At 65.2% G+C, this 110,453-nt stretch carries 120 protein-coding genes and 1 pseudogene (1 of these 121 running past the window's edge); 62 read left to right on the top strand and 59 right to left on the bottom strand.

Translation table 11 applies throughout. The features are described from left to right. Positions 1–385 precede the first annotated feature (385 nt). On the bottom strand, positions 386–1,480 hold the full coding sequence (locus N5D45_RS11030; RefSeq protein ID WP_279938921.1) for a dipeptide epimerase: 1,095 nt from the start codon (positions 1,478–1,480) through the stop codon (positions 386–388). Next, positions 1,477–2,916 (bottom strand): SH3 domain-containing protein, encoded by a 1,440-nt coding sequence (locus N5D45_RS11035; protein WP_279938922.1) that lies wholly within the window; start codon positions 2,914–2,916, stop codon positions 1,477–1,479. The genes N5D45_RS11030 and N5D45_RS11035 overlap by 4 nt, the downstream gene beginning before the upstream one ends. A 132-nt stretch (positions 2,917–3,048) precedes the next feature. Here N5D45_RS11035 and N5D45_RS11040 point away from each other — a divergent pair, with 132 nt between their 5' ends. The 4 genes from N5D45_RS11040 to N5D45_RS11055 are packed head-to-tail and all read left to right on the top strand — an operon-like array spanning position 3,049 to position 9,869. Continuing rightward, the gene (locus tag N5D45_RS11040) at positions 3,049–4,539 is read left to right on the top strand and encodes a transglutaminase-like domain-containing protein (protein ID WP_279938924.1); all 1,491 of its coding nucleotides are present in this window, start codon (positions 3,049–3,051) and stop codon (positions 4,537–4,539) included. 51 nt (positions 4,540–4,590) lie between these two features. Continuing rightward, the gene (locus N5D45_RS11045) at positions 4,591–7,614 is read left to right on the top strand and encodes a TonB-dependent receptor (RefSeq protein WP_088497046.1); all 3,024 of its coding nucleotides are present in this window, start codon (positions 4,591–4,593) and stop codon (positions 7,612–7,614) included. Between the two features lie 55 nt (positions 7,615–7,669). Next, a complete protein-coding gene (locus N5D45_RS11050) occupies positions 7,670–9,223 on the top strand; it encodes a serine hydrolase domain-containing protein (RefSeq protein WP_088497045.1) in 1,554 nt (517 codons plus the stop codon). Further along, entirely contained in the window at positions 9,156–9,869 is a 714-nt protein-coding gene (locus N5D45_RS11055) for a M15 family metallopeptidase (protein ID WP_219629286.1), read from the top strand. Before N5D45_RS11050 ends, N5D45_RS11055 begins: the two co-directional genes overlap by 68 nt. Positions 9,870–10,141: 272 nt before the next feature. Here the strand turns inward: N5D45_RS11055 and N5D45_RS11060 are convergent, their stop codons facing one another. From N5D45_RS11060 to N5D45_RS11215, 32 genes are all read right to left on the bottom strand, one after another. Then, positions 10,142–10,903, bottom strand: coding sequence for a DNA adenine methylase (locus N5D45_RS11060; protein WP_279938930.1), 762 nt, complete (start codon positions 10,901–10,903; stop codon positions 10,142–10,144). A 144-nt stretch (positions 10,904–11,047) separates the two neighbouring features. Further along, a complete protein-coding gene (locus N5D45_RS11065) occupies positions 11,048–12,166 on the bottom strand; it encodes a tail fiber domain-containing protein (RefSeq protein ID WP_279938932.1) in 1,119 nt (372 codons plus the stop codon). Between the two features lie 5 nt (positions 12,167–12,171). Beyond that, on the bottom strand, positions 12,172–14,430 hold the full coding sequence (locus N5D45_RS11070) for a hypothetical protein (protein ID WP_279938934.1): 2,259 nt from the start codon (positions 14,428–14,430) through the stop codon (positions 12,172–12,174). Beyond that, a complete protein-coding gene (locus tag N5D45_RS11075; RefSeq protein ID WP_268927260.1) occupies positions 14,423–14,635 on the bottom strand; it encodes a hypothetical protein in 213 nt (70 codons plus the stop codon). The genes N5D45_RS11070 and N5D45_RS11075 overlap by 8 nt, the downstream gene beginning before the upstream one ends. Continuing rightward, the gene (locus N5D45_RS11080; protein ID WP_279938938.1) at positions 14,635–14,799 is read right to left on the bottom strand and encodes a hypothetical protein; all 165 of its coding nucleotides are present in this window, start codon (positions 14,797–14,799) and stop codon (positions 14,635–14,637) included. Before N5D45_RS11080 ends, N5D45_RS11075 begins: the two co-directional genes overlap by 1 nt. Beyond that, positions 14,796–15,026, bottom strand: a complete 231-nt coding sequence (locus tag N5D45_RS11085) for a hypothetical protein (protein WP_040006695.1) — start codon at positions 15,024–15,026, stop codon at positions 14,796–14,798. Before N5D45_RS11085 ends, N5D45_RS11080 begins: the two co-directional genes overlap by 4 nt. Before the next feature lie 11 nt (positions 15,027–15,037). Then, a complete protein-coding gene (locus tag N5D45_RS11090) occupies positions 15,038–15,820 on the bottom strand; it encodes a phage BR0599 family protein (RefSeq protein ID WP_197655124.1) in 783 nt (260 codons plus the stop codon). After that, positions 15,817–17,517 carry a hypothetical protein gene (locus tag N5D45_RS11095; protein ID WP_279938939.1) on the bottom strand — a complete coding sequence of 567 codons (1,701 nt, stop codon included), beginning with the start codon at positions 17,515–17,517 and terminating at the stop codon, positions 15,817–15,819. The genes N5D45_RS11090 and N5D45_RS11095 overlap by 4 nt, the downstream gene beginning before the upstream one ends. Beyond that, positions 17,517–18,491: a hypothetical protein gene (locus tag N5D45_RS11100; protein ID WP_228355081.1), complete on the bottom strand. Its 975-nt coding sequence runs from the start codon at positions 18,489–18,491 to the stop codon at positions 17,517–17,519. Before N5D45_RS11100 ends, N5D45_RS11095 begins: the two co-directional genes overlap by 1 nt. A 3-nt stretch (positions 18,492–18,494) precedes the next feature. Continuing rightward, a complete protein-coding gene (locus N5D45_RS11105; protein WP_279938942.1) occupies positions 18,495–19,469 on the bottom strand; it encodes a hypothetical protein in 975 nt (324 codons plus the stop codon). Positions 19,470–19,471: 2 nt separating this feature from the next. Then, positions 19,472–22,975, bottom strand: coding sequence for a phage tail length tape measure family protein (locus N5D45_RS11110; RefSeq protein ID WP_279938944.1), 3,504 nt, complete (start codon positions 22,973–22,975; stop codon positions 19,472–19,474). Between the two features lie 2 nt (positions 22,976–22,977). Further along, positions 22,978–23,118, bottom strand: coding sequence for a hypothetical protein (locus tag N5D45_RS11115; protein WP_153857040.1), 141 nt, complete (start codon positions 23,116–23,118; stop codon positions 22,978–22,980). 41 nt (positions 23,119–23,159) lie between these two features. Then, positions 23,160–23,669 (bottom strand): DUF6631 family protein, encoded by a 510-nt coding sequence (locus N5D45_RS11120; protein WP_148239591.1) that lies wholly within the window; start codon positions 23,667–23,669, stop codon positions 23,160–23,162. Further along, positions 23,669–24,424, bottom strand: coding sequence for a hypothetical protein (locus N5D45_RS11125; RefSeq protein WP_180167700.1), 756 nt, complete (start codon positions 24,422–24,424; stop codon positions 23,669–23,671). Before N5D45_RS11125 ends, N5D45_RS11120 begins: the two co-directional genes overlap by 1 nt. 3 nt (positions 24,425–24,427) lie before the next feature. Next, positions 24,428–24,640: a hypothetical protein gene (locus tag N5D45_RS11130; RefSeq protein ID WP_197573241.1), complete on the bottom strand. Its 213-nt coding sequence runs from the start codon at positions 24,638–24,640 to the stop codon at positions 24,428–24,430. Beyond that, a complete protein-coding gene (locus N5D45_RS11135; RefSeq protein ID WP_236509562.1) occupies positions 24,637–25,113 on the bottom strand; it encodes a hypothetical protein in 477 nt (158 codons plus the stop codon). Before N5D45_RS11135 ends, N5D45_RS11130 begins: the two co-directional genes overlap by 4 nt. Then, a complete protein-coding gene (locus N5D45_RS11140) occupies positions 25,110–25,643 on the bottom strand; it encodes a DUF1320 domain-containing protein (RefSeq protein ID WP_197573242.1) in 534 nt (177 codons plus the stop codon). The genes N5D45_RS11135 and N5D45_RS11140 overlap by 4 nt, the downstream gene beginning before the upstream one ends. A 9-nt stretch (positions 25,644–25,652) precedes the next feature. Continuing rightward, on the bottom strand, positions 25,653–26,138 hold the full coding sequence (locus N5D45_RS11145) for a hypothetical protein (RefSeq protein ID WP_197573243.1): 486 nt from the start codon (positions 26,136–26,138) through the stop codon (positions 25,653–25,655). Between the two features lie 162 nt (positions 26,139–26,300). Then, entirely contained in the window at positions 26,301–27,257 is a 957-nt protein-coding gene (locus N5D45_RS11150; RefSeq protein ID WP_197573244.1) for a hypothetical protein, read from the bottom strand. 56 nt (positions 27,258–27,313) lie between these two features. Further along, the gene (locus tag N5D45_RS11155; RefSeq protein ID WP_197573245.1) at positions 27,314–27,667 is read right to left on the bottom strand and encodes a capsid cement protein; all 354 of its coding nucleotides are present in this window, start codon (positions 27,665–27,667) and stop codon (positions 27,314–27,316) included. Positions 27,668–27,720: 53 nt separating this feature from the next. Next, a complete protein-coding gene (locus N5D45_RS11160) occupies positions 27,721–28,926 on the bottom strand; it encodes a hypothetical protein (protein ID WP_197573246.1) in 1,206 nt (401 codons plus the stop codon). A 216-nt stretch (positions 28,927–29,142) separates the two neighbouring features. Further along, positions 29,143–29,712 (bottom strand): phage virion morphogenesis protein, encoded by a 570-nt coding sequence (locus N5D45_RS11165; protein WP_197573247.1) that lies wholly within the window; start codon positions 29,710–29,712, stop codon positions 29,143–29,145. Beyond that, complete coding sequence (locus N5D45_RS11170) at positions 29,712–30,989, bottom strand: phage minor head protein (RefSeq protein WP_197573248.1); 1,278 nt, start codon at positions 30,987–30,989, stop codon at positions 29,712–29,714. Before N5D45_RS11170 ends, N5D45_RS11165 begins: the two co-directional genes overlap by 1 nt. A 3-nt stretch (positions 30,990–30,992) precedes the next feature. Beyond that, entirely contained in the window at positions 30,993–32,519 is a 1,527-nt protein-coding gene (locus tag N5D45_RS11175; protein WP_197573249.1) for a DUF935 family protein, read from the bottom strand. After that, the gene (locus N5D45_RS11180; protein ID WP_279938948.1) at positions 32,516–34,252 is read right to left on the bottom strand and encodes a hypothetical protein; all 1,737 of its coding nucleotides are present in this window, start codon (positions 34,250–34,252) and stop codon (positions 32,516–32,518) included. Before N5D45_RS11180 ends, N5D45_RS11175 begins: the two co-directional genes overlap by 4 nt. Next, positions 34,253–34,810 carry a DUF3486 family protein gene (locus tag N5D45_RS11185; protein WP_279938949.1) on the bottom strand — a complete coding sequence of 186 codons (558 nt, stop codon included), beginning with the start codon at positions 34,808–34,810 and terminating at the stop codon, positions 34,253–34,255. 4 nt (positions 34,811–34,814) lie between these two features. After that, on the bottom strand, positions 34,815–35,138 hold the full coding sequence (locus tag N5D45_RS11190; RefSeq protein WP_279938950.1) for a hypothetical protein: 324 nt from the start codon (positions 35,136–35,138) through the stop codon (positions 34,815–34,817). Next, positions 35,135–35,452, bottom strand: a complete 318-nt coding sequence (locus tag N5D45_RS11195) for a hypothetical protein (protein ID WP_279938951.1) — start codon at positions 35,450–35,452, stop codon at positions 35,135–35,137. The genes N5D45_RS11190 and N5D45_RS11195 overlap by 4 nt, the downstream gene beginning before the upstream one ends. Continuing rightward, entirely contained in the window at positions 35,449–35,955 is a 507-nt protein-coding gene (locus N5D45_RS11200) for a lysis system i-spanin subunit Rz (RefSeq protein ID WP_279938952.1), read from the bottom strand. The genes N5D45_RS11195 and N5D45_RS11200 overlap by 4 nt, the downstream gene beginning before the upstream one ends. Next, positions 35,955–36,473 carry a lysozyme gene (locus N5D45_RS11205; protein WP_279938953.1) on the bottom strand — a complete coding sequence of 173 codons (519 nt, stop codon included), beginning with the start codon at positions 36,471–36,473 and terminating at the stop codon, positions 35,955–35,957. The genes N5D45_RS11200 and N5D45_RS11205 overlap by 1 nt, the downstream gene beginning before the upstream one ends. Positions 36,474–36,645: 172 nt before the next feature. Beyond that, a complete protein-coding gene (locus tag N5D45_RS11210; RefSeq protein WP_279938954.1) occupies positions 36,646–37,119 on the bottom strand; it encodes a hypothetical protein in 474 nt (157 codons plus the stop codon). A 34-nt stretch (positions 37,120–37,153) separates the two neighbouring features. After that, on the bottom strand, positions 37,154–37,540 hold the full coding sequence (locus N5D45_RS11215) for a helix-turn-helix transcriptional regulator (RefSeq protein WP_164255558.1): 387 nt from the start codon (positions 37,538–37,540) through the stop codon (positions 37,154–37,156). A 110-nt stretch (positions 37,541–37,650) separates the two neighbouring features. Between N5D45_RS11215 and N5D45_RS11220 the strand changes: the two genes are divergently transcribed. From N5D45_RS11220 to N5D45_RS11305, 18 genes are read left to right on the top strand one after another with little or no spacing between them, the layout of a single operon-like run. Beyond that, complete coding sequence (locus tag N5D45_RS11220; RefSeq protein ID WP_088611146.1) at positions 37,651–37,860, top strand: hypothetical protein; 210 nt, start codon at positions 37,651–37,653, stop codon at positions 37,858–37,860. Further along, a complete protein-coding gene (locus tag N5D45_RS11225) occupies positions 37,857–38,090 on the top strand; it encodes a hypothetical protein (protein ID WP_197573168.1) in 234 nt (77 codons plus the stop codon). Before N5D45_RS11220 ends, N5D45_RS11225 begins: the two co-directional genes overlap by 4 nt. Next, a complete protein-coding gene (locus tag N5D45_RS11230; RefSeq protein ID WP_197573169.1) occupies positions 38,087–38,380 on the top strand; it encodes a helix-turn-helix domain-containing protein in 294 nt (97 codons plus the stop codon). Before N5D45_RS11225 ends, N5D45_RS11230 begins: the two co-directional genes overlap by 4 nt. Beyond that, positions 38,380–39,330, top strand: coding sequence for a hypothetical protein (locus tag N5D45_RS11235; RefSeq protein ID WP_279938955.1), 951 nt, complete (start codon positions 38,380–38,382; stop codon positions 39,328–39,330). Before N5D45_RS11230 ends, N5D45_RS11235 begins: the two co-directional genes overlap by 1 nt. 1 nt (position 39,331) lies before the next feature. Beyond that, a complete protein-coding gene (locus N5D45_RS11240) occupies positions 39,332–41,146 on the top strand; it encodes a DDE-type integrase/transposase/recombinase (RefSeq protein WP_197573170.1) in 1,815 nt (604 codons plus the stop codon). After that, positions 41,146–41,304, top strand: coding sequence for a hypothetical protein (locus N5D45_RS11245; RefSeq protein ID WP_197573171.1), 159 nt, complete (start codon positions 41,146–41,148; stop codon positions 41,302–41,304). Before N5D45_RS11240 ends, N5D45_RS11245 begins: the two co-directional genes overlap by 1 nt. After that, positions 41,301–42,476 carry an AAA family ATPase gene (locus N5D45_RS11250; protein ID WP_197573172.1) on the top strand — a complete coding sequence of 392 codons (1,176 nt, stop codon included), beginning with the start codon at positions 41,301–41,303 and terminating at the stop codon, positions 42,474–42,476. The genes N5D45_RS11245 and N5D45_RS11250 overlap by 4 nt, the downstream gene beginning before the upstream one ends. A 1-nt stretch (position 42,477) precedes the next feature. Further along, the gene (locus N5D45_RS11255) at positions 42,478–42,876 is read left to right on the top strand and encodes a hypothetical protein (protein WP_197573173.1); all 399 of its coding nucleotides are present in this window, start codon (positions 42,478–42,480) and stop codon (positions 42,874–42,876) included. 1 nt (position 42,877) lies between these two features. Then, positions 42,878–43,114, top strand: coding sequence for a hypothetical protein (locus N5D45_RS11260; protein ID WP_008265702.1), 237 nt, complete (start codon positions 42,878–42,880; stop codon positions 43,112–43,114). After that, positions 43,107–43,346: a hypothetical protein gene (locus N5D45_RS11265; RefSeq protein ID WP_197573174.1), complete on the top strand. Its 240-nt coding sequence runs from the start codon at positions 43,107–43,109 to the stop codon at positions 43,344–43,346. Before N5D45_RS11260 ends, N5D45_RS11265 begins: the two co-directional genes overlap by 8 nt. After that, a complete protein-coding gene (locus N5D45_RS11270; protein WP_197573175.1) occupies positions 43,346–43,654 on the top strand; it encodes a hypothetical protein in 309 nt (102 codons plus the stop codon). The genes N5D45_RS11265 and N5D45_RS11270 overlap by 1 nt, the downstream gene beginning before the upstream one ends. A 1-nt stretch (position 43,655) precedes the next feature. After that, positions 43,656–44,045: a hypothetical protein gene (locus N5D45_RS11275; RefSeq protein ID WP_024957596.1), complete on the top strand. Its 390-nt coding sequence runs from the start codon at positions 43,656–43,658 to the stop codon at positions 44,043–44,045. Continuing rightward, entirely contained in the window at positions 44,035–44,310 is a 276-nt protein-coding gene (locus N5D45_RS11280; protein WP_111111857.1) for a hypothetical protein, read from the top strand. The genes N5D45_RS11275 and N5D45_RS11280 overlap by 11 nt, the downstream gene beginning before the upstream one ends. Next, positions 44,303–44,530, top strand: a complete 228-nt coding sequence (locus N5D45_RS11285) for a hypothetical protein (protein WP_164255574.1) — start codon at positions 44,303–44,305, stop codon at positions 44,528–44,530. Before N5D45_RS11280 ends, N5D45_RS11285 begins: the two co-directional genes overlap by 8 nt. After that, complete coding sequence (locus N5D45_RS11290; protein WP_197573176.1) at positions 44,527–45,006, top strand: hypothetical protein; 480 nt, start codon at positions 44,527–44,529, stop codon at positions 45,004–45,006. The genes N5D45_RS11285 and N5D45_RS11290 overlap by 4 nt, the downstream gene beginning before the upstream one ends. After that, positions 45,006–45,260, top strand: a complete 255-nt coding sequence (locus tag N5D45_RS11295; RefSeq protein WP_049449803.1) for a hypothetical protein — start codon at positions 45,006–45,008, stop codon at positions 45,258–45,260. Before N5D45_RS11290 ends, N5D45_RS11295 begins: the two co-directional genes overlap by 1 nt. Next, positions 45,257–45,868, top strand: a complete 612-nt coding sequence (locus N5D45_RS11300) for a DUF3164 family protein (RefSeq protein WP_111113888.1) — start codon at positions 45,257–45,259, stop codon at positions 45,866–45,868. The genes N5D45_RS11295 and N5D45_RS11300 overlap by 4 nt, the downstream gene beginning before the upstream one ends. 1 nt (position 45,869) lies before the next feature. After that, the gene (locus N5D45_RS11305) at positions 45,870–46,550 is read left to right on the top strand and encodes a hypothetical protein (RefSeq protein WP_197573177.1); all 681 of its coding nucleotides are present in this window, start codon (positions 45,870–45,872) and stop codon (positions 46,548–46,550) included. An 83-nt stretch (positions 46,551–46,633) separates the two neighbouring features. Here N5D45_RS11305 and N5D45_RS11310 read toward each other — a convergent pair whose 3' ends face one another. Beyond that, the gene (locus N5D45_RS11310) at positions 46,634–46,969 is read right to left on the bottom strand and encodes a hypothetical protein (RefSeq protein ID WP_197573178.1); all 336 of its coding nucleotides are present in this window, start codon (positions 46,967–46,969) and stop codon (positions 46,634–46,636) included. Between the two features lie 82 nt (positions 46,970–47,051). Here N5D45_RS11310 and N5D45_RS11315 point away from each other — a divergent pair, with 82 nt between their 5' ends. The 10 genes from N5D45_RS11315 to N5D45_RS11360 all read left to right on the top strand — a co-directional run bounded on the left by N5D45_RS11315 (position 47,052) and on the right by N5D45_RS11360 (position 53,558). Further along, a complete protein-coding gene (locus N5D45_RS11315) occupies positions 47,052–47,957 on the top strand; it encodes a recombination-associated protein RdgC (RefSeq protein ID WP_197573179.1) in 906 nt (301 codons plus the stop codon). A gap of 8 nt (positions 47,958–47,965) precedes the next feature. After that, positions 47,966–48,334 (top strand): DUF2528 family protein, encoded by a 369-nt coding sequence (locus N5D45_RS11320; protein WP_197573180.1) that lies wholly within the window; start codon positions 47,966–47,968, stop codon positions 48,332–48,334. After that, positions 48,327–48,509, top strand: coding sequence for a hypothetical protein (locus tag N5D45_RS11325; RefSeq protein ID WP_197573181.1), 183 nt, complete (start codon positions 48,327–48,329; stop codon positions 48,507–48,509). Before N5D45_RS11320 ends, N5D45_RS11325 begins: the two co-directional genes overlap by 8 nt. A 162-nt stretch (positions 48,510–48,671) precedes the next feature. Beyond that, positions 48,672–49,136 (top strand): regulatory protein GemA, encoded by a 465-nt coding sequence (locus N5D45_RS11330; RefSeq protein ID WP_279938957.1) that lies wholly within the window; start codon positions 48,672–48,674, stop codon positions 49,134–49,136. Beyond that, the gene (locus tag N5D45_RS11335) at positions 49,133–49,483 is read left to right on the top strand and encodes a Mor transcription activator family protein (protein ID WP_158229107.1); all 351 of its coding nucleotides are present in this window, start codon (positions 49,133–49,135) and stop codon (positions 49,481–49,483) included. Before N5D45_RS11330 ends, N5D45_RS11335 begins: the two co-directional genes overlap by 4 nt. Positions 49,484–49,658: 175 nt before the next feature. Continuing rightward, the gene (locus N5D45_RS11340) at positions 49,659–50,030 is read left to right on the top strand and encodes a hypothetical protein (protein ID WP_049413267.1); all 372 of its coding nucleotides are present in this window, start codon (positions 49,659–49,661) and stop codon (positions 50,028–50,030) included. A 232-nt stretch (positions 50,031–50,262) separates the two neighbouring features. Further along, a complete protein-coding gene (locus tag N5D45_RS11345) occupies positions 50,263–50,679 on the top strand; it encodes an EF-hand domain-containing protein (RefSeq protein WP_019662197.1) in 417 nt (138 codons plus the stop codon). An 83-nt stretch (positions 50,680–50,762) separates the two neighbouring features. Then, positions 50,763–51,512, top strand: coding sequence for an HAD family hydrolase (locus tag N5D45_RS11350; protein WP_072169044.1), 750 nt, complete (start codon positions 50,763–50,765; stop codon positions 51,510–51,512). A gap of 31 nt (positions 51,513–51,543) precedes the next feature. Next, the gene (locus tag N5D45_RS11355; RefSeq protein ID WP_072169045.1) at positions 51,544–52,032 is read left to right on the top strand and encodes a hypothetical protein; all 489 of its coding nucleotides are present in this window, start codon (positions 51,544–51,546) and stop codon (positions 52,030–52,032) included. Positions 52,033–52,196: 164 nt separating this feature from the next. Next, entirely contained in the window at positions 52,197–53,558 is a 1,362-nt protein-coding gene (locus tag N5D45_RS11360; RefSeq protein ID WP_164193667.1) for a VOC family protein, read from the top strand. Positions 53,559–53,653: 95 nt separating this feature from the next. On the opposite strand, the gene N5D45_RS11365 is transcribed toward N5D45_RS11360, so the two are convergent. Further along, complete coding sequence (locus tag N5D45_RS11365; protein WP_057503897.1) at positions 53,654–55,168, bottom strand: acetyl-CoA hydrolase/transferase family protein; 1,515 nt, start codon at positions 55,166–55,168, stop codon at positions 53,654–53,656. 387 nt (positions 55,169–55,555) lie between these two features. On the opposite strand from N5D45_RS11365, the gene glnE reads away from it, so the two are divergent. Further along, positions 55,556–58,351 (top strand): bifunctional [glutamate--ammonia ligase]-adenylyl-L-tyrosine phosphorylase/[glutamate--ammonia-ligase] adenylyltransferase, encoded by a 2,796-nt coding sequence (gene glnE, locus N5D45_RS11370; protein WP_279938958.1) that lies wholly within the window; start codon positions 55,556–55,558, stop codon positions 58,349–58,351. A gap of 142 nt (positions 58,352–58,493) precedes the next feature. Here glnE and N5D45_RS11375 read toward each other — a convergent pair whose 3' ends face one another. From N5D45_RS11375 to N5D45_RS11400, 6 genes are all read right to left on the bottom strand, one after another. Then, positions 58,494–59,054, bottom strand: coding sequence for a queuosine precursor transporter (locus N5D45_RS11375; protein ID WP_049412252.1), 561 nt, complete (start codon positions 59,052–59,054; stop codon positions 58,494–58,496). A 75-nt stretch (positions 59,055–59,129) separates the two neighbouring features. Continuing rightward, positions 59,130–59,642 (bottom strand): hypothetical protein, encoded by a 513-nt coding sequence (locus tag N5D45_RS11380; RefSeq protein ID WP_279938959.1) that lies wholly within the window; start codon positions 59,640–59,642, stop codon positions 59,130–59,132. Positions 59,643–59,674: 32 nt separating this feature from the next. Continuing rightward, complete coding sequence (locus N5D45_RS11385) at positions 59,675–60,178, bottom strand: hypothetical protein (protein WP_279938960.1); 504 nt, start codon at positions 60,176–60,178, stop codon at positions 59,675–59,677. Positions 60,179–60,197: 19 nt separating this feature from the next. Beyond that, on the bottom strand, positions 60,198–61,049 hold the full coding sequence (locus N5D45_RS11390; protein ID WP_279938961.1) for a DUF2145 domain-containing protein: 852 nt from the start codon (positions 61,047–61,049) through the stop codon (positions 60,198–60,200). A gap of 48 nt (positions 61,050–61,097) precedes the next feature. Beyond that, positions 61,098–61,328 carry a hypothetical protein gene (locus tag N5D45_RS11395; protein ID WP_046984459.1) on the bottom strand — a complete coding sequence of 77 codons (231 nt, stop codon included), beginning with the start codon at positions 61,326–61,328 and terminating at the stop codon, positions 61,098–61,100. Between the two features lie 128 nt (positions 61,329–61,456). Further along, positions 61,457–62,416, bottom strand: a complete 960-nt coding sequence (locus N5D45_RS11400; protein ID WP_109814303.1) for a mitochondrial fission ELM1 family protein — start codon at positions 62,414–62,416, stop codon at positions 61,457–61,459. A 126-nt stretch (positions 62,417–62,542) separates the two neighbouring features. Here N5D45_RS11400 and N5D45_RS11405 point away from each other — a divergent pair, with 126 nt between their 5' ends. After that, positions 62,543–63,133: a malonic semialdehyde reductase gene (locus N5D45_RS11405; RefSeq protein WP_010484192.1), complete on the top strand. Its 591-nt coding sequence runs from the start codon at positions 62,543–62,545 to the stop codon at positions 63,131–63,133. An 86-nt stretch (positions 63,134–63,219) separates the two neighbouring features. Continuing rightward, positions 63,220–63,927, top strand: coding sequence for a YceI family protein (locus tag N5D45_RS11410; RefSeq protein WP_005407837.1), 708 nt, complete (start codon positions 63,220–63,222; stop codon positions 63,925–63,927). Between the two features lie 175 nt (positions 63,928–64,102). Here N5D45_RS11410 and N5D45_RS11415 read toward each other — a convergent pair whose 3' ends face one another. Beyond that, entirely contained in the window at positions 64,103–64,504 is a 402-nt protein-coding gene (locus tag N5D45_RS11415) for a hypothetical protein (RefSeq protein ID WP_279938962.1), read from the bottom strand. Positions 64,505–64,701: 197 nt separating this feature from the next. Here N5D45_RS11415 and N5D45_RS11420 point away from each other — a divergent pair. Next, positions 64,702–65,028, top strand: a pseudogene (locus N5D45_RS11420) (hypothetical protein); the annotation flags it as partial. A 170-nt stretch (positions 65,029–65,198) separates the two neighbouring features. Here the strand turns inward: N5D45_RS11420 and N5D45_RS11425 are convergent. Continuing rightward, complete coding sequence (locus N5D45_RS11425; protein ID WP_279938964.1) at positions 65,199–65,996, bottom strand: siderophore-interacting protein; 798 nt, start codon at positions 65,994–65,996, stop codon at positions 65,199–65,201. Between the two features lie 60 nt (positions 65,997–66,056). After that, positions 66,057–66,617 carry a PadR family transcriptional regulator gene (locus tag N5D45_RS11430; protein WP_072167692.1) on the bottom strand — a complete coding sequence of 187 codons (561 nt, stop codon included), beginning with the start codon at positions 66,615–66,617 and terminating at the stop codon, positions 66,057–66,059. Between the two features lie 545 nt (positions 66,618–67,162). On the opposite strand from N5D45_RS11430, the gene aceE reads away from it, so the two are divergent. The 3 genes from aceE to N5D45_RS11445 all read left to right on the top strand — a co-directional run bounded on the left by aceE (position 67,163) and on the right by N5D45_RS11445 (position 72,356). Next, positions 67,163–69,850 carry a pyruvate dehydrogenase (acetyl-transferring), homodimeric type gene (gene aceE, locus N5D45_RS11435; protein WP_019660853.1) on the top strand — a complete coding sequence of 896 codons (2,688 nt, stop codon included), beginning with the start codon at positions 67,163–67,165 and terminating at the stop codon, positions 69,848–69,850. Positions 69,851–69,974: 124 nt separating this feature from the next. After that, a complete protein-coding gene (locus N5D45_RS11440; RefSeq protein ID WP_100449284.1) occupies positions 69,975–71,405 on the top strand; it encodes an AAA family ATPase in 1,431 nt (476 codons plus the stop codon). A gap of 3 nt (positions 71,406–71,408) precedes the next feature. Beyond that, on the top strand, positions 71,409–72,356 hold the full coding sequence (locus N5D45_RS11445; RefSeq protein ID WP_146257714.1) for a hypothetical protein: 948 nt from the start codon (positions 71,409–71,411) through the stop codon (positions 72,354–72,356). Positions 72,357–72,500: 144 nt separating this feature from the next. Here the strand turns inward: N5D45_RS11445 and N5D45_RS11450 are convergent, their stop codons facing one another. Beyond that, positions 72,501–72,869, bottom strand: a complete 369-nt coding sequence (locus N5D45_RS11450; protein ID WP_279938966.1) for a hypothetical protein — start codon at positions 72,867–72,869, stop codon at positions 72,501–72,503. 483 nt (positions 72,870–73,352) lie between these two features. Further along, positions 73,353–73,568 carry a hypothetical protein gene (locus N5D45_RS11455; protein ID WP_279938967.1) on the bottom strand — a complete coding sequence of 72 codons (216 nt, stop codon included), beginning with the start codon at positions 73,566–73,568 and terminating at the stop codon, positions 73,353–73,355. 170 nt (positions 73,569–73,738) lie between these two features. Between N5D45_RS11455 and N5D45_RS11460 the strand changes: the two genes are divergently transcribed. The 11 genes from N5D45_RS11460 to N5D45_RS11510 all read left to right on the top strand — a co-directional run bounded on the left by N5D45_RS11460 (position 73,739) and on the right by N5D45_RS11510 (position 86,379). Beyond that, positions 73,739–74,383 carry a DUF1629 domain-containing protein gene (locus N5D45_RS11460; protein ID WP_279938969.1) on the top strand — a complete coding sequence of 215 codons (645 nt, stop codon included), beginning with the start codon at positions 73,739–73,741 and terminating at the stop codon, positions 74,381–74,383. 98 nt (positions 74,384–74,481) lie between these two features. Next, positions 74,482–75,123, top strand: coding sequence for a DUF1629 domain-containing protein (locus tag N5D45_RS11465; protein WP_164193627.1), 642 nt, complete (start codon positions 74,482–74,484; stop codon positions 75,121–75,123). An 87-nt stretch (positions 75,124–75,210) separates the two neighbouring features. Continuing rightward, complete coding sequence (locus N5D45_RS11470) at positions 75,211–75,855, top strand: DUF1629 domain-containing protein (RefSeq protein WP_279938970.1); 645 nt, start codon at positions 75,211–75,213, stop codon at positions 75,853–75,855. Positions 75,856–76,228: 373 nt separating this feature from the next. Beyond that, positions 76,229–76,861 (top strand): DUF1629 domain-containing protein, encoded by a 633-nt coding sequence (locus N5D45_RS11475; RefSeq protein WP_279938971.1) that lies wholly within the window; start codon positions 76,229–76,231, stop codon positions 76,859–76,861. A gap of 31 nt (positions 76,862–76,892) precedes the next feature. Then, positions 76,893–80,237: an XVIPCD domain-containing protein gene (locus N5D45_RS11480; RefSeq protein WP_279938972.1), complete on the top strand. Its 3,345-nt coding sequence runs from the start codon at positions 76,893–76,895 to the stop codon at positions 80,235–80,237. A 125-nt stretch (positions 80,238–80,362) separates the two neighbouring features. Beyond that, entirely contained in the window at positions 80,363–81,043 is a 681-nt protein-coding gene (locus N5D45_RS11485) for a helix-turn-helix domain-containing protein (protein ID WP_279938973.1), read from the top strand. Between the two features lie 341 nt (positions 81,044–81,384). After that, a complete protein-coding gene (locus N5D45_RS11490; protein ID WP_279938974.1) occupies positions 81,385–82,086 on the top strand; it encodes an EcsC family protein in 702 nt (233 codons plus the stop codon). A gap of 229 nt (positions 82,087–82,315) precedes the next feature. Further along, positions 82,316–83,242 (top strand): XVIPCD domain-containing protein, encoded by a 927-nt coding sequence (locus N5D45_RS11495; RefSeq protein ID WP_279938975.1) that lies wholly within the window; start codon positions 82,316–82,318, stop codon positions 83,240–83,242. 166 nt (positions 83,243–83,408) lie between these two features. Then, entirely contained in the window at positions 83,409–84,554 is a 1,146-nt protein-coding gene (locus tag N5D45_RS11500; protein WP_279938977.1) for a YncE family protein, read from the top strand. A 143-nt stretch (positions 84,555–84,697) separates the two neighbouring features. Next, a complete protein-coding gene (locus tag N5D45_RS11505) occupies positions 84,698–85,273 on the top strand; it encodes a hypothetical protein (protein ID WP_279938978.1) in 576 nt (191 codons plus the stop codon). Positions 85,274–85,308: 35 nt separating this feature from the next. Then, on the top strand, positions 85,309–86,379 hold the full coding sequence (locus N5D45_RS11510) for an XVIPCD domain-containing protein (protein ID WP_049428652.1): 1,071 nt from the start codon (positions 85,309–85,311) through the stop codon (positions 86,377–86,379). A 62-nt stretch (positions 86,380–86,441) separates the two neighbouring features. Here N5D45_RS11510 and N5D45_RS11515 read toward each other — a convergent pair whose 3' ends face one another. Beyond that, positions 86,442–86,858, bottom strand: a complete 417-nt coding sequence (locus N5D45_RS11515) for an XVIPCD domain-containing protein (RefSeq protein WP_049454430.1) — start codon at positions 86,856–86,858, stop codon at positions 86,442–86,444. 76 nt (positions 86,859–86,934) lie between these two features. After that, a complete protein-coding gene (locus N5D45_RS11520) occupies positions 86,935–87,414 on the bottom strand; it encodes a DUF4440 domain-containing protein (protein WP_279938980.1) in 480 nt (159 codons plus the stop codon). A gap of 221 nt (positions 87,415–87,635) precedes the next feature. On the opposite strand from N5D45_RS11520, the gene N5D45_RS11525 reads away from it, so the two are divergent. Both N5D45_RS11525 and N5D45_RS11530 read left to right on the top strand, forming a co-directional pair. After that, positions 87,636–88,448, top strand: a complete 813-nt coding sequence (locus N5D45_RS11525; protein WP_099560723.1) for an alpha/beta hydrolase — start codon at positions 87,636–87,638, stop codon at positions 88,446–88,448. Between the two features lie 9 nt (positions 88,449–88,457). Then, a complete protein-coding gene (locus N5D45_RS11530; protein ID WP_005412082.1) occupies positions 88,458–88,631 on the top strand; it encodes a hypothetical protein in 174 nt (57 codons plus the stop codon). A gap of 91 nt (positions 88,632–88,722) precedes the next feature. On the opposite strand, the gene N5D45_RS11535 is transcribed toward N5D45_RS11530, so the two are convergent. After that, the gene (locus N5D45_RS11535) at positions 88,723–89,403 is read right to left on the bottom strand and encodes a hypothetical protein (protein WP_279938982.1); all 681 of its coding nucleotides are present in this window, start codon (positions 89,401–89,403) and stop codon (positions 88,723–88,725) included. A gap of 133 nt (positions 89,404–89,536) precedes the next feature. On the opposite strand from N5D45_RS11535, the gene N5D45_RS11540 reads away from it, so the two are divergent. Both N5D45_RS11540 and N5D45_RS11545 read left to right on the top strand, forming a co-directional pair. After that, on the top strand, positions 89,537–90,196 hold the full coding sequence (locus N5D45_RS11540; RefSeq protein WP_164193597.1) for a hypothetical protein: 660 nt from the start codon (positions 89,537–89,539) through the stop codon (positions 90,194–90,196). Positions 90,197–90,266: 70 nt separating this feature from the next. After that, a complete protein-coding gene (locus N5D45_RS11545; RefSeq protein ID WP_279938983.1) occupies positions 90,267–91,235 on the top strand; it encodes a polysaccharide deacetylase family protein in 969 nt (322 codons plus the stop codon). 3 nt (positions 91,236–91,238) lie between these two features. On the opposite strand, the gene N5D45_RS11550 is transcribed toward N5D45_RS11545, so the two are convergent. From N5D45_RS11550 to N5D45_RS11560, 3 genes are all read right to left on the bottom strand, one after another. Beyond that, complete coding sequence (locus N5D45_RS11550; protein WP_071306553.1) at positions 91,239–92,081, bottom strand: MnmC family methyltransferase; 843 nt, start codon at positions 92,079–92,081, stop codon at positions 91,239–91,241. Between the two features lie 64 nt (positions 92,082–92,145). Beyond that, on the bottom strand, positions 92,146–92,526 hold the full coding sequence (locus N5D45_RS11555) for a hypothetical protein (RefSeq protein WP_164194397.1): 381 nt from the start codon (positions 92,524–92,526) through the stop codon (positions 92,146–92,148). A gap of 69 nt (positions 92,527–92,595) precedes the next feature. Beyond that, positions 92,596–93,012 (bottom strand): hypothetical protein, encoded by a 417-nt coding sequence (locus tag N5D45_RS11560; RefSeq protein ID WP_279938985.1) that lies wholly within the window; start codon positions 93,010–93,012, stop codon positions 92,596–92,598. A gap of 90 nt (positions 93,013–93,102) precedes the next feature. Between N5D45_RS11560 and N5D45_RS11565 the strand changes: the two genes are divergently transcribed. Continuing rightward, positions 93,103–93,387 (top strand): hypothetical protein, encoded by a 285-nt coding sequence (locus N5D45_RS11565; RefSeq protein WP_164194399.1) that lies wholly within the window; start codon positions 93,103–93,105, stop codon positions 93,385–93,387. 123 nt (positions 93,388–93,510) lie between these two features. Here N5D45_RS11565 and dmeF read toward each other — a convergent pair whose 3' ends face one another. Then, entirely contained in the window at positions 93,511–94,482 is a 972-nt protein-coding gene (gene dmeF, locus N5D45_RS11570) for a CDF family Co(II)/Ni(II) efflux transporter DmeF (RefSeq protein WP_279938986.1), read from the bottom strand. Positions 94,483–94,535: 53 nt separating this feature from the next. Between dmeF and N5D45_RS11575 the strand changes: the two genes are divergently transcribed. Then, positions 94,536–94,820: a metal-sensing transcriptional repressor gene (locus N5D45_RS11575; protein WP_010484160.1), complete on the top strand. Its 285-nt coding sequence runs from the start codon at positions 94,536–94,538 to the stop codon at positions 94,818–94,820. A gap of 95 nt (positions 94,821–94,915) precedes the next feature. Here the strand turns inward: N5D45_RS11575 and N5D45_RS11580 are convergent, their stop codons facing one another. Next, the gene (locus N5D45_RS11580; RefSeq protein WP_010484159.1) at positions 94,916–95,290 is read right to left on the bottom strand and encodes a MerC domain-containing protein; all 375 of its coding nucleotides are present in this window, start codon (positions 95,288–95,290) and stop codon (positions 94,916–94,918) included. Positions 95,291–95,359: 69 nt separating this feature from the next. Here N5D45_RS11580 and N5D45_RS11585 point away from each other — a divergent pair, with 69 nt between their 5' ends. Beyond that, positions 95,360–96,685: a GTP-binding protein gene (locus N5D45_RS11585; RefSeq protein ID WP_279938988.1), complete on the top strand. Its 1,326-nt coding sequence runs from the start codon at positions 95,360–95,362 to the stop codon at positions 96,683–96,685. 184 nt (positions 96,686–96,869) lie between these two features. On the opposite strand, the gene N5D45_RS11590 is transcribed toward N5D45_RS11585, so the two are convergent. Together N5D45_RS11590 and N5D45_RS11595 are read right to left on the bottom strand one after the other, a co-directional pair. Next, positions 96,870–98,477, bottom strand: coding sequence for an ATP-binding cassette domain-containing protein (locus N5D45_RS11590; RefSeq protein WP_279938989.1), 1,608 nt, complete (start codon positions 98,475–98,477; stop codon positions 96,870–96,872). Positions 98,478–98,738: 261 nt separating this feature from the next. Continuing rightward, positions 98,739–99,638 (bottom strand): LysR family transcriptional regulator, encoded by a 900-nt coding sequence (locus N5D45_RS11595; RefSeq protein WP_019337977.1) that lies wholly within the window; start codon positions 99,636–99,638, stop codon positions 98,739–98,741. A 228-nt stretch (positions 99,639–99,866) separates the two neighbouring features. Here N5D45_RS11595 and N5D45_RS11600 point away from each other — a divergent pair, with 228 nt between their 5' ends. After that, entirely contained in the window at positions 99,867–101,045 is a 1,179-nt protein-coding gene (locus N5D45_RS11600; protein ID WP_279938991.1) for a serine hydrolase, read from the top strand. Then, positions 101,042–102,226 carry an MFS transporter gene (locus tag N5D45_RS11605; protein ID WP_197654802.1) on the top strand — a complete coding sequence of 395 codons (1,185 nt, stop codon included), beginning with the start codon at positions 101,042–101,044 and terminating at the stop codon, positions 102,224–102,226. The genes N5D45_RS11600 and N5D45_RS11605 overlap by 4 nt, the downstream gene beginning before the upstream one ends. A gap of 320 nt (positions 102,227–102,546) precedes the next feature. Here the strand turns inward: N5D45_RS11605 and N5D45_RS11610 are convergent, their stop codons facing one another. Beyond that, the gene (locus N5D45_RS11610; RefSeq protein WP_010484153.1) at positions 102,547–104,163 is read right to left on the bottom strand and encodes an EAL domain-containing protein; all 1,617 of its coding nucleotides are present in this window, start codon (positions 104,161–104,163) and stop codon (positions 102,547–102,549) included. 230 nt (positions 104,164–104,393) lie between these two features. Here N5D45_RS11610 and cycA point away from each other — a divergent pair, with 230 nt between their 5' ends. Beyond that, complete coding sequence (cycA, locus tag N5D45_RS11615; protein WP_057504444.1) at positions 104,394–105,767, top strand: D-serine/D-alanine/glycine transporter; 1,374 nt, start codon at positions 104,394–104,396, stop codon at positions 105,765–105,767. Positions 105,768–106,086: 319 nt separating this feature from the next. Further along, a complete protein-coding gene (locus tag N5D45_RS11620; protein ID WP_049480840.1) occupies positions 106,087–106,863 on the top strand; it encodes a lytic transglycosylase domain-containing protein in 777 nt (258 codons plus the stop codon). A gap of 36 nt (positions 106,864–106,899) precedes the next feature. Here N5D45_RS11620 and N5D45_RS11625 read toward each other — a convergent pair whose 3' ends face one another. Continuing rightward, positions 106,900–108,420: a hypothetical protein gene (locus N5D45_RS11625; RefSeq protein ID WP_164194507.1), complete on the bottom strand. Its 1,521-nt coding sequence runs from the start codon at positions 108,418–108,420 to the stop codon at positions 106,900–106,902. Positions 108,421–108,593: 173 nt separating this feature from the next. Between N5D45_RS11625 and N5D45_RS11630 the strand changes: the two genes are divergently transcribed. Further along, on the top strand, positions 108,594–110,453 hold the 5' portion of the coding sequence (locus tag N5D45_RS11630; RefSeq protein WP_164194510.1) for an NHL repeat-containing protein. The gene runs 222 nt beyond the window's last position; the window shows 1,860 of its 2,082 coding nt (coding positions 1–1,860); its start codon is at positions 108,594–108,596; its stop codon lies off the right edge, out of view.

The raw sequence follows: 110,453 nt of genomic DNA on the forward strand, positions 1-110,453 counted from the left end.
CACCCCTGCAAGCCCCACCCGCCCGACCCCGGAAAGATTGCGCGCGCGCCAGCCGCGAAGGGGTTACGGATTAGAGCAGAAGCATCCACGCATGGCGTGGATCTACAGGATGCAGTTGTTGCCTTTGACGTTGAGTCCGCCTTCAAGCGAGCCGAGCACCGCAGGTCCGGCGAGGGCGAAGAGGCGCGGGTGTCTGAGCGTAGCGAGTTCCCGCGCCGTCCCTCGACGGGCCGAGGAGCGCAGGGAACCGGTGCGTAGCACCGGCTCGCGGTCGGCGGAGCGTTTCTTTTGGTTACTTTTCTTTTCGCAAAAAGAAAAGTAACGCCCGACCAGGCGTCAGTCACCCGTGGCCCTTGTAGAGTCGAGCCATGCTCGACTGCGCGGTTCAACCCAGCATCTCCAGCCCACGCACTTCGGTGATGCCCAACCCCGGCACGTCGCTGATGCTGATCTCCGATTCGTTGAAATGTACGCCGCCGCTGACCGGGTCGAACTGGCCCAGCGAGGGGCCGTCGAGGTCGACCTTGGTGATCACATCGCTCTTGGCCACCGCCAGGTGCACGGCGGCGGCGACGCTGATGCTGGATTCAATCATGCAGCCGATCATGCACGGCACGCCGTAGATGCTGGCGATGTCGGCGATGCGGATCGCGTTGGACAGGCCGCCGGTCTTCATCAGCTTGATGTTGATGATGTCGGCCGCGCGCTGCTGGATCAGGTCCATCACCTGGCTGGGGCTGAACACGCTTTCGTCGGCCATCACCGGCGTGTTGACGCGGTCGGTGACGTACTTCAGGCCACTGATGTCCGCTGCCTTCACCGGCTGCTCCAGCAGCTCCAGTACCACGCCGGCCTCTTCCAGCGTGCGCATCGCATGCACCGCCTGCTTGGCGGTCCAGCCCTGGTTGGCGTCCAGGCGCAGCAGGGCGCGGCCTTCCACCGCCGCATGGATCGCCTTGACCCGTTCGATGTCCAGGCCGATGTCCTTGCCGACTTTGATTTTCAGCGACTCGAAGCCGCGCTCGATCGCCGACAGCGAATCGGCCACCATCTTGTCGATGTAGTCCACGCTGATGGTGATGTCGGTGGTGATCACCGGGTCGCCGCCACCGAGCATCTGATATAGCGGCGCACCGTGCAGCTGCGCCCACAGGTCGTACAGCGCGATTTCCACCGCGGCCTTGGCGCTGGTGTTGCGCTCCATCGCGGTCTGCACCAGCGTGCACAGATGGTTGAGGTTGACCACGTCCTGGCCGATCAGGCGCGGGGCGATGAAGTGGCGGATCGCTTCGATGATCGAGCCGTGCGTATCGCCGGTGATCACCGCAGTGGCCGGGGCTTCACCGTAACCGGTGTGGCCGGTGTCGGTGCGGATCAGAACCACCACGTCTTCCACGGTTTCCACCGTGCGCAGGGCAGTCTTGAACGGTGTCTTCAGCGGCACGCGCAGCATGCCCAGTTCGATGGCAGTGATCTTCATTCAGGAGTCTTGGCCCGCAGGCGCTGGATGTTGGTGATGCGGTCGATGTAGCGGACGGTATCGCTGGCCATCATCGGCTCCAGCGGCGTGACCGAAACACCATTGAGGTGGGCCTGCACGCGCGCGCCGTCGGCACCGAACCAGCTGCCGCCCGCCGTATCGTGGATCACCCAGGTGCGGCCGTCGACATGGCCGATGGCCATCATCACGTGCCCGGGAATGTAGACGAGGTCGCCCACCTGCAGGTCGGTGACGGCGCGGTCGCGTACCGCTTTGCCGTCCTTGCCGGTGAAGGGCAGGCGATCCAGCGCGGGGCTGACCGCCTGTGCACTGGTATTGCGCGGCAGCAGCACGCCGAAGCTGCGGTAGATCTCGGAAACGAACCCGCTGCAGTCGCGGGTGTCGTAGTCGTGGCCCCATCCGTAGCGTTCGCCCAGGAACTTGAAGGCCTGCTGCAGCAGCAGGCGCGGGGTCAGCGGCAGGTAGTCGGCGGCGGTGTCCTGCGAGCGCGGCAGCAGCGCCGGCACCAGCTTCAGGCGCCCGTTGGCCTCGCGCACCGGCAGCTGCACCACCCACGAGGCATGCGCCTGCTGGCCGTTCACCGGTTCGGCGGCGGGCCAGTCGGCCAGCACCGGCAGGCGTACGCCCATGTCCAGCTGCAGGCGCGAGACGCGCGGTTCCTCCGGGGTGTAGGCGGTCTGTGCGGTGGCGCCGGTAATGATCCGATACGGGCGCTTTGTGCCATAGCCGAGCACCGTGGCCTTGTCGCCGCTGGCGATGGCGTCGGCTTCGATCCACGCACTGTAGCGCTCGCTGTGCACGAACAGCCAACGGCCATCGGTACTGCGATGGACCACCGCGACCTTGTCGCCGGGGAACAGTGCCGATTCCTGGAAGCGGTCGATGTCGGTGTCACCGGCAGTGCTGAAGACCCGCTCGCGGGTGGGGAAGGTACGCAGTGCCGCGCGCTTCACCACCAGCCCGTAGGCCGGTGTCACCTTCGCGGGAATCGCATCGAGGCCGAGGTTGGCTTCGATCGCGCTGCGCAGGGCCGGCGCGATGGTCGTGCCCTTGTCGCTGTAGAGGGGGCGGGTGGGCCAGCTCGACAGCGCGGTGATGCTGGCACGCACCGTCGCTGCATCAAGCTGGGTGGGCAGTGCGGCGATGTCCTGGATGTGGCTGTCCTGTGCCCGCATCCGCGCGTTCTGTGCCTCGATCTGCGCGCGGTCCAGAATCGGCGCATCGGCGTTGCCCAGGCGCGCGGCCCAGTACTGCGGGGTCAGGTAGGCCTCGTGCAGGCCGATCACATAGGGCAGCGGTGCGCCGGGATCGGGTGCCACGGCAGGCTGTGCAAAGGCCGGGGCGGCCAGCAGGCACAGGGCCAGGGTCAACCGGCGCGGCCAACGCCGGCGCGGTTCGCGGGAATCCAGGCTCATGCGGTGCACACCCTCCTCGAATGCCTGTTGGAATATTTATTCCTTTCGGCTTCGAAATCAAGAATAAATTATTGACCGGCATCCCGGCCCGTGTTACACAGCCGTTACCACCCGCGCTGGGGAAGTGTCGCTGTGGAGTCTGCCGTTCGCAAACCGTGTCTGCCTGCCGCCGCCGGTCTCTGTGCCGCGCTGCTGCTGTGGGCGTGGTCGGCGGGAGCGGAGCCGCCGCCCTCAGCCATCCAGTTTGCGCGCGTCGTGCAGATGATCGACGCGGGACGGTTCTTTGAAGCTCACAGCGAACTGAACACATGGTCGGCCGCCGACGCGGCGGAGCCTGGCGTCAGTTTCGACGACATCGCGTTCCAGGAAGAACGCATGCGTCGCATCCGCCTGGATTTTTCCCTCGACGAAACCGCCGCGAAGGCCGCCGTGCGCCGCTGGATTCCCGGCCTCACCGACGAGGAATTCGCGCGCTGGGACCAGCTCGGCCTGATTGAACACCTCGATATCGACGGCACGCGCTGGTACTTCAAGCGCGCACCGTCGAACCTGTTCCTGCTCAGCGATGAGGCACGCGCACGCCGCCGCGCGGACGCACCGGTGCCGGCGCCGGGCCCGAACGAGGTGCTCAATGCACATCACGCGCACGTGCTTGCCGCGGCCCAGCAGAGTGGGCAGGCGTCGGTACTGCCGCAGCGCATTGAATTCACCCAGTCGCTCACGGTGAAGGCCGACGCCGTACCGGCCGGCGAAACCGTGCGCGCCTGGATTCCGTACCCGCGCGAGATTCCGGGCCAGCAGGAGCAGGTGCAGTGGCTGGGCAGCGCGCCCGGTAAGGCACGCGTGGCGCCAGCCAGCACCCTGCAGCGCACCGCTTATCTGGAAGCCAAAGCGGTGGCCGGGCAGCCGACCCGCTTCGAGATCCGCTACGCGGTGACGATCTTCGCGCGGCATACCGCGATCGATCCCGCCAAGGTGCAGGCCACACCGAACGATCCCGCATTGAAGCCCTACCTGGCCGAACAGCTGCCGCATGTGCGCTTCACCCCCGCGCTGAAGCTGTTCTCCGACCAGGTGCTGCAGGGCGAGGCGCGCCCGTATGAAGTAGTGCGCAAGCTGTTCGCGGCGGTCGATCGCATTCCATGGGCGGGCGCGCGCGAATACTCCACGCTCAGCAACATCAGCGATTACGCCCTGCGCGCTGGCCATGCCGACTGCGGCCAGCAGACCCTGCTGCTGATCGCATTGCTACGCATGAACGGCATTCCCGCGCGCTGGCAGTCGGGGATGGTGTTCTCCGACGATGGCAGCGGCTACAACAACCTGCATGATTGGGGGCAGGTCTACCTGGCGCCCTACGGCTGGCTGCCGATGGACGTGACCACCGGCGCGCTGGCCAGCGATGTGCCTGCACTGCGCAATTTCTATCTGGGTGGCCTCGACGGCTACCGCATCGCCTTCAACGACGATTTCGGCCAGCCCTTCGTGCCGGCCAAGCAGCACTTCCGCTCGGAAACGGTCGACTCGCAGCGCGGCGAGGCCGAGTGGGCAGGCGGCAACCTGTACTTCGACCAATGGAGCTACGACTTCCAGTGGCGGGTACTGCCAGCCAGGCAACGCTAGCGCGACACATCGCATTCCACACCATTCAATTCTTGCAGGAGAGAGCAGGGGATGAAGGCTTACAGCATCAAGCGGGCGGCGTTGTGCGTCGCCCTTGGGGCGTGTCTGGGCGTAGTGCTGCCCGGCATCGCGATGGCACAGAACGTGAGCGGCGCAGTTGCCGGCCGTGCAACCGCGGGTGACCAGGTGACCGTGGTCAGCAACAGTACGGGTCTGACCCGTACCGTCACCGTCGGCGCCGACGGCAGCTACCGCCTCGGCCAGCTGCCGGTAGGTGACTACCAGCTGCAGCTCAGCCGCGATGGCCAGAAGCTGGGCGATCAGATTGCTGTCAGTGTGGCAGTAGGTGGTACCACCACGGTCAACCTGGCCAGTGGCGGCGGCGTCACCAATCTCGATGCGCTGCAGGTGGTCGGCACCCGAGTGGTCAACCGCGTGGACGTCTACTCCACCGAGACATCCTTCAACATCAACCGCCAGGAGATCTCGCGGCTGCCGGTGGCGCAGGACCTGTCTGCGGTCGCGCTGATGGCGCCGGGCGTGGTCGGCGGCAACTCGTCATTCGGCGGCCTGTCATTCGCTGGTTCATCGGTGGCCGAGAATGCGGTCTTCATCAATGGCCTGAATGTCACCGACATGTATACCCGTCGCGGCTTCAGCACCGCGCCGTTCGCCTTCTTCAAGGAGTTCCAGGTCAAGACCGGTGGCTACTCGGTCGAGTTCGGCCGCTCCACCGGTGGCGTGATCAATGCGGTGACCCGTTCGGGCAGCAACGAATTCGAGGGCGGTGTTGAAGTCACCGCCGAGCCCAGTGCGTGGCGCGCCAGTGGCGGCGATCATTTCCACCGCGACGGCACCCCGCATTCCTACGGCAGCCGCGACAACAACTCCTTCCTGAAGACCAACGTGTGGGGCTCCGGCCCGATCGTCAAGGACAAGCTGTTCCTGTTCGCGATGTACGAAGACCGCAGCGACAAGGGACACAACACCTCGTCCGATGGCAGTACCTGGTTCAAGAACGATTCCGGCAACGGCTTCTGGGGCACCAAGCTGGACTGGAACATCAACGACAACCACAGCCTGGCGCTGCTGGCGTTCTCGGATGAGGGCGATGTCACCAATGCGTCGTACGGTTACAACTGGAACGCCGACCAGCTCGGCGCCTGGGGCGGCGATTCGGTCACCGAGACCGGCGGCCGCAACTGGTCGGCCACCTACACCGGCCACTTCGGACAGAACTTCACCGCGCGCGCCATGGTCGGCCAGAACAACCAGCGTGCCTTCACCAATTCATCGCTGGATCAGGCCTGCAGCCCCGTGTTCACCGACAGTACCTACGGCCCGCGCCTGAGCAAGCTGCAGGGCCTGCGCGCAGGCTGCCACCCCACGGGCACGGCAGTGGCCGAGCGTGACGATACCCGTGACGTGGCGCGACTGGACTTCGAATGGCAGCTGGGTGACCACCTGCTGCGCTTCGGTGTCGACCGTGAGCTGATGACCACAAAGCAGTCCACCCGCTACCCCGGCCCGACCGAACTGAGCTACACCGCCTACGTGGCGCGCCCCGGCGATGAAGTCTGGGACGGTGCCAATGCCTACGTACCGGCTGGCGTTACCGAAATGCTCCGTGCGCGCAACCGCAAGTCGGGCGGCACGTTCGAGACCGAAGCCAATGCGCTGTACGTGGAAGACATCTGGAACATCACCCCGAACCTGATGCTGAACCTGGGCGTGCGCTGGGACCGTTTCGAGAACCGTACCGCCGCCGGCAAGGCGTTCATCAAGATGGATGACCTGATCGCACCTCGCGTCGGCTTCTCGTGGGACATGCGCGGTGATGGCAGCACCAAGCTGTTCGGCAACGCCGGCCGCTACTACCTGCCTGTCACCAACAACATCAACGTGAATTTCGCAGGTGGCCTGACCGACGAGTACAGCTACTACGTGCTCAATGGCTGGGAGCGGAAAACCTCGCCGACCGGCTCACCGTACATGGCACCGGTCGTCGGCCAGCAGATCGGGCCGACCGACACCCGCATGAACACCGGCGGTGCCGACCTGCGCCAGAGTGTGGATCGCGACCTCAAGGCGGTCTACCAGGACGAGTACATCCTGGGCTTCCAGAACATGATCAACCAGGCATGGTCGTGGGGCGTCAACGCCACCTATCGACGCATGACCCGTGCGCTGGACGACATCCGCATCAATTACACCCCATGCGGCCCGACCCCCAGCACGCTGTGGCCGATCGCCAACCCGGGCGAGAGCCTGACGATCTGGGGCGACAAGAGCATCGGCTGCGCCAACGAAGGCTGGATCACCATTGACACCGCCAACAGCGGCTATCGGAAGGGCGGCAGCGGCGAGGTGATCGGTTACTCCAAGCCCAAGCGCACCTACAAGGCACTGGAGTTCCAGATCGACCGTGCCTGGGACGAGAAGTGGATGTTCAACGCGTCCTACCTGTGGTCGAAGAGCGAGGGCAATTTCGAAGGCCCTGTGAATTCCGATACCAACTACGGTGACACGGGCATGGTTCAGTTCTGGGACCATCCGGCCACCAACGAGCGCTATGGCGTGCTGTTCAACGACTTCCGCCACCAGTTCAAGCTGCGTGCCGCTTACGCGCTGAACGAGCAATGGTCGTTCGGAACCACACTGCAGGTGCAGTCCGGTGGCCCGATCACTGCCTACGGCGTGATGTGGCCGAACGATTCCATCGCCGGTGGCAGTACCTCCAGCGAAGGTAGCGGCGGTGGCACCGGCTGGCTGTGCGTGGCCAACTGTTCCGGCCCGTACAACCAGCGGCAGTTCGAGTACAGCCCACGCGGTGCGTTCGGTCGCCTGCCGTGGACCTGGACCATGGGCGCCAATGTGACCTGGCGTTTGCCGGTGGAGGGCATCGACCTCAGTGCACGGCTGTCGGTGTACAACCTGTTCAACAACCAGAAGACCATCAACGTGCACCAGCGCTATGAAGCGCAGCCCGGCCAGTACCGCGAGGCGACGTTCGCCACCGGGACGCGCTGGCAGGCCCCGCGCTACACCCAGCTGGTGGTGACCTGGAACTTCTGAGGCCACGATCCGCGCCGTCCACCGTGACGGCGCGGGCAATGGAGGGGCTGCGCGCATGTACCACCTGCTGATCGTCGCGGCGGCACTGGCCGCACCGTCCGCTTCGGCGACCGACATCGCCTCCCTCGAGGCCGACGTCGCCGCCGTGGTCCAGCACGAGCACCTGCCCGGGCTGGCCATCGCGGTGGTCGACAACGGGCAGGTGGTCTATCGCCACGCCGAGGGCGCGCGCGGCGACGGCGGCCGCATCGACCAGGACACGCTGTTCAAGATCGCCTCCAACAGCAAGGCGATGACCGCCGCGCTGCTGGCGCGGCTGGTGCAGCAGGGCAAGCTGCGCTGGGAGGATCCGGTGCGGCGGCATCTACCGGGCTTCCGCATGCACGATGCGTGGGTGGGCGAGCAGATGCAGGTGCGCGACCTGCTGATCCACAACAGCGGCCTGGGCCTGGGCGCCGGTGACCTGATGCTGTGGCCGGAGCCGAACGCGTTCACCCGTGCCGACATCATCGCGGGGCTGGCGCACCTGAAGCCGGTCAGCAGTTTCCGCAGCCGCTATGCGTACGACAACCTGATGTACGTGGTGGCCGGCGAACTGGCCGCTGCGGCGGGTGGCAAGCCGTATGACCAGCTGATGCGCGAGCAGGTGTTCGAGCCGCTGGGCATGACCCGCTGCCAGGTGGGGGCGTGGTCGGTGAAGCGGGTGGGCAACGTGGCGCAGCCACACGCTTGGCATGGCGACCACAATGCGGTGGTGAACGCCGATGGTGCGATCAGCCCGGATCTACCGTCGATGGCCGCCGGCGGCATCCGCTGTTCGCTGCGCGACATGACGCGCTGGATGCAGGTGCTGCTCGATCCTGCCCTGGCACCTGGCTGGTTGGATGCTGAGCAGCGCCGTACGCTGTGGACCCTGCACATGCCGATGCCGCTGGGTGAACGCCAGCGGCGTTGGGACAACGCGCATTTCTACGGTTATGGGTATGGCTGGCGGGTGTCGGACATGGACGGGCAGTGGAAGGTGGCGCACACCGGTACCCTGTCGGGCATGTACTCGTCGCTGGCGCTGCTGCCTGACCGCAAGGTGGGCGTGGTGATGCTGATCAACGGTGAAGGCGAGGATGCGCGCACCGCATTGATGCAGGCCGCGCTGAAGCGCTTCACCGCCCCCGATGAGGCGCGTCCGGCACTGGCGTACCTGGCCGAACTGAAGGCAGACCAGGCTACGCGCGCGGCAGGCGGCCATCAGCGGCCGGCGACGTCGGAGGCACGGCCGGCATCGGACGCCGATCTGCCGCGCTGGCACGGCCGCTACACCGATCCGTGGCTGGGGCCGGCCTCGCTGTGCCCGGGCAAGGACGGCCTGCGCTTCAGCGTGGACAAGTCGCCCCGGCTGCAGGGGGCTGTGCTGCAGCTGCAGGGGCGCTGGCTGCTGCGCTGGGATACGCTGGGCGAAGACGCGCAGGCGTGGCTGCAGCCGGGTGAGGGCCTGGCACCGACACTGGACCTGCGCGCCATCGATCCGGACATCGACTTCAGCTATGACTTCCAGGACCTGCATTTCACTCGTACTGGCGATTGCCCTGGCAGCGACCACCAGCGCCGCTGAGCCACCGCGCGTTTCACCGGCCACCGACGCGGCCAGCGCCGGGCTGGTGGAGATCCGTACGTTGTCGCCGCGCATCGACCTGGACATCCGCTATGCGGGTGCCAACAACTTCACCGGCGCGCGCGTGCCCGGCTACGAGGCGCCTTCGTGCTACCTGCTGGCGCCGGTGGCGAAGGCGCTGGCCCAGGTGGAGCAGGACCTGCGCGCCGATGGCTTCGGCCTGCGCCTCTACGACTGCTACCGGCCGGTGCGTTCGGTGCAGGCCTTCATGGCCTGGGTGAACGATCCGCGCGAGCTCTCGCGCAAGGCACAGCAGTATCCGGGCCTGGACAAGCCGCGCCTGCTGGCCGACGGCTACATCGCCGAGCGCTCCGGCCACAGCCGCGGTGCCACGGTGGATCTGGGCCTGCTGGATTGCCGCAGCGGTGCATGCACGCCGTTGGACATGGGCACTGACTTCGACTTCTTCGGGCCGCGTGCGCATACGCAGACGAGCGGGCTGAGTGAGACGCAGCAGGCGAACCGGCGGCAACTGGTGCAGGCAATGGCACGGCGTGGTTTCGTGAACTATCCGCAGGAGTGGTGGCACTACACGTTCCAGCCGGAACCGGATCCCGGTACCGCGTACGACGTTCCGGTACGGTAGGGGTAACGGCAGGGCACCGCCCAGCCTCTGACAGTTTCCCGCGCGGTCCGTTGTAGGGCCGAGCCCATGCTCGGCTGCTCTTTGTTCAATCGTCGAATTATTCGATCTCGATGGAGACTCATCCACGCATGGCGTGGATCTACTGTGGCTGCCGATTGTGTAACGGCGCGCGATAAATCGCCCGCCGCTGGTGAGATAAACGGTGGATCACCAATGTTGCGCCCAGCGGAATGAAATTGCACGGGGCGGAACCGCCCCGTGCCCTGGCTTCCCTACCAGGTCGTGTAGATCAGCTCCCGCCGCTGAACAGCCTGGCGGCCGATGGTGTAGCGGATTGGCACCACCCGGTCCCTGAACTGACTGAAGACTTCCCGCATGGCCGGGTGGTCGTTGATCGTCAGGATGGCTGCACCACGCAGCCCTGCCATCTGGCGGGCCAGCTCCTGGTACTGGTCCATGCCAAAGGGAGCGCCGTACCCCTCGGTCTCCCAGTACGGCGGATCGAGGAAGAACAGGCTGTCGGAGGCATCGTACTTGGCCACGCACTGCTGCCAGGACAGGTGCTCGACGGTGACCTTGTGAAGCCGGAGGTGCGCAGCGCTCAGATCCTCCTCAATGCGCAGCAGGTTGAGGCCCTTGCCGCCCCGGCCGAAACCGGGGGTCTGGCCAGTCGCTTTGCCACCCCATGCTAGTCGCTGCAGGTAATAGAAGCGTGCGGCACGTTGGATGTCGGTCAGGGTGTCCGGGTGCTGGAGCTGGCACCATCTGAACATCTCGCGGCTCGTCAGCGCCCATTTGAACTGGCGGACGAACTCTTCCAGGTGGTTGGCCACCACCCGATACAAGCGCACCAGCTCGCCGTGGCAGTCGTTTAGGACTTCAGCCCTGGCCGGCTCCCTGGCGAACAGCAGAGCCGCGCCACCAGCGAATGCCTCGACATAGGTACGGTGGGGGTTCTCGGCCACCAGCGGCAGCAGGTGCGGCAGTAGGCGGGTCTTCCCGCCCGGCCAGGGGAACAGCGTTGTGGTCTTCATTCTCAGCCTCTGCGATGAATCTCGGCCAGACTGAGCCTCCCCGCGCGAGGGGGCTGGGCCTTGGCCAATTGCACGCGGGCTGTCGCGTGTGTTGCGGCGTCGGCCGATCAGTTCCCGCTGATCGGCCGACGCCCAGTTCTCGAACTACTTGTCGGACTCGAGGGCCATCAGGCGGGCGTCCAACGCCTCCACCTTGGACGCCATCGCATCGCTCTCCGCCGCCAGCGCCGAGACCATGAAGCACAGCAGTTCCTCTTTGCGGAAGCTGTAGCGGTTGCCCGCTTCGCGTGCGCGCTGCATCAGCTCGCGCCCAGCCTCGACCGCTGGTTCAAGCTCGGTGCCATCGTCATCGAGCAACGCGTCCCTGGCGGGCCACTCGTGCCACTGCTCCGGCTCAGCCTCCCACTCGTCGTAGCAGATGAACGAATAGGCGAACGGATCGAGGCCGTGCACGCTCATCACGGCCATTGCTGCCTGCACAGTCGGGCCAGCGTGCAGCCGGTCGCCAGTCAGCCACTCCCAGATCGCCGGAAGCCGGGCCAGCTTCGAACCTGCCTTGCGCTCAGCCTCCGACAGCGGGCGCGGTTCAGTCTTGAGGCGCTCGTCGGAACCGACAATGGGTGCATTCTGAACGTAGAGATTCGACCAAACCGCCGTCGATGCCCCTAACGCAGTGGAATTCGAAGTATTTGGTCGAACATTATTCGCAGGGTTGTCTACGATTACCCTGTCGCTGATCCACGTAATTCCTGTCGCATATGCGCGCAAATTCTTGACTGATCCTGCGTAAAGACCAATAAGCATCTGACTGGAACTTACAGGAAGGTCGTAGTAGATGTTGCCGGGGAATGATGGGTTGCTAGCTGGATAACTGGTGATTCTCGGGCCCGTTGTCGTGCCACCAGCCACTTGGAGTGTGAGCCTCGTAACTCCATTCAGAACAAGATCATCAACTGAGATCGAAGTGATATCCGTGTTTGCGCCGCTGGCCGCCGCACCCAGCGCCGTCCGCTGCGCGGCCTGGGTAGTGGCGGCAAGGAGGGTGCGGCCAACGCTGGTAAGGTCGTAGGTCGCCCACGCCAAACCGGTGTAGTAGAGGGACTTGTCGGCGGCAGGTGGGTCCATGCCAGCCACGTTAAGCAGTCCCGCCCGAATCGCGCTGACCAGAACCTTCACGTTCTTGGTGCCCTGGAGGCCAGCGAGCAGCTCGTTACCTGTCAGCGCATCTGCGGCCGGCAAGCCAGAAATCTTTACGTCGACCATTTTCGTTACTCCAGAATCAGGGGGTCGCCCGCTTCGGTGACCAGGCGATCGCCTGCCTCGGTCACCAGCTGCGCGCGGTACAGGAAGGTGTGCTGCTGGATCTGCCAGCTGCGGTAGCCGTCACGGATGGCCTCGACCTCGACACGGATCTGTTTTCCACCGCTGCCGGCGGGCGGCGTACAGGTGTCGGTCGTGCCGGCGATGCCCGCCTGCGTCCGCACCAGCGCCCCGGCGAGGTACCAGCGAACGGTGTAGGTGGTGCCAGGCTCCGGCCCGATGTTGCCCTGCGTGGTGTCGACCAGCTGGTCGGCCTGCAGGATGCGATCGCGGTGCGCCCACTGCACCGTCAGTTCAGTGCCGAAGGTCCACACCTCCGGCGGGTAGGCCTCGCCCTGCACGCGCAAGCGGCCGGGCGGATAGGGCCGGATCTGGCGACGCTGCAGCGTCAGCCCGATCGTCGTGGCCAGGTCCGGGTTCAGCTCGCCCTGGCTGGTGCGGGTGATCAGCTTGGCCTGGGGCGATTCGTTGGCCAGGTACTCGCGTCCGTCGAAGCCGACGTATTCGTCGGTGAACCACACCCGCGTGCCCACTGCGTGCGGCATCGGCACGGTATCCACGCAGCCACGGGCCACAGTCAGCGTCGCCGCCACCGGGTCGATCGAGACCACCCGGACCAGCTCGTCATCGATCAGCGCCTCGGTGCCGACCTCGACCATGTCCAGGCTGACGCCGGCGGACAGCGCGATCGCCGTTGTGGTGGCCGTCATTGCGGTGATCAGCAGGCCAGTGGGGGCGAAGTCGGCTGCGCCCGCCTCGGCGAACGGCGCGCTTCCCAGCCGGGTCTGCAGCGTGTAGCCGAACGCCACTGAGGTCGGCCGTACACCGATCGAGGTCAGGTAGCCGACGTCAGGCGACACAGCAGCCAGCTCCGACGCCCCGAGAGTCGTGGCCAGGTCGCGGTAGCTGGCCTCCTGCAGGCGCTGCACGGTGACCGGCTTGGGCTTGGTATCCGGCTCCACCCAAGCATTCTCGGAAGGCTGGATGTAGCTGGCAGCGGCCATGCCGGCGACGTCCTGGACGACGGTCAACACCACGGCCGTCTCGGTCTGTGTGCCGTCGTCGACGTCCAGGATGCGCACGGGCATGCGGGCAACGCCGCGCCGTGGCCACGACAGGGCACGCACCTGCCCGCGCTTGAAGGGGCCGGCATCCTGACGCACCCGGATCTTCACCCTGCAGGGCAAACTGCTCACTGCAGCTACTTCGCGCGCCGCAACCCGCCCCGCGAGTGCTGCGTTCCACAGGCCGGGATAGTTCTTGCGACTGCTGACGACCCGGCCCTGCGCCTGAACGCTGGCCAGGTTCTGGTAGGTGACAGCTGCGTCCTTGTTGGTGGCGATATCCCGGTAGACGACCGTGATCTCATTGACGCTGCCTTCCAGCATCGGCTGTTGCCACTCCAGCAGCTCGATGATGTTCGCCGGGCCGATCTCTTCCAGGGTGGCTGGGTCATAGTCCGGCCGCACCAGCACCAGCTCGGTCAGCCCCGTCACCGGGTCCTCGATGCGCATGCCACCAATGTGGTCGCACACCATGTCCATGAACTCGCCTGCAGGAACGGATCGGGACCACTTCAGGCACAGGCCGAACCCTTCGTTCTTCAACGTCTGTGCCGCCTTGCGGAAGCTTTCGTCGTTGATCACGTCGATCGGGTGGCCCATGCCCTCTGTGCGCACCTGATAGATGATGTGGGCCGGGTTCATACCCTCATCGATCTGCACCAGGTCACCCTGCCAAAGCCCCTTCTTCCAGCCTTGGCGCCAGCGCGAGACCTTCTTCGTCCAATTCTTGATGTACGGGTTCATGGCCGACACCTGGCCATTGAAAACTGTCGTGAACAGGCCACGGGCGGCTGGCCACGGGCCGGGCACCAGCGACTGCAGGTAGGTGCTGGGCATCTGGGCGGGCTCGCCCATGCGCACCTCCAGCGTGCCGACGATGCCGCCTTCGCCCTTGTCGCCGCCGAAGATCTCCGGCGCCAGGATGGTGATCGAGCGAGACGCTGTAATCGGGCCGGTGGCAGGCACCGTCCTGGGGATGTTCATCCCGAGCACCTTGGTCCACGCCGTTTGCGCGCTACCGTCCCAGACCTTGCGGTCGCCTACGCGGATCTCCCGCAGCGCGTCCACCGGGCCGAGGCATTCGCCCATATAGAGGGCCATGTAGTAGCGATAGCCTACGGTCTGTTTCTTGCCACTACCCACGGCCAGCCTCCTCGCGGGCGATCGCCGCCAGGCGCCGTGCGAAGGCGTCGTCCAGCGCTTCGAACTGCTCTACCGGCAGGCCTTCATCCAGGAAGCGACGCAGATCCAGACCGTGACGATCCATCCAGCTGCGGATGCCGGCGGCGCACAGCACGCCGCTGTGTTCGCCCAGCTTGGCCGCGCGTGCGTGTTCGACGGTCACCATCACCACAGCGAAACCTGTTTGCCATCTACCAGATAGAGGTAGTCCACCACCAATTCGACCCACAGCAGGCGGCGACGATAGCCGTAGCCATGACGGTGACACTCGAAGTAGATCGGGTGCCCGAACCAGTAGCGCCGGAGGACTGGCTTGATATGGAGACTCACTTCTTGCCTCCCTTGACCTTGATCGGCGTGGTGCGCAGATCGCCGTAGAACAGCACGTTGGGATCATCGATCCAGTTCGTACCGAAGACCATGCTGCACTCGCGACCGTCCTCGGCGGTGGGGACATTGAAGTCCTCCAGGGCGGCCGGCTTCGGAACCGTAGGCTTCGGGCGCATCACGTAACTGACGATCAGCGCCACGATCATTACGACGATTTGAACCCACATAGGAGGCTCCTTTAGAAGATGGGATCGGGTCCGAAGGGGTTCTTCGGCGGTATGGTGTGCTGGCCGCCGTAGTTCGGTGCGTTGTTGAACTTCTCGTGGCAGATCTGCAGGGCGTGGCCACAGCCGGGGTAGGCGGATACCAGCGCGCCCGCTGCGAGCGGCGCTGCGGTAAGCAAGGTGAGGGTCGGCCCAACATGGCCCACCACGAAGCGGTACTCGACGGCCGTGCCCTGGACCCACTTGATGAATCCACCGACGAACCAACCGTCCGGCTTCGCCGCGAAGGCAGTGGACGTGATCGTCTGAGCGGATGCGGCTGACAACACGCCATCGACCCGGAACAGCTCCGGATTCAGACCGCAGTCGGCGTCGAACAGCGCGAACGGACACTGCGCCTGCCAGCACCGGCGGAGGCCGTTCGTTGCAGCGGCGCCGGCATTGCTCTGGCAGGTCAGGAGCAGATCATTCTGGCGCTCGCTGAAGTCGCTCAGCACGCCGTTCCAGGTGCCGCGGATCGCGCCGTCGCTCTTCCGAATCCGCCGCCAGCGAACGACGATGCGATCGGTCGGCGGATATGGCCGCAGGACTGACGCCAAAGAGATGGACAGCGGTACGGTCACCTCCAGGTTGGACCTGGCCTCCTGTGCCGACTGGCCAAGGCGACCGCGTTTGATCGCCTCGGGGCTGAACGGCTGCGCATCGTAGATCTCGACTCGATCGCTGGACGTGTAGCGCCAGCGCTGGGAACCGCGCCCAAATTCATACAGTTCGACATGGCGGGAGAACAGGCTCACGGTTCGCTCTCCTCAGCGCCAATGCCGGCGAAGGAAACGCGGCAACGCGCGACGCCCTCACCATCGGTTTCATGGGACAGCTCCACGGTGTCGGAACTGAGGCGGGCCAGCACCATCCAGCTGATCAAGCGGATGGCACTCGGCTGCAGGGCGATGCCGTGCGGCGCGTCCAGTTGCAGGAACTCCCGCTGTGGATCCAGCTCTGTGGCCTCTATCAGCTGCCGGTACAGCACCTGGCCACTGAACAGCTCGATGCGCAGGTGGCGCCGGCCGGACTGAGCACGCCCGAAGCGGGCTACACCCGCCCAGGCGACCACGATGCCGCTGGAGGTGGTCAGGGCTGGCTCGACCAACTCCAGGTCGTCGGCCCAAGACGGCACCCACAGTGCAGCCGCGCGACCCTGCAGCCAGTACAGCAGGCTGCGCAGATTGGCCTGCTCGGTGCGTCCCCAGGTTTGCCAGGCGTGTGACTGCAGTGGCCATGCCTTGCCGGTGATGTCATCGACGGCAACAGGGCCGATATCGCCATCGATCACCACCAGCTGCCGGCCGAACTCGGCCGTCTGCGCCTGGTCGAGGTCGGGGCGCTGCTCCAGCACAGGTCGACCGCGATAGACCGCCGCCGGCGCCGCTGCTGGCCAGTCGCAGGTCTCCACCGCCGCCAGGCGCACGGTCGAGCGCATGACCTGGTCGGTCACGCGTTCCAGGCTGGGGGTCTCGGCAATGCGAGCTGTCCTGCAGGGCAGCACCCGTGTGCCAGGTGCCCAGGCGTTGGCCGTGGGGCGGGCCAGCTGCAGACTGTCGGCGGCAATGTCGGCCACTTCCACCAGCTCGTAGGTGGTGACGTCCTTCCAAAGCATGGCCAGGCCGCCGGGACGGTAGTCGCGCTGCGTGGCGGCCTGTACCGGGATGGACTGCACGCCCAGCGCCAGACGCGCACTCAGCCACGACACGTCGTTCCAGACCGGCAGCGCCCAGGTACGCGCCGACCAGTCGAACAGTGCGTGTTCAAGCACCTGGCGCTCGCGCCGGTCGGCCAGCACGCTGAACTCCCAAGAGCGCCTCGGCGAACCACGCAATGGGAACCGGGCTTCGCCGCCGCCGATCGACTGCTGGACGTCGGTCGCCCAGGCCAGCGTTTCGGTGACAGGCCGCTCCCAATCCGGCGGCAGCATCCACGCCGACATGCGATTGCCGGTGATCGTGACGGTGCGGCGCCCCAGGGCCACGAAGTCGTAGGACAGCGACGCCGCGATTACCGGCGGGCCTTCTGTCGTGACCGATAGCTGCCAACGGCGCAGTTGCAGGGCCGAGAACGCCAACGGCGGGGCGCCAGGGCCTACCAGCTCGACGCCTTCGCCGTTCTCAAGGGTCACCGAGGCCAGGGTCTGCTGCTGGAGGTAGGAGTTCCAGACCTGGACGTAGCGCACCTGGTTGGTGACCAGGTTGCCCAGGTCAATGCGCAGAGGCAGGACGTGGATCCGGTAGTACCAGTCGTCAAACGAGGTGCGCTGTGCCGGGCCAGCTGAGCGCTGCTCGGGCTCGACGATGGTGGTCTCACGGGTGGTCCCCAGGCGGAATACGGAACTGGCCAGCCTGGCGGTGAACGGTACCGGGATGCGGGTACGCGGGACCGCCAGATTGGCACTACGCCAGTACGGCCCGGTGCTGCTCTGGTTGGCGAGAAGAAGGGCCATCAGGACTTCTTCACCGCCCAGCCATAGTTGCCGCTGGCCGGCGGCGCGTTGGTGACGCTGCTCATGGCCAGCTTGCGTAGCCAGGGAAACACCATCCACGTCTCTTCGCCGATGGTGATCTCCTGCTCAGGCTCAAACTTCTCCAGATAGCACGCACGCAAGCCAGGCACCCTACCGATGGGCGACAGATAGGCACTGCTGCCTGGGCGGCGAATGCTCAGCTCGATGGGCTGCAGGATGCTGCGGCCGGAGAAGGTGTTCTCGTCGGCCCCTGCAAGGGCATACCCCAGCCACAGACTGTCGTAGTTGGAAGACGTCGTGGTTTGATAGATCGAGCCGACACCACTTCCAGCCTGCCCTTCGGTCTCGAGCGCACCGCCGTAGTAGTTGCACAGCCGGTGGTAGCTGTTGACACGTCCATCCTCCACCGAATCGGCGCGCACATGTCCACAGCCGGTCTCGCTGGTATTGTGACCAAATAGGACGACGTTGCTGCCGGACGTTGTGACCATGCCGCTGTAGCTGCCGGTCTTGTTCCAGTAGGTGCCATCGGCATAGGTCCCACCAGCGTAGCTGCCCGCCTTCTCAAGCACACCGAAGGCATGATGGCGGTACTCGCCCGCCACGGCCTGGGCGAGGGCGACGTGGATGGCCGTGCCGTTGGCGAACAGTTTCAGCCGCGGGAAGGGTCCAGTGAGCACCCAGGAAAACGCATTGCGCGGCGAGGCCAGCGGCTGGGCGGTGACCGCTGCGTCGCCGTTGTACCCGATGGAAATCCGTGAGCCCAAGGATGTCTGGTCACCATTGAACAGGTGAACGTAGTCGGAGACCCCGGGAATGCGAACCGTTGCGGTGCGATTGGTTCCGACAAGGTTGTTGCGCTCGACGGTCCACCCGTTGGCCTGGGCAAACTGAACCACCAGGTCGATGACAGTCTGGACGTTGGGAACGTTATTGAACTCGGCGTAGGCCATCTTTCACTCCAGGGCGAAGGCGGCGAACTCGCCATCACCAGTGCGGAACACATTGGGAACCAGCAGGTGATCGACACTGCCGACCGTTGCAATCTGTTCGGCGGTGGCGCCAAAGGACGGGGTGTAGAAGACGCCATCGAAGCTGCCGTAGAACTGGCCGCCTTCGGGCATCTCATCAACCCGATTGCCGCGATCGACACTTCCCGAGCTCCAGCCGATGCCGATCAGTTGCCCGCGCTGCAACCAACGCTGCCCATCCAGGCAGCCACGCACGTTCTGGTTGCGCAAGCTGCGGCACCACGGTGAAGCGATCCGTCCCGTGACAATGGCCGAAGTCCCATAGGCATTACGTATCGGCAACCACGATTGCATCGGCGTGAATAGATAGGATTGGCTCAGGCTCGTGTTGGAACGCCCGTCGGCACTGGGATTCCAGAAGTTCGAATGGGAGTAGTCATCCAGCGATGCCTGGGCGTTCCTTCCGAGGTAGGACGCGCCAATGAACAGCGGGTAGCTCCAATCCCCGGGCAGATGCTCGGGAAGGATGAAGCCGGCATACATGGCGTCATAGCGGCCATTGATGCGGGTGATGACCTTGAAGCAACGCCCGCTGGCGATGAACCAGTACTTGATCGGGGAGTTCACCCCCAGGATCGAGATGTAGTTTGAATTGGCGCCGGGCGGATCGATGCTGGGCGCTGCCGGGTTATAGGCAATGTGCCCGCGCAAGGTCAGGTTGTAGTAGTTGCTTGCCGGCACGACCCGGGCCAGCAAAGACACATAGATTTCATCCTCGCCAGCCAACCCTCGACCCTTGAGCGACACGAAATCGCCGGCCGCGATCGGGCCGCTGGCCACGCCGCCCACCACCTGCCACTGCTGGTTCGCTGCCACCAGGGCCGCGTTGGTGGTCAGGAAATCCCGGAGGCGGGCCATGAGGTCGGTGATATTGGCTGCGGTGTCGGTTGCCCAGGCCATGTTCAGAGTTCCAGTACTTGGCGAATCGCCGCAGCGTTGCGGCTGATCTTGTTGATGACGGTGGTGTCGCTGCCCGGGTCGTCCAGGTATTCGCCGAACAGCTCTGGCGACACCTGGTTGATTACGCGCAGGCCCAACTGCGCGGCAGTGCTCGGCGGCGCCGAAGCTGCGCTGGTGAACACGGGGGACCGCTGCAGCATGGGCATCGATGCCACATGTCCTCCGTCGGCATAACCGCGCCAACGATCGATTGCAGCCATACCGACCTGGTTGAAGGCCGAAAGGAATGCCAGCGCACCAGGCTGGCGCACCACCTCCTGGCGGTGAACAAACTCGCCGGCGTGAACAAAGCCCGCCAGTTGGTACTTGCCACCTGGTCCGGTGAAGCCGCCACTGGAGTAGCCGGCCGCGCTGGAAACGGCCATTGCTGCAGCAGCGGCCTGCATCTGACGAGCTGCCTGGGAAATCGCCTGCGCGCCGACAATGAGTCCCACGCTGGACGAACCAAGGGTGGTGGCCGAGGTCTCCAGTTTGGAGGCGCCTACACTGACGATCGCGCCCGCCGCCGCAGTAGCTGCCGCAGCCTTGGCCATGTCCTGCGCGCCGTCACCACCGCCATTCCCCTTGTCGCCGGCGAAGACCCCCATCAACTTCATGGTCGCGGCCTGCGCCAGTTGCGCGGCCGCGAACTCGGCAATGCCTTGGGCGATGCTGAGGAAGAAGTTCCGCACCGACTCGGATAGCGAATCGGTTTGCATGATCAGCGAGGTGAACAGGTTCGAGAACGATCCTTCAAGCGTGTTACGGATGGACTGTTGGAGCAGGTTTGTGGTCGCCTCCATCTCCTGCAGCTTGAGCTTGATCTGCTCTACGTTTGCCACGGCAGCAGGATCACCCAGCGCCTGCGCTGCGGCCTCCATTTGAGGAACCAGCTCACGGAGGGCACCTGACTGCTGACGGTAGAGATCGACCACGCGCTGCTGCGCGCCCGCCTGAGTGATCAGGCCAGCCTGCAGCTCCAGCTGAATCCGCTGCTGCTCCAGTGCAATCCCGCCCATTACCCTGTCGTAGGCCTCCTGTAGGTTCTTGAGGTCAGTGCTGGCCTTGCTCAGATCCATCAGTTTGGAAATGTCGGCGGCATCCGCTGCTCGGCCCGCAGCCTCCAGCTCTTCCTTCAGCTTCGTCAGCTCGCGCGTGGTCTTGGCCAACTCTGCATCGGGACCACGTCCTTGCAAGGCCGCAATGCGATCACGGATGTCCAGCATCTTGCGATCGGCTTCGACCCGGAGGTTGGCCAGATCCAGCTTCTTGGCTTCGTCCAGTAGCTCCTGCTTGGTCTTCGCCGAAGCGTTCTGGAAATTGCCCTCGGCAATGGCCGCCTGGATGCGGGCGGTCTCGGTTGCCTTCTTGCGCGTTTCATCCAGGGTTCCGACCAGATCGATCTGCTGTTTGAGTCGCTCCAGCTCCCGCTGTGCCGCGGTCTCATCCTTCTGGCTCTCGGTCCTCGGGGTCTTTCGAGTGCGCTCTTTGAACTTCTCCTGCAGCTGGGCAATCCGCTTGTCATAGGCGCCGCCGCTGACGCTACCGTCGTCGCCGAAGCTGACACCCTTGAGGAGGTCGCTTCCTGGATTGGCCTTGCGCAACTCGCGGAACTGCTTGGCAACCTCTTCAGTCGCCTTCTTCAGCTTCTCCGCCTTGCTGGCACCCTCCTCGAGACCGGAGGCGATCGCCTTGGCCGCTTCGACGCCGGCATCCTGGATCCGCTGGGTCTGCCCGGCGCTCTCGGCGGCATTGACGTCACGATCGTAGGCGGCCCGCGCCTTGCGGAGTCGGTCGATCTGCTTGATCTGCTGGTCGTAGTAGTAGCCGATTGCCGGGGCATTGCCGTTCCTCAGCGCCTGCTGCAGCTGCTCGGTCGTACCGCGCATCGCCGCGGTCTCCGCGCGGAGCATCGCCTCGGAGTCGGTGCGGCCAATGTCCTTCAGCCCTTGCCAAACCCTCTTGAGCGTACGGGCCACTGCATCCCATGCCTGCTCCAGATAGCCCGCCCGCGATTCCATTTCTTTGACGCGCTGGTCACTGACATTGGCAATCGCCTCCAGCGCTGCCTTGGCGGCATCGGTCGCCTTGCCCTGGTCCTCCAGCGCTCGAACCTGTTCGTACACCGCTGCGGTGAGGAAGTGGTACTGCTCGTTGAGCTTGGCTAGCGTAGCCGAAGGGGCCTTGGAGACCTCGACCACCTTTGCGGTGGTGCTTTCGATCGACTCACCTGTGAGCTTGGCCAGGTTGACTGCGACACTGATTGCAGTGGACAGCGTATTGGCCGTCAGCTTCCCGCTGGCCGCAAGTTGCTGCGCAGCCGCCGTTGCATCGGAATACTCGCCAGTCGCCGCCCCGATGGCATTCGCCTGGGCATAGAGCTGACCACTGGACACGCCAAGTGAATGGCCGGTCGAGATCACAGCGGCGTCGAAGGCTCGCAGCTGCTTGTAGCCCTGCAGCGCGGCAAAGCCAACAACACCCAGTCCGGCGGCCACACCGCCCAGGACGACCACCGCGGGATTGAGCGCACTGGTGAGCGCGCGCGCGGCCGGGACCACGCCGCCGAAGGAATCCTTCAGCTGGCCACCCTGCTGGATGGCCACCATCCAGATCGGCATGCCGCTGACGATGCTGGTGGTGATATCGGTGATCTGCGCCGGCAACTGGCGCATGGCCATCTGGTACTGGCCGGCCGAGATCGCCCCGGCGCCCAGGCTGCGGCTGTTCGCTTCGGCAACCTTGACGGCGTTACGTTGGATATTAATGCCCGTCAGGGCACGGTTGTACTGTTCGCGGCTGATGCGGCCGGCATCCACCGCCGCCTTGAGCTCCTGCTCGTCCCGTTCCAGCTTCTGCAGCTTTACCGATGCACTGTCATAGCGCCCTAGGGCGCCCTCAACAGCACGCTGGCGCTGTTGCTCCGACCGAGCCAGGCCAGCTTCCTGCTTATCCAGCGCCTTGAGCGCGCTGTTGTAGTCCTCGGTGGTGATCAGGCCGCGCGCCATCACCCGATCAAGCATCGCCTCGGTGTCGGCCAGGTCGGACATGCTCGCCGCGCCGCGCTCCAGACGTGCATCGAGCTCGGAGATGAGGCGGATCTCATCGGCCACCGTTTTCTGCACCGCCGCGCCGGACGTTCGGACGCGATCTGCGGCGGTGGCCACATCCGCCGACATGGCCTTGGCTGATTCTCCTGCCGTGGCCATGCCCGCCGCACCGGCGGCCGCCTTTTGACCAGCATCCTCCATTTGACTGCCCGAGGCGGCGCTGCTGCGGGCGGCCCGATCCAAGGCATCAGCGGCCTTCTTCGCCTCTTTCGTGACGTCGCCCAAGCCGGCGCCGGCATCCTGGCCAGCGCCCTTGACCGAGGCGAGCCCCTTCTGGACCACTGGCAGCGCCTGGCGCACCTGCTCGATGTCCAGGGCGATACGCATCGCCAGTTCGAGGTTGCGCGAGGAAGCCATTGTTATTTCAGATCCTTCAGCAAGGTGGTCATCGAATTACCGCCGGCATACGCAGCGTTGGCGTCGGTAATGCGCTCCCGCCGTGCCCGCCGCTGCTGAGCCTGGACGTGCTCCCAGGCGAGGGATATCTGGCGCTTGGTCATGCGACCGATATCGCCAAAGCTGCGGCCGTAGCCCGCGTTGATCAGGTCGGTGAAGACGCGTCCGTAACCGACGGGAGTGCCTTTTGACTGACGGCGTTTCGAAGCAGGCGGCGGAGAAAAAAACTGCTATTGGCCTGCCACCACAACAGCAGCATCTGTTCGCCGTCAGTTTCGTTGAGCGTCTCCAGCCACGCTTCCTGCTCCCGCACCTCGGCTGCGTGGTCCTTGGCATCAGCCGGCGGCGCTGCGATCGAGCATGCCAGTAGATGCCGGATCAGATCCGGGTGGGACATAAGGGCGTCCATCACCTGCAGCATGGAAGGCGGATCGGCACCTTCGAACAGCGGCTGCAGGTCCCCAACCAGTGGTGCCGCGGTCTGCAGAATGCGAGCGGCCTCAAAGAAGCCGTACTCGCGCACCGTGATGGTCTTTCCGCCGAGCTGCCCCTGCTGCTGTCCGGCCAGCACGTCCAGCTCACCGGCTACGGCCCCCGGATCCGTAGTGCCGGATCCGGAGGACTGCTGACCGACATTGCCGATCACCTTGGCCATCAGGCTGCATCCACCAGCAGGGCACGGGCATACAGGCCGAAGCGCGGATCGGCCTGTCGTACCGGGTCGATCTTGGCCTCGCCGGTGAGCGCAATCTCACCGAAGGTGTCATTGATCAGCGACAGCGTTTCCGACGCCGGGAAGGTGACGCGGTGCACCTCGCCGCGGAAGCGCATCGTGGTGCCGTCAACGCTGTTGACGCCGTCGAAGAGCACGTAGTACTCGGACTTGGTGCTTTCAAAGACCTTTACCAGGCTGTGCGCAGCGTACTCGTACGTCTTGGCCACCACCGCCGTCTTGGCCGTGAGGAAAGTGATGATGCCGGTGGTCAGGTTGACGGTGTAGTCAGTGTCCAGCACCAGCGGCGCGGCCGGGGTGCCCCCTTCCAGTACCAGCGCGCTGATCGCCGCATACTCCAGTGCGACCACGTCACCCGGCTTGACCGTGCCAATGGCCTCGTTGGCCGCTGAGCCGGCAGCCAGCTCCATGCGGGTACCGTCGGTGGCCAGCGCCAGGTGATCGGTGTTGAGCTGGCCCAGGGTCAGATTGACGCCGAGGTTGCGCTCGGTGGTCATGGTAGCGCCCACACCGCGCACACCCGACCAGCTCTCCTTCTTGGTTTCACGGGTGCTGGACATGGTCAGCTCCAGGACGCTGGCGTCGTACGCCCAGCGCGCTGGTGCGCGGCTGCCGTCGGGATTGCGCAGGCCCAGATACACACGTCCCTGCAGGGAGAAATATTCGGTCTCGGACATGGCTTACTTCGCCTCCTGGGCGCTGGCAGTGGTCGGCTGGCCACTGGCCTTGCGCGACGTGTTGGGGGAAGAATCAGTCTCGGGGGCGTCGATGAAGCCGCGTTCGACTGCCCAGGGCACAAGGTTGGCGGGAACCTCGACTGTTTCGCCGGCGGCAATGGGCTTGCGTGACAGCGTCAGGCCCGGCTTCTTGATCGTGTATTTCTGGGTGGTCATCGCGGGATCTCAGGTTGAAGAAGGGCTTGGGTCTTCCATACGTCGACCCACAGGGCGGTAGCGGCGTCGTAGTCCTCCAGGTTGCCCTCGATGAGCTGGCAGGCACGGCCACCGGCAATGGGCGGCGTCCAGCCCAGCAGTGGTTGGCGAACCTTGCCCAGCAGGATCCGGAGCTCATCGATCACCTGGCCGCCGCGCTGTTCGCGGTAGTTGCGGCACACGGTCACTACCGCGAAGTTCACTTCGACCAACTGCGCCAGGCGCGTCTGCTGGCCGGGAAGCGAAGCGCCGGTCTTGGTCTCCAACGGCATCTCGCGGGCCAGCAGCACGTAGCAGCACGGCGCAGGGAAGTCGCGCAGCGCCTGGACGGCGGCGTAGTCGGCGCTGCCCTGCACCTGACGCAGTTCCTTGTCGCTGACGCCCTGACGGATGCGATCGCGCACCAGGCCAATGTCGAAGGGCTGCGTGCTCACCGGCCGTAGTCCTGCAGGGTGCGGTGGCTGAACTCCCGCGGCGGTGCACAGACCTCAGGAGCGCCACCGCTCGGCGCCGGCAGGGGGTCATCCACACCGAGGCTGAACTTGCCATCGCGTACCAGTTCCAGAAAGCGCAGTGCTTCCTTGTAGTCGCGTACCACCGGATCGGTGCGCTCCTCGGTATTGACCCGATCCTTGTGCAGTAGGTAGCGCGCAATCCATCGCGCCCAAGTGGACACGATGCCCGGTACCGGCGCCGGCAGCGGCACCGGATAGGGCTTGGGTTTGCGCATGACCAGGTAGCCGTTGATCACGCCATCGGCGTCGTCCAGAGCGCGCTGCACGTGCGCGGCCGCCTCATCGGCGATTGCCACGTCGGCTGGGTCGAAGGCGCTGCGATCGCCGCCGAGCAGCGTGGCATCCATCAGCGCATCGTCCACGATCGGATAGCGCTCCGGCGTGGCCACCTGCGCCAGTTCCTGGGCGAGCTTGGCCGCCGACAGCAGTGTGAGCGCGCAATAGGACATGGCAGCCGGTTACTCCAGGCCTTCCGGGTCTGCCGGTTCGTCACCGAGGACGCCGGCATCCTGGTAGTCCTGCGCTTCTTCCCAGCCCATCTCGATCCATGCCGGCGGCTTGACGACCACGCCGTTGTGCTTGAACGGGCTGAGTACTTCGAAGCACCAGGTGCTCGGCGCATCATCGTCGCCAACTGTGGCGGTAGCAGGCGCGGCAGCAGCATCGAGAGACGCAGCATCGGGCGCAGGCGCTTCCGCTCCGTTGCCGATGTCCTGATCAGCCGCTGCCTGATCACCCTGCGGCTGGTCCACTGCGGCTCCATTGGCTGCGGAGACGGCCGACGAGGCGGACTCTGGGTCGCCGCGGCCTTCCTCCGGCACCGAACCGTCCTTTGCCGGCGACGCGTCGGCCGCCTTCTCTTCCGTGACGGCTGGCACGTCGGCCGGCTTGTCGTTCTGGACGGTCTTGGGTGCGCTGGGCGGCGCAGTGCGGGGCTTGGCCACGACGAGATCTCCGAGTATGTGTGGTGCCGTGCTCTCCGGCTGTCACGCATGGTTTTGCTGTGCTTCGCACGGCCAGGTCCCGCGTTCGCCTGGTGCTGCCGCTCGCTGGGTTGTACGGGTAAAGCGGCAACTACGCCGACTATCCTTCGCCGGCCCCCTTCATCACGCTGCGGGCGCGCCTGCGTTCTGGATCAGGTAGCCCGCGACCATGCCGCTGAGCACCGGAGTGCGGTTGTTGTTGACCGGGTGAATCCAGGACTGGCAGTTTTCTTCGCGATAGGCCTGACGCACATTGGGCTCGCCCGCCATGCTGTAGGTGTAGCCATAGCTCGGTCGCGCGCGGTTGCGGCGGTTGCCGCCGCTCGGCGGGGCCACGAACGCCAGGATCACGTCCTGACCCCACACATCGCCCAAGTCATCATCCTGGCCGGTAGCCACCACCGCCTCACCAATGTAGATGTTCGGGATTTCCCACATCGACGCCAGGATTTGGGTAGTCAGCGCATTGAAGCCGCGATGCTTGAGGTAGTCCTGGATCTTCGGATTGGCCTTGGCCGCTTCAAATGCAGCCGCTGACAGAATCGCGGTGTTCGGCCGCATACCAATGCTGGAACGAATGGCTTCCTTGCCGACGCCAATATCAGCAGTCGGATCACCGGAGGCACCGCGCCAACGATTGACGCCCACCAGAGCGACCTTGTGTTCGTTGTCGTAGTTGTCCGCGTTGCGCGCCACGTCAGCGCACTCACACTCGTGTTCCAGCTCCATGATGTCCAGGACGATATCCACCGCGTCCTGCGAAGCGTCCAGGCCGGGGCCGTTGGCCGCCTCATTGGCGGTTTCATCCGGAACCACCGCCTCCAGCGCTGCAGGGATGATGGCGTAAGGCTTGCCCTGGTAGCCGAACTGGACGCGCTTGGTGGCTTCGCCCGGCGCGCGCTTGGTGTTGTAGCGACGGAAGCCTTCCTTTCCGAACGTCAGGATCTGACCGCCAAAGGTGGCCACGTCGACGCGCGGGAAGAGGAACTGGCCGACGTTGCCGGGGCGGACGTAGCCGAGTGCATGGGTGGTCAGGATCGGATCGATGATGCGAGCCTGACGGAGAGTCTGCTGGGACATGGAAGGTCTCTCTGCGAGATGGTGAGAACGATGAGCGGCGGCAATTGCGGCCGAGATCAGCCGGTGGTCGCTGGCGCGTTGGGGATCAGGAGTACTTCGACGCGGTCACCATCTGCCGTGGCAAGCTGCAGAGCCTGAGCAACGGCAACACCGGTAGTGCGAGCGACGAGTTTTCCAGCAGATCCCACCTGCAGGTAGGCGCCGTCGGCAAACGCTCCGCCGGCAGTGGCGATGCTGGTGCCCACCACATCAACGGGCACCCGGTCGCCCACCACTCCACTGGTGTTGGTCACACCGAAGGCGTTGCCGCCAGCGGTGGCGTACTGTCCGTCACGACCGACGACGCGCTCGGCTTCCAAGGCGACTGCTGCGATGACAGCCAGGGTGAGCAGCGAGATTTTCTGAGTCATGGTTCTGCGCTCCAGCGCGAGGAATGAGTTGAGAAGCTGCGTTTGGATGCAGGTCAGGAGACCGCTTTGACCGCCGTGAGGTAGTCCACCCCCGCGTGGGTACGCTGGTAGTCCAGCGCCTTGTTGTGCAGCGCAAGCCGTGCCGGGTCGACCTGGGTGCCAGCCGGTGCAGCGAAGTTGGCCGCGCCTGGCTCCACACCTTCACCACCAGACTTCTCACTGAAGTCCACGGCCTTGGGCAAGCTGGTCAGCAGTTCGCGCAGCACCGATTCGGCCGGCTTGGACACCGTTGTTTCGCCCTCGGCGAAGTTCAGCGGATCTTTGCCATTGGGTTGAGCCAACAGCAGTTCCACCACAGCCGGCTGCTGGCGCGGCAGCAGTTTGCCTTCCTTGACCAGGCCTTCGGCGAATGCCACTGCGTCTTCGCGTCGCGCGGCCTGTTCACGGGCGGCGAGGGCCTTCTCGCGAGCGTCCAGGGTGGAAGCCTGCTGGTCGAGCTGCTGCTGACGCTGCGTGTGCTCGGCGTTGTTCTGCTGGGACATGGGGTCGATCTCCGATTTGACCTGTTCACGAGTGGGAGGCGGTGCCTGGACGGACGCAGGCGCACCGTGGGCGCTGCGCGGGAACTGGGTGAGCAATGGCGATGCGAAGAGGGCCGACGTGCGCGAGTTGTCGTCATCGCGTGTGCTGCTCTCGATGCCGCGGATCTGCCAGTCCGGAATGACTTGGTCCGCTGTCTCCAGACCTTGGGTATCGATCAGCCAGTCGCGGAAGCGACGGAACAGATCCGTCAGCGTCCAGCCCAGCGGGGCCAACGACATGGCGAAGCAGGCAGCGTCATCGCCGTCGGCGAAAGAGGCCGACTTGAGCCCCTTCACAGCCGGCGGCTGTGCGCCCAGGAAGCCAATGTGGCGCAGGTAGTACTTGCCCGGCGTCGGGTTGCCCGGCGAATCGGGCATGAAGATGGAGGCGCTGATCTTCTTGAAGCGGCCGTTGTTGGCCAGCTCCGCGAAGGCAGGATCGACCTGATGCGGTTCGGCCAACAGGAGGCCATCCTTGGCCTGAAGTGCTTTGCCCCAGCCATAGGCCGGATCGTCGGTCTTGGGATGGCCCACCACGATGGGCGCTTCATGCAGCGCCGGGTCGTAGCTGTCGGCGATCTGCTGAACATCCGCTTCGCTAAAGGTCAGCGTGCGGCCGTCTTCGGCAACATGCGTGCCGGCTTTGAAGATCTGCAGGGTGGCGGCGGGCTGGTTCATGCCGCCAGTTTTCCCGCAGAGTCGTCTCATGTATTGGGACCGCGGTCCGCATGAAACTTCCTGCGCTGATGCGCATTGCGCATGCGGTGCTCAGCCCGCACACAAGAACGCATCGACGCGCGCCGCAAAGGCGTGTCAGACACCAATCAGGGCCGGGGCAGGTCCGAGTGTGGCGCGTGGCATGCTGAGGCGCGCACAGCGCCTCCCAAGCGATGATCAGTCGAAGGCGCCGCTCACGTGATCTTGAGCGATATCCAGCAGCTCCTTCTCATCCTCGCGACTGACGCCAAGCCAAGGGCGGGCGGCGATAGTGTTCGTGTAAGCAGGCATCGTGATCGAGCGCTTGTAGCGCGCATTCTTGCGATTGGCCTTGACGAACCGGTTACCGCCTTTGCCAGTCTTCAAGTGGATCTTGGCCGGACGTGCCGCGTGACGGATGGTGCCGCCGAACTGATGGATAGCGCCGTAGGGCGCATTGGTACCGACCAGGACGGCATCACTCCCATCCGTTTGCCACGACGCCATGTCGCCGAGCATGTGGAAATCAAACTTCAGAATCGGGACGCCGGGGCGCTTCTTTTGCTTCCAGCGCTTGTAGCTTGGCTCCAGTGCACGCCACCGCTGTCCGGTCGGGTCACGCTCCTTCTTGGCTCGCTCGCGCGTCGAGCTCAGCAGGTACTCGCCCCAGTCCCTCAGGATCAGTTGCCGGGCTTCGCCTTCCAGCTGGCGCAGCGCATCAGCCAGCGCAGGTGTTGCCGAATCCAGAGTGACTTCCAGCTGCGCCATCAGAGCGCTCCCTGCAGCAGCTGCAGCGTGCCATCAGCGACGCTGCGCTTGAGATCAGAAGGCATCAGCATCTGCAGCTGGGGCTCGATGGTGCTGACGCCCGTTTCCGAGATGGCCACGTCGACCACCATGAAGGCCGGACGCCCCACCGCAAGGACATAGCGCAGGTGGCCTGCGGCCACGTCCAATAGGATGGCCACTGCATCGAGCAGGCGAATCGGTAGCTCGGCCGCAGCGATGGCCACCGCGCCAGGTCGCGTGATGGGGAGCTGGTCGGCCAACACGGCAAAGGCCGCCGTCGCTGGCCGAACGGCAGCGCGCTGCAGCTGCGACACCAGCCCGGGAGACAGCGCGCCGGCCAGGTAGCGAGCAGCGTGGGTGGTATCGGCGTCAATACTGGCCAGCCAGCTGGCATAGCCGGCCTGCAGTGCATCCTTGGCACGCGGTCGCGCCAACGCCTGGGCGGCACTGGCCGCAGCGGGTGCGGCCGGCAACCGGGATCCTGTCTCCAGGGCGTTCTGCAGAGCGGAGGTCAGTTGGCCTGTCAGCGATGGCGGTGTTACCGGACCACCACGGCCACTGGGCCAGTGATCGGCCGTAGCACCTGGTGCGTAGCCGAAGCCAGGATCGACGCCTGCCGGCGTCAGCACCGTGCGCGGCCCACCGGGACTTCGCTGCCCGACCATCACCGACTGCATCACGATCTCGGGGGCCGTGTCGGGACCTTCCTTGCCCAAGCGGCGCAGGTCGCGCTCGTTGAGCGCATCGACATAGCACTGGCAGCCCCAGCCATTGGCCGGATAGTGGTAGCGCCACCACGGATCGTCATGGCGCAGCACCAGGCCATTCCAGGACACGTGCAGCGGCCGAGGGTGCTCGACGGCATCGTTGTGGTTGTAACGCCAGAATGGCCGCACCTTGATCAGCTGCTGCAGCTGGGCCCAGCGCCCGGCGTTGTAGCTCTGGCGCAGGTTGGTCTCGTAGATCACCCGCGAGCGCCAGTTCCGACCGCCCTTGTAGTCCCAGCCATGCGTAGCCACGATCCGGTCGAAGTCTTCGCGGAACTGCTGCAGTGTGCGGCCTTCGGCGATGACACGGTCGATGGATTGCCGGAAGTCGGCCAGCAAGGCATCACGGTTGGCACCAGCCACCATGAAGCTGGTGTCGTGCTCGGCCTCCCATACGTCCAGGTAGCTCTCGGTGAGCACGTTCTTCTTGCGGCGGAAGAACTCGATCTGCTCCTGGAACGGCAGTTGAGCGTAGGCAACGCCGGCCATTGATCAGTCTCCCGCGCCCTGGACGTCGCTGCGGCCGGCCAGCGTCGCTGCCGTCATCGCATCGGCCATCACCGAGGCGTAGTCGTCCAGGGTCATGTTCGGATGCAGCTCGAACAGCCGGTCGCGCAGTTCCTCCAGCGAATCGACCTCATCGATCAGCTGGCGGATCTGCTCCACCCAGCCACTACCAATGGGCGATAGCTGCCGATCAAGCTGCCGGCCCAGGCCGACGGCAGGATCAGGCGCCTTTGGGGTGCTGTCGGCAAAGGCCGCCGGGTAGTGCCGGCGCAGCAGGCTACCTACCGCGCCCCCGGCATCGGCGAACTGCGGCCCATCGATCGCTGTCGGTGCCGCAGGCGGGTCCTGCGGTGCCTGTACGGGCTCGTAGTTGTCGCCATAGGTCTGGTCCATGTAGACCTGCTTGGGCTTGTAGCCCAGGTCGAGGATCTTCTTGTCGCGGCTGGCGGTGGCGTCCAGATCCTCCGGCTCTTCCGTGACGCGGTAGACCCGTGGGATGGCCGCGCCGGGGAAGTTCCATTCGGTGAGCCAGCGTGCCGGCCCCTTGTTGAAGGATTCGCACACCAGGTCGGCATCGGAGGTGATGATGTCGCGGCGCACTTCCCGCTGCAGCTGGTCGTTGCCCAGCTTGCCGGGTGTGCCTTGGGTGCTGGCCGTCTGGCCCAGCACCACCTTCTGGATGGTGGCATCCATGTAGTCCTGCAGGGCCTTGTAGTCAGCCGTTCCACTGCGCCCGGCCTCCAGCAGCGCCAACTCCATGCCCTTGGGCATGATGATGCCGCTGTCGGTCTGGATCGCGCGCGTGGCCTGCAGCAGCTTGGCCTTCTCAGGATCGGTTGCCTCGGTGTCGTACTTGCCCACTGCGGTGGGCATGCCGAACTTCTCCAGGAAGATCAGCCAGAACTTGAGGCCGTTGCGCTTGAACAGCACCGGCCAGTACAGCCAGTGCGCCAGGCCCAGGCCGTAGGGCTCATCGTCATGGTCGGCACCCGAGCAGAAGTTCCAGAAGTACGGTGCGAGTGCCGGGACGCCCTCGGTCATCTGCGTCTGGGTGAGCAGACGCAGATCGCCTTCCTTGCCGTAGCGGAAGCGTCGGCGATTGCGGACCTTGATCGCTTCCAGGCCGATGCGGGTGCCGTCGACCTTGTACAGGATCTCGGCCACGCCATAGCCGTAGAACACGCCAAACAGCATCTTGCGGGTGACGTTGTCCCAGCCGATCCCGTGCAGCTGCTCCTGCAGATACTCTGCCGCCTGGCGGTCGATGCGCTTCTCGCCACCGGGCTCCACCTGCCATTCGCAGGCCACCACCGAATCCTGGCGCGAGCCGAAGGTGGTTTTCACCTCTGGATCGGACAGCACCTGCTCGTAGATCTGCAGGTCATAGCCGCCCCGATTGCGCAGCACGCTATCGAAGGGCAGCAGCAGCGGCCCGGTGTAGCCACGGGTAATGTCGATGCCATCGGCGGTGGTGGCAATCTCGCGGCCGATCTCTGGGCGGGCGATGGTCATACGAATCCTCCAAAATCATTGCCGCCGCTGACGGTGCCGAAGGCATCATCGGTCACGACGGTGGCCACGCCGTCGGCTCGGCCGTCGCCGATGTAGGCGCGCGCACCGGCCGCCTGGAACTCAATGGGCACCGAGCTGACGTGGTTGAGCGCTGCAAACTGCATCAGGGCGCCGGCGATCGCACCGTCGCCGTGACGAATCAGATCCGGATCCTGCAGGTCCTTCCGTTCCAGACGCGGCACCATCGGGATGCCGTCGACGTACTCCACCGCGCGATGGTCGTCTTCCAGGGACGCGTCCCTGGGAAGGCTGATGAAGCCGTCTTCGAACAACGCGATGTACTTGGGCATCCATTCGCTGTACCAAGGGCGCGACAGCGTGACCTCATGGATCGGGCCGCCCTTGTAGCGCCCCGTCTCCGCATCGAGCTCGGCCCGGCCGTAACGGTCGCCGGTGTATTCCATCAAAGTCTGGCCCGGGCCTGTGGCGTCGCCAGCGAACGTCCAGCGCCCAGAGAATCCTTCCTTCAGCGCGTCCAGCAGCGCCCAGAGGATCTGCTCCTGCTGGCGGGTGGGCGCGTTGGCCATCTCGATCAGGAACGGCACGTCCCGGCGCAGATCCTGACCTACCTTGGCCGGGGTGATCACGGAAAAGTGACGGTGGCGCGCGAAGTCCATGCCGATCGCCCAGCGCCCGGTGAAGCCGGCGATCGCAGCGCGCAGCGTCGGCAGCAGTGTGGTCGCGATCCAGACCGCGCACCAGATCTCGCGTTCCTTCTCCGAGCGCTTGGGGAAGTCGTCATCGAAGACCAGGCGCAGCACAGGCCGGGCCTCAGGCATGGCCCGGTCGATCCAGACCGAGGGGATGGCCGAGCCATCGCCATCGCGCGGGATGACGTCCAGCTCCTCGCGCATGGCGGCCTTGCGCGGGCCGTAGGCCGAGCGGATGGCGGTGTACCACTCCTTCTTGCCCTCGGCGGTGGCCACCTTGCCACGCATGGCGCAGACCCGCTCGTACAGCCCATTGGACACAGCATCATCGAAGCTGATGCGGATGACCCCGGCCTTCGGGCCATAGCGACCGGCCTGGACGTCCTGCACCAGCTGGTTGAACGGATTCTTCTTGCCGCGGTGGGTGGACCACACGCGGATCCGGCCCCCCCAGATCAGCAGCGCGGTGGCTGATTCGAGCACCTTGGCCACGTCCTTGTGCAGCGCCGCTTCGTCCAGGTCGACCACGCCCTGCAGGCCGTGGATGTTCTCCGGGCGCGAGGACAGTGCCGTGATACGGAAACCACTGGCGAAGCGAACCCGGAACGCCTGGATCTGCCGACTGGTGCCATCGGGCTGCTGGTCCTGGAAGATATGCTGCTCAATCCTTGATGCCTGGCCCTGGGCAATGATCGGCGCGAACTTGGCCACGTAGCCGATGAACTCCAGACCCTTTTCCTTGGTGTCGGCCATGTACCACACGTTGTCGCCGCCGGCGTCCTTGGCAGAGGCTGCGGTGATGGTGTCGCTCAACGCCTGGGCGAAGGTGATGCCGGTACGACGCCCCTTCTCGCAGACCGCGATATCCAGCCCTTCCTGCATCCGGATCCATTCGGACTGATGGGCCATCAGCACGCCGGCCTTGCTCGGATCGAAGTTGGCCGAGATCGAGCGCACGCTCTCAGGCAGCTCATCCCAGTCCAGGACGCGCTCGGTATCCGGCAGGGGACCCAGTGCACTCACTTAGCCGACTCCATGCAGCACCTTGTTGCGCCAGAACTCCACGCCCTCGGCGTCCAGGCCCTTGGCCCGTGCAGCCTCCTCGACCCGGCTGGCCGCGTCGACCAGCGCCTTCTGGCGGATTTCGCCGGCCCATTTCTCGCGCATGATGGAAGAGCGGGTCAGCTCGGCAATGGCCTTGGCCGCCTTGCTGTACAGCGCAATGCGATCGGCGGGGGAAATGCTCTCATCGTCCTGGTCGGCCGCCTCCTGGAACTGCAGCAGTGCTTCGAACAGGTCGGTCTGCAGCAGGCCCATCAGCGCGCTGCCGCGCTCGGCGGCATTGTCCGGCGCCTGCTCGGCCACCAGCTTCATGGCTTCGGTGCTGGCGCTGATCGACGCCAGGCGGCGCTTGAGCCGCTTGGCGCGTTCGTTGACGGTGGTCTTGCTGATTTCAAAGCCCTGCTCGCCCAGCCATTCGGACAGCGAGATGCTGCCACCGAAGGCATTGGCGACCAGGCGCCGATCCAGCTCGTCACGCACATCGGCCGGCAGCAGGTCGATCTTGCTCACAGGAGGCATGGGATCACCAGTACTTCGGCGGGCGGGCGATGCCAGGGCCGCAGTCGATGCTGTACTCGACGATGTCCACACCGTGGCGGGTCAGCTCCGCAGACCACGGCCCGGAGGGAGATTTGGTGACGTCGATCAGGCGACGGGTGTCCAGGTAGTCCAGCTCCCGGCGAACCTCCAGCGCGGTGGCATCCGGGTACATGTCCTGGGCGGCGCCGGCCAGGACCGCTTCACCGATCGGATAGGGGCGTGAGCGATCCAGCACCAGCAGCATCAGCCAGCGCAGCTGCTCCCGGCGCAGCTTGCCCAGATCCGGGCCTTGATTTCCGTGACTCACGGCGTGCTCCCCTTGCTTTGCATGTTCGTGATCTTCGAGGCCACCGCATCGAGCTTTGCCTCGATGACGCTCTGTCCGCGGGCATAGTCCTCGCGGCGGACGTAATCCTTCGCAACTTCCAGGCGGAAGTCGGTTAGGTGACTCTCAACCTCGCGCCAGCGCTTGCTGTCGTTGATCAGGATCGCCAGCTGCTGATCAGTGCGTTGTTGCAGTTGGTTGACCAACCAGCGGCCGCCGGCGATCAGGCCGCCGAGCAGCGTGATGCCGATGCCGGCGAACCACACCAGGTAGAGCGGCTGCACTTCAACGATCATGGGGTGGTCTCGACGAGTGGGCGCTGTCCGGTAAGGACGCCGATGACGCGTTGGCAGGCCTGGACGTGGTTGTTGGCGTCGCGCCCGACTTGAACAAGATCCCCCGCAACCTCTGTTCGTAGTTGGGCGCTCTCATCACGTTCGACGGCGCCAGAGACGGCTTGGGACAGGCGGGCGGTGTGGCAAGTGGCGAGGTCGTCGCGCAGCTGGAGATTGCCAGCACGCAGGTCAGCCACAACAGCAGCAGGGATGGACGCGGACGCCTCCCGATCATCTTCATGGTCGTCTCCGATCTTGGCCATTTCAGTGGCCTGGGTGTGCTCGGTGGTGCGAGCACTGCGCTCGCTTTCCAGCTGCGATTGAAGCGTGGTCACGCGCTGCTGCGCCCTGGTATCACGGGCCTGCGCATCCAGGGCATTGCCGCGATAGAGAAGTGCTGCGGCAATGGCGACCAGCAGGAGCACCAGCAGCAGGGCGGCCGTTGCGGTCAGGGTGCGGACCATCAGTACCGGCCCTCGCACATCGCACGCTCAGCGGTACGGCGGCGCTCCAATCCCTTATAGGACTTGCCGCCGGCATTGGCCCAGTTGCTCAGCTGGGCACATGCGAGGTCCCAGCGGCCCTGGTTGGCGTAGACACGGATCCGCGGTTGCTGACCGTTGCGCAGCGTGCACAGGCCGTCCTTGACGCCAGCACCACCCGGACCGACGTTGAAGGCGAACGACGTCAGGGCGGCCGCCTGGTAGTCCGTCATCGGCACCTTGATGCAACTCTGCACGGTGTTCCAGGCGACGCCGAGGTCCGACTGGAGCAGACGCTCGCATTCGGCGCGGGTGTAGGTGCGCTGTTCTACCTTGGCCGTATGGCCGTAGCAGACCGTCAGCTTGCCGACGACATCACGATAGGGCTGGGCCGAGTAGCCCTCAAAGGGCTGCACCAATCCGAGCAGCAACGCCAGCATGGTTGCCAGCATTCCGCCCGCGATGGGCAGTGCCTTGCTACCGGATTGCTCTGCTGCCATGCGCCATCTCCAGGGAAAGATGGCCGACGGGCAGACGAGGATGCCCGCCGGCCAGGTGCGCCAATGCGCGCCAAACCGATGGGCAGAGTTTCAGTTTCTATTGGATCAGAGTCTTGGGACCGCGGTCCGCATGATCACTGGGGAATGCTGGTAGTGCGACCAAGCCAAGAGGCTAATCGCCTTTTGGCCTATGCGCCTCCCACCAACTATTGGCAGACGCGGGCGGCGGTGCTGTCGGCCTTTCAGGTTGAACGGCAGGGGCCACCCCCGAAGGGGAGGTCAAGGTCGTCGGGGCAGCCTCAACGATACGAACTTCTACATCCCCGCATCGCTTGGCAGCGAAGGCACTTTGCAGCTGAGATCGCCGTTCTATCGATGTCCTCTTGGCTTCATTTCGTTCCATGACATTCCCAATCCCAAAGTCCCCCAGAAAGCTCGCAACGGACATACCACTGAACTTCGCCTGCTGCTCTACCTGCCGATCAAAGGCGTCAACCTTGGACAGTTCAATCCGAATCTGCTCACAAGAATAGTTCAACGTCTCGTAGCCAGTTAACGGCTGCAACCGGCCATAGCGTTTGGTGGCACAGCCGCTGACAGATATCACCAGCACTGCGCCAGCAATAGCGAGCACTTTCCACTTCATGTTTTCCCCCTGGTTGATTTGCTCTTACGCCACATCACTCTGACGAGTCGTGCTTTTTCGTTTTGAGTTCCGGTTTCGACTGGGCGAACGCAGCGCTTGTTTTTTCCAGAGCCACCTTCGCGTCTTCAGGACTGTTCCGGTAGTTGTTCAGCAGCATCGCCTCGCGACTTGTCAACTGCACCCCTTCTCCTGATGCGCCCATGCCGGTGAGAAGCCAGAGCGGTTGAGTACCGAATAGCAGATTCAATTTAACGAGCAGTTCGACCTCTATTGGACGCGTTCCCGCCTCGTACCGGATGAGCGTGGTTCGCCCGATGCCGAGCAGCTCAGCGAAGTCCTTCTGGCTTCTATCGCCCCGGATCAACCGAAGCCTTTCGCCGGTGTCGCGCCGGCTGTCGTTCTCTGAGTTTCCGTCAGTCATTTTGTTCCCGATCGGGTATTGACAAGTGTTCCCGAACGGGAACATCATTACTTCCACTGGCAGCGCCTACAGCAGCCAACCAATGGAACAAGGATCAAAGGATACACGCGATGAGCGAACCCGCCCCCAGCCTGGATCTTCACCTCAAGGTCCGCACTGCCTTCGTCAGCAAGGGAACCAGCCTGCGCGGCTGGTGCGTGGAGAACGGCGTCCCGCCGCAGAACGCCCGAGACGTCCTCATTGGGCGCTGGAATGGCCCGAAGGGTCAGGCCCTGCGGCGCAGGCTACTGAAGGCCGCCGGCCTGGGGGCCTCGGCATGACCTCTCCCGGCCGCCCCCTGGACGAGGTGTCCACCCGCGAACTGGAGCTGCTGCTTACCTCAGCCCGCGACCAGTACGCCACCGCCGTGAACAACTGGCAGCGGGCCGTCGAGTCGGACGCGCCTCTGGCCAACACCCTGCCGCTGGCCGGCGCCGTCGACGCAGCCGACCGCCGCGCCGTTCGCATCCTGAAGGAGCTGGCGCGCCGCCAGCAGGACGCTGCGGCATGAGCGAGCAAAGCATCTTCGCCCGCCTGCTGTTCGCCCTGGCCGGGCACAGCCGCACCGGCCTGCGCCTGAAGCCGATCGCCGACGGCATCGGCGAATCCCCCAGCACCACGCTGCGCAACCTTCAGCGCCTGGCCGAAGACGGCCTAGTCGAACGCTCCCCCTTCGACCAGGACAACTGGCGCCTGGCCCCCCGAATTGTCCAGATCGCCTTGGCCCATCAAGCCGAGGTGGCTCGTGAAGAGCGCCAGCTGGACGACTTCAAGAACCGCTACAGCCGTAGCCCCAACTGATGACGAGGATCGAAATGGCAGAGAAGCAACCCAACAAGCGTGGCGCCAAGCCGCTCGCCCAGGCCGAGCCGGTTATCCAAGATCTGGACGCGGACAAACTGGCCGACCGCAGCCAGGAGCTGGTCACCCTTGGTGAGCACCAGAGCGAGGTGGTGGACCAGTTCGGTGACGGTCTGCCGTGGCACCCGGACCACTATGAGAACGCCATTCGCGGTGAACTGCGTCGAGGCTGCGAAGCCTTCCTCCGGGCCGGTCGCTACTTGGTCGTGGCCCGGGAATATGCCGCACACGGCGAATGGCAGGGAATGCTTGACCGACTTGGGCTGGGTCCCGATACCGCCCAGCGCATGGTGCTGGCCGCGCGACGCATGGCACAGATTCCAAATACCGCGGCGCCGCGGCATTTGATCGATGCCGCAAAAAACACCACGAAGCTGGTCGAACTTCTGTCACTGCCTGAAGAGCAGTTCGTCGAGCTGGCCACCACCGGTGAAACCGCAGAACTCACCTTGGACGACGTGGAACGGATGACGTACAGGGAACTCCGCGCTGCAATCCGCGAAGCCCGCGCCGATCTGGACGCCAAAGACCAGCGCATCACCAAGTTGAGCGACGATCTCAACAAGGCAGAGGAGAAGACGGCAAAAGCCCAGAAGAAGTGGAAGAAGGCCACGCCGGACGAGCAATCGCAGGAGCTGCTGACCCAGCTGGAGCAGGCGGCCGCCCAAGTGCGCATCGCTATCGCCAGTGGCAGCGAAGAAGCCGGGTTCAGCGGCGCAGTGATCACGCTCATGCAGCACGCCGAGCAGCACGACCTCAATGTTGATGAACAGGTGGCCGGGATCATCGCCAGCCTGATCAACGACCTGCGCCTTGTCCGCGACCACCAGGAGGTGGGCGTCACGGTGATTCATGACCGCCGCCTGGCCGACTGGAAGCGGGAGGGCTGATATGACCCTTAGCGCCAGCTTGATCGAGCAGGCCGCTGCTGACCTGCTCTGCGCCGGGCATGGCCAGAAGCGTGCCATTGCCGAGCGATACGCTGCCGAATGGGGCTGCAGCGTACAGACGTTGTACCGACAGGTATCGAAGCTGACCTGTTCGCTGAAGCCTCGCAAGCGCCGCAGTGATCGGGGCAATTCCGACTGGACTCAGCAGGAACTGGAACTGATTTCCGCTGTATTGCTGGAGTCGCGTCGCGGCACCGGCAAGCGCCTGGCCAGCATCGGCGAGGCCATCGACATGCTGCGCGCCAATGGCATGGTGCGCGGCGAGACTGTGGATACCGGCACCGGCGAGATCCGACTGCTGAGCGAGAGCTCGGCAGCCAAAGCTCTGCGTACCAACCGCCTGCACCCTGATCAGCTGTCGGCACCTGCACCGAAGGTGCAGCTGGCCAGTGAACACCCCAACCAGGTGTGGCAGGCCGATCCAAGCCTGTGCGTGCTGTATTACCTCAAGCGGCAGGACGGCCTGCATGCGATGCCGGCAAGCGAGTTCTACAAGAACAAGCCCAAGAACCTGGCTCGCGTGGAGAACGAGCGTGTCTGGCGCTACGTGTTCACCGATCACACCACCGGCGCCTTCTACGTGGAGTACGTGCTGGGCGCCGAGAGCGGCGAGAACCTGTGCCGCACCTTCATCAATGCCATGCAGTACCGCGGTGCGGCTGATCCGTTCTGCGGTGCACCGACGATGGTGATGGTGGACCCTGGCAGCGCCAATACGGGCGCGATGTTCAAGAATTTGTGCGCCGCCCTGGGCATCCGGATCTGGATCAATCAGCCAGGCCAGCCGTGGGCGAAGGGCCAGGTCGAAAAGACCAACGACCTGATCGAACGCAAGTTCGAGCACCGCCTTCGCTTCGACAACGTGCAGAGCCTTGAGCAGCTCAATGCATCGGCGTGGCGCTGGATGCGCAACTTCAATGCCACCGCTCAGCACACCCGGCACAAGTCCTCGCGTTACCAGGCGTGGATGACGATCAAGCCTGATCAGCTGCGCCTGGTGCCGGCGGCGGAGGACTGCATGAAGCTGGCGACCCGCGCCCCGGAACTGCGCAAGGTCAACCCACTGCTGCGTATCAGCTTCCTGGGCAAGACCTTTGATGTGTCCGGCGTGCCGGGCGTGATTGTGGGCCAGAAGCTGACCGTTGCCCGCAATGCCTTCGGCAGTGAATTCGGTGCGCAGGCACTGTTTACCGACGATGCTGGCCGCGACACCTGGTACACGATGGAGCCGCTGGAGGCGGACGCATACGGGTTCACCGGTGCAGTGGCCGTCGGCACATACCGCGCGCATGCCGATACGCCGGCAGACACGAACCGCAAGCGGGTCGAGCGCCTGGCGATGGATGCCGAGACCGACGAGCAGGCCAAGGCGCAGCGTAAAGCCAAGACCATGCCGTTCGGTGGCCGAATCGATCCCTACAAATCGGTGCAGCAGGCACCTGAGATTCAACACCTGCCGCGGCGCGGGCATCGGGTGGACGTTGCGGTCCCCGATGTGGTCGAGGCCCCTCGCTTCACGGTTGATTCGGTCACGCCCATCCGCGCGGAACTGCCGCCACTGAACCACGTGGAAGCGGCCATGCGCCTGAAGCCACTGCTGGAGGCGGCGGGTTCGGCTTGGACGGCGGATCACTATGCCCGCACCGCCCAGCGCTGGCCGGAAGGCCTGCCCGTAGATCAGGTCGAATCCTGGGCGCACACCCTGGCAACGCCGGAGCGTGGTGGCCTGCGCTTGGTGGAAGGAGGTGCAGCGTGATGGCTTCGCTCGACAGCATCAAGAAAGACGCACGCCTGATCCAAGAGCGCGACGGATTCGGTTACTGCCAGGCGCTGGAGATTGCTGCGCGAAAGGCCGGCTTCAACACCTATGCAGCTGCGAAGGCCGCCTTGCAGGGGCGGAGGACTCGCCGATGACGTTGCGTCTGAAGCGCCTGCTCACCGAGGCCGGCATCAAGCAGGGAGACCTGGCCAGTGCTGCAGGTCTGAGCCGTCCGGCCCTCAACGCCCTGATCAATCACGGCCAGTTGCCCACCAGCTGCGATCCGGCAGCGGTGCGCGCTGCCATCAGTTCCTGCCTGACCCAGCACGGCGTGACCGACGCCCACTGGCATGAAAAGGAGGGGCCGACGTGCGGGGTCACGCCAGCCCCGGTTTCCCCACCGCAAGACACCGATAACGACAACGACACTCACGACGAGGAAGATCCCATGCTACTGCGATTTCAGGCTTTGACTCCACAGGCCAAGCGTCACTTCGGCCTCACCAGCAATCCCTTCGCCGATCCGACCAGCGCCGAAGAGGTGTTCCTGTCGCCGGATATCCGCTATGTCCGCGAGAGCATGTACCAGGTGGCCCGCCACGGTGGCTTTGCTGCGGTGATCGGCGAAAGTGGCGCTGGCAAGAGCACGCTGCGCGAAGACCTGGTCGATCGCATCCAGCGCGAAGAGCAGGCGGTCATTGTGATCCAGCCCTACGTGCTGGCCAGCGAGGGCAGCGATGCAGTGGGCAAGACCTTGCGTAGCCACCATATCGCCGAGGCGATCATGGCCGCCGTCGCGCCGCTGGCCAAGCCCAAGAGCAGCCCCGAGGCCCGCTTCCGCCAACTGCACGAATCGCTGCGTGACAGCGCCCGCGCCGGCCACAGCCATGTGCTGGTGATCGAGGAGGCCCACAGCCTGCCGCTGCCGACGCTGAAGCACCTCAAGCGCTTCCGCGAGCTGAAGGACGGCCTGCGTCCGCTGCTGTCGGTGATCCTGATCGGCCAGCCTGAGCTGGGCGTGAAGCTCTCCGAGCACAACCCGGAGGTGCGCGAAGTAGTACAGCGCATCGAGATCATCACGCTGCCGCCGCTGGACAACGAGCTGGGCGCCTACCTGGCACACCGCTTCAAGCGCGCCCAGGTGCCGCTGGACAAGGTGGTGGACCAAGGTGCCATCGATGCACTGCGCACCAAGCTGGTTCCTTCGCGCGGCGCGGGGTCGCTGCTGTACCCGCTGGCGGTCCAGAACGCATTGACCGCCGCGATGAACCGCGCCGCTGATCTGGGCGTGCCGACCGTCACCGCTGACGTCGTGCGGGGGGTGTGAGATGCGCACGGATCTGACCACCGCGCTCCAAACCGCCCTCGGCCTTATCGCTGACGAACGCCAGCGGCAGATCGGCGAGAAGGGCTATTCCGCCGAGCACGATGACGAGCATGCACAAGAGGAGCTCGCTGCGGCGGCAGCCTTCTACCTGCTTCCGTCGTGGATGAACCAGGACGTTGTAAGTGTCGATGCGAACGGTGCGATGGAGATCGCGCCCCTCCAGCAGTTGGTCGCCGGCAGCGCATTCAACCCCAGCGCCTGGGAAGGCCTCACTCGACTCGAGGATGACCCTGAAGACGACGTTGATATCCGCATCCAGAACGTCGTTCGTGGCTTGGCTCTTGGCACTGCAGAGCTGGAGCGACTGCTGCGCCTTCGCGACAACCAGGAGGGCATCTGACATGGCAATCCGAACTGAGGGCTGGCCGGCCGTCGAAGGCATGGTGGTTGAACCGATGACGGCGCAGTGGCCGCTTGCGACGCGTGTTGTCGCGGTTCCCTTTGAAATGCAGGACCGTCCCGCACCGGTGAATGTGGACATCCTGCAGGTGGTGATCGTGCCGCGCGCCAACTGGGAGCGCATTACCGCGCATGTTCCAGCTGATGTGCTGCAGCGTGAGGGGGTGGCTCATGGTTGATTTCAATACCTCTGGGCCGCAGTACCTGCGCAGCTTCGCTTTTTACTTGATGCGCGATGCCGAGCTGCCCGTCCAGCAGGTGACGGTGATGCACCGGGACCTGTTCCGTCGCGCCGGTGTCGAGTGGCGCGACGGGCAGAGCATGGCTTCGCTGCTGGAGAGCCTCAACCTGCAGCAGCTGCGTGCGCTGGTCGACCAGTTGCGCGACGGCGATGACGACGAGGAGGAATGATGGCCGTTCCCACCCTCCAGCGTTGCCTCGGCCAGGTGCGCAACCGCCAGCGCCACAGTGCCCAGCACCCTCAGCGGAAGAAGTCCATCGGGACGCTGGTGCAGGACGGCCACACGTTCCCGACAGCGTCGCGTGTAGGAGACGTCCAGGTGCACGACCCTGAAACCGGGCGCGAGTACTCGGTCGAGGTCTGGATCCACAGCGGCGTGGTGGTGATCGCGCACAGCACCAGCAAGCGCTGGCTGCTGCAACTGGACGAGATTCTCGACCTGGCCATCGCCGCCGGCATTGATCGGGGGGCCATCTGACATGCAGCTGGCCCTGCTACCGCAAGAGCTGTCCCCACAGACCGTGCTTTTGCAGTTGCAGGGCCGTCGCGGCGCCGTCAACGGCATCACCGCCCGCGACCTGGTGCAGCAGATCACCTCACGTACCAGCACTGCCGACGAGCGCCGCCTGCGCCAGATCATCGAGCAGCTGCGGCGCGAGGGGCACCCGATCTGCGCCCACCCGGCTCACGGTTACCACCTTGCCGCCAGTGCGGCCGAACTGGACCGCGCCTGCACCTTCCTGGTCGGGCGCGCCATGACCTCCCTGGAGCAGGTCAGCGCGATGAAGCGCGTTGCGCTCCCGGATCTGTACGGACAACTCGGGCTGGACAAGCCCGCTACCGACGAGGAATCCAACCATGAACCATGAACGCAATTCCGACGTGCTGTATGCCGCCGCCAACACCGCACGCGAGCTGGAGAACAGCGGCGTCGAGATCCTGGGCCTGCACAGCAATGGCCGTCGCGCGGTACTGATCCTGGACCGCCCGCCGACGATGGTGGGTGGCCACCTCAAGCGCCGCCAGCCCAACGGCAGCGGCGGCCAGGACCGCGTGATGGCCGCCGAGTACCAGGGCGTGCAGCTGGAGTGGACCCAGCGTCCGCCGATGCTGAAGGAGGTGGCACATGGCTGACCGTGGCCAGTTCCTGGTAGTCCCGGCCGAGTGGGTGGGCGGTGACGCCTTCACCGATCCGGCCCCGGCCATCGCGGATGCCGAGGCACGCAGCAAGGTCGACGGCAAGCACCGCGCCGTGGTCTGCGTCGTCGCCCGCACCACGCCCAACCCGGCGCCGGTCATCGTGCTGACCCGCTCCGAGGCCGGCGTCACCCAACCGCAGGTGGTTCAGCCATGAGCGCCATCCCCAGCCCCGCGCTGCAGCATGCTATCGCCCTGTCGCTGGGCGGCAGCGTGGTCCGGTCTGACGACCTGATCGACCGGGTGATGGAGCACGGCTTCCAGTACCGCGGCTACGTGTCCAACGCGGTCGCCAAAGCGGTGCGATGCGGAATGATCCTGCGCGTTGGCGAAGGGCTGGCCCGCAACTACCGCCTCAACCCCGACTGGAAGATCGACCCGACGGCGTTGGCCGCCGCGCAGGCACAGCGCGTGCGCGGCACTCGGCCAGGTACGACAGGGACGCAGAAGGCCCAATCCGCTGCTGGCGGATACAAAGGCCCCGCCTTCGACAAAGGCCCGCTGACGCCCTCCATCGGCACCGTATGCCAGTCCCAGGAGGATCTGGAAGGTGAGCTGCCGCCTTACCTCGGTGGCCGCCTGGTCGATTCACTGCACAACCACTTCGATCGCATCTTCGGCGGGGTGGAGTGATGGCACGTACCGGCCGCCAGCGCTACGACCACCTGCGCGCGATGCGCTTTGCACTGTGGGCCCGTACGCAGAACCCGCGCCAGCTCACCCCACAGCGCATTTCCGGCCTGCTCGGCATCTCGCTGGATGCGGCCCGCCGCTGGCGCGCCGACTGGTTCACCGCCACCAGCCCGATCCACGTCGAAGGCGTCCCCGACGTCCTTCGGCCCACTCAACCGTTTGCCACCCCCGCCGCCCAAGGAGGCGCCCAATGACCCCATCCATTCCCGAAGGCTACCGCGAGGACCGTAACGGTCGGCTGGTACCCGAGGCACAGATCAAGCCGATCGATCTGGCCCGCGACCAGCTGGTGCAGGAGAAGATCGAGCGCGCCCTGCAGCTGCGCGAAGAACTGCGCACCTTCAAGGCGGACACCTTCGCTGACATTGCGGCCTTCGTGCAGCTCAGTGGCGAGCAGTACGGCGCCAAGATCGGCGGCGACAAGGGCAACGTGAGCCTGTACACCTACGACGGCCGCTACAAGATCCTGCGCGCCTGCCAGGACAGCATCCAGTTCGATGAGCGCCTGCAGGCGGCCAAGGCCCTCATCGATGAGTGCCTGAACGACTGGACAGAAGGCTCCCGTGCCGAGTTGCGCACCCTGGTCAACAGTGCCTTCAAGGTGGGCCAGGACGGCAGCATCAAGACCGGCGAGGTGCTCTCGCTGCATCGCCTCAAGTTCGATGATCCGCGCTGGCAGCAGGCGATGAAAGCAATCAGCGATGCGGTCACGGTGGTGGGCAGCAAGACCTATGTGCGGTTCTACGAGCGCGATGCACGCGGCCAGTACCAGCCGATCTCTCTCGACGTGGCGGGGGTCTGACATGCCGCAGATCCGAGATACCTGCACCTTCCGCTTCGATGGCGTTCGCGGTGCACTGAACGCCAACACCCTGGCGTTGGCAGTGGCGATCGCCGACCAGGCTGCACGGGCGGACGTGGAAATCCACGCGCCGGCCGTGGAGCTGGACGGGCTGCGCTTCTTCGACGCCACTTGCGGCAACATCCAGGGCGAAGACGCGACCGCTGCTCGCTATGCCATTCGCCAGGCGGTGCGCTACATCGAAGCGCGCGGGGACGTTTTCCCTTGGCGCCTGAAGCGCCATATCTCCCAGCCGGGCCTGCTGCACTTCGAAGAACGCACCGACCGCGAGGTGGCCACCACCGGGCCGCGTCATGCCTGCGTCAACTGCGACATGCCCACCGGTGCGCCCGAGTCGCCCATGTGCGGTCCCTGCGCCCAGCAGGCGGCAGGTGCGATGGCGTCTACCACGGCTGACGCGATCCGGGGCATGGACGGGCTCGACTTTGTGTGCAGCCTGCGCGACCCGCAGACGAAGCGGAACGTGGCCACGGCCATTGCTCGCCAGGTCGGGCATGGCATGGCCGAGAAGTGCGAAGCCCAAGCACAGGCTGCGCTGGACGCCATCCTCGCGCTGCTACTCCACCCACCTGTGCTGGTTTGGCAGGGCCCTTGCTCTATCAGTTTGACGAAGGAGGGTTGAAGTGTCCGACCATCAGACTGAGCGACGCTGGCCAGTGGCCGATCTGCCGAGCAGAACGGCCACCCGCATTATGTTCGCGACGGTCAGAATGGCGGTTTCGCGCCGCATGCCTTTATCAGCCCTACGAGCACTTCTACGGCTGATTCGGTCAGTAGATCAGGCCTGCAGCCGGGCATTCGCCCTGGCACGTCGGCGTCGCGCCTGAGTGTGAGCTTGATCAATGCAACGGAGAGCACTGAGTAGAGCTGGGCTCGAGTTTGATCATCCCATCTTGCTACGTCAGCAGCTGACAAATCACCGCCCCCATCAAGTCGCTCGAGCAACAACTGCCAGTTTTCCACACTCTTCGGCTTGTCATTGCCCATAAAACACGCTTGCAGGAACTCGTAAACCGCCTCGCCAAGTGTCTCTTCTTTCATGGATCCCTCGCTGTGTAGGTGTGGAGTGGTTGGCGCCGCCAGCCTACCAGCGAGGGATCCACCTCAAACAGGAGTCATCTCCGTGTTCGTACGTAACCTGACGCTGTTCCGCTTCCCACCCAGCACCGACTTCTCCGAAGTCGAATCAGTGTTGCCGTATGGCGTACTGAAGCCGGTTGGACCGCTGGAAATGAACTCGCGCGGCTTCATTTCCCCCTTCGGCCGTGAGGAGCAGGAACACCTGTCGTGCCGCCAGGGCGATTTCCTTTGGTTGACCGTGGGCGGCGAGGACAAGGTCCTGCCCAGCGCTGTGGTCAACCGTGTGCTGGAGACCCGTCTTCAGGTCATGGAACAGGAACAGGGGCGCCGACCTGGTGGTCGTGAGCGCAAGCGCATGAAGGACGACATCCTGCACGAACTGCTGCCCCAGGCCTTCGTCAAGAACAGCCGCCACGACGCCATCCTGGACCTTGCCCACGGCTATGTGGCCGTGGACACCTCCAGCCGCAAGGTGGGCGAGGCCTTCGTGTCCGATATCCGCGGCTTGCTGGGCAGCTTCCCGGCGATGCCGCTGAACGCCGAAGTCGCGCCGCGCTCGATCCTGACCGGCTGGATCGCTGGCGAGCCGCTGCCGGATGGTCTGTCCCTTGGCGAGTCCGCCGAGCTGCGCGATCCGGTCGACGGTGGCGCCAAGGTGCGCTGCAGCGACCAGGAACTGCGCAGCGACGAGATCGACAAGCACCTGGACGCTGGCAAGCAGGTCACCAAGCTGGCCCTGGTGCTGGAGGACGCGCTGTCCTTCGAGCTGGGCGATGACCTGGTGGTGCGCAAGCTGAAGTTCCTGGACGGCGCGCTCTCTCAGTTGGAGCAAGCCGACGACGACGGCCGCCGCGCCGAGTTCGACGCCCGCTTCGCCCTGCAGAGCGGCGAGATCCGCCGCCTGTTCCTGGTGCTGGAACAGGCCTTCCACCTTTCCAAGACCCCGTGAGGCCCAACATGACCATCAAGCGCTACCGAATTGAACGTGACTGGGGCGAAGGCCAGGTACAGCTGGAGATCGACCACGGCATCCTGACGCCGGAGCTGGCGACGGAAATCAACAAGTTCTGGACCGGTGCTGATGAGCGCCTCGACGAGGCCGATGGAGACGCAGTGCTCGCCGTCATCAAGATGGCGGGCGCCGAGTTCATGGGCTGGGTGCTGGACGTGAACTCCAGCTATTCGACCGAGGGCATGCAGCGCGAATTTGATCAGCTGGAAGGGTGGCCATCGCCACACGGGATCCGCCTCGTTGATTGGGACGACCGGCCTGACCTTGATCCCTGCCTCATGCAGGTTGAGGAAGTGGAGGTGCCGCATGGTTGAGAAGCTACACATCGGCGGCGTCGACCCTGACAAAGAGCACTGCATACGCTGTGGCTCCTGGTTCCTCGACACGGGCTGGGAGTGCAACGACTGCGGCTACGACAACATGCCGCACTACGGCGACCGAGCGAAGGTTCTGAGCGACAGCCAAAAAGGTAATGCTGATGCGCCGTGATCCGCTGACAAAGAAGTCCCAGGTGGCCGTCGTCGTGAAGGACGGTGGCCGTATCGTGCCTGGTGCACGCGACGGCCTGCTGCGGCTTCTCGATCGGACTGGCCAGGACGTTCCGGCTTGGCAGACCGCCCTCCGGGCCGCTCAAGGCACAGGGAGCAGGGCATGACCCGCGCTCGCAAGGTCGGCGACGGCCGTAACCGAGTACTGGCCGCGATCCACGCCGGTGCCAAGAAGCTCGGCCTCCCGGAGGAGGTCTACCGTGACCTGGTCGAGCGTGTATCCAGGGAGCACGGCATTGCCCAGCGCAGCGCCGGCAAGTGCGATCGCCGGCAGCTCGATGCGATCGCCAACGAGTTGCGCCGGCTGGGTGGCATCCCCGCCAAGGCAGCGTATGCAGCCAAGCGCTGGGCCGGTCGTCCCAAGGGCGACCTGTCCCCGCAGCTGTCCAAGATCGAGGCGCTGCTGGCCGATTCGGGGCGCGAGTGGGAATATGCACATTCGGTGGCACGCCACATGTTCAAGGTAGGACGCCTGGAATGGTGCAACCCGGATCAGCTGTCCAAAGTGATTGCCGCTCTTCAGATCGACGCCAATCGCCGTGCCCGGCGGGAGGCTCCTTCGGCATGAAGTCGATGGAGGCCCGCCGTCACGAACTCCTCAGTGAAATCGCCGAAGTGGTGGCGGGTTTGCTGGGTCGTGAGCACGCGCTCCCCACCGAGGTTGCTGACTTGGTGGGGGCAGCGGTGGCCGATAGCTTGGCCGAGCACTGGGGCGGACAGACCATCACGTACCCGAAGGACGCGCACTTCAAAGCTACGCAGCGGGAGATCGAGATCTTGCGGGCCTACCTCGCAGGCACCTCTACCGCTAAACTTGCACACGACACCGGTATGCACGAAAGAAGCATCCGTCGGTTGATTCGCCGGGCCCAGGCGCGGGCAGGCGGACTGGATCAGCTGGATCTGTTCGTCTGATTCAGGGATTGCGCCAGGCGCAACGGCTTTTCATATCGATCCGCCATTGTCAGCCTTCTTCCGGGGTCTTCCGGCTAGATATCTCGCAGCCCCCCCCGATATATCTCACCCCTGAACACGATTGGGTCCGAAGCAGATCCCTTACACTGGCCGCCTCTTCATCCCTGCCCACCCGATGAACCTTCCCCTGCACTTCGGCCTGCTCGGCACCCTGGAAGCGGGCGCCATTGCCCTGCTGGTCGGCCTGCTCGTGTACCTCCTGTGGTCGCAGCTGTGCCGCCTGCTGCGGTGGTCGATGGGGCACGCGATCGGCTGGTCCTGCGTCATCGCCGTGATCATCGCCGCCGGCATCGATGCGTGGAAGCTGTTCTACATGGGCATCGTGCGGCTGGAATCGCCGCTGTACGCGCGCATCTTCCTGGCCACCATCCACGATCCGAACGAACTTGGCAGCCGTGTGGTGCTGGAAATCGCCGGTGCGCTCGCCGGTGTTGCTCTTGCATGGGTGTTGTTCAGTTCGCGGTCATCGGAAAAAACCGTCGACTGACGCAGGTTTTTCGTTGCCTGCCGGTTAAATGCAGAGGCGCTGAATGCGCATCTTATGAGCCACTCACTTCACCCTAACCACCGCGCTAAAGCATGCGTGGAGGCCAGTGGTTAATCGCGCGTGTGGGCGCCGCTCGCGACGCAAAATCGATTCAGAAACGCGGTGGCAGGGTAGGTGCCGTGCGGAATCAACACGCCGCGCAACACCACCCAATCGGTAGGAGACACTCCTGATGACTATTCGCAACCGCAAGCCCCTGATCGCCCTGATCGTCGCCGCCGGCAGCGTGCTGGCCATCCCGGCGATGGCCCAGTCGGCCAAGCAGCAGGCCGCGCAGGCGCAGAACGAAGCCGCTCAGGCCCAGCAGGCGGCTGCACAGGCCGGCCAGGCCGCCGACCAGGCGACCAATGCGGCCGCAGCGGCATCGGCGCAGGCCAATGGCGGTGGCCAGACCTGGGCCAGCATCGATACCGATGGCAACGGCACCATCAGCAAGACCGAGGCGCAGGTGAACGCCGGCCTGGCCCAGGTGTTCGACCAGGCTGATACCAACAAGGACGGCGAACTGAGCGCCGATGAGTACAAGGCCTACGTGGCCGCCCAGCAGGCTGGTGCGGGTGGCGCAGCGCAGGGTGCGCAGGGCAGGTAAGTCCTGCATCGGGGCGTATGGGAACCCGGGCGGCTTCGGCCGCCCGGGTTTTTTCGTCACCATGGCCCCTGTATCCTTGGGCGATGAACACCCCCACGCCTGCGCCGTCGCGCGCCATCGGCCTGGTCGGTTTTGACGGTGACGATACGCTGTGGAAGAGCGAGGACTACTACCGCAAGGCCGAGCAGGATTACCTTGACCTGCTGTCGCGCTATGTCGACGTGCATGACACCCAGACCGCCCGCCACCTGCTGGAAGTGCAGCAGCGCCACCTGGGCACCTTCGGCTACGGCGTCAAGAGCATGACCCTGTCGATGATCGAAGCGGCCATCGACATCACCGGCCAGCGCATCGACGCGAAGGACATCCAGCGCATTCTGGAGATCGGCCACGACACCCTGCGCCACCCGGTCGAGCTGATCGACGGCGTGCGTGAAGCGGTGGCGGCCATCGCCGAGCACTACCCGGTGGTGCTGATCACCAAGGGCGACCTGTTCCACCAGGAAGCCAAGATCAAGGTCGCCAACCTGGCCGAGCTGTTCCCGCGCATCGAGATCGTCTCGGAGAAGGATCCGGAAACCTACGCCCGCGTGCTGGCCGAATTCGACCTGCCGATGCAGCGCTTCGTGATGGTCGGCAACTCGCTGCGCTCGGACATCGAGCCGGTGGTGACGCTGGGTGGCTGGGGCGTGCATACCCCGTACGCAGTGACCTGGGCCCACGAGACCCAGCATGGCGTGGCCGACGACGAACCGCGCATGGTCACTGCCGATACCGCCCACGACTGGCCGGCCGCACTGGCGGCGATCGAGGCCAAGGCCGCTGCGGCCTGACAGGGCCGGTCGGCTGCGGCAGAATCGGGGCATGAACCACCGACTGCGCGCGCTGATGTTGTTCCTGCTGCTGGCGCCGGCCACCGTGCTGGCCCAGCAGACCGCCGAGCGTTCGGCCACCTATGAAGTGGACACCGGCGACAGCTGGGTCGACGCCCAGCTGCAGGACATCAACCACTACGCCGAACGCTACCCCGACGCCTTCCTCGACGAAGTGTCGCGCTATGCCGACGTGCCGCGCGGCTACATCAGCGCGCTGTTCACCACCCACGGCTGGCAGGCAGGAGACATTTATTTCGCCTGCTTCTGGGCCAAGGCCAGTGGCCAGACCTGCCGCGACAGCGTGCGTGCCTTCAGCCAGGACCCGGAGGGCGGCTGGGAGGCGGTGGTCAAGCGCATGCCCACCAAGCCGGACAATCTGCACTACCGGGCTGTGCGCCATGCCATCGTGGCCAGCTACCAGCACTGGGACCGGCCGATCACCCTGGATGCCACGCTGAAGCGCCAGCTCAAGCGGTAGTGCCGGCCGCTGGCCGGCACCTGCACCATTCCAGGCATCCGGAGGTTGCCGGCCAGCGGCCGGCACTACCGGTTTCCTTATGTTGCTCTGCGTATCGCCGCCGCCGGGCGCTCCGGCGACAATACGGGTCCGAGCTGTTCCCCGTTCCCGCAATCGAGTGACTGATGAGCGCCTCTTTCGTTTCGCCTGATGTGATCCGCCGCCTGTTCGCGCAGGCCATGTCCCGCATGTACCGCACCGAAGTGCCGCTGTACGGCACGCTGGTGGAACTGGTGGAGCGGATCAACGCGCAGGTGCTTGCCCAGGACCCGGCGCTGGCCGCGCAGCTGCAGCGCAACGACGAGCGTGCGCGCCTGGATGAAGAGCGTCATGGCGCGATCCGCGTCGGTACCGTGCAGGAACTAGCGACACTGCGCCGCCTGTTCGCGGTGATGGGCATGTACCCGGTCGGCTACTACGACCTGTCGGTGGCCGGCGTGCCGGTGCACTCCACCGCGTTCCGCCCGCTGTCCGGCGCGGCGCTGGCGCAGAATCCGTTCCGCGTGTTCACCTCGCTGCTGCGCCTGGAGCTGATCGAAGACGAAGCCCTGCGTGCCGAGTCGGCGAAGATCCTCGCACGCCGCCGCATCTTCACCGACGGCGCGCTGGCACTGATCGACCAGGCCGAGCGTGACGGTGGCCTGGCGCAGGCCGATGCCGAGCGCTTCGTCGAGCAAGCACTGGAAACCTTCCGTTGGCACGGCGATGCCACGGTCGACCTGCCGACCTACCATGCGCTGCACAACGCGCATCGGCTGGTGGCCGACGTGGTCAGTTTCCGCGGCCCGCACATCAATCACCTGACCCCGCGCACGCTGGATATCGACGCTGCGCAGGCGGCGATGATCGAACACGGCATGGCGGCCAAGGCGGTGATCGAAGGCCCGCCGCGCCGCGCCTGCCCGATCCTGCTGCGCCAGACAAGCTTCAAGGCGCTGGAAGAGGCAGTGCATTTCCCGGACGCGGAAGGTGGCGATGCCGGCACGCATACCGCGCGCTTCGGCGAGATCGAACAGCGCGGCCTTGCGCTGACCCCGAAGGGCCGCGCGCTGTACGACCAGCTGCTGTCGCAGGCACGCGATGCCGGTGGCGAAGGCAGCACCGGCGGCGACTACGGCCAGCGCCTGCAGGCGGTGTTCGCCAGCTTCCCGGATGACCATGACACGCTGCGCCAGGAAGGGCTGGGCTATTACCGCTACCAGCTGACCGACGCCGGCCGTGCCGCGCCCGAGCGCGTGGCGGATCTGCCGGCTGAAGTGCTGGTGGCCGCCGGACTGGCCACGGCCGATCCGATCGTCTACGAGGATTTCCTGCCGGTCAGTGCCGCGGGCATCTTCCAGTCGAACCTGGGCGGCGAAGAACAGCGCGCGTATGCCGCGCACGCCAACCGCGAGGCCTTCGAGCAGGCGCTGGGCGTGGCGGTGAATGACGAGTTCGAAATCTACGAGCGGCTGCAGGCGGAATCGCTGGCGGCGCTGCGCGCCTGATCGGCACCGCTTTGGTGCGCGTGGTGGGTGCGGACCAAGGTCCGCACCCACTGGAAGCTGGTAGCGCCGGGCCATGCCCGGCGAACCGAGAATAATCAGCCCTTCATCGTGCCGGTATCCAGCCAGCGCTGGTGCCACGACAGCGCTTCCGGCAGCAGGTGCGGGGTGTGCTTGCCGTAGCTTTCGCGGCTGGCACGGTCGAAGTAATCCTGCAGCTGCGGGCGGAAATCCGGGTGCGCGCAGTTGTCGATCAGCACCTGCGCGCGCTTGCGCGGGGTCAGCCCACGCAGATCGGCCAGGCCCTGTTCGGTGACGATCACCGACACGTCGTGCTCGGTGTGATCGACATGGCTGGCCATCGGCACGATCGCCGAGATGGTGCCGTTCTTTGCAGTGGACGGGCTCAGGAACGCCGACAGGAAACCATTGCGGGCAAAGTCGCCGGAACCGCCGATGCCGTTCATGATCCGCGTGCCCATCACGTGCGTCGAATTGACGTTGCCGTAGATGTCCACTTCGATCATGCCGTTCATGCCGATGCAGCCAAGGCGGCGCACCAGTTCCGGATGGTTGGAGATTTCCTGCGTGCGCATGATGATGCGCTCGCGGTAGAAATCGATGTTGTCCTTGAACGTCTCGTTGGCCTGCGGGCTCAGCGCGAAGCCGGTGCACGAGGCATAGCTCAGCACGCCGTCGCGCAGCAGGTCGAGCATGCCGTCCTGGATCACTTCAGTGAACGCGGCCAGGTCGCGGAAACCGCTCTTGGCCAGGCCGGCCAGCACCGCGTTGGGGATGTTGCCCACGCCCGACTGCAGCGGCAGCAGGTTCGGCGGCAGGCGGCCCTTCTTCACCTCGTGCTTGAGGAACTCGATCAGGTGCGAGGCGATCTGTTCGCTGGTTGCATCGATCGGGCTGAACGGGCTGTTGCGGTCCGGGCCGTTGGTGCGCACCACCGCCACGATCTTGTCCGGGTCGCAGCGCAGCGCGGTGTCGCCGATGCGGTCGTTGGCGTTCACCAGCGGAATCGGCTTGCGGTGCGGCGGCAGCGCGGTGCCGTAGTAGATGTCATGCATGCCGTCGACGCCGGCTGGCTGCCATTCGTTGACCTCGACGATCACCTTCTTCGCCAGGTCCAACCAGGTCTTGTTGTTGCCGACCGAGGTGGAGGGCACCAGCGAGCCATCTTCGCGGATGGCCGAGACTTCGATCACCGCAGTATCGATCTCGCCGTAGAAGCCGAACCACACGTGCTGGGCCACGTGGCTGAGGTGGATGTCGATGTAATCCAGCTTGCCCTCGTTGATGCGGTTGCGCGCATCCGGGTCGCTCTGGAACGGCATGCGCATGGCGATGCCATCAGCCTTGGCCAGCGCGCCATCGAGTTCCGGCGCGGTGGAGGCGCCGGTCATCAGGCTGATCTGGAAGGGCTGGCCCTGGGCATGCACCGATTCGATGCGGCGGGCCAGTTCCACGGGAACGGCCTTGGGATACCCGGAGCCGGTAAAGCCGCTCATGGCCACGGTTTCACCGGGCTGGATCAGCGCGGCTGCGGCCTCTGCGGAGACCACGCGGTCACGGAGACGCGCGTTGGCGATGCGATCAACAGACATGACGACACGTGTTGCTGGGGGGAATTCAGATTATCGGCCATCCTCATCCGTACGGGGGGTTCTACCTTCGTGGAATGGCTTTTCCCCGGAGGGCTCACCCATACCCGCCGGTTTTGTTTTGCAGTGCAGCGTGCAAAGTGCTTTCGCAGCCCGCACGATGGCCCTGCATCCCGACGTGGGGGAGGGAGCAGAGCCCGCTGGCAGTTCGCTGCAAGCGGGCTTTTTTATTGCCTGCCGCCCAGTATGAATACGCGGCACCCCTTCAGGGTCGGATCCTTTTGCCAAGGGCAAAAGGCTCTGACCCCACCCGCGGCATCAAGCGGCGGCATCTCGGGGGCAGAGCCCTTCGCCGTTGGCAAAGGGATCCGACCCCGCGAGAATCAGGGCATGACCCTCGCCCCCGCCGAACTGTCCGCCGTCCTCCAGCCCGTTGTCGACCGCGCCCTGGCGCGCCTGGCCCAGGTCCTGCCCGAGCCCGTTCCTGCCGAGCTGCTGCCGCTGCTGACCCGGCTGGCGGTGACCAGTGACTTCGCGCTGGACACCCTCGTGCGGCAACCGGCGCTGCTGGCGCAGCTGGCCGCGCCCGGTTGCCCGCCGATCCCGGCGCCGGTGCTCGATCCGCTGCAGCCCAGCGACTGGCCGGCGCAGATACGGCGCTGGCGCACCGCCATGTCCACGCGGCTGATCTGGCGCGACCTGGCCGGCCTCGACGACGTGCCGCAGACCCTCGCCGGCGCCACCGCTTTGGCCGAAGACTGCCTGCGGCTGGCACTGGACGCCCTGCAGCAGGAATTCGCCCAACGCCACGGCGTGGTCCGCGATGGCGAAGGCACCCCACAGCAGCTGGTGGTGTTCGGCCTCGGCAAGCTCGGCGGTGGCGAGCTCAACTTCAGTTCCGATGTGGACCTGGTCTACGCCTACCCGCACGGCGGCGAATCCGACGGCGCGCGCGCGCTGGCCGCCGAAGAGTATTTCGCACGCCTCGGCCAGCGCCTGGCCAAGCTGCTGGACGAAACCACGGTCGATGGCTTCAGCCACCGCGTCGACCTGCGCCTGCGCCCGTTCGGCAGCGCCGGCCGCGTCGCGCTGTCGTTCGCAGCGATGGACCAGTATTTCCAGCGCGAAGGCCGCGACTGGGAACGTTATGCCTGGCTGAAGGCGCGCGCGGTGGCCGGCGATATCGAGGCCGGTGAAGCGTGGCTGCAGACCCTGCGCCCGTTCGTGTACCGCCGCTATCTGGATTTCACAGCGCTCGACGGCCTGCGGGAGATGAAGGCAGCAATCACCGCCGAGGTCGCGCGCCGCGAGCTGCACGAGGACATCAAGCGTGGCGCCGGTGGCATCCGCGAAATCGAGTTCCTGTGCCAGGCGCTGCAGCTGATCCGCGGTGGTCGCGAACCGGCACTGCGCGAACGCCGCCTGCTGGTGGCGCTGGACGCGCTGGTCGCCGCCGGGCAGATCGCCCCCGAAGATGGCAGCGCGCTGCGCGAGGCCTACCTGTTCCTGCGCCGGCTGGAAAACCGCCTGCAGATGCTGCGCGATGCGCAGACCCACGTGCTGCCCAGCGATGCGCTGGACCGCGAGCGCATCGCCGTCGGCCTCGGCTATCCGGACTGGGACGTGCTGCGCGCGGCGCTGGCCGTGCAGCAGGCACGGGTCAGTACCGAGTTCGCTGCGCTGCTGGCGCCGCGCAAGGGCCAGGCCGCGCCCGATGCACTGGCCAACTACTGGCGCAGCTTGCCCGATGGCAGCAACGCACCGCTGCTGGCCGAAGCCGGCTTCCTCGATGCCAACGGCGCTGACCAGTCGCTGCGCGATTTCGCTCAAAGCACCGGCGTGAAGTCGTTGTCCGACGCCGCGCGTGCGCGGCTGGATCGCGTGCTGCCGGCACTGCTGCATGCCGCCACGCGTTCGCCCCAGCCGGATGCCGCGCTCAAGCGCGTGCTTGGCCTGCTGCAGGCGGTGCTGCGCCGGACCAGCTATCTCGCGCTGCTGGACGAGCAGCCCAGCGCGTTGGCGCGGCTGGTCGATGTGCTGGCGCGCAGCGCACTGCTGGCCGAACGCCTGGCGGCGTATCCGCTGCTGTTGGACGAACTGCTGGACGTGCGCGTGTCCGGGCCGATGCCCGATGCCGCCGGCATGCTGGCCGAGTGCCAGCAGGTGCTGGCGGTGGAGGATCCCGAATCTGCGCTGCGCTGGCTCAACGAGACGCGGCTGGCGCTGAGCTTCCGCATGGCGATGGCCACGCTGGACGGGCGCCAGAGGGCGGTGGACAGCACCCGGCAACTGGCCGAGCTGGCGCAGGCGGTGGTGGTCACCGTGCTGGCAATGGCCGAGGCGGACATGCGCGCCGCACACGGAGAGATTCCCGGTGGCCGCTTCGCGATCATCGGCTACGGCAGCCTGGGTGGCCTGGAACTGGGCTTCGGCTCCGATCTGGACCTGGTGTTCCTGCACGACAATCCGGCCGGCGTGGACGCCAGCGACGGCGCGCGTCCGCTGGAGCCGGGGCGCTGGTATGCGCGCCTGGCGCAGAAGGTGATGGCGCTGCTCGGTGCGGTCACTGCTGCGGGCCGCCTGTACGACATCGACGTGCGCCTGCGCCCGGACGGTGGCAAGGGTTCGCTGGTGTCTTCGTTGGCCAGCTACACCGAATACCAGCGCGAACGCGCATGGACCTGGGAACACCAGGCCTTGGTGCGCGCACGCGGCGTGGCCGGTGATGCCAGCCTGCTGGCCGACTTCGAACAGGTACGTGCGCAGACGCTGGGACGTGAGCGCGATCCGGCCACGCTGTATGCCGATGTGCTGAAGATGCGTGGACGCATGCGCACCGAGCTGGACCGCAGCGATGCCGCGCGGCTGGACCTGAAGCAGGGTGCCGGTGGCGTAGTGGACCTGGAGTTCCTGCTGCAGACCGGCGTGCTGGCGCGCAGCGCGCAGCATGCGGCGCTGCTGCAACCGCGCGATACGCCGTCGTTGATCGACGCGTTGGCGGTTGTCGGTTTCCTGCCGGAAGACACCGCAGAGGCGCTGCATGGCGCACATGCCACGTTGCTGGACGTAGGCCTGGCCTGCACGCTGGATCGACGTCCGCGACTGGCACCGACCACGCCCGCGATTGAAGAGGCGTGTGCCGCGATTACGGCAGCGTGCAGAGCCGCGGAGTTGCCGTTCGGGTGAGTGGGTGCACCCATTAGCGCAATTGCCCGGGGATGATCCGCTGTTGGTAGGTGCCGACCGTTGGTCGGCACAATCTGTCAGCGGTGATGAACTCTGATGGAGCGTGCCGACCAACGGTCGGTACCTACCAGAGCATGTGCGGTCAGCTGGTGGCGCGCAGCGGCGCCATCTTCCACAACAGCGCGCGGAACGGGGCCAGCAGGCACACGCCGATGGCCAGCTTCACCGCCAGGTCGCCGGCGGCCCAGCTCACCCACGGCAGGGCGGAGCCGGCAAACGCGATCGACCAGAAAATGGTGGTATCCACCGTCGCACTGCAGGTGGTGGCCACCATCGGTGCGCGCCACCAGCTGCCACGGCGCAGGCGGTCGAACACGGTGATGTCCAGCAGCTGCGCCACGATGAAGGCCGAGCACGAGGCAATGGCAATGCGCGGCGTGGCCACCCAGATCGACAGCAGCACCGCCACCAGGAAGCCGATCCACGCTACGCGGCGCGCCGGGCCCGGGCCGAAGCGGCGGTTGATCAGGTTGCTGACCAGGAACGCGACCGGATAGCTGAAGGCACCCCAGGTCAGCCAATCGTTGATCGGGTACTGCACCAGTACGTTGGACAGCAGCACCACTGCGCCCATCGCCAGTACCGCCAGCACCAGGGCGCGCGGGGTCAGCGGGGCAAACACAGGGGCAGGACGCACGGACATGGCGAGCCAGGGGGACAAAGGGGATCGCCCATTATCCGCCCGGCCCGCGGCAAAGCCAAAAACGCTCGTTCAGCTTTACAGCGCCTCGCTCATCACGTCGCCGGCGGCATAGGCGGTCGGCACGTACGCCAATGCCTGACCCTGCGCGCTCTTCACGGTCCAGCCGGCACCGGCCTCGGTGGGGTCGAAATGCACCCGCTGCCCCACCACGAACGCGGCGTTCTGGTCTTCATGCACGCGCGCCGGCCACCGCAGGGTCGCGGTCTGGTCCGCCTTGTCCGGCACCTGCAGCTGCACCTGGCGCTCGCCCTCCGGTGTGGTCTCCACCTTCTTCACCTCCATCGGCGGCAGCGGCACCGCCTTGGTGCGCTGGGCTTTCTCACGGCGTTCGCTGGCCTTGAACGGCGCCTTGGACAGTTCGGACAGGCCTGCCGATGCGGCAAGGGGCACCGAGACCACGATCACCGAGGTGATCAGGACGCTGGCCTCGCTGCTGTTCAACTGTGGCGCGGCGCCAGCATGGACGGTGGGCGCCAGCAGTGCCAAGAGCAGCAGGGCGGACGCGGGAACGCGCAGGCAACGGAACATGGAGACCTCCTGGTCAATGTGAGGACGGCGGCTCAGCGCCGGGTATCGAAGATGTCGCGCGGGCCGGTGGCCTCGGGCAGGTATTCCAGCGGACGGCCCTGGTTGTCCTTCAGCTGCCAGCCCTGATCGTTGCCGGTCGGCTCGAAGTTCACGGTCTGGCCCACGGTGAACTGCACGGCAGGATCGCCGATGCCCCGCGGGTACTGCATCGACGCGGTGTTCTGCGGGTCTTTGGCATCACGCAGCAACACTTCGCGGCGGCCGTCGACGGTGGTAGCGATGGCGCTCACCTGCATCTGCGGCAGCTTGATCTGCTGCGGGCGGGCCAGCGGCTGGCCAGCATCGGCGGCATCCTGGGCTTCCTTCGCCGCCGCCGCACGGGCCGAGTTCACCATCTGCGAGGACATCTCCAGGCTCGGCCCCTGCGGACCCGGGTCATGGATGATCACGATGCGGCGCTCTGCATGAGCGGCCGTGGACCAAGCCAGGCTCGCGACGATCAGCATCGGCATCAGGAAGGCAGGCAGGGTGCGCATGTCGTTCTCCTTGCTGGATTCAGGGCGTGGCGGCGGCAGCACCGGCCACCGGCACATGGGGGATCACCAGTTCCTGCTGCAGTTGGCTGCGCTGGTGCAGGAAGTCGAATACCGATTCCACCGTCACCACCGAATAGTTGCCGGAGATGCGTTCGCCGGCCGGATGGTCGGTGGTGGTGGCGTTGGCCACGAACAGGCGCGCACCCACGCGCTTGCCCAGGCCGATATGCAGCACGCTGGGCTGGTACTTCTGCTGGCGCAGCCACTGCTGGGCCTGTTCGCGCTTGACGATGGCCGGCGCGCCTTCGGCCTGCGCCATTGCCGCGGCCAGCACCTCCAGCACCCACTGGTTGGAGTTCTGGTAGTCGGTCGCGAACGGGTAGGCGACCACGTTGTACTTCGTTTCGTGCAGCGCCTTGGGCTGGATCGAGGGCGACACCAGCATCGCCTTCAACGCGGCACGCAGCGGCGCCGCCGGCACGCCGATGCGCAGGTCGGTATGGCCGCCGCTCTCGCCGACGAAGTTGCCCAGCCCTTCGTGGTACAGCTGCGAGCTGTCGGTCTTGCAGCGGTTGAGCAGGTGCATCGCGCGCCAGCGGCCATCGTCCTCGCGCAGCAGGAAGGCCAGGTGGCTGTGTCGCAGGCCATAGCGGCTCAGATCCTGGCCACCGCGTGCGGCGACCACCACGTCCACATCGGGCAGCGCATCCAGGCGCTCGGCGGTGGTCCAGGCCACGTCCAGCATCGCCGCCTGCGACGCCACGCTCGGGTAGCGTTCGCGGCACTCGGTGCTGTTGGCCCAGGCCGGTGCAGTCGCCAGCAGGCTGGCGATCAGCAGCGCGGCGCGGGGCAGGCGGGAGAAACGATCCATGTCGATACCTTCAACGGCGGGCAGGCCCGCGCGCCGATCATACGCCGCTCAGCGCAGCGGGCGGTCCACGCCCTTGCGCTTGAGTTCCCTGTCGCAGGCATCGCTGATCGGCGCGATCGGCAGCGGCGGGCGCTCGCCAGTCTTCGGATCGCGCAAGGCCGGTTGTTCGCGATACGCGTCCAGCTGCTGCTGGCACTGGTAGGAAATCGGGTCCAGTTCGGTGGGCGTGGTGGAGCAGGCAGCGAGCAGGGCCAGGGGCAGCAGGAGCAGGGTGCGCATGAAGACGTTCAGCGTGATGGGGGAAGCTGGACTCTAACGGTGCGCGCGGATCGAAATGTTCAGAAATCGCTGCGCACCCGGCACCACCGTGATGCCGGGCGCCCAGGATTGCCGGCCAGAGGCCGGCACTACCCCAATGCCAGGCGCTGCTTCACTTCTGCCGCCACCCGAGCGGTCTCGCGCAGCGGCTCGATGCGGTCGTACTGCCAGTCCAGCCAGTGCGCCTGCAACCGCCCGCGCTCGCGCAGCTGCTGCTGGAAGCGCGCCAGCCGACCCTGCGCGGTATCGGCCAGCGCCACCATCACCGGCATGCGCGTGGCGCAGGCTTCAGACAGCAGGTTCACCGAATCGGGCGACACCACCACGCGGTTGGCCCAGCCGAGCAGGCCGCCATAGGGATTGGTGCCGTCGCCGCCGTCGCCCCAGATCACGTGCGGCAGGTCCGCGAAGGTCGCGCGCAGGATCTCGGCCAGTGCCGGCGGCGTGCGTCGCGACGTGGTGGCCAGCAGGCTGCCGCCCTCGCTGCGGATCTGCTCGGCCAGCGCCCGGAACACGCCCACCATCGCGGGCTCATCCCAGGGCGCCAGCGGTGTCGGCCCACCCACCAGCAGCGCGGTGCGCGGGCCCGGCAGGGTGCTGAAGCCGGCGAACGCGGCGCGGCCCCAGGCCAGCCAGTCATCGTCCACCGGGTTGAGGCTGCCGAGCAGGGTCAGCACGTTGCTGCCGCGCAGGGCGTCGTGTTCGGGCACCACCACCACATCCCAGTGGCGAGCGTTGATGCGCGGGTCGAGGATCTGCACCACCTGGCTGCCACGGGCGCGCAGCACGCGTAGCGCGCCCGCGGCCTGGCGGCCACAACCGATCGCCAGCGCCGGGGCATCGGCAGCCAGCGTCGCGAAGGCCTCGCCGTAGCCATTCACATCGCCGGGTAGGCGACGCGGCGACAGCCAGCGCCAGGGCGCGCGGGGCTGCAGGACCAGCGGCCGATGGGTGCCCTGGCGCAGCGCCGAGGCCAGCGCAACCGCCTGGCGGACATTGCCTGCGCGGCCGTCCGTGACCGTCCAGGGCGCGCTCGATCGTTTCACCATTGGCATTAATTCGTTTCAGCCCTGCTGGGTGTTGCAACAGTCGCGACACTCTACACTGCGGCTCGTCGATTCGCCCCGCGCCGCCCGCGGGCACTGACTTCCTTTCGCCGCCCTGGAGATCCACCGATGTCCCACGCGCTCGACGCTGCTGCCCTCGATCAGCTGTTCCGTACTGCCCGCACCCAGAATGCTTTCCTGGACAAGCCGGTTCCTGAGAGCCTGTTGAAGGAGCTGTACGACCTGGTGAAGTGGGGCCCGACCGCCGCCAACACCACGCCGGCCCGCTTCGTCTTCGTCACCTCGAAGGAAGCCAAGGACAAGCTGGCCCCGGCGCTGTCCGAAGGCAACCTGGCCAAGACCATGGCTGCGCCGGTCACCGTCATCATCGGTTTCGACCTGGACTTCCACGAGAAGCTGCCGTACCTGTTCCCGCACACCGATGCCAAGGCCTGGTTCGACGGCCCGCAGGAAGGCCGCCACGAAGCCGCCATCCGCAACGGCAGCCTGCAGGGCGCCTACCTGATCCTGGCCGCACGCGCGCTGGGCCTGGATGCCGGCCCGATGTCGGGCTTCGACCCGGCCAAGGTCGACGAAGCCTTCTTCGCCGGCACCTCCATCAAGTCGAATTTCCTGGTCAACCTGGGTTACGGTGACTCGGCGGGCCTGTTCCCGCGTCTGCCGCGCCTGTCGTTCGACGAAGCGGCGCGCATCGCGTAAGTCGTTGTATCGGTTTCGGGCCCGCCGTCCCGCGGCGGGCTCTTGCTGCACCGTGTACCCACCCTACGATCCGGAGAGTTCCTGAGATGAGCGCCACCCGTAAACTGCTGCTGCCGCTGGCCCTGACCCTGGCCATCGCCGCCTGCTCCAAGCCGGCCGACACCGCTGCCCCGGCTGCCGATGCCGCCGCCCCGGCCACCACCGAGCAGGCCGCCACCCCGGCTGCCGATGCCGCCGCCGCTGCGCCGGCCGCCGAAGCGATCAAGATCGCCTCAGGCACCTACAAGCTGGACCCGACCCACACCGACGTGCTGGCCCAGTGGAGCCACTTCGGCTTCTCCAACCCGAGCGCGCACTTCGGCAACGTTGAAGGCACCCTGGTGTACAACGCCGAAGACGTGACCAAGTCCACCGTGGAAGTGAAGCTGCCGCTGAGCGGCCTGAACAGCTTCACCGCCAAGTTCGACGAGCACCTGAAGAGCGCCGACTTCTTCGACGCCGCCAAGTTCGCCGATGCCACCTTCAAGAGCACCAAGGTGGAAGCGGCCGGCACCAACAAGCTGACCGTCACCGGCGACCTGACCATCAAGGGCATCACCAAGCCGGTCACCCTGGACGTCACCGTCAACGGCGGCGGCGAGCACCCGATGGCCAAGGTTCCGGCGGCCGGCTTCGATGCCACCACCACCCTGAAGCGCAGCGATTTCGGCGTCGGCGCCTACGCCCCGAACGTCAGCGATGAAGTGAAGATCCGCATCACCACCGAAGCCACCGGCGAAAAGCCGGCCGCTTGATGCACCCCGCTCACTCGTCGTGAGAAGGCAGAAGGCCCGCTGAAAAGCGGGCCTTCTTTTTGGGCTCTGCATGCGAGGTGCCCGATGCCGATGGGGTTGCCGGCCAGCGGCCGGCACTACCCGGTAGGTGCCAACCGGCATCTGGTGGGTGCGGACCGTTGGTCCGCACGACCCCTCAGCGCAACGCGCCCAACCATGCCACGCACGCTTCGCTCGGGCTCTGCTTGGCCTTCGCCGCCAGCCCGCTCACCCGCACGAACGTCTGCGCGGCCTGCGCCACCACCTGGCGGGCGATCAACGCCGCCTGCTTGGTGGCAGCCTGCTGCTTGCGTAGCTGCACGATATGCACCGAAGGCTGGCCCACCGGCGCGTACTTCTGGTCGCGGCGCAGCACATCGGCCACCTGCGCCACTTCGAATTCGGCCTGCAGGTAGCGGTGCTGTGCCTCCACCAAGTCGCGCAGCGGCATGCGCAGTGCAGCGGTGTCGGCGAACGCGGCCAGCGCCGCATCGCAGGCAGCGTCATCGGTGAAGCGGGTACGCAGCGCATCCACGCTGGCCAGGGTCAGTTTGGCCATGTGGGCCTCGTTGCTGCAGGAAAGGAGCGCGATTGTCGCATTGCTTGGCGGCTGATGCGTTGAACCGGGCGGCGGAACACCTGTAGAGCCGAGCCCACGCTAGGCTCATCGCGCGCAGCGCGAGGGTTCGCCGATCGCGGAACGAAGAGCAGCCGAGCATGGGCTCGGCTCTACAATGGCCCGCTGTATCACCCACGGAAGTGCGCGAAGGCCTGCTCCGCGGCATGGTGGAAGACACGCTGGTGGACAAGGCGGGCACCCTCGGCCTGGAGCCCAAGGTGGTGCGCGAGGCGCTGACCATGCACGTGGATGAGCTGCTGCACACCCGTGGCGTGCTGCGGCTGGTGAAGGCGCAGATCAATGGCATGATGCCCGGCGTGTACTTCGGGCTGCTGCTGCCGGTGCTGATCATCGCCCTGCTGGTGGCGCTGGAGATATGGGCCGCGAAGCGGTTCGGGTGGACGCGGCAGGCGGCGCCCAGTGCTCCTGTAGAGCCGAGCCCACGCTCGGCTCATCGCGCGTAGCGCGAGGGTTCGCCGATCGCGGAACGAAGAGCAGCCGAGCGTGGGCTCGGCTCTACATGGTCAAGGGCGTGCGGACCAACGGTCCGCACCCACCCAGGAAGGTGCGTCAAAGGCGTGCGGACCAACGGTCCGCACCCACCAAGCAGGGTCCGCACCCACCGGCTGCCCGGTCAATCGCCGTCGGTTTCGTCCGGGTGCGCCTTCCAGTAGCCGGTCGAGCGGATCCAGTCGCGCGGTACGCCCAGGTGGCCTTCGATGAACTTGCGCATCATCCGCGCGCGACGCGATTCGGTGGCGATCCAGTAGAAGACATCACCTTCCGGCGCCTCGAAGTCGGTCAGCATGTCTTCCAGCAAGGTGCTGGTCGCCGCCGGGAAGCCGTTGCGCTCCAGCCAGTGGATGCGCACGTTCTCGTACTGCGGCAGGTCCTGGCGTTCGGCCTCATCGCTCACTTCGATGTACGCCTGCACCTCGGCACCTTCCGGCAGCACGTCCAGCCAGCGGGCGATGGCCGGCAGCGCGGTTTCATCGCCGATCAGCACATAGGCGTCGTAGGTGTCGGCCACCACGAACGAGCCGCGCGGGCCGCCGATCACCAGCGTGTCGCCCGGCTGCGCGCGTTCGGCCCACGGCCCGGCAATGCCCTGGTCGTGCAGCACGAAGTCGATGGCCAGCTCGCCGGTCTCGTGGTCCCACCAGCGCGGGGTGTAGTCGCGGGCGGGCGAGGGCTCCTTGCCGTCCGGGTAGCTGCGGCCTTCGGCGGTCAGCACCGGCAGCACCATCTCGCCCGCAGCGTTGGGGAAGAACAGCTTGATGTGGTCGTCGGCGCCGGGCGAATCGAAACCGGCCAGCGCGTCGCCTCCCAGCACCACGCGGCGCATGTGCGGGGTGACTTCTTCGGTGCGCAGCACGGTCAGTTCACGGAAGCGCACATCCAGGCGCAGGCGCGTGTTGTTGTGTTCGGTCATGGGGATACCTGCAAAGGTGTCGCGCGGGGGCGCGCGGCGTAGGGGAGGACCTGGCTGGATTCAGTCTGGCTGGGTCGTTGAAATCGGTGGTTGCTCGCTACCGGCGGTACCGTTGAGCAGGGCAGACGCCCGCGTCAGCAGCGCCGCCACTTCGTCCGCCTCGCCCTCGGCCCAGCGGCCGTGGTGATGCACCAGCGCCCGCTTGAACTCGCGCAGGGCGGTGGCCAGCGGCGGCGGCAGCGAGGCCTTGGTGATCTCGCGGGCACGGTCGAAGGCACGCCGCTGCGCCAACCGCACCTGGGTGCGCTGCACCTTCAGCTCGAACTCGCCGGCGGCGGTGATGCGGAAGATCCGCTTGCCGTCCACTTCCTCGGCCTCGATCCAGCCGGCCTGCTCGAAGCTGGCCAGCAGCGGGTACATGGTGCCGGCGCTGGGCGTGTAGGCCTGCATGAACTGGTTGCTGATCAACTGCATCAGCTCGTAGCCATGGCGCGGCTGCTCGCCGATCAGGGCCAGCACCAGCAGGCGCAGGTCGCCACGGCTGAGCACGCGCGGCTGGCCGTTGCGGCGCGGCACCGCCGAATCGGTGGAACGGGCTCTGGGAGAGGGGCTTCGGCTCATTTCGATATATCGGTAAACGAGTGTGCAAACGATATATCGATATGTCGAAAGCGACAACACCCGATCCGGCCACAAGCAGGTGCAATTTGGGCCACGGCCAGCCCAACCCACAGCAAAAGGGGCGCCCCTTGCGAGGCGCCCCGGCGATGCTGTGGAAGGGAGCAGGGCCACCGGGCCCATCACTCACGGGCCACCTTGGGCCCACGGCCAGCGGCAATCCAGAGGCAGGTGCGACACGTTGTCGCCGGTTCAGTGGCGAAGCCCGAACGGCGCCCACCGTGGCCCCGGCGCTGCCCTACAACCGTCATCGGCAGCGGTAACACTGCGTCCTGCACATGGGCGCAGCGGCCCGCAAGCGACAGCCCGCGCCGCCGCCAAGGCCCGCCGCAGGGCCGTCGAGGGCGCTTGCAAGCCCCTTGCGGACACTGGCCGGTTGCATCCATACGCCAGCGTAGCCAAGTGACGAAAGCCCTTGGTGCGCTACACTTTGCGGTCTAGAAATCTATACAACAGTCGCGCGCGTGCGTGCGGTTATGGGAGCGCTAATGAACTGGTTGAACGAGGTGCTGAACAACGACCCGAATCCTGTGGAAACCCAGGAGTGGATCGAGTCGTTGAAGGCCGTTATTGATGTCGAGGGCTCCGAGCGCGCGCATCAGCTGCTGGAAGGCATGGTGGAACTGACCCGTCGTTCGGGCGCCTACCTGCCGTTCTCTCCCACCACCGAGTACGTCAACACCATCGAACCGCAGCTCGAGGCCAAGAGCCCGGGCAACGCCGAGCTGGAATGGCGCATCCGTTCGATCATCCGCTGGAACGCGATGGCCACGGTGGTGCGCGCCAACCGCAAGCCGGGTGACCTGGGCGGCCACATCGCCTCGTTCGCCTCCGGCGCCACCCTGTACGACGTGGGCTTCAACCACTTCTGGCGCGCCCCGAGCGAAAACCACCCGGGCGACCTGCTGTTCATCCAGGGCCACAGCGCCCCGGGCATCTACGCGCGTTCCTTCCTGGAAGGCCGCATCAGCGAAGAGCAGCTGGACAAGTTCCGCATGGAAGTGGACGGCGGTGGCCTGTCCTCGTACCCGCACCCGTGGCTGATGCCGGACTACTGGCAGACCCCGACCGTGTCGATGGGCCTGGGCCCGCTGGCCGCCATCTACCAGGCGCAGTTCATGCGCTACCTGGAAAACCGTGGCCTGATCGAGAAGTCCGACCGCAAGGTGTGGTGCTTCATCGGCGACGGCGAGAGCGACGAGCCGGAAACCCTGGGTGCCATCGCCCTGGCCGGCCGTGAAGGCCTGGACAACCTGATCTTCGTGGTGAACTGCAACCTGCAGCGCCTGGACGGCCCGGTGCGCGGCAACGGCAAGATCATCCAGGAACTGGAAGGCGTGTTCCGTGGCGGCGGCTGGAACGTGATCAAGCTGCTGTGGGGCGGTTACTGGGATGCCCTGCTGGCCAAGGACACCAACGGCGTCCTGAAGAAGCTGATGATGGAAACCGTCGACGGCGAATACCAGAACTGCAAGGCCTTCGGCGGCGCGTATACCCGCGAGCATTTCTTCGGCAAGTACCCGGAAACCGCCGCGATGGTCGCCGGCCTGAGCGACGACGACATCTGGCGCCTGAACCGTGGTGGCCACGACCCGCACAAGGTGTACGCCGCCTACCACCAGGCCGTGAACACCAAGGGCATGCCGACCGTCATCCTGGCCAAGACCGTGAAGGGTTACGGCATGGGCAGCGCCGGTGAGGCACTGAACCCGACCCACCAGACCAAGAAGCTGGACGACGAAGCGGTGCGCCACTTCCGCGACCGCTTCAACATTCCGGTGACCGACGCGCAGCTGGCCGACGGCCAGGTGCCGTTCTACCACCCGGGCCCGGATTCGCCGGAAGTGCAGTACCTGCAGGAACGCCGTGCCGCGCTGGGTGGTTACCTGCCGCAGCGCCGCCGCAAGGCCGACAAGACTTTCGTGGCGCCGAAGCTGGAAGCCTACGAGCGCCTGCTGAAGAGCAGCGGCGAGCGCAGCTACTCCACCACCATGGCTTTCGTGCAGAGCCTGAACATCACCCTGCGCGACAAGGAACTGGGCCCGCACATCGTGCCGATCGTGGCCGACGAAGCCCGTACCTTCGGCATGGAAGGCCTGTTCCGCCAGATCGGCATATACGCGCCGTTCGGCCAGAAGTACAAGCCGGTCGACGCCGACCAGCTGATGTTCTACCGCGAAGACCAGAGCGGCCAGGTGCTGCAGCAGGGCATCAGCGAGCCGGGCGCGATCAGCTCGTGGATGGCCGCAGGTACCAGCTACTCGGTCAGCAACGTGCCGATGCTGCCGTTCTACATCTACTACTCGATGTTCGGCTTCCAGCGCGTGGGTGACATCGCCTGGCAGGCCGCCGACATGCGTACCCGCGGCTTCCTGCTGGGTGGCACCGCCGGCCGCACTACGCTGAACGGTGAAGGCCTGCAGCACGAAGATGGCTTCAGCCATCTGGTGGCCGGTGGCATCCCGAACGTGCGCAGCTACGACCCGACCTTCGGCTTCGAAGTGACGGTGATCCTGCAGCACGGCACCAAGCGCATGATGGAAGACCAGGTGGACGAGTATTACTACGTCACCCTGATGAACGAGAACTACACCCATCCGGAAATGCCGGAAGGCGCGGCCGAAGGCATCGTCAAGGGCATGTACCTGCTGACCGACGCCGGCAAGCCGAAGAAGGGCGAGCTGCGCGTGCAGCTGCTGGGCTCGGGCACCATCCTGCGCGAAGCCATTGCCGCGGCCGAGCTGCTGGACAAGGACTTCGGCGTGACCGCTGATATCTGGAGCTGCCCGAGCTTCAACGAGCTGCGTCGCGATGGTTTCGACGTGGAACGTGCCAACCGCCTGCATCCGGAAGGTGAGCAGCGCAAGGCCTACGTGACCGAGCTGCTGGAAGGCCGCCAGGGCCCGGCGATTGCCGCTACCGACTACGTGCGTGCGTATGCGGACCAGATCCGTGCGTTCGTGCCAATGAGTTACACGGTGCTGGGTACGGATGGGTTTGGTCGTTCGGATACGCGTGCGAACCTGCGTCGGTTCTTTGAGGTGGATCGCTACTACATCGCGCATGCCGCGATTGCGGCGCTGGCGAAGGAAGGGAAGATGACCGCGAAGGATGTGGCCCGGGCGATCAAGCAGTACAAGATTGATCCGGAGAAGGCTAATCCTGTTGGGGTTTGATTCGAATTCTTGAGGACATTAGTGAATGGCGACCCTAGGTCGCCATTCTTTTAGTTGATAGTGCGATACGTACTTCTGCTTCGAGTGTGCTGTCAGGCGCTGAATAATAAGAGGAAATGGAATTATGGAAGAGCGCAAGTCCACTGCTAGTCCGTTGTTTATTCGGCGCATTGTCGTTGAGGGGCTTCATGGGCAAATGGATGTCGATATGACGCTGGGCCCAGGTCTGAATGTCATCTATGGCAAGAATGGTCGTGGCAAGACGACAATGCTGCACCTTCTGGCTAATCTTCTTGAGCTCGATTTCAACAGATTTAGATACATCAAGTTTCAGCGAATCTGCGTTTGGACGTCTGCAGATGACAAGGTCGAAATTGAAAGGGATGAGGATAGTTCGGCGATCAGAGTATCTGTTAACGGGGCTTTGACCGGATCTTCTATAGACGCGCTATCGCCGCTAGAGCTGACTTCTCTCAGAACTGTTCTCGGCGGCCGGGCGACATATCTTCCGGCTTTCCGCTCGGTTCTGGAGCGAACAAGGCGAGATGGATATGGTGTTGGCAGGTACAGTGAAGCACGATCTGAAGAATTGGAATCGCTTCAGAAATTGGAATTCATAGCCTTGAGGGAGGGTTCCAGAGAAAATCTGTCCCCCCGGCAGGTGCACGAGGAAGCACTCTCCTCGGTAGAAAAAACACTTGTTTGCCGCCAGTGGTTTGGCGAATTTGTTCCTGTTATTCGCTACCCAAGTATTTCAGATGTCGAGACTTCCTTAACTGAAGAGTGGCGCCGCGCACAGTACGAAATAACTGCCAAAGAGCAGCGAATGTTCGAGGAAACATTCGTAAAGGTATTTAGAGTTAGTGCTGGGCTAGAAAGCACTGAATCCAAGGATTCCAATGAAGGTATTCTTCAGGAGATATCCGATCTTCTTGAGGCTCAGGAATTGGCTTCGGGTGTCGAGAATTCCAAAGAAATAAATCAGGACCTTCTGCGGTCCGCACGTCAGCTTGGCTCGTCACCTCAACCCTCCGGAGTCAATAGATATCTTCTTGATATTTATAGGAAGGCATTGTTGGAGCGAGAGGGGACTCGAAGAAATGCGCTTCGCAAAACGCGAGAGTTCGAGAATTCAGTTAACAAATTCTTGGATGGAAAACAGCTGAAGATTGGCAGGAACATTGAGGAAAAGCGGCCGACGAAAAGACTTGTTTCAATTTCGACCGGGGCAGGTCATTCATATGGAATGAATGCGCTCTCCTCGGGTGAGAGGCAAATTATAACGATGCTGTACTGCGCGAGCCGTACCAAGTTCACGTCTGGAATGTTCCTGATTGACGAGCCGGAGCTTTCGCTCCATATCGATTGGCAGCGCATAATTCTCAACGAGTTGACCCGCCAAGCACCGGATCGACAAATTGTCGTGTGCACTCACTCGCCTGAAGTTGGGGCTGAGCATTTGTTCGATGTTCAAGATTTTGAGCCTAATGCTTCTGCGCGAAAGCAGCCTTCACTTTTTGACGATGTTCAGCCTGATGACGTGGATGAGGCATAAGAAATGGGATCGAAATACAGCATAAATGGATTTATTAATGCAGCCCTGCGGAGGAGTGGCAAGACGCTCCTTGTAGAAGGGATATCCGACCGGAATGTTATTCTTAGGCTGCATGCTGAAAGGGATTGTGACGCAGTATTTACGGTTGATCAGGCCGGCATTCTTGAGGGTGAATGCTGTGCTGGAATGGGTAATAAAGAAAAAGTGAAGGAAGTGGTAAGAGTGGCGCAGCAGCTCGCGAATAATTTGCCGAGGATCAATGATGTGCTCGCGGTGCTGAAAGATCGGGAATGGGATGGATTGCCCCCGGGTGAGTTCCGACTTTCTAATGCTTGGGTCGCGCCTGTCCAGGGAGCCAGAGAATTCTCCACGCAAGGTCATTCTATTGAGAACTACAATTTTCGGCGGGATCATGTCGTCGCCTATTTGAAGATGGCGTTTAGTGGGTCACTGAAGAATGGATTCTTCTCATTAATTAATGATGAATTTAAAAAAATCCTTGTAGTCTCCTCGTGTCTTTCGCTTGCACTGCAGGAGGAGGGGGTTTTATCAAGGGTAGGGGGGTTATTGAGGCACGAGCACTTTGAGCCCAATTCAGATCGTGTTGTGATCGCCACTTCCTTGATCTCTTCACTTGAAAGTCGAGGATGTGCCGAACCTCGAGCGAAAATGATCGTCGATCGTATAAATGGGCTTGTTGAGAATCATGAGGATTCCCTCAGCACAAATATCTCAATTCAATGGCTTCCTCATGGTCACGCGGGAGAGGAGTGTATCTGGGCGTGTATAGGTGCATACGCTCGCCTTTCGGGGGTTGATAGTGTGGTCTGTAACAGCATTGTGAGTTTTGGGCGGGATGAGCGGCAACGTTATATGGCAACTTTGTTGGCTAAAACAGTGCCTGAGGATATTTTCCCCCTGCCTGAGATAGTGGAATGGCTTGCGGCTTAGGTTTTGCCACACACGTTCCGTGTTTGCCAAGTTTCACACTTTGAGTCTGCAACGCTGTTCCTGCATCATTGCAGGCTAAATTGCCTCTTCTCATTAATTTTCCTCAACAATCATTTGGCTACATGTGTGCGTGAACGCTCATCTTTATCGGTGAACCTGCAACCGCTCAGCCACCTGCGCAGTCAGCGCCACACACGCCATCTTCAACCCCTCCATCACCCGATCCCCCAGGTACTCCTCGGGCGCACCATTCTGCCGAGTCCGCTCCGCAGCCAGCATCAGCTCCGCTACCACGCGCAGACCAGCCAATGCGCAATCCGCATCCGCCAACTGAAGGCAGCGCCCAGGCAATTGATGCCGCTCCGGCCAAGGCTGGCCGTCCGCCGCTGCACCGGTTCCGATGCGGTGTAGCGTGGCGACGAAGGCGTTGGGATCGACGGACGGTTCGCGCTCGGGTTCGGCGTTGTCCGGATCGTAGTGCGCGTGCAGGGAACGGAAGTCCGATGTGTTCATGGCAATGCTCCGTACAGGACAGATAGCAGTGCCACCGATAAAGGTGGCGGACGGTGCGGGCTCGAAAACCGGTATGTACCAGACCGGCGGATCCGAAGATCCCCACGCACCGCCCGCCATGGAACGCGAACGGATTGCCAGCCGGCGCCACACAAAGGCGACGCCGGCCGGCAAGCGCATACATCTGGTACATAGACGGGTTTTCGAGTCCCGCGCCACCCTTTTCCGGTGGCATGCCAAGGTGTACTCGCATGGTTGCGAGATGCCAAGAAACCGTAGGCCGCAGAGGCCGCAAATGCTGACGCTTACGGCATTGTTGCATGGCGCGCGCGTGGCAGAACCCTTGCGGTGCAGTGGTTTCGGCCGGTGTTAAGTTACCGCCCGAATGCGCATTGAAAAGCAAGGTTTGCAGCTGTTCGGAATCCCAAAAGCGACACGTAGCCCACGGCGCCCATTCGCGCAGCGTGCCGATTGCGACACAACTTAACTTTGCAGCGCCACGCCCGGCCGAGGCCACAGCGCATCGTCGCGCTCCAGGTCGTAGTCGCTGCCGAACGCCAGTGCTGCTTCGCGAGGCGGAAGGTCTGCGTAGCAGCCCAGCAGGTACTCATCCATGCCAGCATCGCGGTGGTCGATGGCGAACAGGTGAAGGAGCTCCTTGTCGAAGGCTTCCAGCCATGCGGGGTCGATCTTGGTCATGTCATCCTCCAGAGGGGAAAGGGAGGATGGCTGGAGCGCGTCTCAAGACACGGGACGCGAGCTTGACCAGGTTCCGAATCTCGCAGTGATCTGATTGCACGAGGTGGAAGGTCGGGGTAGAACGGGGCAGACTCGCTACGGCGCATCATAGCTAAAGAAGGCGAAAGAGCATGGAAGCATCGAAGTCGAACCAGCCTGCTCCTGGCAAGTACTTCCTCCTGATGCCTGATACCACGCGTGGGGGAAAGGGGCACGGCGTTGTGTTCGAGAACGCGAAGCGGCTGCGCATCCCGCCGCGCCTGATCCTGCGACCAGAAGAAGGGGGATTTCCCCCCATGGCGGAGAAGCCGCTGCTGGTCTACTCAGCAAAGAAGGGGAGCCTCCCAGAGGATCTGGAGGGGGGCATGAGCGGCTACTGGATGGTATCCGAACGATTACGCGACGCTCTTGTCTCTGTAGATCCAGTTGGCTTCGAGTTTGTAGAGTGTGACTACCGCCTTGCCGATGGATCCAAGGGCCCGCGGTACTTCCTATGCGATGTAACCCGTGAGCTCGATGCGGTGGACGAAGAAACCTCGGAACTTCGGATCATCGCTGACGCAGGCTATCGAGGTGGGAAGTTCTACGACCTAAGGGGCGGAGCCAGTCTGGCGTTCCGCAAGCAGGTCATCGGCCACGCCACAATATTCCGGACGCCTTACTCGGGAAACCTCGTCTTCTGCGACAGAGAGCTCCGCGACGCTGTTTGGAACGCTGGAATCGGTGGGCCGCGCGTATCCCGGGGCCTCTGGTTCACCGACGCGGCCAGCATCTGAGTCAGAGCTCTGAGGATCGGACCCTTGGGCGCCTTCTGGATTCGCTTCAACTGCTTACGAGCGAATTCGATTCACATTCACATGGTGAGATGACAAGCATGGGATCAACCTCCACCCATCGGCCGCGCAAGGGCGAGTTCTTCAAGCTACGACCGGATGCTACCCGTAGAGGAAAGGGTCACGGGGTGGTCTTTGAAAACGAGGACGCGTTGCTTGCGACTCCCAGACTGATCCTGTTGCCCGAAGCCCGTGGCGTCCCCCCACTGCGTGAAGTCGCGCGCTTGGTCTATCAGGAGCGGCAGGGCGTCCCTCCACAGGATCTGGAAGGCGGGTTGAGCGGCTATTGGCTGGTCTCCGAGCGATTGCGCCAGGTCATGGAAGAGATAGACCCTGACGCGTTCGTTTTCGCTGATACCGACTATCGCTTGGAAGACGGTTCAAAGGGACCAACCTACTTCCTTTGCGACGTGGTCCGTACGCTGGACGCCTTGGATGAAGAAGCGTCCCAGCTCAACATCGTGATCAGCGATGAGTACGAGGCAGGGAAATATTACCGCCTGACCGGTGATATCCGGTTGGCGTTCAAACGCGAAGTGCTGGGTTCGGCTCACGTGTTCAGATTGCCGTTCCATGGCGGGGTATTCTGCGACCGAACCTTCAAAGATGCGGTGGAAGCCGCCGGCATCGTCACGGCCAAGAGATCCAACGGGCTCTGGTTTGAAGATGTGGTGAACTGCTGAGTCGGTCCCACCGGCGCTAACCTCGCGACCTATGCTGCAAGTGTGCGGAGTGCGGTACATGCCTAAAATTGGGAGAGAAACAAGCACATGCCCTCGTCAAAACGTAATCAGCCTGTGCCTGGTGAATTCTATCTGCTGATGCCCGACACGACTCGAAGGGGAAGAGGGCATGGCGTTGAGATCGAGAATGAGGACGCACTGCTGACGCCTCCCAGGCTGATCATCCGCCCCGAAGAAGGCGGCTTTCCTCATCTGTCGCAGAGACCGCGTCTGGTGCTCGATCTAAAGCTGGGGGATCCACCGCAGGACCTCGAAGGAGGAATGAGTGGCTACTGGTTGGTATCAGAGCGCCTCAAGATGGCCTTCACCGAAATAGATCCCGTCGCCTTTGAGTTCGTGGAGTGTGATTACGTGCTTCCGGACGGCACAGAGGGCCCAACGTACCACCTGTGCGAGGTTGCTCGCGAGCTGGATGCGGTCGATGAGGAAGCATCGAAGTTCCGGGTCATCGTCGATGAGGGCTATCCGGGCGGAAAGTTCTACGACCTTCGTGGCGGAGCAAGCTTGGCATTCAAGAGGGACGTAATCGGGGACAGTCATGTCTTCAGGAGCCCGTACTCCGGCGATCTTGTCTACTGCGATCGCATGTTCCGGGATGCCATACGCGCTGCGGGAATTGGAAGCGAGTGTGAAATGCGTGGCCTGAGGTTCAAGGACGCAGCCAATGTCTGATATGGCGCGCGTCATTCTAAGCATAATCCGCATGTAAAAATTGAAGACGGCTGCGGCGCGTCTCATGGAACGGGATCGGTAGTCGAACTTAAGATCGATTTCATTTTTGTCCGATTGCTTGCCGGTGCAGAACGGTTTAAAAAGCAGTCATGCCTATTCAGTGCTTGAGTTGAAGGCAGAGCGGTAAGAGGCAGGTCGCATCGGTACTTCAGAGCGGCCAGAGGAATTGGAGAGAAGCAGTAGTGCGCTATGTCGGTGGAGGGGACTTCAGGCTGAGAGCGCGCGGGGATGACTCGAAGAAGGCATGGAAGGCTGACACCCTCTGATAAGCTCTTGGCACGCTTATTTAGATGATTCTGAGGTGAGACAAGCAATGAATTCGAATCTGCCAAAGAAGGGCGAGTTCTTCGAGTTGCGCCCAGATGCCCGACGGCGCGGCAATGGGCATGGCGTCGTTTTTGAGAACGAGTCTTCCCTGAAGACGCCTCCAAATTTCCTCTTGCGTCCCGATCAGGGGGGCTTCCCGCCTCTGCGCGAGACACCGCGTCTAGTGTATTACCCAAGTGAGGGGTGGCCACCGGAGGATCTTGAAGCTGGAATGAGCGGCTATTGGCTCGTTTCCGGGCGTCTCCGCGAGGTGATGGCGGCCGTGGACCCAGGTGCTTTTGCCTTCAGGGAGACTGACTATCGACTCGCTGATGGAGCAATGGGTGGCCCTTATTTCCTTTGCGATGTCATCAGAACCATTGATGCCTTGGATGAGGCAGCATCCCAGCTGAAGATCATCGTGAGTGACGACTATGAAGAGGGGAAATACTACGATCTGACTGGCGACGTCCGCTTGGCGTTCAAGCGGGAGGTCATCGGCGATGCTCACGTATTCCGGCTCCCTTACTACGAAGGTGTCTTCTGCGACCGCACTTTCAAGGAGGCGGTCGAAGCCGCGGGACTGATCGCCAGCGGTACGTCCAACGGTCTGTGGTTCTATGACGCGGTGAACTGCTGAGACCAGGCGATGCTTGAGTCAAGGAGGATTTGTGGCTGGACATTCCACTCATTTGCAGGACCATCACGCGATTGAGCAGCAGACGCTGAGGCACAGCCCGTTGCTCGCAAAGCTGCAGGAGGCCGGGCGATTCAATATTCACGCCCAAGAGAACCGGCTGTTCCTCCCCGCAAACCCTGCCTATGCAGATGCGATGGGCATTACGCCGCACAGTGGCGGACCGTTGGGTGAATACCAGAACGGAATGATTCGGCGCTTGAACGAGATTCAGAGAACGCGAGACGGTAAGGCCGCGCTACTGAATGACTCTGACGCCCTCGATAGAGTGATGGCACGTGTAGAAGCATTGCGAGACACGGTCAAGGTCGGGTTGATCAACGGCGATCTCAACACGAATACTCCGCTGGGAAGCACGCCTGCGATCACGAACAAACGAATCCGGGATTTTTTTGACGGCGTTCCTGAGTACCACCAAACGCATATCGCTCAGATCCAAGCCTTGAGAGGTTTCACCGGGGTCGACCTTGGCTGGGTGGCTGTCACTCATTCCGAAAGTGGTATCGTGACTACGCTCAATAGAATCGAGTATGACGCCAAGCCACTGACTCGCGGTGGAAACATTGAGTTGCAGCGAAGCGGCCTGTCGCTTGCCATTTCCAATGCCCACCACGGTGGCCGAGTTGTTCTGACAGAGCCGGGTATCCAGACGGTCGAGCGCGTGCTCGGCGAGGAAGCCGGGCATCGCATTCGCAGCCCGCGCTCGCAGCAAGGCGGTGCGACATTGGACCTCCTAATCGGCGAAGCCTCCACCAGCCAACTTATCCGCTCCGGCGGCCTGCTCGCCTCCGGCGCCGACGCTGTCATTACCGCCCGCCGTACTTCGCAGCTGCTGGAGGAAGGCAACGGCACCGCCGCTCAGTCCGAGCTCACCCACGCCCTGGCGCGCAACGGCGGTGGCTGGGTCGGTGGCATGGCCACGGCATCGGTGATCGGCACCTCCAGTTTCGTCCCAGCCGCCATCGTCGCAGGCGATGCGCTGCTGATGAGCAAGGCGTTCGAAAACGGCGCCGATCTGCTCGACAACCGCGCCGTCTACCGGCAGACCGACAAGGCCGATGTCACATGGCAGTTCGATGGCCGCAACTGGCAGCGCCAGGCGGTCATGGACAGCGCGGGCGACGGCCTGGGCAATCCGGCTGAGCGCAGTGTGGGTGCCAGTTACGAGAAGGCCCGCGAGCTGGGCGCATACGCCCACGTAAAAGCGGTAGAGCTGGCGCTGGGCAAGGCGCCGCCGCCGCAGGATCCTTTCAGCATCCCGGCGAAGGATGGCGAGAGCCGTCTGGACAACCCCAACTGGCACCGCGATGCGCAGACCGAACAGTGGACGCGGCAGGTCAAGATCGGCCTGACCGGCGCCAACGACCGGGGGGTGTATGAGACGCAGACCGCCAGCCCCGAACGCGCCAACGAGTTGAATCGTGAGGCGGTGCAACGCATCGAGAACAACATCGCCAACGGCAAGGCCGCGATTGCCGCCAGCTACCTGGAGACTTACGTCGCTACCCGCGCCAGCGACTTCGTGCCGCTGGTGCCGGAAGCGGTGGAGCAGGCGCGTGCCAGGCCCGACGCCATCCAGGGCTCGGACAACCAGCTTTACCAGCGCGACGAAGCAGGGCAATGGCACCACGCTGGCCAGATCGCGCAGGGGAACATGGCGCTGGAGTTGGAGCTGACCCGCACCATCCAGCAGCCGTCGCTCGATCAGTTCAACCAGACCATTGCCGCATTTGACGCGCGACCGTTGCCATCTGCGCCGGAAGTGAACCAGAACGAGCTTCGCCACAGCTACTACGCTGCGGGCGTCGCGCTGTCACCGGCGTGGGAGCAGGCCATTGCCCTGGCTACGGCGCGCACGCGCGAGCAGCACGGCATTACGGGTCCCACGCTGCAGGAACTGGGGCCTGTAGCCGAAGGCAACGCGGGCGCGTCCCGGCCCATCACCCATTACAAGGTAGGCCAGGATGGCGTGGCGCGCGCCGTCGCGACCACCAGCACGCAGGAGCTGCAGGCCGCATGGAATGAGGTGCGCGCGCGTGCCAACGAGCAGGCGCCGTTGCCGGACTCGCCCGAGCTGCGCATTGCTGCACTGTCGGCGGCTGAGCAGGAGGCGTACCGGCAGGCACTGCAGGAGGCAAATCGGCTGGGTGCTGCGCAGGTAGATGCGGGAGAGGCTGCGCGAGCAGCCGCGCAGGTGGCACATGGCGACAAGCCATCCGAGCAGGATGGGAACGTGGAAGTGCGGCCTGAAGAGCCGGCGACTGCGCAACCCATCGCGCCTGCGGCGGTTGCGGCGGCGTCGCCAGCGATAACGGTCGCACCACCGCCTACGCCCGCCCCAAAGGATAAGCCCGAGCCTCAGCGGCACGCCGAACAGCGCGACCCGCCGCGGCGTGAGGCGGAGCCGCAACCTCAGCCCCATCCAAACAGCGAGGCGCCCACCGAAGACCGTACCGCCTCACAGACGCCGGAGCCCACTGGGCCGATGCAGGCGCACCCGGCCGCACCTGAGCGCGCGACGCCACATGCCGCCGCGCCTCTGGATGCGGCAACGCAGGCGATGCCAACACAGCGCATAGAGCAGGCGGCGGAACCGGAGAAGATGGTCCCGATGCCTGTGCTTGCTCCAGCTCCAAAGCAGGACATGGCAGGGCAGGAGGTCGAGCAGGTGCCGTTCAAGGAGCCGCTGCCTGCTGAGCCCGCGCGCGATCCATGGCCTGTGGAGCAGGAAGCGGCACAACACGTGCCAGAGCCCGAACCGGCTCCATTGGATGACCTCCAGCCCGTCACTGCGGCTGTCCCTGTTCCTGCCGAGCCTACGACACCGCCAAGCCCTGAGCCGGCCGTGCCCGGACCGGATGAGGCATCGACCGCGAACCGGGCGCTGCAGGACCCCACGCAGCCCGGCCACCCCGATCACGCGCTGTATCAGCAGATCCGTGAGGGCGTGGAAGCGCTGGACGCCAAGCACGGCCGCAGCTTCGATGAAGTCAGCGAACGCATGACCGTCAGCCTTCTGGTACTGGCCAAGGACAACGACCTGGAACGGGTGGACCATGTGCTGGTGAGCAACGCTACGCGCGAACACCCGGCCGGGCACACGCTGTTCGTGGTGCAGGGTGAGCCCAGCAATCCGGCCCATCAGCGCGCTGCGATGCCGACCGAGCTGGCGGCGCAGACATCAGTTGAAGAGTCACTGCAACAGTTCGATGCGGTCAGCCGCGAAGCGCATCGGCGTGCGCTTGCCAATCAGATGGACCAGCAGCTGGAAGACCAGCGGGTGCAGCACGACATCCAGATTCGTGCGGCGAGCATGTGATTCGGTGGAACGTGCACTCAAGTTCAGATGGATGGTGCCGATAGGGCGTTACGCGCGTGCATTGCGCGCTTGGCCGAAGCTCATCGATGAGCTTCCGATGACTTGTGAATGCAGATGGACCCGCAATGAAAGCAACAGATCTGATTGAATCGTTGACCCGGAAGCTGGGAACCACCTCGCAGGGTGAGCTGGCCGCTGCTCTGGGGGTTTCAGTGGGAACGCTGATCAACTGGAAGAATCGCGACGAGGACCTTAGTGCCAATCAGGTGGCTTCCGCGTTGGCGAAGTCGCGGGAAGCGGCCGTGGATGAGTCGCAGTTCAGGACTATCCAGCCAATTGTAGAGTTCTACACGATTGACCGGTGCCTGACCAAGCAAGAGAAGAGTTGGCAGGTTTTCAACGGTGGTTCGGGCGCGAGCAAGTATGCGCAGGGAGTGAAGGCCGAGCTTGAAAATAGCTGTGGCATCTACATCTTCTATGATTCTCGTGGCCAGGCCTTGTACGTCGGAAAGGCTCGTGAGCAATCGCTCTGGAAGGAAATCAACCTGGCCTTCAATCGACGGCGCGATGTGCAGTCCATCTCGCTGGTTAGCCATCCTGATCGGAATCGGGAGTTCAAGCCAGGCTACGAAAAGCTTCGCCAGCCGAAACGGGTCAGTCTCGAGCTGTTCGACTTGGCTGGGTACTTCAGTGCGTACGACGTGGACCCGGGGATGATTGATGATCTCGAAGCCCTGATGGTTCGTGGCTTTGCCAACGATCTTATGAACATCCGCATGGAGACGTTCGCCCACTCGCGAAAGTGACCGTTCTGTGGTGCGTGACGCGCAATCACGCCAGGCTCGGGAGGTCTGATCGGATATCGAGTGTAGGTTCATGAATGCTCAGTTTCCGCAAGACTCAACTATTCCTAAGCATTTTTCGTTGCTGGTGCGAAATACTGCTCCGATGATTGCGCCCACTGAGAGGCAGCTCCGACGCACCGTGCTGTCTCCTGTGCGATGAGATGTGCCGGGTAAGAATGAGCTTGCATGTCGGGACGGGCCGATTGTTTCGATGCTGCCCTTCCTTCATTCCGCGTATTTCCAACGGATGGCCTGCATGGGCTTTCGCTGGAACTTTCAACGATCTGGATTCGCGTGCCGGCATGCATTGGCAGGTCGGCCCAACTTCGCTCTTCAAGGAGAAATTCGTGGCAAAGGAACTTACCGAAAGCAAGATCATGCAGGCGCTGGACTATGCCTACGAGAAGGCCATGAATGGCTTGCCGGGTGTCGACTCGGCCATCGAGATGGCTGAAAGCTACATGCGGGAGCCGGGCACACTGGAGGACAAGGCAAATTCGCTGGTTCGCTGGCAGAACACCAAGGCCGCGACCTCGGGGTTCGTCACGGGGTTGGGGGGGCTTCTGGTCATGCCGGTGACGATTCCAGCCAATCTTGCCAGCGTGTACTTCATTCAGATCCGAATGATTGCTGCGATCGCGCACATGGCGGGATACAACGTTCACGATGACAAGGTGAAGGCAATGGTTTACGCATGCCTGACGGGGAACGCCGCAAAGGAGGTGCTGAAGGACGTCGGCATCCAGTTTGGAAAGAAGCTGGCCCAGGCGAGCATCAACCGGATCACCGGCGCAACGATCATTCGCATCAACAAGGCTGTGGGCTTCCGTCTGCTGACGAAGGCCGGCACCACCGGCGTAGTGAACCTCAGCAAGATGGTTCCTATCCTTGGTGGTGTCATCGGCGGGGCGGTCGACGCCGCCACGACCAACATCGTGGGCAACGCCGCAGTGAGTGTCTTCATTGCAGATGAGTCGTCTATTACGCCGGCACCCGTGGTCTGAGCAGCATCTGCGCGCCGGATACGCTTCCAGCCGGATCCGGCGCAACTCCTCGTGTGGTAACTGAGATTCAGCTCGCCACCACCGGTTGCAGTGCCGCTCTCATGAGATTGCTGGCTGGTTCACACATTCAGCAAGCCGCGATCGGTCGCCTCTCTTCCTCCACCTGCCCCCCATCCCACCTATGCCATCATCCAGCCAGGACCGCAGCACCCATCAAGGCTGAACAGGCATGGAGCAGGCAACACGCTACACCGTAACCCTTTATCTGGCCGCGCCCGGCACCCCGCTGAAAAGTGGGGGCATCTCGCCGCGCGGCCACATGTACCTGCAGGTAGCCGCGGGCGACGAGGCCCACAGTTACGGCTTCGCACCGCCGCGCCAAGCACCGGGTGAAACCCGCACCGGCGTGCAGTACGCACAGGTGCGCCACGACGATGCCGACGAGCATCTGGACCCGTACTACAGCCGCACCTTGGAAATCACCGAGGAGCATTACGGCTGCCTGCGTGATTTCGCCGAGGAACCGGCCGAGTTCGAATTCGATGTGGATCGCCCAGCCACCATCAACCGCTGCAGCGATTTCGTCTGGGCCGCGCTGCACTATGCCGGCCTGCATCCGCTGCCGGCACCGCTGGACGGCGGCAGCAATCTGGGCGAGTTCGCGGTGCTGTTCAACCTGCCGGAAATCCAGTGCATTGCCGCGCCGTTCCCAGGCAGCGATCTGAATGCCGAAACCCACCATGCGATGCCCGAGCGCGAGGCCGAACATCATCGCCAGGGCGACCGTGCCAGCGATGAACCGCCGCCGACGCCGATTGAAGTGGCCGGCACGCTGCTGGACCCCTCGCATCCGGACCATCGCCTGTTCTCGCAGCTGATCCAGAAAGTGGCCGAGCTGGACGCTGCGCATGGCCGCCCGTTCGATGCGGCCAGCCAGCGCATCAGCGCCAGCCTGCTGGTGCTGGCCAAGCAGAACAATCTCTCTCGCGTGGACCACGTGCTGCTCAGCCAGCCGACGAAGAGCAGCCATGCGGCAGAGAGCATCTTCATCGTGCAGGGCGACCGCAACGACCCGGGGCACCGCCGCGCCAGCATCGCTACAGAAGTGGCGGCCAAGACCGATGTGGCCGATTCGCTGCGGTTGAAGGAGCAGTAATCCGCGCGCCTGCCATACGCGCGCCGGCGCACGCCACGCCCCCCACCTGCTACCATTCCCCCGCAACCCCAGCCAGCCCACCCCGCGCAGACAGATGCAGGTCGGGCCGTCGCAGTACGGCCCAGCGAGCCAGGACACCTTCCCGTGCCCATTCAAGGACGCTCGCATGTTCCGTAATCCTCTCTTCCGCTCGGCCGCGCTGGCCGTTGCCGTTTCGCTCAGCCTCGGCGTGCCCTCCGCATTCGCCGACAACGCGCCCGCCGCCAGTGCCACCGCCGCCGTGCAGCGCCAGGCCGTGGCCAAGGGCCTGTACGAGCTGGCCTACAGCCCGAAGCAGAACGCCGTGTTCGTGGCCTCCTCCGGCGGCTTCGGCGATGACGCCGGCCCGGCCCAGGTGCTGCGCCTGAACCCGAACACGCTGGCCGTGGAAACCCGTATCCCGCTGGAGCGCAAGGCGTTCGGCGTGGTGCTGGATGACGCCCACAACCGCCTGTACGTGGGCAACACCGTGGACCTGTCGGTGACCGTGGTCGACACCGCGCAGAACAAGGCCGTCGGCACCATCCAGCTGATGGAAAAGAAGACCAGCAAGGATGGCAAGGCCGCCTACACCCACGACCTGCGCGAGCTGGTGGTCGACAGCGCGGCCAACCGCCTGTACGTGACCGGCCACAGCAGCCAGCCGGACGTGAGCAGCGTGTTGTTCGTGATCGATACGAACACGCTGAAGGTGATCAACACCATCGACGGCCTGGGTAATGCCAAGGCACCGGGCCTGGCGTTGGATGCGGCCAACAAGCGCGTGTACACCAGCAACCTGCTGGCCGATCTGGTGGTGGTGGGCACCGATTCGAACAAGGTGGTGGCGCAGCATAAGATCGCCGCCGAGCAGCCGATGAACATCGCGCTGGACCCGGCCGGCAAGCGCCTGTTCGTGACCGACCAGGGCTCGGAATTCCTGCGTGGCTACCAGGCCAAGAGCAGCGGCCTGGTCAGCAAGCATCCGGGCCAGCGCGTGCTGGTGCTCGACCGCAGCACCGGCAAGGAACTGGCCAGCATCCCGACCGACGCCGGCCCGCTGGGCATCCTGCTGGATGCACCGCGCAAGCGCCTGTACGTGACCAACCGCGAAGCCGGTACGGTGACCGCGTACAACAGTGACAGCTACCAGAAGGTGGCGACCTACAAGGTGCCGACCCACCCGAACAGCTTGGCGCTGGATGCGAAGAACAACGTGTTGTTCGTGAGCATCAAGAACGGCGAGAAGGATGACAAGGGCGCTGACGAGAGCGTGGCGCGGATTCAGCTGTAATGGGGTGACGCCGGGGCACGCCCGGCGGCGAGCCGCGTGAAGAAGGCAGGGTGAAGACCCTGCCTTTTTCATTGGCCGGTTGCGGCGCCAGCAGCCGGCGGCTAGGGTTGAACCTCATGGCAGGGAGCCAAAGGATCTGAATCATGCTGGGTATCCACCGCTGGCTGCGCGCCGGCCTGGTCTTCACGCTGGCGGGCGCACTCGGCGCCTGCAGCAGCCGCGTACCGGATGCGCCGGAGCCACTGGATCTGGTCAAGCCAATTATCGTTGCCGAGCCTGGCCAGGCGGTGCGGTTCGAGTTCGAGACGAATGCCCGCAACTTCAAGCCGGGTCGCACGTATGCGCTGGAGCTGGAGTTGCAGCGCCAAGGGACAGGAAGGCCGGACGAGCCTGACGTGGGCACATCAAGGGTCCCGTTCGAGGTGACCCTGCAGCAATGGGGCACTGATGCCTGGAAGGATGTTCCCACCTACGACAGCTATCAGGCCGGGGTGCTCAATGCAGGTGAACAGCTTCCGGAATGGCATGCATCCAGCGAATGGCGGTATACGTCGCCGCACATGGGCAGTGACGGCCAATACACGCTGAGCCTGGTTGCTCTGCCACTGGAGCTTGATACCCGCTATCGCGTACAGGTTCGCACTGCGCAGGCCTCGCCGGAACTGCAGCATTACTCGGCTCAGTTGCGGGTACACGCAGCCCGGCCGCCAGGCAAGTAACCACTTACCACTGGAAGGAACGAAAGAATCACCTTATGGACAAGCCGCGCTATACCGTAGAGATCGTTATTGCTGCACCTGGCACACCGCTGATCGACCCCAGGACGCACAAGCCGGCCGTCGACGCTGAGGGTGTTCCGCAGACGTCCGCCCCAGGACATATGTTCTACGTCCTGCATGCACCCGGCGTGCCTGCGAAGAGCTATGGATTTGCTCCCAAGGAGCACGGAAGCATGAATGGTCCTGGCGCCATCATGGAGGATGACGCAACGGTCTATAGAGACCCGCGCTACACCCGTACCCTCGAGATCAGCGAAGAGCAGTACAGGAAGCTCCAGCAGTTCGGCTCGGACCCGGAGAAATTTGGTTTCAGCAAGCACTATCAGGATGTTCGCCACAACTGCGTGGACTTCACTTGGGAAGCGCTGAATCACGCGGGCATCCAGCGGAAAGGCAGCATCGACGTGAACGCGTTGGGTGGTCCCGCCGGCCAGCTTCTTCCGGATGTTCGCATTCCTCTTGACATCAAGGGGGCAGGCAAGGATGCATTCCGACCGCTGCGCAACATCCACGGTGTGGATAGCATTGATCCGCCGTTTCCGGACAGCGAGCTCAACCAGAGGAAAACCAATCCCCTGCCGGAGCGCAGTCTCAAGCAACACATGCTGAGTGATGCCGAGGGCATGGGCGAACGAAGCGGTGATCTTCTGGCCCGGCACAGCAACGACCCGCTGCTCTCGCAGATCCACCAGGGCGTGGCCCGGCTCGATGCAGAGCGGGGCCGTGCCTTCGATGCCACCAGCGAGAACATCAGTGCCAGCCTGTACGCGCTGGCCAAGGCCAATGGCCTGACCCAGGTCGACCATGTGCTGTTGAGCGATCGCACCGCGCAGGCCGATGTGGCGCAGAGCATCTTCATCGTCCAGGGGGAGCGCAACGACCCGGCACAGTTGCGGGCCAGCATGCCAACGGCGGTGGCCGCGCAGACACCGGCAGAAATCTCCTTCGAGCGCGCTGAGCAGCTGTCGCAGTCTGGGCAGGCGCGTACGCAGGATGAGCTGCAGCAGCGCCAGGTGCAGGAGCAGTCCGGGCCGCGCATGGCCTAGGGCGGCAAGCGTACGGCGAGCCGACGTTCTCGCGGTGGGCCGCCGGTAACGCTGGAGGCGGCTCAGCCCAGGCGGTGTGCCGGGTTCTGCTGTTGTTCCTGCTCACGGGCCTGCTGTTCGGGCAGCTGCCCCATGGCCGGCTGCTGCGGGGCAATGCCGAGCTTCTGCATCGACTGCTCCACCGGCATCTGCGCGGCCACTGCGGTCGGCATCATTGCCCGCAGGTGCGCCGGATTGGCCGGGTCGCCCTGTACCACGAAGATGTTGTGTCCTGCCGGCTGGTTGGCCGTGGCGTTGCTGACCAGCACGTGGTCGACCTGCTGCAGGCCCTGCTCGCGGGCCAGCACGGTCAGGCTGGCGGTCAGCCGCTCGCTGGTCTGGTCGAACGGACGGCCATGCTGCGCGTCCAGAGCAGCCACGCCCTGGCGGATCTGCTGGTTGAGGCCGTACTCGGGATGGTTGGGGGTGATCTCTGCCATGGGTCGATCTGCAGCGGTAGGTCGTGATGGACCTGGGCAGTATAGAACCGGTCCGTGAACCACCGCATCGCGGCGATCAGTCCGCCGGCCGATGGTCGTAGCTGATCACCCGCTCGGCCAGCCAGCGCCCGTCCACGCGGCGCCAGACCTGGATGAAGCGGGCCTGGCCGGTCCAGTGCTCGACACCCTTAGCATCACGCTCATGGAAGCGGTGGTCGCCGATCTCCAGGGCGCGGTCATCGTGCAGCGGAAACACCTGCAGCGAGCTTTCCACCAGCTCGCGGCGCAGGCGGGTGTGGTTGACGCGCGTGCTCTCGCACAGGGCGGCCACGCTGCGGCGGAAGTCGTCGCGCTTGCTGGCGGACTTGCCCGCCTTGTCATGGAAGAACTCCATGTCTTCAGTGGTCATGGCCGCGGCCTTGTCGGCATCGCAGTCGTCGAACGCGGCGGCGAACAGCTGCGCGTCGGCCTGGTGGATCTGCTCGCGCAGGTCATCGGAGGGCGCGGGTGCGGCGGCGAGGCCGGCGGCCAGCAGGGGCAGGGTGAGCAGCAGCATGGCGAGGCTCCAGGGCGGGATTCATGCAGGCTCGCACGGTGCTCCGAGGGCCGCAGCCGCCCTGCGACGAAACGGGATTTCCAGGGAGTGAATGCCCGCATCCATGGATTGGCCGGGTGGCGTGCCCTGTGCAGGCGGTGTCATGGCGGCCGGCGATTCCATCACGGTCGCGATAGGGGCCGGCCCATAGCCTGAAATCCTCCCCTTCCACAGGAGCTCCCATGCCTGCTTCCCGCGTCCGCCTGCACGTTGAAGACACCGGTGGCGATGGCCGCCCGGTCATTCTGATTCACGGTTGGCCGCTGTCCGCCGATGCCTGGAAGACGCAGGTGTCGATCCTGCGCGACGCGCAGCACCGGGTGATCAGCTACGACCGGCGTGGCTTCGGCCGTTCTGACAAGCCGGCAGAAGGTTACGACTACGACACGCTGGCGGCGGATCTGGCCGGGGTGATCGAGGAGCGTGACCTGCGCGACGTCACCCTGGTCGGCTTCTCGATGGGCGGTGGCGAGGTAGCGCGTTACGTGGCCAACCATGGCCAGGAACGCCTGCACAGTGTGGTGTTTGCAGCAGCGGTACCGCCGTTCCTGCTACGCAGCGACGATAACCCGGAAGGCCCGCTGACCCAGGACAAGGCCGACGAAATGCGCAGTGGATTGGAGAAGGATCGCGAGGCGTTCTTCGATGGCTTCACCCGCGATTTCTTCAGCGCCAATGGCCAGTTGATGGTGACCGAAGAGACGCGTCAGGCGGCCATCGCGCTGTGCCATCAATCCGACCAGACGGCGGCGCTGGGTTGCATGCACGCGTTCGCGACCACCGACTTTCGCGACGATCTGAAGAAGATCACGGTGCCAACACTGATTCTGCATGGTGACAGCGACGCCATCGTGCCGTTTGAAGGTTCTGGCCAGCGCACGCACCGGGCGATCGCAGGTAGCGAAGTGGTGATCCTGGAAGGCGCACCACATGGGTGCAATACCAGCCATGCCGACCACTTCAATCTGGCACTGCTGAACTTCCTGAAGCGGTAAGCTGCGGCCATGCGCCAGACCAAGACACCCCCGTGGAAGAAGCCCAACCCCAAGGGCCAGACCTCGCAGCCGCTGTCGCCTGCGCAGAAAGAGGCGGCGCGACAGCGGGCGGAAGAGAATGGACGGCGTTACCCGAATCTGGTGGACAACATGTGGGCCGCGAAGCTGCCGCGCGGATCGTGATCTGTAGAGTTGAGTAATGCTCGACTCCGCTCTGCATCCATCCACGCATGGCGTGGATCTACTGCAAAAGCAGCCGAGCGTGGGCTCGGCTCTACAGGTTGGCCAGCGGCTTCCAGCCGGGTTCCAGCCAGGGCGCGATCTTGTTCTGGCGGACGGTGATGGCCTCAACCGGCAGCCCCGCCAAGCGCGCAAGCTCTGCACGCAGCACATTGGTATCCACCGGCAAGGCCGCAGCCACCTGCAGCCGATCACCCTGATGCCTCACCTGTACCGGTAGCGTGGCGCGTGCCTCATGCTCGCCGCCGGTGCGCCCGATCGGGTAGCGCATCGCTACCGGCCGCGACAGCTGCGCCAGTGCGGGCTGCCACGCCTGCAGCACGAGAGGCTGCCCGGCAGCGGGAACCTGTACTTCTGCAATCGTGGCCGGGTAGCCAGTGAGGCTCTCGACCATCACCTGGAAGCGCGCGCCATCCGGCATGACCAGCACGGTGGCGATCAATGCGGAGAACGAGACGAACACGGCCGCGAGGTTCCAGCTGCGCGGCGCGGTGGCCGGGCGCGTTGCGGTGCGCAGGCCCGGTCTGCGCCGCAGTTTGCGTGCGTAGATGCGCCGGTCCTTCCGGCGCGGGCTGGTGCTGTGCTCGGGCAGGTTCAAGGGAACCCGTGGAAGACGCGCTACGCGGGCCTTGATCAGGCGCGACAGCAGCATCCACGCGATCACGAATGCCAGCAGCGGAAGCAGCGTTCTCACCCACAGATACAGCGTGACCATCCACAACACCTCTACGTACGACCATCCATGCTCATCCACATCCTACCGGGACCACGCGACGGTTGTCGTATCCGCCAGCCGACAAGCACAGGGCGCTTGGTTAGGATGGTCCTTTGTTGTCACGGATGAACCGATGGTCTCTGCCGCTACCCGCTTCTGTCGTATCTGTGGTCCTGGCCCGATCCTGCTGGCACTGCAGGTGGTGGCGCTGCTGGCGGTAGCGCTTGCAGCCGGCTTCTTCCACTACCGCGTGGGACTGCTGCTGGAGCCGGTGGATGACGCATGCGGTGGGCCTGACCCGGTCGCGCGCATGCAGGTGGCCGAACAGCTGCTGGCGCGGTCCACTGCGCTTGCACCATGGCAACCGTTGCAGTGGATTCCGATGGCAGGCGTGGCACTGGCGCTGCTGGGCGCGATGTCGATCAGCGTCTACCGCCTGGGTCGTCTGTCGGAACGCCTGCGACGCGCCAACTGGGGGGTGATGGCGCTGCACGCCGCGATCCTGGCGCTGGCCGTCAGGGCATTGCATCTGTACGACATGGCGTGGATCAGCGTAGCCAAACTGTCCCCAGCGGCGTGCCTGGTGGAACTGGGCGAGCAGGGCCGGCTGCCGCTGGCACAGGCGCAACAGGTGGTATTCGGCATCCTCACCCGCGAGCACGCGCCGCTGCTGCGCAATCCCGATGACCTTGCCCTGGTGCTGGTCGCGTTGATGCTGATGGCGATGGCTGAGGGATTCATGCTGTGGCGGGCGATCGTGCGCGAGCGTCAGGTGCAGTCGCGCAGCCCATAGCGGGTGCGTGGCCGACCACGCATACACAATCGCGCTAAAGTCAGCACTTCGCTCCTGCAAGGATGTGCTGATGCGTTGGTTGCTCCGTGCTGTGCCGTTGCTGCTGTGTTCGTTGGCGGTGCACGCCGCCGAAGTGGATCGCCGGATTGCGGTGACCATCGACGACCTGCCCTGGGCGCGGGTGGACCAGATCGTTCCGCCGGACCTGCAGTCGCGGCATGAAGCGCTGATGGCGCAGCTGCACCAGGCGGGTGTGCCGGTAGTCGGCTTCGTCAACGGGAACAAGCTTGAGATCGACGGGCAGGTGCAGCCGGCGCGGGTGCAGATGCTGCGCGACTGGTTGGACGCCGGTTATGCGCTGGGCAACCACACCTACTCGCACATGGACCTGAATGCCAAGGGCGTGCCTGCGTTCCAGCAGGATTTCCTGCGTGGCGAGGCGGTGCTGCGGCCGTTGCTGGCCGAGCGCGGGCTCAAGCCGCAGTGGATGCGCCATCCCTATCTGCGTGCCGGGCGCACGCCGGAAGAACGCGCGGAGATGGACGTGTTCTTCAAGCAGCATGGCTACCGCGTGGCACCGGTGACGGTCGACAACGGCGAGTGGGTGTGGGCGTTCGCCTACGCCAACGTGATGAACGAGCAGCCGGATTCACCGGCGCGCGAGGCGACGCTGGCACAGCTGCGCAAGGGCTACGTGCCGTACATGCTGAACAAGCTGGACTACTACGAGAAGCAGTCGCAGGCACTGCTGGGCTACGCGCTGCCACAGGTCTGGCTGATGCACGCCAACGAACTCAATGCAGCCACGTTTGCCGAACTGGTGGCGGCGACGAAGCGCCGCGGCTATCGCTTCATCTCACTGGATGAAGCGATGCGTGACCCGGCCTATGCACGTGGTGCCGAAGGCTACAGCGGCCGTTACGGCCCGAGCTGGTTGCACCGCTGGGCGATGGCGGAGAAGAAACCGAAGGAGTTCTACGCCGGTGAACCCGAGGTGCCGGCGTGGGTGATGAAGCTGGCCAAGGTGGATTCGGAGTGAGGCTCAGCGCTTGACGGCCAGCACACCGTCAAGCGCCAGCTCGGCCTTGAAGCCGGCCTTTTCCAGACGTTTGGCCACTTCACGTGGCACGTCGCGGCCGCTGGTAAGCTTGTTCGGCGCGCCGGTGTAATGGAACAGGCGACCGCCCTTTCGGATGACGCGGGCGAGGTGGTCGTAGAATACCTGCGAGTACAGTTCGCCGGCGATGCCGAAGCGCGGCGGGTCGTGCAGGATCGCGTCGACGCTGTTGCTGGCCACCTGTTCGATCTGCTGCGAGACATCGCCGTGGCTGAACTGCAGGCGGCCACCGGCCGCAGCCGATTCCGGATCCGGTGACCACGGGTTGAGCGTGCGCAGCCACATCACGTCGGCATTCTTCTCGAACGAACGGATCTGGCCGACACCGGCCTCCAGCGCGCAGGCGGCGAAATAGCCCAGGCCACCACAGGTATCGAGGATCACCTTGCCGGCCGGGGCGACCAGCTCGACCTTGCGGCGCGCATCCTCGAAGGGTGACAGCTTGGAGGTCGGCAGCATCTTGATGCCGTCGATCTCGAAGGTCGGTGCGCCCCATTCGGTCGGCACCAGCTTGATCAGCGAACCGCTGTAACGCGAGATCGGCGCGAATTCCTCGCCGTCCCAGTAGTACAGCGTGCGGTCCTTCAGCTTGCCCGGCCACGGGTAGGGCTGGCCACGGAAGCGGAAGCCGTCGGCATCCAGCGCCACGCTGTCCTCGCTGCGGCCGAGGTCGAGCGAGCCCTGCCAGTCGGCAGCGCCCTTGTCATGGGCACGGCGCAGGGTATCGGCGCTGTCGCGGGTCAGCAGGGGGCCGGTGTAATGGGGCACGGCGGGTACCGGGGCGGTTCGGGGGAGGGCATGGTACCGCAGCTGTTGTAGAGCCAAGCCGATGTCAAAGTAGGTCCACGCCATGCGTGGATGCAGGCAGGGAGGAGTCGGGCGTGGGCCCGACGCTAGCGCTGGTGCAGCTGTAACCGTGTGTGGTCCCTTCCCCCGCGATCATGCCGACGCCACGCGACGGCTGCATGCCCTGCCGCGCGCACGATCGACGATGGGCCTCCTGGGTTTGCGGTGGCTGCCGATCGAAGTCGTAGCGCATGCGGCCGTCCTCCTGCAGCAGCCAGTGCACGATGACGCGCTCCTTCGTGCCATTGCCGAGGTCCCAATCCAGAGTGCGCATTATCAGGATCTGGCCATCGGGCAGCTGCCGGACTTCGTCATAGGCACCCTGGGTCTTCGGCGCGCTTACCGCAAGCAGCAGAAACAGCAGCATTGGCATCGCTCCTCAAAGAAGACAGGATGCGCCCATAGTGCCCTGAGTCGCCATCAGAATCATTGCGTCTTACGGGCACTTCACCGCATACACCGGCCCAGCACCGATCAGCATCAGCGCCATGTAGTCACTATCACTGGCCTTGCCCTTCAATGTCGCGTCCTTGTTGAAGTGGAAGATGCCGAAGCCACCGGCCATGCGGATCAGCGCGCTGTCGATCTGCTCGGCGTCATCGCGGAAGTAGCGGCTGATCTCGCTGCGGGTGGCCTTGTGCAGAGCATTCGGCTCGCGCTGCCACTGGTCGCCGCGGCTGAAGGAGACGAAGTACTGGCCGCCTTCCCTGTCGATGCGGAAATCGGCCGGTTTGCGCGCGCCGGTGGCGAAGCAGCCCTGCAACGGGTCGGCGCTGAAAGGAAGCCCGGCGTCGCCACTGCAGGCGGCGAGCAGCAGGAGGGCACCGGGCAGCAGCAGGCGGAGCGTGCGCATGGGATGTCCCTACGGGGCAGGTGCGGCTAGTGTAGGCAGCATGCGGGCACGGCCCGTACAGAAATTCGGCAAGGACACAGGGGTTTTCGGATGGCGCAGGGCAGGGCACCGTGGTGCGGCATGACCAGTTGGCTTGGGATCGTGGTGGGCTGGGGCGCGGGCAGCGTCGCTGCGCAGGCGGCGGTGGCCGCAGGCGGCAATGGCATGGCTGCGGGATTGGGCGTGGGCGTGCTGGGCGCGGCACTGGTGGGCTGCGGCCTGGCGGTGGCCTCGCGCGTGCGCGGCGAGCGCTGGCCGTGGATCGGCATCGGTGGTGCGGTGCTGAGTGCGCTGCCGCTGCTGATGTACCTGCTGCGGATGATGCTGAAGCTCTGACTGTAGAGCCGAGCCCGTGCTCGGCTGATGGCCTGCGACAGCCGAGCATGGCTCGGCGCTGCAAAGGCAACGGCAAGCCGAGCATGGGTTCGGCTCTACAGATTCGACCGCAGTCGCGCAGGATCAGCTGCGGTGGATCTCCACCGTTACATGCACCAGCTCCTCATGGATCGCCAGTGCGTTGCGCACGGTATCGGCATCCAGACGGGCGTCGCTGGTAACCACGCTGGCGCTGACCGCGTACTTGCCGCGACCGACCTGCCAGACGTGCAGGTCGGCCAGGCGCGCCGGCCAGGGGCCCTGTTCGATCACTTCGCGAACTTCGGCCACCACCGGTGCGTCCATCTGCGCGTCGAGCAGGATGCGGCCGCTGTCGCGTAGCAGGCCTACAGCCCACACCGTGACCAGCACGGCGCCGACCAGGCCCATCACCGGGTCCAGCCAGGTCAGGCCCAGCAGCTTGCCGCCGAGCAGGGCGACGATGGCCAGCACCGAGGTGGCGGCGTCGGCCAGCACGTGCACGTAGGCCGAGCGCAGATTGAGGTCGTGACCGTGCGCATGGCCGTGATCGTGGTGTTCGTGGTCATGCCCGTGATGATGGCCATGGTCATGCCCGTGGTGGTGATGCGCGTGGCCCGGGCCGTCGTGCAGCCACCATGCGCAGAGCAGGTTCACGCCCAGGCCTACCGCAGCGATGGCGATGGCTTCGTTGTAGTGAATCGGCGCCGGTGCCCACAGCCGCTGCAGTGACTGCACGGCCATCAGCGCGGCGACGCCGAGCAGGGCGATGGCGCTGGTGTAGCCGGCCAGGATCTCGATCTTCCAGGTGCCGAAGGCGAAGCGCGGGTCGTGCGCGTAGCGGCGCGCGCAGCGGTAGGCGAACACCGCCAGGCCCAGCGCCAGCGCGTGCGAACTCATGTGCCAGCCGTCGGCGAGCACGGCCATGGAGTTGAACCACCAGCCGCCGATGATCTCCACCAGCATCATGCCCACGGTCAGCCACAGGGCGCGGCGGGTATTGCGTTCGGCCAGCGGATTGCCGTCGTCGAAGCGGTGTTCGTGGCGGCGGGCGGCGGCGAGGGCGTCCAGGTGCATGGGGGGACCAAGGGGGGTGGAGTGGATACCCCCATAGGGTATATGATCCAGTCATGGCCCATGTACACAAGAATCGAAAGCAGCTGCTGACCCGGGTGCGCCGTATCGCGGGTCAGGTGGCGGCGTTGGAGCAGGCGCTGGACAAGCCCGAGGGCGAGGCGGGCGACTGCGCGGACGTGCTGGTGCAGGTCGCCGCCGTGCGCGGTGCAGCCCACAGCCTGTTGATGGAACTGCTGCACGAGCACCTGCAGGAACATGTGGTGGCTGCCGACGACCCGCAGCAGCGGGCGGACGAGGCCGCGGTGCTGGTCGAGCTGCTTCGCCGCTACGGCAAATAGGCCGAGGGGCGGTAGAGTCGACTGTTAGTCGACTGCTCTTCGCCCAGGCGGCATGAGATCCCGCGCTTCGCGCGAGAGTCGACTAACAGTCGACTCTACCCCGCGTGCCGGTGCCGTGCGTTCCAGATGTGCGTGGCGGCCAGCAGCAGGCTGCCGGTGACGGTCATCGGCGTTTCCCAGTCATGCGAGGGCAGCGCCAGCGCGCCGGCCAGCAACAGGCCCAGACCGGCGCCGGCGGTGGCCCAGGCCAGCACCGGCAGCGGGTGACGGCGCTCGGCCCGCCACAGCGCGTAGCCGGTCAGCGGCAGGGCGATGGCCACGAACAGCAGATGCACCCATTCCGCTTCGGCCCAGGTGCCGAACAGGGGGAGCGCGGCGGCCAGCAGGGGCAGCGCCAGGCAGTGCAGCAGGCACAGGCTGGACAGGGCGACCGCGCCGGCATCGAGCAGGGCGGCAGAAGGCGACTTCATCGGGGGAGGCTCCTTGTGCAACAATTGTTATACAGTAACATTTCCGTTCCGCAGCCAACCCGCTCCGACATGAACACTGTTTCCCGCGCCGACCGTCGCCTTCCGGTCACCGTGCTGTCCGGCTTCCTGGGGGCCGGCAAGACCACCCTGCTCAACCAGATCCTGCGCAACCGCGAGGGTCTGCGCGTGGCGGTCATCGTCAACGACATGAGCGAGGTCAACATCGACGCGCAGCTGGTGCGCGAAGGTGGGGCCGAACTGCGCCGCACCGAAGAGACGCTGGTGGAGTTCAGCAACGGCTGCATCTGCTGCACGCTGCGCGATGACCTGCTGCAGGAAGTGCGGCGCCTGGCCGATGCGGGCCGCTATGACTATCTGCTGATCGAATCGACGGGCATCGGCGAGCCGATGCCGGTGGCGGCCACCTTCGCGGTGCGCGACGAGCACGGCTTCAGCCTGAGTGACATCGCGCGGCTGGACACGATGGTGACGGTGGTCGACGGCAGCGCGTTCCTTGCCGACTTCGGCTCGACGTCGCGACTGGCCGAGCGCGGCCAGCAGGCCGGCCCGGAGGACGATCGCGGCGTGGTTGACCTGCTGTGCGAGCAGGTGGAGTTTGCCGACGTGATCGTGGTCAGCAAGATGGACCAGGTGGATGACGAAGTGCTGCAGGACACGCTGGCTGTGCTGCGTGGCCTGAACCGCGACGCGAAGCTGCTGCTGTCCAGCTTCGGCAATGTGCCGCTGGCCGAGCTGCTGGATACCGGGCGCTTCGACATGGAGCGTGCGCAACGTGCGCCGGGCTGGGTGAAGGAACTGCGTGGCGAGCACACACCGGAAACCGAGGAGTACGGCATCGGTAGCTTCGTCTACCGCTCGCGACGTCCGTTCCACCCCGCGCGATTCGCCCGCGCGCTGCAGTCGGGCATGCCCGGCGTGATCCGCAGCAAAGGCTGGTTCTGGCTGGCCAACAGGATGGACTGGGTGGGCGAGCTGAACACCGTGGGTGCCGCGACGCGGACGCAGGCGGCGGGCTTCTGGTACGCCGCGCGCGATCGCGTGCGTGCGGGCATCGAGGACACCACACCGCTGTTGCCGCCGACACCGCTGCCGTACAGCGACCTCGGATGGGCGCGCCAGCAGGCCGACTGCTGGAGCGCGCCGTTGCCGGGACCGGAGGAGTTTCCGGACGCGGCCGCGCATTCGGCAATGCAGTGCCTGTGGCACCCGTTGTGGGGCGATCGGCGCCAGGAACTGGTGGTGATTGGCGTGCACATGGACGAGCGCGCCGTGCGCGCAGAGCTGGATGCCTGCCTGCTCAACGAACAGGAGCTGCGTGCGGGACCGCTGCTGTGGCAGCAGATGCCGCAGGCATTCCCGGTGTGGAAGCGCTGAGCTAACGGCTCCTGTAGATCCACGCCATGCGTGGATGGCGGTTCAACCGGTCTTTGCCCGCCTTGTAGAGCCGAGCCCACGCTCGGCTGGCGGATCATTCCATCCGCGCATGGCGTGGATCTACTGCAATTGCAGCCGAGCGTGGGCTCGGCTCTACAAAATCGAATCCACGCATGGCGTGGATCTACAAGGCATCTCGCCACTGCCAACCCTCGGGGTTCACCTGCAGCACGTGGGTCGGTCGCAATGCCTGCAGCAGGTGCCGGTCGTGGCTGACCATCACCAGCGCGCCCGGCCACGCCGCAAGCAGTTCCTCCAGCGCCTGCAATGCGCTCAGATCCAGCGCATTACCGGGTTCGTCCAGCAGCAACAGTTGGGGCGCGGGATCGGCATACAGCACGCTGGCCAGCGCACCCTTCACCCGCTCGCCATCACTGAGGCTGTGGGCCGCCCGCTGGATGCGCTGTGCATCCAGCCCGAGCAGGGCCAGCCGCGTGCGCAGCTCGCCTGGGTCCGCGCGCGGGTTGGCGGCCTGCACGGTGTCAAGGATGCTGCGCGCGCCGGACAGCCCCAGCAACTGCTGGTCGAGCAGGGCCAGTGGTGCATGCCGGTGCACGGTGCCACTGCATGCAGGCAGCTGGCCGGCCAACACACGCAGCAGGGTCGATTTGCCGCTGCCGTTGTCACCGACCACGGCGATGCGCTGCCCCCGGCGGATCTCCAGCTGCAGCGGGGCGCTGCAGCCATGTGGCAGCACCAGCGCCTCGGCCTCCAGCAGACGCGCGCTGCCACGCTCGCCCGCACCGGCAAACAGCGCCAGTTCCGGCGCCGCATGCACCGCGGATGCAGCTGCGCGCAGCTGCTCTGCGCTGGCCTGCAGGCGCTCGGCCTGCACCTGCTGTGCGCGGCCGTGGCTGGCCTCGGCGCGCTGCTTCTGCCGGCCGAGCAGGATCGGGGCCTGGTTGGCCTGCTTCGCATCACGGTTGCCACGTGCCTGGCGCTGCTGCTGGCGTTCGTGTTGTTCGCGCGCGCTGCGTTGCTGCTGCCGGTGCTGTGCACGTGCATGGTCAAGCTGGGCGGCGGCGGCTTCACGTTCGGCGGCGCGCGCGTCGGCGTAGTGCTGCCACGGTCCGCCATAGCGATGCAGCCCGCGCGCATCGAGCTCGACGATCTGCTGCATGTGCGCCAGCAGTTCGCGATCATGGCTGATCGCCAGCAGGCCGCCGCGCCACTGCTGCAACTGTTCATACAACTGTTGGCGATGGCGTGCGTCGAGGTGGTTGCTGGGTTCGTCCAGGATCAGCCAGTCGGCACCGCTGGCCCAGGCACCGGACAGCGCGACCTGCATGGCCTGGCCACCACTGAGGCGCGCGGCCGGCTGGGCCGGATCGAGGTCGTCGGGTAGCTGCAGCGTACGCCATTGCTGCTGCAGGCGTTCGCGCAGATCCCAGCGGTCGCCGACGCGGGCGAAGTCGGCCTCGTCCACGCTGCCGGCTTCGATGCGTTGCAGTGCGGCCAGTTCCGCGCCGACACCGGCCAGTTCACCGACCGTGCCGGCGGGTGGATAGCCGGGCGTCGGCAACAGGAACACGCGGGCACTGCCGCGAACCTGGCCATTGTCGGGCAGCAGCCGGCCGGCCAGCAGGCGTGCGAGCACGCTCTTGCCGGCGCCATTGGCACCGACGAGGCCGGTGGCGACCGGTTCGAAGGAAAACGTCAGATCGGAAAACAGCGGGCGGCCGTCGGCCAATCGATACGACACGCGATCGAGCGTGAGGGAATGCGGGGTCATGCGACCTCCATGGATGCCGGGTTCTCCCCTGCGCGCAGGGGCGGGAAGAGTCAGGCCGTCTAGTGGGAAGACGGCGGCATCAATGGCGCATTGGTCGCGAGCCTCTTGGAGGAATGAGCGGCCAGTATAGCGGCAGTGGCTGAATGGTCGGGTGCGCGGCCGCCGGGCATGGCCCGGCGCTACCGATGATCGGGCGGTTCTGTAGCCGAGCCGATGCTCGGCTTCCTTTCGCCGCGAGACGCATCCACGCATGGCGTGGATCTACGGCACGGTACCCAGGCGGGCGCCGACGAAGTCGATGAACACCCGCAGCTTCGGCAGTACGTGTCGGCCCGACGGCCACAGCAGATGGAAGGTGCCGCAGGAATGCACGTGTTCGTCCAGCACCGTGACCAGGCGGCCGTCGGCCAGGGCATCGCGCACCGAGTGCACCGGCACGAAGGCCAGGCCGATATCGCGCAGTGCGAGCGCTACCCGCGCTTCGATGGTGTTGGCCACCATGTGCACCGGAAGCTCCTGCGGCGTTTCATCGTCGGGCCAGTGGATCGGCCACGGTTCCAGCTTGCCGGTGGTGGGGAAGCGATAGTGCAGCAGCGTGTGCTGCATCAAGCCTGCCGGCGTGCGCGGAACGCCGCAGCGCTGCAGGTAGCCCGGCGAGGCAACGACACGCCGCGGGAATACCCCCAGCCGGCGTGCGTTCATCCGCGAGTCGCTGGGTTCGCCGACGCGCAGCACCGCATCGAAGCCCTCCTCGATGACATCAACCAGGCGGTCACTGAAGTCCAGGTCCAGGCGGATATCCGGATACGCGGCCATGAACTCGGCCATCAACGGCAGGGTGAGGTCGCCCACCAGCGGCAGGCTGATGCGCAGCGTACCGCGGGGCGTGGCGTGCGGCTGTGCGAGCTCGGTGCGTGCAGCATCGCGCTCGTCGAGGATGCGCCGGCAACGCGCCAGGAACAGCTGACCCTCGGCGGTGAGCGTGATGCTGCGCGTGCTGCGGTGGAACAGGCGCACGCCCAGTGCGTGCTCCAGCCGCGCCACGCACTTGCCCGCTGCCGAGGCGGATATGCCCTGCAGGCGCCCCGTCTCGACGAAGCTGCGGGTATCAGCCGCGTGCACGAAGGTCTGCAGGTTGGCGAGGTTGTCCAGGACTGACATGGGCGTGCGGGCAATGAAAGCGGCAGGGTAGGCCGGTGCGGCTGTAGCGGGCGGCTCCGCCATCGCAACACTGTGGTGCGGGGTGGCGTGGAGACCGTTGCGGCCTTGCGGTTCCGGCCATCATGCCGATTGCGGACTACACGGTCCATGATGCCCGGAGCGGCAACCGGCTTTTTGCGCGGACGCCCGCTGCCTAACGTGGCGGCCTCTCCCCCACGGATCACCGCGATGAATGCCGCTCCTTCCTTCGAACCTGCGCCGACACTTCCTTCGGTGCAGCGGCTGCTGCAGCAGGTCCACCCGCAGCGCCTGGTCGGTGCGGTGGTGCTGGTGCGCGAGCACGGCGCGCTGCGCCATGCCAGCGCCACGGGCCTGGCGGATCGCGAGTCGGCCACGCCGATGCAGCGCGACCAGCTGTTCCGGCTGGCCTCGGTGAGCAAGCCGCTGCTGACCACGGTGATCCTGGGCCTGGTGGCCGAGGGCGTGCTCGACCTGGATGCACCGGTGCAGCGCTGGCTGCGGGACTTCCGCCCGGCGCTGGCTGATGGCAGCACGCCAGCGATCAGCCTGCGCCAGCTGCTCAGCCACAGCAGCGGGCTGGGCTATCGCTTTCTCGAAGCCGATGCGAAGGGTCCCTACGCACGCGCTGGCGTCAGCGATGGCATGGACGCGAACCCGCTCTCTCTGGCCGACAACGTGCGCCGCATCGCGCAGGCACCCCTGCTGTTCGCGCCGGGCAGCCAGTGGCTGTACTCGCTGGGCATGGACGTTGCCGGTGCCGTGGCTGAAGCAGCGACCGGTGAATCCCTGCAGGCACTGTTCGAGCGCTTGCTGGCCGCACCCCTGGGCCTGCGGGACACCGCCTTCGCTGCGCGCAACGCGGCACGGCTGGCCACGCCCTATGTGAGCGACACACCGCAGCCGCACCGCCTGCGCGAAGGCGAGGTGGTCGCTCCGTTCGAGGGTACCGTCGGTATCGAGTACAGCCTCGCGCGCGCCACCGATGCCAGCCGTTTCCCCTCGGCCGGGGCAGGCCTGGTCGGTAGCGCCGATGAAGTGATGGCGGTGCTGGAGGCCTTGCGTGATGTGCAGCGTTCAGGCCTGTTGCCGCCCGCACTGGCAGCGGAGATGGCCAGCCCGCAGGTGGGCGAACAGGGGCCGCCGGAACCGGCCGGCTGGGGTTTTGGCCTTGGCTTTGCGGTGCTGCGCGATGCGGCCGCCAGCGGTACGCCGCAGAACGTAGGTACATGGCGTTGGGGCGGTGCCTACGGGCACAGCTGGTTTGTCGATCCTGCGCGTGGGCTCAGCGTGGTGGCGCTGACCAACACCCTGTACGAAGGCATGGACGGTGCCTTCGTCGATGAGCTGCGCGATGCGGTCTATGCTGATCTGGAGACCGCGCGATGAGCGGCCATGCCATCGATGCGGCTGGCCCGGCCGGTGAAGCCACGCGCCTGCCGTGGGCGGGACTGCTGGCGCTGGCCGGTGGCGGCTTCATCACTCTGCTGACCGAGACCCTGCCGGCCGGCGTCCTGCGGCCGATGGGCGAAAGCCTCGGTGTGAGCGACGCGGCGGTTGGCCAGCTGGTCAGCGTGTACGCGCTCGGCTCGGTGATGGCCGCACTGCCGATGACCGCACTGACCCAGCGCCTGCCGCGACGTCCCTTGCTGCTCGCCGCGATTGCCGGCTTCGTGGTGGTCAATACGCTGACCGCATTGAGCAGCAGCTACCCGCTGATCCTGGCCGCGCGCTTCCTGGCCGGCGTGTGTGGTGGCCTGCTGTGGTCGCTGGTGGCCGGCTACGCCGCGCGCATGGTGGTGCCCTCGCTGCAGGGCCGGGCAATCGCGGTGGCGATGGTCGGATCGCCGCTGGCACTGTCGCTGGGCGTACCGGCGGGCACCTTGCTGGGCCAGCAGATCGGCTGGCGCTGGGCATTCGCGCTGATGAGCGTGCTGGCAGTCGTGCTGCTGGCCTACGCGCGCTGGGCATTGCCCGCGTTGCCGGCGGCGGCGGCCGGTCAGCGTACGTCGTTGGCTACGGTGTGGCGCATGCCGGGCGTGCGCAGCGCGTTGGCGGTGATGGTGCTGTACGTGCTGGCGCACAACGTGCTCTACACCTACATCGAACCGCTGGCGGTGGAGGCCGGAGCCGGCCCGTGGCTGGACCGCCTGCTGCTGGCCTTCGGCCTGGCCGCCATCGCCGGCATCGTCATTGCCGGCTGGGGTGTGGACCGTCATCTGCGCACGCTGGTGTGGGCCGCGGTGATCGGCTTCATCGTGCCGGTGCTGACCCTGCTGTTGTGGCCGGGCGACGCGATCGCGCTGCTGCTGGCGACGATCCTGTGGGGCGTTGCCTTCGGCGCGGTACCTACGTTGTTCCAGACCGCATTGGCGCGGCGTGCCGGTGCCGCCGCGGATCTGGCGCAGTCGATGCTGGTGACCGGCTGGAACCTGGCCATTGCTGCCGGTGGCGTAGCAGGGGGTGTGCTGCTGCAGGCGGGCGGCCCGAACCAGTTGGGATGGCTGCCGCTGCTGCTGCTGGCGGTGAGCGTGGCGTGGCTGTTGGCACGGCCGAAGGCCTGGGCGTAGGCGGCGATCAGTGATGGCGCGGTGCCGGCCAGCGGCCGGCACTACCGTGGTCCACGCCATCCACGCATGGCGTGGATCCACCGAGCACAGCGACCCGCGTTTGCCTTTGCTTTTGCCTTCTTCCGTTGATTCCGTGGCGGGACGCCGCCGGAACCTGTCAGAGGCCGGGGCGGTCGGGTTCGCGGGGGTGTCCGCGGCATGGATGCCGCGGCCAAGCCCCCATGGACGGGTTTACGGCGTCCCCCGCGAACCCGACCGTCCCGGCCACCCCGGGGATAGCAGTACGCGACCCACCACGAGGGGCTCCGCCGTTCGCCGTCCTACTCCACTCCCTCACGCTCGATCGGCACGCTGCGCGGATTCTGCATGTGCTCCCGCGCCGCGCCATAGCGCTGCTGCCGCTTGTGATGGAACACCACGAACTCATCCCGTGGCAGCGGCCGCGAGAACAGCCAGCCCTGCGCGAACTCGACCTTGCGGGTATGCAGATACGCCAGCTGTGCCTCGGTTTCAACGCCCTCGGCCACCACCCACAGGCCCAGCTCCTTGGCCATGTCGATGATGTGCGGCGTCACCGGGCTGGTTGCACTCTCGGTGCCGATCGCATCGATGAACGACTTGTCGATCTTCAGCGCGTCCAGCGGCAGCTGTTCCAGGTACTGCAGGCTGGAGAAGCCGACGCCGAAATCGTCAATGGCCACGCTGTGCCCGGCCCGACGTGCCTGTGCCAGCATCGTGCGGGCGCGGTCCAGGTCGAGGAAGCCGCGCTCGGTGGCCTCCATCCAGATCTGCTGCGGCAGGATGCCGCTGCCGGCCATGTGCTTGGAGATCATCTTCAGCGCGCGGCCGCTGCTGATGTCTTCGGCGGCCAGGTTGATCGCGATGTGCGCGCTGCGGTCGGCCACCAGCAGCTCGCGCATGTCGCGCACCACGTTCTCGATCACCAGATCGGTGACCGCGCCGATCATGCCGGCCTCTTCGGCCAGCGGAATGAACAGGTCCGGCCGCACCTGGGTGCCATCCGGGCGCTGCCAGCGCACCAGCGCTTCGGCGCCGACGCAGATGCCGGTATCCAGTTCGATGATGGGCTGGTAGTGCAGGTACAGCTCGCGGCGGCGGATCGCCGTGGCCAGCTCGCCGCGCAGCGACAGGCGGCGACGCGACAGCCAGATCACCAGGCCGGCACCGACAGCGGCCAGCAGAACGCCGATCGGCACGAACAGCCACGCCTGCTGGCGGAAGGTCGCGGCGAGCGCGGTACGCGGTGTGGTCGCGATCGCCAGCCACTCTTCGTTGCGGGCGGTGGCGTACAGGGTGTTGTGGTCCAGGCCTTCACCAGGCGCGCGCAGCAGGGTCTCCAGCAATGCCGGATCCATGCCGTCCTGCCTGGCCAGGAGGCGGCCGTCCGGGCTGGCCAGGGCAAGGCGCACGTTCGGGTCGGCGATGACATCGACGAAGCGGCGCGGATCGACCAGCACGTCGTAGTTGCCATACAGGATCGACAGGACCTGGCGCCGTCCGCTTGCCTCGGGGCGCACATCCACGGCGATGCCGGCGCCATCACTGGTGACGTGGTCGGACTTGGGCTGGTTGACGTCGGACAGGAACGGCCCCCACGACGTACAGCGTAGCTTGCCACCCTCGAAGTAGCCCATCTGGTCGACCGACGGCGAGGTCATCACCAGCGTCTGCATGCGCCGGATATGGTCGGGCCCGCAGGCGTTGTGGGCGCCGACCTCTGCCGACTGCAGTGCCGCCAGTGCTTCCTGGTAGGACTGGTCGGCGCGGCGCAGGGCACGGCCGGCAATGTCGCGCAGGCGTTGCTGCTCGACGCTGACCGCACGGTCCCAGGTGGCATAGGCCATCACCGCGATCGGCACGGCCGCGGCCAGCAGCGCCAGTGCGGTGCCACCAATGATGACGCGCAGCCGGCTCATGGCCGGGGCTCCAGCGGGGCAGGCAGGGCAGGGCGCATGGTCGGGCCGATCCTTGGGCAGGTGCGGCTATCTGAGCATGGCGCCGGGCCGGGCGGAATGGGATGAATCCGGTATTTGGTCACATTGTGATGAAAGCGGCCAAGTTTGACGGGATTGGCTCATCCGGCGCTGGCGCTCCTGCCTGAGGAGGACTACCGTCGAACGCTTCGCCCGCCCTTTTGCCCGCGCCCATGACCGAGCCCGCAACGCCCCCCGAGCACCTGCGCCGCAGCCTGTCCAACCGCCACCTCCAGTTGATCGCCATTGGCGGTGCCATCGGCACCGGCCTGTTCATGGGGTCGGGCAAGACCATCAGCCTGGCCGGCCCGTCCATCGTCTTCGTCTACCTGATCATCGGCGCGATGCTGTTCTTCGTGATGCGCGCGATGGGCGAACTGTTGCTGTCCAACCTGCAGTACAAATCCTTCATCGATTTTTCCACCGATCTGCTCGGCCCCTGGGCCGGCTTCTTCTGTGGATGGACCTACTGGTTCTGCTGGATCGTCACCGCCATCGCCGATGTGATCGCGATCGCTGCCTACGCACAGTTCTGGTTCCCCGGGCTGGAAGCCTGGAAGCCGGCGCTGACCTGCGTGATGCTGCTGCTGTCGTTGAACCTGGTGACGGTGAAGCTGTTTGGCGAGATGGAATTCTGGTTCGCGCTGATCAAGATCGTGGCGATCTGCGCGCTGATCATTACCGGCGCCGGGCTGGTGGCCTGGGGCTTCACCTCGCCCAGTGGCCACACCGCGGCGCTGTCGAACCTGTGGAATGACGGCGGCATGTTCCCGATGGGCCTGGTCGGCTTCTTCGCCGGCTTCCAGATTGCCGTGTTCGCTTTCGTCGGCATCGAGCTGGTCGGCACCACCGCCGCCGAAACCGCCGACCCCGAGCGCAACCTGCCCAAGGCGATCAATTCGATTCCGGTGCGCATCATCATCTTCTACGTACTGGCGCTGATCGCGATCATGGCCGTCACCCCGTGGCGCCAGGTGGTGCCGGACAAGAGCCCGTTCGTGCAGCTGTTCGTGCTGGCCGGTATTCCGGCCGCGGCCAGCCTGATCAACTTCGTGGTGCTGACCTCTGCCACGTCCTCGGCCAACAGCGGCATCTTCTCCACCAGCCGCATGCTGTACGGCCTGGCCGAAGAGGGCCACGCCCCGCGCGGGTTGTCGAAACTGTCACGCGCCGCCGTGCCGGCCCGTGGCCTGTTGTTCTCGTGCCTGTGCCTGCTCGGTGGCACGCTGCTGATCTACCTGATTCCGAACCTGGTGACCGCCTTCACCCTGGTCACGACGCTGGCGACGGTGCTGTTCATCTTCGTGTGGTCGCTGATCCTGGTGGCCTACATGGCCTATCGCCGCCGCTACCCGGAACGCCACGCTGCGTCGATCTTCAAGATGCCCGGCGGGGTTGCCATGTGCTGGGCCTGCCTGGTGTTCTTCGCGGCCGTGCTGGTGCTGCTGAGCCTGCAGCCCGACACCCGCCAGGCATTGATCGCCAGCCCGGTGTGGTTCGTGCTGCTTGGCGTGGGGTATTGGGTGCGTCGGAAGACCGCGAAGTGATCCAACGTCTTCGTTCCATCCATTGACCCATCGTCTCCAGAGAGCTCCATCCACGCATGGCGTGGATCTACTGTCAGCCGCAGGAAACTGTCGAGGGCGGGTGGGTGTGGCCCGGCAGGACCGTTGGCGCCATGGATGGCGCCATCGAGCCCCCATGGATGGGTTTACGGCGTGTCCTGCCGGGCCACACCCACCCGACCAGCCCTCAACTGCCCAGCGCTGCTCTGGCTGTTGACGTTGCCTCTGCAGGTGCAGGGCGCAGCCCTGCCGGCCCCCATTCACCCGACATTAGCGGGCGCGGCCGGATGATCCGGCCGCCATGTCCCGTCGCCCTCTCCTGCTAGCGCTGTTGCTGCTGCCCAGCCTGTGGCCCGGGCTGGCTGCCGCGCGCACCGTCTACCGCTGCGTGCAGGGCAACACCGTCAGCCTGGCCACCGCGCCGGAACCCGGTTCACGCTGCACCCCGAAGGAAATCGACGACAACGCCATCCAGACCCCGAACTTGTGGGGCAACATGGGCGTGTTCAGCGGCGTGCTGTACGAGCGCGAGCAGGATGGCGCGCTGGTCTACTCCACCCGCAACCTGCCCGGCTCGCGGGTGTTCCTGAAGTTCACCATGGCCACGCCGCCGGGCGAGCCGGCCCACGAAGGCCTGGGCAAGGTCGGCAAGCCGCAGCTGGCGCAGCACGCCAAACAGTTCAGGGCCGCGGCCAAGGCCACGGGCGTCGATGACGCGTGGCTGCGCGCGATTGCCCATGCTGAAAGCAACTTCGATGCGCTGGCGGTGTCCAGCAAGGGCGCACAGGGCGTGATGCAGTTGATGCCGGACACCGCGCAGGAGTACGGCGTGAATGATCCGTTCTCGCCCCAGCAGTCGATCGATGGCGGCGCCCGCTACATGCGCGCGCTGCTGCGTCGCTACAACGGTGACCGGCCGCTGGCGGCGGCTGCGTACAACGCCGGCATCGGCGCGGTCACCCGCTACAAGGGCGTGCCGCCCTATGCCGAAACCCTGGCCTATGTGGACAAGGTGATGGCGCTGTACGCGCGCTACCGCGAGGCGATGGGCATCCGTACCGAGGTGCCGGCGCGCTAGGCCAGTGGCGCTGTACGCGCGCTACACAAAAGCTCCTCAGCGCGAGGTGGAGGTGCTGACCAGTTCGTAGCGTTCGATGCGGCCCAGGCGGTCAACCTCGGCCTGCACGTCGGCGCGTTGCTTCAGCGCACGCCAGGCCGCATCGATCTTCACGTCACCGGGCAGCGACGGATAGGTGCGCATGTCCTGCAGGGAGGCCAGTGTCTCGCCGCGCTCGACGGGTGAGCGCAGCTGTTCGATCAGCACGGCAGCGGCGCCGTCGAGATTGCCCTCGTCCAGCAGCATCTCGCGCTGGAACAGGCGCGCGTCATCGCCCTGGGCCAGGATCGCTGCACGCGCGGCCTGTTCGGCCTTGGCATCGCCACGTTCACGGGCGGCAACGAACTGCAGCAGTGCCTGGGCCGCCTTGCCGTATCCGGCCAGGCCCGGCATGTCATTCACCGCGGTGGCGGCATCCTGCATGCGGCCCAGCGAACTGAACACGAAGCCGACGTTGAACTGGTGCTCGGCACCATCCGGGCCCAGTGCGCCGATGCGTGCGGCCAGTTTGGCTGCCGCCAGCGCATCATCGGTACGGCCCAACCGGCGCAGCGCCGTAAGCCGGCTGTTGAGCAGCCACGCCACCCATTCGGCTTCCGCCGCCGGGGGCGACTCGCCTTCGGCCGCCGCACTGGCCATGCCATCGGTCAGTGCCAGCACTTCCTCGTTGCGGTCCAGCATCAGCAGCGTGCTGCTGAACTCGGCCATGCGTGCATCCAGCGCCCGGTCGAGCAGGCCGGAAACCCGCAGTTCGTCGAGGTGCTTCTGTGCAGCCTGCACCGGATCGAAGCGGGCATCGGCGCGGTCGACATAGCGGTCAAACCGCTTGTCACTGCGCAGGCGGATGATTTCGGCGGGACCGGTGATGCGCGCCAGCGTGGCGGGAATATCGTCGCCACGGCCGTTGTCGGCCTGCAGCGTGGCCAGTGCCAGCCACATTCCGGTGGGTTCCAGGCCGCCGCTCTTCCAGCCGTTGTCGAACAGCGCCTGCAGCAGTTCCATGCGCTGCTGCGGCTGGTCCCGCAGGCGGAACTGCAGGTAGTTGATCGCGTGGCGGTCCACCGGCAACGGCGCGTCGGCATGCTTCAGTGCCTGAACCAGGTGCTTCGTGGCGGGCGCTGGTTGGTTCTCGGACAGTTCCACCGAGACCAGGGTCAGCAGGATCTGCGCATCGTCCGGCAGTGCTTCCTGAGCGCGCTGCAGGTAGCGGCGGGCCTGATCCGGCTTCTTCTGCACCATCGCGGTCCAGCCGGCCACCTGCGCGGCGCGGCCGCGATGTTCGGCATCGAAGTCATCCAGCATCGGATCTTCCATCAGCCGTTCCATCGCGATCAGCGCGCCCAGCGTGTTGCCACTGCGCGACTGCTGGATGGCCTCATCCCATCGCGTGGCATAGGCCTGGTGCATTGCATCGGCGGTGACGGACGGCTTCTGTGGCACCACCGTGATCGAGGCGGTGGCGGATGAACTGGCCAATGCGGCAATCAGCAGGGCGGCGAGGGGGAGGATGCGGGGCATGGAGGATCTCCATCCGTGGGAACCGCATTGAACCCGCTGCAGCCAGCGAGAACAAGCGCGATGGATGGAACTCTGGCGTTTGGCCGTACGATTGGCCATGGCGGATCGTGCGTTCAGCGTCTATTGTCGGTGCCTCTTCAGGCAGCAGGCAGGCAGCGCAGCACGATGGCACGATGGCACGGTGGCAATGGATGGCGGCAGGCGTAGCGTTGGCGACGGTAGTGGCATTGGCTGCGACCTGGTGGGAGACACCGCTGCATACGCTGGCTGAACCGGTGGGTCCGGTTCCAACGCCGCTGGCGTGGACCGCGCAGATCGAACCGCTGGCCGGCGATGGCCACCCGGGTAACCGCGACGGCGCCGCCGCGCAGGCACGTTTCGCCGATCCGTACGCGTTGCTGCGCAGTGCCGATGGCAGCGTCTATTTCACCGATGCCGGCGACAACAACCGGATCCGTCGCCGCCTTCCCGATGGCCGTGTTGAAACGGTGGCCGGGCAGGGCGAGGGGCGCGTCGATGGCCCGGCACTGCAGGCCAGTTTCAATACGCCCTCGGGCATTGCCGCCGACGCGCAGGGCAACCTGTACGTGGCCGACACCGGCAACCATGCGATCCGCCGGATCGGCACCGATGGGCAGGTGACCACGCTGGCGGGTGGTGAACAGGGCTATGCCGATGGGCCGGCCGCGCAGGCGCGCTTTGATGCGCCGATGGGCATCGCGGTGGACGCGCAGGGCCAGGTCTACGTGGCCGATACCTACAACGACCGCATCCGGGTGATCGGTACTGATGGCAACGTGCGCACCCTTGCCGGCGGTGAGCGCCAGGGAATGGCCGATGGCGTGGGCGCTGCGGCGCGCTTCGATACGCCGGTGGCACTGGCCTTCGATGCGCAGGGCGCGCTGCTGGTGGCCGATCTGTTCAACAACGCGGTACGCCGCATAGGCGCTGATGGCACGGTCAGCACCGTGGTCGCCGCCGGTGGCGTGATCAATGGGCCGCTGTCGCTGGCCACCACCCACGACGGCGTGCTGTACGTGGGTGATCTTGATGGCCGCATCGTGCAGGTGACGCCGCAGGGCCATCAGATCGCGCTGGTCGGCAACGGTCGACTGCCGCGCCTGGCCCGCCCCAGCGGATTGGCGATGGATGCCGATGGCAGCGTGCTGGTGGCCGACGCCGCCAGCTACCGTCTGCATCGCCTGCGCCCACTGCCGGTAGGCGACCTGCCCGCGCCGGCACTGGTCGGCCCGGCCGCCGATGCCGCCCTGCCCGATACCGGCGGGCGCTGGCCGTTGGCGCCGCAGGATGGCTGGCACGAAGTAGTCGGCACACTGGGTGAAGTGCGCGGCAACTTCAAGGGCGAGAGTCGCCATCACCTGCACGGTGGTTTCGACGTGCGTGGTGATGTGGGCCAGACCGTGCTGGCGATCGCCGATGGCAAGATCAGCAGCCCGATGGCGGCCTGGAGCCTGGGCGAGCAGGCCGAGGGCCTGGCCGTGGATCGCCTCAAGTACATCCACATGCGGGTGGGCCGCACCCCACGCAATGAACCGTTCGATGCGCGCTGGCAGGCGCTGTACGACGAGCAGGGCAAGCTGGAGCGGATGCGCGTGCGCCGCGGCATGCGCATCCACGTCGGCGACCGCCTGGGCAGCATCAACAACCAGGCGCACGTGCACCTGGCCGTGGGTACCGGTGGTTTCGAGACCAATGCCGTGGCGCTGGGCTTCCAGAACTACGCCGACCATTTCGCACCGCGCATCACCGATGTGGCGCTGCTGGACGACACCGACCAGCCCATGGCCGCCGGCAGCGACGGCGTGGTGATGGTGGCGCGGCAGGGGCGTGGCGTGCAGATCGTGATCGAGGCCTGGGACCAGGTTGACAACAACCTGCCGCGTCGACGCCTGGGCATGTACCAGGTGGGCTACCAGATCCTCGATGCGGCTGGGCAGCCGCTGCAGGGTTACGAGCAGCCGCGCTGGAACATCGTGTTCAACCGCATGCCGCCGCAGAAGGAAGCGGTGCGC

It is taken from the genome of Stenotrophomonas sp. GD03819 (assembly GCF_029841665.1).
Taxonomy (GTDB): Bacteria; Pseudomonadota; Gammaproteobacteria; order Xanthomonadales; family Xanthomonadaceae; genus Stenotrophomonas; species Stenotrophomonas geniculata.

Bases quoted from the DNA above. Each gene is read 5' to 3' on its own strand.
- N5D45_RS11030 (WP_279938921.1), bottom strand. From the start codon at position 1,480: ATGAAGATCACTGCCATCGAACTGGGCATGCTGCGCGTGCCGCTGAAG.
- N5D45_RS11035 (WP_279938922.1), bottom strand. From the start codon at position 2,916: ATGAGCCTGGATTCCCGCGAACCGCGCCGGCGTTGGCCGCGCCGGTTG.
- N5D45_RS11045 (WP_088497046.1), top strand. From the start codon at position 4,591: ATGAAGGCTTACAGCATCAAGCGGGCGGCGTTGTGCGTCGCCCTTGGG.
- N5D45_RS11050 (WP_088497045.1), top strand. From the start codon at position 7,670: ATGTACCACCTGCTGATCGTCGCGGCGGCACTGGCCGCACCGTCCGCT.
- N5D45_RS11055 (WP_219629286.1), top strand. From the start codon at position 9,156: ATGACTTCCAGGACCTGCATTTCACTCGTACTGGCGATTGCCCTGGCA.
- N5D45_RS11060 (WP_279938930.1), bottom strand. From the start codon at position 10,903: ATGAAGACCACAACGCTGTTCCCCTGGCCGGGCGGGAAGACCCGCCTA.
- N5D45_RS11065 (WP_279938932.1), bottom strand. From the start codon at position 12,166: ATGGTCGACGTAAAGATTTCTGGCTTGCCGGCCGCAGATGCGCTGACA.
- N5D45_RS11075 (WP_268927260.1), bottom strand. From the start codon at position 14,635: ATGGTGACCGTCGAACACGCACGCGCGGCCAAGCTGGGCGAACACAGC.
- N5D45_RS11085 (WP_040006695.1), bottom strand. From the start codon at position 15,026: ATGTGGGTTCAAATCGTCGTAATGATCGTGGCGCTGATCGTCAGTTAC.
- N5D45_RS11095 (WP_279938939.1), bottom strand. From the start codon at position 17,517: ATGGCCCTTCTTCTCGCCAACCAGAGCAGCACCGGGCCGTACTGGCGT.
- N5D45_RS11100 (WP_228355081.1), bottom strand. From the start codon at position 18,491: ATGGCCTACGCCGAGTTCAATAACGTTCCCAACGTCCAGACTGTCATC.
- N5D45_RS11105 (WP_279938942.1), bottom strand. From the start codon at position 19,469: ATGGCCTGGGCAACCGACACCGCAGCCAATATCACCGACCTCATGGCC.
- N5D45_RS11110 (WP_279938944.1), bottom strand. From the start codon at position 22,975: ATGGCTTCCTCGCGCAACCTCGAACTGGCGATGCGTATCGCCCTGGAC.
- N5D45_RS11115 (WP_153857040.1), bottom strand. From the start codon at position 23,118: ATGACCAAGCGCCAGATATCCCTCGCCTGGGAGCACGTCCAGGCTCAG.
- N5D45_RS11120 (WP_148239591.1), bottom strand. From the start codon at position 23,669: ATGGCCAAGGTGATCGGCAATGTCGGTCAGCAGTCCTCCGGATCCGGC.
- N5D45_RS11125 (WP_180167700.1), bottom strand. From the start codon at position 24,424: ATGTCCGAGACCGAATATTTCTCCCTGCAGGGACGTGTGTATCTGGGC.
- N5D45_RS11130 (WP_197573241.1), bottom strand. From the start codon at position 24,640: ATGACCACCCAGAAATACACGATCAAGAAGCCGGGCCTGACGCTGTCA.
- N5D45_RS11140 (WP_197573242.1), bottom strand. From the start codon at position 25,643: ATGTCCTATTGCGCGCTCACACTGCTGTCGGCGGCCAAGCTCGCCCAG.
- N5D45_RS11150 (WP_197573244.1), bottom strand. From the start codon at position 27,257: ATGTCCCAGCAGACTCTCCGTCAGGCTCGCATCATCGATCCGATCCTG.
- N5D45_RS11155 (WP_197573245.1), bottom strand. From the start codon at position 27,667: ATGACTCAGAAAATCTCGCTGCTCACCCTGGCTGTCATCGCAGCAGTC.
- N5D45_RS11160 (WP_197573246.1), bottom strand. From the start codon at position 28,926: ATGAACCAGCCCGCCGCCACCCTGCAGATCTTCAAAGCCGGCACGCAT.
- N5D45_RS11165 (WP_197573247.1), bottom strand. From the start codon at position 29,712: ATGGCGCAGCTGGAAGTCACTCTGGATTCGGCAACACCTGCGCTGGCT.
- N5D45_RS11170 (WP_197573248.1), bottom strand. From the start codon at position 30,989: ATGGCCGGCGTTGCCTACGCTCAACTGCCGTTCCAGGAGCAGATCGAG.
- N5D45_RS11175 (WP_197573249.1), bottom strand. From the start codon at position 32,519: ATGACCATCGCCCGCCCAGAGATCGGCCGCGAGATTGCCACCACCGCC.
- N5D45_RS11185 (WP_279938949.1), bottom strand. From the start codon at position 34,810: ATGCCTCCTGTGAGCAAGATCGACCTGCTGCCGGCCGATGTGCGTGAC.
- N5D45_RS11195 (WP_279938951.1), bottom strand. From the start codon at position 35,452: ATGATCGTTGAAGTGCAGCCGCTCTACCTGGTGTGGTTCGCCGGCATC.
- N5D45_RS11200 (WP_279938952.1), bottom strand. From the start codon at position 35,955: ATGGTCCGCACCCTGACCGCAACGGCCGCCCTGCTGCTGGTGCTCCTG.
- N5D45_RS11205 (WP_279938953.1), bottom strand. From the start codon at position 36,473: ATGGCAGCAGAGCAATCCGGTAGCAAGGCACTGCCCATCGCGGGCGGA.
- N5D45_RS11210 (WP_279938954.1), bottom strand. From the start codon at position 37,119: ATGAAGTGGAAAGTGCTCGCTATTGCTGGCGCAGTGCTGGTGATATCT.
- N5D45_RS11215 (WP_164255558.1), bottom strand. From the start codon at position 37,540: ATGACTGACGGAAACTCAGAGAACGACAGCCGGCGCGACACCGGCGAA.
- N5D45_RS11220 (WP_088611146.1), top strand. From the start codon at position 37,651: ATGAGCGAACCCGCCCCCAGCCTGGATCTTCACCTCAAGGTCCGCACT.
- N5D45_RS11225 (WP_197573168.1), top strand. From the start codon at position 37,857: ATGACCTCTCCCGGCCGCCCCCTGGACGAGGTGTCCACCCGCGAACTG.
- N5D45_RS11230 (WP_197573169.1), top strand. From the start codon at position 38,087: ATGAGCGAGCAAAGCATCTTCGCCCGCCTGCTGTTCGCCCTGGCCGGG.
- N5D45_RS11235 (WP_279938955.1), top strand. From the start codon at position 38,380: ATGACGAGGATCGAAATGGCAGAGAAGCAACCCAACAAGCGTGGCGCC.
- N5D45_RS11240 (WP_197573170.1), top strand. From the start codon at position 39,332: ATGACCCTTAGCGCCAGCTTGATCGAGCAGGCCGCTGCTGACCTGCTC.
- N5D45_RS11245 (WP_197573171.1), top strand. From the start codon at position 41,146: ATGGCTTCGCTCGACAGCATCAAGAAAGACGCACGCCTGATCCAAGAG.
- N5D45_RS11250 (WP_197573172.1), top strand. From the start codon at position 41,301: ATGACGTTGCGTCTGAAGCGCCTGCTCACCGAGGCCGGCATCAAGCAG.
- N5D45_RS11255 (WP_197573173.1), top strand. From the start codon at position 42,478: ATGCGCACGGATCTGACCACCGCGCTCCAAACCGCCCTCGGCCTTATC.
- N5D45_RS11260 (WP_008265702.1), top strand. From the start codon at position 42,878: ATGGCAATCCGAACTGAGGGCTGGCCGGCCGTCGAAGGCATGGTGGTT.
- N5D45_RS11265 (WP_197573174.1), top strand. From the start codon at position 43,107: ATGGTTGATTTCAATACCTCTGGGCCGCAGTACCTGCGCAGCTTCGCT.
- N5D45_RS11270 (WP_197573175.1), top strand. From the start codon at position 43,346: ATGGCCGTTCCCACCCTCCAGCGTTGCCTCGGCCAGGTGCGCAACCGC.
- N5D45_RS11275 (WP_024957596.1), top strand. From the start codon at position 43,656: ATGCAGCTGGCCCTGCTACCGCAAGAGCTGTCCCCACAGACCGTGCTT.
- N5D45_RS11280 (WP_111111857.1), top strand. From the start codon at position 44,035: ATGAACCATGAACGCAATTCCGACGTGCTGTATGCCGCCGCCAACACC.
- N5D45_RS11285 (WP_164255574.1), top strand. From the start codon at position 44,303: ATGGCTGACCGTGGCCAGTTCCTGGTAGTCCCGGCCGAGTGGGTGGGC.
- N5D45_RS11290 (WP_197573176.1), top strand. From the start codon at position 44,527: ATGAGCGCCATCCCCAGCCCCGCGCTGCAGCATGCTATCGCCCTGTCG.
- N5D45_RS11295 (WP_049449803.1), top strand. From the start codon at position 45,006: ATGGCACGTACCGGCCGCCAGCGCTACGACCACCTGCGCGCGATGCGC.
- N5D45_RS11300 (WP_111113888.1), top strand. From the start codon at position 45,257: ATGACCCCATCCATTCCCGAAGGCTACCGCGAGGACCGTAACGGTCGG.
- N5D45_RS11305 (WP_197573177.1), top strand. From the start codon at position 45,870: ATGCCGCAGATCCGAGATACCTGCACCTTCCGCTTCGATGGCGTTCGC.
- N5D45_RS11310 (WP_197573178.1), bottom strand. From the start codon at position 46,969: ATGAAAGAAGAGACACTTGGCGAGGCGGTTTACGAGTTCCTGCAAGCG.
- N5D45_RS11320 (WP_197573180.1), top strand. From the start codon at position 47,966: ATGACCATCAAGCGCTACCGAATTGAACGTGACTGGGGCGAAGGCCAG.
- N5D45_RS11325 (WP_197573181.1), top strand. From the start codon at position 48,327: ATGGTTGAGAAGCTACACATCGGCGGCGTCGACCCTGACAAAGAGCAC.
- N5D45_RS11330 (WP_279938957.1), top strand. From the start codon at position 48,672: ATGACCCGCGCTCGCAAGGTCGGCGACGGCCGTAACCGAGTACTGGCC.
- N5D45_RS11335 (WP_158229107.1), top strand. From the start codon at position 49,133: ATGAAGTCGATGGAGGCCCGCCGTCACGAACTCCTCAGTGAAATCGCC.
- N5D45_RS11340 (WP_049413267.1), top strand. From the start codon at position 49,659: ATGAACCTTCCCCTGCACTTCGGCCTGCTCGGCACCCTGGAAGCGGGC.
- N5D45_RS11345 (WP_019662197.1), top strand. From the start codon at position 50,263: ATGACTATTCGCAACCGCAAGCCCCTGATCGCCCTGATCGTCGCCGCC.
- N5D45_RS11350 (WP_072169044.1), top strand. From the start codon at position 50,763: ATGAACACCCCCACGCCTGCGCCGTCGCGCGCCATCGGCCTGGTCGGT.
- N5D45_RS11355 (WP_072169045.1), top strand. From the start codon at position 51,544: ATGAACCACCGACTGCGCGCGCTGATGTTGTTCCTGCTGCTGGCGCCG.
- N5D45_RS11360 (WP_164193667.1), top strand. From the start codon at position 52,197: ATGAGCGCCTCTTTCGTTTCGCCTGATGTGATCCGCCGCCTGTTCGCG.
- N5D45_RS11365 (WP_057503897.1), bottom strand. From the start codon at position 55,168: ATGTCTGTTGATCGCATCGCCAACGCGCGTCTCCGTGACCGCGTGGTC.
- glnE (WP_279938958.1), top strand. From the start codon at position 55,556: ATGACCCTCGCCCCCGCCGAACTGTCCGCCGTCCTCCAGCCCGTTGTC.
- N5D45_RS11375 (WP_049412252.1), bottom strand. From the start codon at position 59,054: ATGTCCGTGCGTCCTGCCCCTGTGTTTGCCCCGCTGACCCCGCGCGCC.
- N5D45_RS11380 (WP_279938959.1), bottom strand. From the start codon at position 59,642: ATGTTCCGTTGCCTGCGCGTTCCCGCGTCCGCCCTGCTGCTCTTGGCA.
- N5D45_RS11385 (WP_279938960.1), bottom strand. From the start codon at position 60,178: ATGCGCACCCTGCCTGCCTTCCTGATGCCGATGCTGATCGTCGCGAGC.
- N5D45_RS11390 (WP_279938961.1), bottom strand. From the start codon at position 61,049: ATGGATCGTTTCTCCCGCCTGCCCCGCGCCGCGCTGCTGATCGCCAGC.
- N5D45_RS11395 (WP_046984459.1), bottom strand. From the start codon at position 61,328: ATGCGCACCCTGCTCCTGCTGCCCCTGGCCCTGCTCGCTGCCTGCTCC.
- N5D45_RS11400 (WP_109814303.1), bottom strand. From the start codon at position 62,416: ATGGTGAAACGATCGAGCGCGCCCTGGACGGTCACGGACGGCCGCGCA.
- N5D45_RS11405 (WP_010484192.1), top strand. From the start codon at position 62,543: ATGTCCCACGCGCTCGACGCTGCTGCCCTCGATCAGCTGTTCCGTACT.
- N5D45_RS11410 (WP_005407837.1), top strand. From the start codon at position 63,220: ATGAGCGCCACCCGTAAACTGCTGCTGCCGCTGGCCCTGACCCTGGCC.
- N5D45_RS11415 (WP_279938962.1), bottom strand. From the start codon at position 64,504: ATGGCCAAACTGACCCTGGCCAGCGTGGATGCGCTGCGTACCCGCTTC.
- N5D45_RS11425 (WP_279938964.1), bottom strand. From the start codon at position 65,996: ATGACCGAACACAACAACACGCGCCTGCGCCTGGATGTGCGCTTCCGT.
- N5D45_RS11430 (WP_072167692.1), bottom strand. From the start codon at position 66,617: ATGAGCCGAAGCCCCTCTCCCAGAGCCCGTTCCACCGATTCGGCGGTG.
- aceE (WP_019660853.1), top strand. From the start codon at position 67,163: ATGAACTGGTTGAACGAGGTGCTGAACAACGACCCGAATCCTGTGGAA.
- N5D45_RS11440 (WP_100449284.1), top strand. From the start codon at position 69,975: ATGGAAGAGCGCAAGTCCACTGCTAGTCCGTTGTTTATTCGGCGCATT.
- N5D45_RS11445 (WP_146257714.1), top strand. From the start codon at position 71,409: ATGGGATCGAAATACAGCATAAATGGATTTATTAATGCAGCCCTGCGG.
- N5D45_RS11450 (WP_279938966.1), bottom strand. From the start codon at position 72,869: ATGAACACATCGGACTTCCGTTCCCTGCACGCGCACTACGATCCGGAC.
- N5D45_RS11455 (WP_279938967.1), bottom strand. From the start codon at position 73,568: ATGACCAAGATCGACCCCGCATGGCTGGAAGCCTTCGACAAGGAGCTC.
- N5D45_RS11460 (WP_279938969.1), top strand. From the start codon at position 73,739: ATGGAAGCATCGAAGTCGAACCAGCCTGCTCCTGGCAAGTACTTCCTC.
- N5D45_RS11465 (WP_164193627.1), top strand. From the start codon at position 74,482: ATGGGATCAACCTCCACCCATCGGCCGCGCAAGGGCGAGTTCTTCAAG.
- N5D45_RS11470 (WP_279938970.1), top strand. From the start codon at position 75,211: ATGCCCTCGTCAAAACGTAATCAGCCTGTGCCTGGTGAATTCTATCTG.
- N5D45_RS11475 (WP_279938971.1), top strand. From the start codon at position 76,229: ATGAATTCGAATCTGCCAAAGAAGGGCGAGTTCTTCGAGTTGCGCCCA.
- N5D45_RS11485 (WP_279938973.1), top strand. From the start codon at position 80,363: ATGAAAGCAACAGATCTGATTGAATCGTTGACCCGGAAGCTGGGAACC.
- N5D45_RS11490 (WP_279938974.1), top strand. From the start codon at position 81,385: ATGCATTGGCAGGTCGGCCCAACTTCGCTCTTCAAGGAGAAATTCGTG.
- N5D45_RS11495 (WP_279938975.1), top strand. From the start codon at position 82,316: ATGGAGCAGGCAACACGCTACACCGTAACCCTTTATCTGGCCGCGCCC.
- N5D45_RS11500 (WP_279938977.1), top strand. From the start codon at position 83,409: ATGTTCCGTAATCCTCTCTTCCGCTCGGCCGCGCTGGCCGTTGCCGTT.
- N5D45_RS11505 (WP_279938978.1), top strand. From the start codon at position 84,698: ATGCTGGGTATCCACCGCTGGCTGCGCGCCGGCCTGGTCTTCACGCTG.
- N5D45_RS11510 (WP_049428652.1), top strand. From the start codon at position 85,309: ATGGACAAGCCGCGCTATACCGTAGAGATCGTTATTGCTGCACCTGGC.
- N5D45_RS11515 (WP_049454430.1), bottom strand. From the start codon at position 86,858: ATGGCAGAGATCACCCCCAACCATCCCGAGTACGGCCTCAACCAGCAG.
- N5D45_RS11520 (WP_279938980.1), bottom strand. From the start codon at position 87,414: ATGCTGCTGCTCACCCTGCCCCTGCTGGCCGCCGGCCTCGCCGCCGCA.
- N5D45_RS11525 (WP_099560723.1), top strand. From the start codon at position 87,636: ATGCCTGCTTCCCGCGTCCGCCTGCACGTTGAAGACACCGGTGGCGAT.
- N5D45_RS11530 (WP_005412082.1), top strand. From the start codon at position 88,458: ATGCGCCAGACCAAGACACCCCCGTGGAAGAAGCCCAACCCCAAGGGC.
- N5D45_RS11535 (WP_279938982.1), bottom strand. From the start codon at position 89,403: ATGGTCACGCTGTATCTGTGGGTGAGAACGCTGCTTCCGCTGCTGGCA.
- N5D45_RS11540 (WP_164193597.1), top strand. From the start codon at position 89,537: ATGGTCTCTGCCGCTACCCGCTTCTGTCGTATCTGTGGTCCTGGCCCG.
- N5D45_RS11545 (WP_279938983.1), top strand. From the start codon at position 90,267: ATGCGTTGGTTGCTCCGTGCTGTGCCGTTGCTGCTGTGTTCGTTGGCG.
- N5D45_RS11555 (WP_164194397.1), bottom strand. From the start codon at position 92,526: ATGCTGCTGTTTCTGCTGCTTGCGGTAAGCGCGCCGAAGACCCAGGGT.
- N5D45_RS11560 (WP_279938985.1), bottom strand. From the start codon at position 93,012: ATGCGCACGCTCCGCCTGCTGCTGCCCGGTGCCCTCCTGCTGCTCGCC.
- N5D45_RS11565 (WP_164194399.1), top strand. From the start codon at position 93,103: ATGGCGCAGGGCAGGGCACCGTGGTGCGGCATGACCAGTTGGCTTGGG.
- dmeF (WP_279938986.1), bottom strand. From the start codon at position 94,482: ATGCACCTGGACGCCCTCGCCGCCGCCCGCCGCCACGAACACCGCTTC.
- N5D45_RS11575 (WP_010484160.1), top strand. From the start codon at position 94,536: ATGGCCCATGTACACAAGAATCGAAAGCAGCTGCTGACCCGGGTGCGC.
- N5D45_RS11580 (WP_010484159.1), bottom strand. From the start codon at position 95,290: ATGAAGTCGCCTTCTGCCGCCCTGCTCGATGCCGGCGCGGTCGCCCTG.
- N5D45_RS11585 (WP_279938988.1), top strand. From the start codon at position 95,360: ATGAACACTGTTTCCCGCGCCGACCGTCGCCTTCCGGTCACCGTGCTG.
- N5D45_RS11590 (WP_279938989.1), bottom strand. From the start codon at position 98,477: ATGACCCCGCATTCCCTCACGCTCGATCGCGTGTCGTATCGATTGGCC.
- N5D45_RS11595 (WP_019337977.1), bottom strand. From the start codon at position 99,638: ATGTCAGTCCTGGACAACCTCGCCAACCTGCAGACCTTCGTGCACGCG.
- N5D45_RS11600 (WP_279938991.1), top strand. From the start codon at position 99,867: ATGAATGCCGCTCCTTCCTTCGAACCTGCGCCGACACTTCCTTCGGTG.
- N5D45_RS11605 (WP_197654802.1), top strand. From the start codon at position 101,042: ATGAGCGGCCATGCCATCGATGCGGCTGGCCCGGCCGGTGAAGCCACG.
- N5D45_RS11610 (WP_010484153.1), bottom strand. From the start codon at position 104,163: ATGAGCCGGCTGCGCGTCATCATTGGTGGCACCGCACTGGCGCTGCTG.
- cycA (WP_057504444.1), top strand. From the start codon at position 104,394: ATGACCGAGCCCGCAACGCCCCCCGAGCACCTGCGCCGCAGCCTGTCC.
- N5D45_RS11620 (WP_049480840.1), top strand. From the start codon at position 106,087: ATGTCCCGTCGCCCTCTCCTGCTAGCGCTGTTGCTGCTGCCCAGCCTG.
- N5D45_RS11625 (WP_164194507.1), bottom strand. From the start codon at position 108,420: ATGCCCCGCATCCTCCCCCTCGCCGCCCTGCTGATTGCCGCATTGGCC.